The sequence below is a fragment of the Tardiphaga robiniae genome (assembly GCF_001618955.1).
Taxonomy (GTDB): domain Bacteria; phylum Pseudomonadota; class Alphaproteobacteria; order Rhizobiales; family Xanthobacteraceae; genus Tardiphaga; species Tardiphaga robiniae_A.
Map to the genome: position 1 here is coordinate 55838 of NZ_LVYV01000004.1, position 114665 is coordinate 170502.

108 protein-coding genes and 1 pseudogene (2 of these 109 running past the window's edge) are annotated in these 114665 nt (G+C 61.9%); 55 read left to right on the forward strand and 54 right to left on the reverse strand.

Annotated elements, in window-relative coordinates; translation table 11 throughout:
* Positions 1 to 113 carry the 3' portion of a DUF47 domain-containing protein gene (locus A4A58_RS08340; protein ID WP_068731013.1) on the forward strand. It extends 532 nt beyond the left edge of the window, so the window shows 113 of its 645 coding nt (coding positions 533-645); its start codon lies off the left edge, out of view; its stop codon occupies positions 111 to 113.
* A gap of 14 nt (positions 114 to 127) precedes the next feature.
* Positions 128 to 1144 (forward strand): inorganic phosphate transporter, encoded by a 1017-nt coding sequence (locus A4A58_RS08345; RefSeq protein ID WP_068731014.1) that lies wholly within the window; start codon positions 128 to 130, stop codon positions 1142 to 1144.
* Between the two features lie 6 nt (positions 1145 to 1150).
* Here the strand turns inward: A4A58_RS08345 and sugE are convergent, their stop codons facing one another.
* Positions 1151 to 1465 carry a quaternary ammonium compound efflux SMR transporter SugE gene (gene sugE, locus A4A58_RS08350; RefSeq protein WP_068731015.1) on the reverse strand — a complete coding sequence of 105 codons (315 nt, stop codon included), beginning with the start codon at positions 1463 to 1465 and terminating at the stop codon, positions 1151 to 1153.
* Positions 1466 to 1671: 206 nt separating this feature from the next.
* On the opposite strand from sugE, the gene A4A58_RS08355 reads away from it, so the two are divergent.
* On the forward strand, positions 1672 to 3291 hold the full coding sequence (locus A4A58_RS08355; protein WP_068731122.1) for a peptide chain release factor 3: 1620 nt from the start codon (positions 1672 to 1674) through the stop codon (positions 3289 to 3291).
* A 154-nt stretch (positions 3292 to 3445) separates the two neighbouring features.
* On the opposite strand, the gene A4A58_RS08360 is transcribed toward A4A58_RS08355, so the two are convergent.
* Entirely contained in the window at positions 3446 to 3907 is a 462-nt protein-coding gene (locus tag A4A58_RS08360; RefSeq protein ID WP_068731123.1) for an SRPBCC family protein, read from the reverse strand.
* 411 nt (positions 3908 to 4318) lie between these two features.
* Here A4A58_RS08360 and A4A58_RS08365 point away from each other — a divergent pair, with 411 nt between their 5' ends.
* Positions 4319 to 5470 (forward strand): GGDEF domain-containing protein, encoded by a 1152-nt coding sequence (locus A4A58_RS08365; protein ID WP_244499701.1) that lies wholly within the window; start codon positions 4319 to 4321, stop codon positions 5468 to 5470.
* Positions 5471 to 5648: 178 nt separating this feature from the next.
* On the opposite strand, the gene A4A58_RS08370 is transcribed toward A4A58_RS08365, so the two are convergent.
* Complete coding sequence (locus A4A58_RS08370) at positions 5649 to 6314, reverse strand: VOC family protein (RefSeq protein ID WP_068731016.1); 666 nt, start codon at positions 6312 to 6314, stop codon at positions 5649 to 5651.
* 198 nt (positions 6315 to 6512) lie between these two features.
* Here A4A58_RS08370 and A4A58_RS08375 point away from each other — a divergent pair, with 198 nt between their 5' ends.
* Together A4A58_RS08375 and A4A58_RS08380 are read left to right on the forward strand one after the other, a co-directional pair.
* Positions 6513 to 7118 carry a hypothetical protein gene (locus tag A4A58_RS08375; RefSeq protein ID WP_068731017.1) on the forward strand — a complete coding sequence of 202 codons (606 nt, stop codon included), beginning with the start codon at positions 6513 to 6515 and terminating at the stop codon, positions 7116 to 7118.
* A gap of 286 nt (positions 7119 to 7404) precedes the next feature.
* Positions 7405 to 7782: a hypothetical protein gene (locus A4A58_RS08380; RefSeq protein WP_068731018.1), complete on the forward strand. Its 378-nt coding sequence runs from the start codon at positions 7405 to 7407 to the stop codon at positions 7780 to 7782.
* Between the two features lie 270 nt (positions 7783 to 8052).
* On the opposite strand, the gene A4A58_RS08385 is transcribed toward A4A58_RS08380, so the two are convergent.
* Positions 8053 to 9048, reverse strand: a complete 996-nt coding sequence (locus A4A58_RS08385) for a Bug family tripartite tricarboxylate transporter substrate binding protein (protein WP_068731019.1) — start codon at positions 9046 to 9048, stop codon at positions 8053 to 8055.
* 150 nt (positions 9049 to 9198) lie between these two features.
* On the opposite strand from A4A58_RS08385, the gene A4A58_RS08390 reads away from it, so the two are divergent.
* The 6 genes from A4A58_RS08390 to der all read left to right on the forward strand — a co-directional run bounded on the left by A4A58_RS08390 (position 9199) and on the right by der (position 13876).
* On the forward strand, positions 9199 to 9783 hold the full coding sequence (locus A4A58_RS08390) for an NnrU family protein (protein WP_068731020.1): 585 nt from the start codon (positions 9199 to 9201) through the stop codon (positions 9781 to 9783).
* Between the two features lie 3 nt (positions 9784 to 9786).
* Complete coding sequence (panB, locus tag A4A58_RS08395; RefSeq protein WP_068731021.1) at positions 9787 to 10635, forward strand: 3-methyl-2-oxobutanoate hydroxymethyltransferase; 849 nt, start codon at positions 9787 to 9789, stop codon at positions 10633 to 10635.
* Between the two features lie 94 nt (positions 10636 to 10729).
* Entirely contained in the window at positions 10730 to 10987 is a 258-nt protein-coding gene (locus A4A58_RS08400) for a hypothetical protein (protein WP_139069804.1), read from the forward strand.
* A gap of 172 nt (positions 10988 to 11159) precedes the next feature.
* Positions 11160 to 11813 carry a tetratricopeptide repeat protein gene (locus A4A58_RS08405; RefSeq protein WP_068731023.1) on the forward strand — a complete coding sequence of 218 codons (654 nt, stop codon included), beginning with the start codon at positions 11160 to 11162 and terminating at the stop codon, positions 11811 to 11813.
* 72 nt (positions 11814 to 11885) lie between these two features.
* A complete protein-coding gene (locus A4A58_RS08410; protein WP_068731024.1) occupies positions 11886 to 12437 on the forward strand; it encodes a hypothetical protein in 552 nt (183 codons plus the stop codon).
* Positions 12438 to 12490: 53 nt separating this feature from the next.
* Positions 12491 to 13876, forward strand: coding sequence for a ribosome biogenesis GTPase Der (der, locus tag A4A58_RS08415; protein ID WP_068731025.1), 1386 nt, complete (start codon positions 12491 to 12493; stop codon positions 13874 to 13876).
* Positions 13877 to 13935: 59 nt separating this feature from the next.
* Here the strand turns inward: der and mddA are convergent, their stop codons facing one another.
* The gene (gene mddA / locus A4A58_RS08420) at positions 13936 to 14718 is read right to left on the reverse strand and encodes a methanethiol S-methyltransferase (RefSeq protein WP_068731026.1); all 783 of its coding nucleotides are present in this window, start codon (positions 14716 to 14718) and stop codon (positions 13936 to 13938) included.
* 48 nt (positions 14719 to 14766) lie between these two features.
* Complete coding sequence (locus A4A58_RS08425) at positions 14767 to 15402, reverse strand: hypothetical protein (RefSeq protein ID WP_139069805.1); 636 nt, start codon at positions 15400 to 15402, stop codon at positions 14767 to 14769.
* Positions 15403 to 15486: 84 nt separating this feature from the next.
* Between A4A58_RS08425 and A4A58_RS08430 the strand changes: the two genes are divergently transcribed.
* Entirely contained in the window at positions 15487 to 16527 is a 1041-nt protein-coding gene (locus A4A58_RS08430; RefSeq protein ID WP_068731028.1) for an AraC family transcriptional regulator, read from the forward strand.
* A 16-nt stretch (positions 16528 to 16543) separates the two neighbouring features.
* On the opposite strand, the gene A4A58_RS08435 is transcribed toward A4A58_RS08430, so the two are convergent.
* From A4A58_RS08435 to A4A58_RS08475, 8 genes are all read right to left on the reverse strand, one after another.
* On the reverse strand, positions 16544 to 17854 hold the full coding sequence (locus tag A4A58_RS08435; RefSeq protein WP_068731029.1) for an HlyD family type I secretion periplasmic adaptor subunit: 1311 nt from the start codon (positions 17852 to 17854) through the stop codon (positions 16544 to 16546).
* Positions 17844 to 19691, reverse strand: a complete 1848-nt coding sequence (locus A4A58_RS08440; RefSeq protein WP_068731030.1) for a type I secretion system permease/ATPase — start codon at positions 19689 to 19691, stop codon at positions 17844 to 17846. Before A4A58_RS08440 ends, A4A58_RS08435 begins: the two co-directional genes overlap by 11 nt.
* Before the next feature lie 11 nt (positions 19692 to 19702).
* Positions 19703 to 20458, reverse strand: a complete 756-nt coding sequence (locus tag A4A58_RS08445) for a hypothetical protein (protein WP_068731031.1) — start codon at positions 20456 to 20458, stop codon at positions 19703 to 19705.
* A gap of 146 nt (positions 20459 to 20604) precedes the next feature.
* Positions 20605 to 21420, reverse strand: a complete 816-nt coding sequence (locus A4A58_RS08450) for a hypothetical protein (protein WP_068731032.1) — start codon at positions 21418 to 21420, stop codon at positions 20605 to 20607.
* Positions 21421 to 21496: 76 nt separating this feature from the next.
* Positions 21497 to 24076, reverse strand: a complete 2580-nt coding sequence (locus tag A4A58_RS08455) for a TonB-dependent receptor (RefSeq protein WP_158005664.1) — start codon at positions 24074 to 24076, stop codon at positions 21497 to 21499.
* 214 nt (positions 24077 to 24290) lie between these two features.
* Positions 24291 to 25241, reverse strand: coding sequence for a FecR family protein (locus A4A58_RS08460; protein ID WP_158005665.1), 951 nt, complete (start codon positions 25239 to 25241; stop codon positions 24291 to 24293).
* A 112-nt stretch (positions 25242 to 25353) separates the two neighbouring features.
* Positions 25354 to 25884: an RNA polymerase sigma factor gene (locus A4A58_RS08470; protein ID WP_068731035.1), complete on the reverse strand. Its 531-nt coding sequence runs from the start codon at positions 25882 to 25884 to the stop codon at positions 25354 to 25356.
* A 310-nt stretch (positions 25885 to 26194) separates the two neighbouring features.
* Complete coding sequence (locus A4A58_RS08475; RefSeq protein WP_068731036.1) at positions 26195 to 27007, reverse strand: class I SAM-dependent methyltransferase; 813 nt, start codon at positions 27005 to 27007, stop codon at positions 26195 to 26197.
* A gap of 141 nt (positions 27008 to 27148) precedes the next feature.
* On the opposite strand from A4A58_RS08475, the pseudogene A4A58_RS31810 reads away from it, so the two are divergent.
* Positions 27149 to 27232 (forward strand): annotated as a pseudogene (locus tag A4A58_RS31810) (IS5/IS1182 family transposase); the annotation flags it as partial.
* A 26-nt stretch (positions 27233 to 27258) separates the two neighbouring features.
* Here the strand turns inward: A4A58_RS31810 and A4A58_RS08480 are convergent.
* Both A4A58_RS08480 and A4A58_RS08485 read right to left on the reverse strand, forming a co-directional pair.
* Positions 27259 to 28392, reverse strand: coding sequence for a hypothetical protein (locus A4A58_RS08480; protein ID WP_068731037.1), 1134 nt, complete (start codon positions 28390 to 28392; stop codon positions 27259 to 27261).
* Between the two features lie 216 nt (positions 28393 to 28608).
* Entirely contained in the window at positions 28609 to 29349 is a 741-nt protein-coding gene (locus A4A58_RS08485; RefSeq protein WP_068731038.1) for an SDR family NAD(P)-dependent oxidoreductase, read from the reverse strand.
* 201 nt (positions 29350 to 29550) lie between these two features.
* Here A4A58_RS08485 and A4A58_RS08490 point away from each other — a divergent pair, with 201 nt between their 5' ends.
* Complete coding sequence (locus A4A58_RS08490) at positions 29551 to 30039, forward strand: RidA family protein (RefSeq protein ID WP_068731039.1); 489 nt, start codon at positions 29551 to 29553, stop codon at positions 30037 to 30039.
* 64 nt (positions 30040 to 30103) lie between these two features.
* Here A4A58_RS08490 and purF read toward each other — a convergent pair whose 3' ends face one another.
* From purF to radA, 3 genes are all read right to left on the reverse strand, one after another.
* Positions 30104 to 31597 (reverse strand): amidophosphoribosyltransferase, encoded by a 1494-nt coding sequence (purF, locus tag A4A58_RS08495; RefSeq protein ID WP_081421779.1) that lies wholly within the window; start codon positions 31595 to 31597, stop codon positions 30104 to 30106.
* A gap of 35 nt (positions 31598 to 31632) precedes the next feature.
* Complete coding sequence (locus tag A4A58_RS08500; protein ID WP_068731040.1) at positions 31633 to 32265, reverse strand: CvpA family protein; 633 nt, start codon at positions 32263 to 32265, stop codon at positions 31633 to 31635.
* A gap of 238 nt (positions 32266 to 32503) precedes the next feature.
* On the reverse strand, positions 32504 to 33964 hold the full coding sequence (gene radA, locus A4A58_RS08505) for a DNA repair protein RadA (RefSeq protein WP_068731041.1): 1461 nt from the start codon (positions 33962 to 33964) through the stop codon (positions 32504 to 32506).
* Here radA and A4A58_RS08510 point away from each other — a divergent pair.
* From A4A58_RS08510 to map, 5 genes are all read left to right on the forward strand, one after another.
* Positions 33957 to 34241 (forward strand): hypothetical protein, encoded by a 285-nt coding sequence (locus tag A4A58_RS08510; protein WP_139069807.1) that lies wholly within the window; start codon positions 33957 to 33959, stop codon positions 34239 to 34241. The genes radA and A4A58_RS08510 overlap by 8 nt on opposite strands.
* Before the next feature lie 198 nt (positions 34242 to 34439).
* Positions 34440 to 34706: a hypothetical protein gene (locus A4A58_RS08515; protein ID WP_139069808.1), complete on the forward strand. Its 267-nt coding sequence runs from the start codon at positions 34440 to 34442 to the stop codon at positions 34704 to 34706.
* Between the two features lie 276 nt (positions 34707 to 34982).
* On the forward strand, positions 34983 to 35342 hold the full coding sequence (locus tag A4A58_RS08520) for a hypothetical protein (RefSeq protein WP_068731126.1): 360 nt from the start codon (positions 34983 to 34985) through the stop codon (positions 35340 to 35342).
* A 159-nt stretch (positions 35343 to 35501) separates the two neighbouring features.
* A complete protein-coding gene (locus tag A4A58_RS08525) occupies positions 35502 to 35714 on the forward strand; it encodes a ParD-like family protein (protein WP_068731044.1) in 213 nt (70 codons plus the stop codon).
* A complete protein-coding gene (map, locus tag A4A58_RS08530; protein WP_068731045.1) occupies positions 35711 to 36490 on the forward strand; it encodes a type I methionyl aminopeptidase in 780 nt (259 codons plus the stop codon). Before A4A58_RS08525 ends, map begins: the two co-directional genes overlap by 4 nt.
* Before the next feature lie 94 nt (positions 36491 to 36584).
* Here the strand turns inward: map and A4A58_RS08535 are convergent, their stop codons facing one another.
* Complete coding sequence (locus tag A4A58_RS08535) at positions 36585 to 40061, reverse strand: bifunctional diguanylate cyclase/phosphodiesterase (protein ID WP_081421780.1); 3477 nt, start codon at positions 40059 to 40061, stop codon at positions 36585 to 36587.
* A 328-nt stretch (positions 40062 to 40389) separates the two neighbouring features.
* A complete protein-coding gene (locus tag A4A58_RS08540; protein ID WP_068731046.1) occupies positions 40390 to 41118 on the reverse strand; it encodes a sulfite exporter TauE/SafE family protein in 729 nt (242 codons plus the stop codon).
* Between the two features lie 77 nt (positions 41119 to 41195).
* Between A4A58_RS08540 and A4A58_RS08545 the strand changes: the two genes are divergently transcribed.
* Positions 41196 to 41582 (forward strand): tautomerase family protein, encoded by a 387-nt coding sequence (locus tag A4A58_RS08545; RefSeq protein WP_068731047.1) that lies wholly within the window; start codon positions 41196 to 41198, stop codon positions 41580 to 41582.
* On the opposite strand, the gene alr is transcribed toward A4A58_RS08545, so the two are convergent.
* Together alr and A4A58_RS08555 are read right to left on the reverse strand one after the other, a co-directional pair.
* The gene (gene alr / locus A4A58_RS08550) at positions 41579 to 42754 is read right to left on the reverse strand and encodes an alanine racemase (protein WP_081421781.1); all 1176 of its coding nucleotides are present in this window, start codon (positions 42752 to 42754) and stop codon (positions 41579 to 41581) included. The genes A4A58_RS08545 and alr overlap by 4 nt on opposite strands.
* Positions 42755 to 42852: 98 nt before the next feature.
* Positions 42853 to 44352 (reverse strand): replicative DNA helicase, encoded by a 1500-nt coding sequence (locus A4A58_RS08555; protein ID WP_068731048.1) that lies wholly within the window; start codon positions 44350 to 44352, stop codon positions 42853 to 42855.
* A 360-nt stretch (positions 44353 to 44712) separates the two neighbouring features.
* On the opposite strand from A4A58_RS08555, the gene A4A58_RS08560 reads away from it, so the two are divergent.
* A complete protein-coding gene (locus tag A4A58_RS08560; RefSeq protein ID WP_139069809.1) occupies positions 44713 to 44943 on the forward strand; it encodes a hypothetical protein in 231 nt (76 codons plus the stop codon).
* Between the two features lie 6 nt (positions 44944 to 44949).
* Here A4A58_RS08560 and A4A58_RS08565 read toward each other — a convergent pair whose 3' ends face one another.
* The gene (locus tag A4A58_RS08565) at positions 44950 to 46200 is read right to left on the reverse strand and encodes an SAM-dependent methyltransferase (protein ID WP_068731050.1); all 1251 of its coding nucleotides are present in this window, start codon (positions 46198 to 46200) and stop codon (positions 44950 to 44952) included.
* 289 nt (positions 46201 to 46489) lie between these two features.
* Here A4A58_RS08565 and A4A58_RS08570 point away from each other — a divergent pair, with 289 nt between their 5' ends.
* Positions 46490 to 47611, forward strand: coding sequence for a hypothetical protein (locus tag A4A58_RS08570; protein ID WP_068731051.1), 1122 nt, complete (start codon positions 46490 to 46492; stop codon positions 47609 to 47611).
* An 88-nt stretch (positions 47612 to 47699) separates the two neighbouring features.
* On the opposite strand, the gene rplI is transcribed toward A4A58_RS08570, so the two are convergent.
* The 4 genes from rplI to rpsF form a co-directional block, all read right to left on the reverse strand.
* A complete protein-coding gene (gene rplI, locus A4A58_RS08575; protein WP_068731052.1) occupies positions 47700 to 48284 on the reverse strand; it encodes a 50S ribosomal protein L9 in 585 nt (194 codons plus the stop codon).
* Between the two features lie 49 nt (positions 48285 to 48333).
* Entirely contained in the window at positions 48334 to 49302 is a 969-nt protein-coding gene (locus A4A58_RS08580; protein WP_068731053.1) for a hypothetical protein, read from the reverse strand.
* A 124-nt stretch (positions 49303 to 49426) separates the two neighbouring features.
* Positions 49427 to 49666 (reverse strand): 30S ribosomal protein S18, encoded by a 240-nt coding sequence (rpsR, locus tag A4A58_RS08585; RefSeq protein ID WP_002711478.1) that lies wholly within the window; start codon positions 49664 to 49666, stop codon positions 49427 to 49429.
* Positions 49667 to 49671: 5 nt separating this feature from the next.
* On the reverse strand, positions 49672 to 50145 hold the full coding sequence (gene rpsF / locus A4A58_RS08590) for a 30S ribosomal protein S6 (protein WP_068731054.1): 474 nt from the start codon (positions 50143 to 50145) through the stop codon (positions 49672 to 49674).
* Between the two features lie 369 nt (positions 50146 to 50514).
* Here rpsF and fabD point away from each other — a divergent pair, with 369 nt between their 5' ends.
* From fabD to A4A58_RS08650, 12 genes are all read left to right on the forward strand, one after another.
* Positions 50515 to 51474: an ACP S-malonyltransferase gene (gene fabD / locus A4A58_RS08595; protein WP_068731055.1), complete on the forward strand. Its 960-nt coding sequence runs from the start codon at positions 50515 to 50517 to the stop codon at positions 51472 to 51474.
* Positions 51475 to 51495: 21 nt separating this feature from the next.
* Complete coding sequence (gene fabG / locus A4A58_RS08600; RefSeq protein ID WP_068731056.1) at positions 51496 to 52233, forward strand: 3-oxoacyl-[acyl-carrier-protein] reductase; 738 nt, start codon at positions 51496 to 51498, stop codon at positions 52231 to 52233.
* Between the two features lie 297 nt (positions 52234 to 52530).
* The gene (locus A4A58_RS08605) at positions 52531 to 52770 is read left to right on the forward strand and encodes an acyl carrier protein (protein WP_006020277.1); all 240 of its coding nucleotides are present in this window, start codon (positions 52531 to 52533) and stop codon (positions 52768 to 52770) included.
* 139 nt (positions 52771 to 52909) lie between these two features.
* On the forward strand, positions 52910 to 54175 hold the full coding sequence (gene fabF / locus A4A58_RS08610; RefSeq protein ID WP_068731057.1) for a beta-ketoacyl-ACP synthase II: 1266 nt from the start codon (positions 52910 to 52912) through the stop codon (positions 54173 to 54175).
* A gap of 114 nt (positions 54176 to 54289) precedes the next feature.
* Positions 54290 to 55558, forward strand: coding sequence for an endolytic transglycosylase MltG (gene mltG / locus A4A58_RS08615; protein ID WP_068731058.1), 1269 nt, complete (start codon positions 54290 to 54292; stop codon positions 55556 to 55558).
* A 120-nt stretch (positions 55559 to 55678) separates the two neighbouring features.
* Positions 55679 to 56566 (forward strand): YicC/YloC family endoribonuclease, encoded by an 888-nt coding sequence (locus tag A4A58_RS08620; protein WP_068731059.1) that lies wholly within the window; start codon positions 55679 to 55681, stop codon positions 56564 to 56566.
* Positions 56567 to 56568: 2 nt separating this feature from the next.
* The gene (gmk, locus tag A4A58_RS08625) at positions 56569 to 57228 is read left to right on the forward strand and encodes a guanylate kinase (protein WP_068731060.1); all 660 of its coding nucleotides are present in this window, start codon (positions 56569 to 56571) and stop codon (positions 57226 to 57228) included.
* 4 nt (positions 57229 to 57232) lie between these two features.
* Positions 57233 to 57856 carry a TIGR00725 family protein gene (locus A4A58_RS08630; protein ID WP_068731061.1) on the forward strand — a complete coding sequence of 208 codons (624 nt, stop codon included), beginning with the start codon at positions 57233 to 57235 and terminating at the stop codon, positions 57854 to 57856.
* Positions 57857 to 57941: 85 nt separating this feature from the next.
* On the forward strand, positions 57942 to 58730 hold the full coding sequence (locus A4A58_RS08635; RefSeq protein ID WP_068731062.1) for an ABC transporter permease: 789 nt from the start codon (positions 57942 to 57944) through the stop codon (positions 58728 to 58730).
* Positions 58727 to 59767, forward strand: a complete 1041-nt coding sequence (locus A4A58_RS08640) for an ABC transporter ATP-binding protein (protein WP_068731063.1) — start codon at positions 58727 to 58729, stop codon at positions 59765 to 59767. The genes A4A58_RS08635 and A4A58_RS08640 overlap by 4 nt, the downstream gene beginning before the upstream one ends.
* An 11-nt stretch (positions 59768 to 59778) precedes the next feature.
* Positions 59779 to 60858, forward strand: coding sequence for an extracellular solute-binding protein (locus tag A4A58_RS08645; RefSeq protein WP_068731064.1), 1080 nt, complete (start codon positions 59779 to 59781; stop codon positions 60856 to 60858).
* A gap of 72 nt (positions 60859 to 60930) precedes the next feature.
* A complete protein-coding gene (locus A4A58_RS08650) occupies positions 60931 to 61755 on the forward strand; it encodes an ABC transporter permease (protein WP_081421783.1) in 825 nt (274 codons plus the stop codon).
* A 13-nt stretch (positions 61756 to 61768) separates the two neighbouring features.
* On the opposite strand, the gene A4A58_RS08655 is transcribed toward A4A58_RS08650, so the two are convergent.
* From A4A58_RS08655 to A4A58_RS08675, 5 genes are all read right to left on the reverse strand, one after another.
* Positions 61769 to 62254, reverse strand: coding sequence for a hypothetical protein (locus A4A58_RS08655; protein WP_068731065.1), 486 nt, complete (start codon positions 62252 to 62254; stop codon positions 61769 to 61771).
* Between the two features lie 6 nt (positions 62255 to 62260).
* A complete protein-coding gene (locus A4A58_RS08660; RefSeq protein WP_068731066.1) occupies positions 62261 to 62758 on the reverse strand; it encodes a hypothetical protein in 498 nt (165 codons plus the stop codon).
* Positions 62759 to 62788: 30 nt separating this feature from the next.
* Entirely contained in the window at positions 62789 to 64168 is a 1380-nt protein-coding gene (locus tag A4A58_RS08665) for a caspase family protein (RefSeq protein WP_068731067.1), read from the reverse strand.
* Positions 64169 to 64249: 81 nt separating this feature from the next.
* Entirely contained in the window at positions 64250 to 65308 is a 1059-nt protein-coding gene (locus A4A58_RS08670) for an alcohol dehydrogenase (RefSeq protein ID WP_068731068.1), read from the reverse strand.
* Between the two features lie 117 nt (positions 65309 to 65425).
* Positions 65426 to 66739, reverse strand: coding sequence for an HdeD family acid-resistance protein (locus A4A58_RS08675; RefSeq protein ID WP_068731069.1), 1314 nt, complete (start codon positions 66737 to 66739; stop codon positions 65426 to 65428).
* Between the two features lie 291 nt (positions 66740 to 67030).
* Between A4A58_RS08675 and A4A58_RS08680 the strand changes: the two genes are divergently transcribed.
* Positions 67031 to 68008, forward strand: coding sequence for an MFS transporter (locus tag A4A58_RS08680; protein ID WP_244499702.1), 978 nt, complete (start codon positions 67031 to 67033; stop codon positions 68006 to 68008).
* On the opposite strand, the gene rsmA is transcribed toward A4A58_RS08680, so the two are convergent.
* The 6 genes from rsmA to lptF form a co-directional block, all read right to left on the reverse strand.
* Positions 67992 to 68864 (reverse strand): 16S rRNA (adenine(1518)-N(6)/adenine(1519)-N(6))-dimethyltransferase RsmA, encoded by an 873-nt coding sequence (gene rsmA / locus A4A58_RS08685; protein ID WP_068731070.1) that lies wholly within the window; start codon positions 68862 to 68864, stop codon positions 67992 to 67994. The genes A4A58_RS08680 and rsmA overlap by 17 nt on opposite strands.
* On the reverse strand, positions 68861 to 69865 hold the full coding sequence (gene pdxA / locus A4A58_RS08690) for a 4-hydroxythreonine-4-phosphate dehydrogenase PdxA (protein ID WP_068731071.1): 1005 nt from the start codon (positions 69863 to 69865) through the stop codon (positions 68861 to 68863). Before pdxA ends, rsmA begins: the two co-directional genes overlap by 4 nt.
* 42 nt (positions 69866 to 69907) lie before the next feature.
* Positions 69908 to 70837 carry a SurA N-terminal domain-containing protein gene (locus A4A58_RS08695; RefSeq protein WP_068731129.1) on the reverse strand — a complete coding sequence of 310 codons (930 nt, stop codon included), beginning with the start codon at positions 70835 to 70837 and terminating at the stop codon, positions 69908 to 69910.
* 94 nt (positions 70838 to 70931) lie between these two features.
* A complete protein-coding gene (locus A4A58_RS08700; protein WP_081421784.1) occupies positions 70932 to 73373 on the reverse strand; it encodes an LPS-assembly protein LptD in 2442 nt (813 codons plus the stop codon).
* A 50-nt stretch (positions 73374 to 73423) separates the two neighbouring features.
* Positions 73424 to 74521 carry an LPS export ABC transporter permease LptG gene (lptG, locus tag A4A58_RS08705; protein WP_068731072.1) on the reverse strand — a complete coding sequence of 366 codons (1098 nt, stop codon included), beginning with the start codon at positions 74519 to 74521 and terminating at the stop codon, positions 73424 to 73426.
* Positions 74518 to 75687, reverse strand: a complete 1170-nt coding sequence (lptF, locus tag A4A58_RS08710) for an LPS export ABC transporter permease LptF (protein WP_068731073.1) — start codon at positions 75685 to 75687, stop codon at positions 74518 to 74520. Before lptF ends, lptG begins: the two co-directional genes overlap by 4 nt.
* Positions 75688 to 76190: 503 nt before the next feature.
* Between lptF and A4A58_RS08715 the strand changes: the two genes are divergently transcribed.
* From A4A58_RS08715 to A4A58_RS08725, 3 genes are all read left to right on the forward strand, one after another.
* The gene (locus tag A4A58_RS08715) at positions 76191 to 77693 is read left to right on the forward strand and encodes a leucyl aminopeptidase (protein WP_068731131.1); all 1503 of its coding nucleotides are present in this window, start codon (positions 76191 to 76193) and stop codon (positions 77691 to 77693) included.
* 9 nt (positions 77694 to 77702) lie between these two features.
* On the forward strand, positions 77703 to 78155 hold the full coding sequence (locus A4A58_RS08720; protein ID WP_068731074.1) for a DNA polymerase III subunit chi: 453 nt from the start codon (positions 77703 to 77705) through the stop codon (positions 78153 to 78155).
* A gap of 84 nt (positions 78156 to 78239) precedes the next feature.
* Complete coding sequence (locus tag A4A58_RS08725; protein WP_433993616.1) at positions 78240 to 78833, forward strand: hypothetical protein; 594 nt, start codon at positions 78240 to 78242, stop codon at positions 78831 to 78833.
* A 40-nt stretch (positions 78834 to 78873) separates the two neighbouring features.
* Here the strand turns inward: A4A58_RS08725 and A4A58_RS08730 are convergent, their stop codons facing one another.
* The 3 genes from A4A58_RS08730 to A4A58_RS08740 form a co-directional block, all read right to left on the reverse strand.
* Entirely contained in the window at positions 78874 to 80736 is a 1863-nt protein-coding gene (locus A4A58_RS08730) for an ABC-F family ATP-binding cassette domain-containing protein (RefSeq protein WP_068731075.1), read from the reverse strand.
* 78 nt (positions 80737 to 80814) lie between these two features.
* The gene (locus tag A4A58_RS08735; protein ID WP_068731076.1) at positions 80815 to 80997 is read right to left on the reverse strand and encodes a hypothetical protein; all 183 of its coding nucleotides are present in this window, start codon (positions 80995 to 80997) and stop codon (positions 80815 to 80817) included.
* Between the two features lie 180 nt (positions 80998 to 81177).
* Positions 81178 to 81441, reverse strand: a complete 264-nt coding sequence (locus A4A58_RS08740) for a sulfur globule protein precursor (protein ID WP_068731077.1) — start codon at positions 81439 to 81441, stop codon at positions 81178 to 81180.
* A 280-nt stretch (positions 81442 to 81721) separates the two neighbouring features.
* Here A4A58_RS08740 and ndk point away from each other — a divergent pair, with 280 nt between their 5' ends.
* Entirely contained in the window at positions 81722 to 82144 is a 423-nt protein-coding gene (gene ndk / locus A4A58_RS08745; protein WP_068731078.1) for a nucleoside-diphosphate kinase, read from the forward strand.
* An 83-nt stretch (positions 82145 to 82227) separates the two neighbouring features.
* On the forward strand, positions 82228 to 83061 hold the full coding sequence (locus tag A4A58_RS08750) for a TerC family protein (protein ID WP_068731079.1): 834 nt from the start codon (positions 82228 to 82230) through the stop codon (positions 83059 to 83061).
* Between the two features lie 74 nt (positions 83062 to 83135).
* Here A4A58_RS08750 and A4A58_RS08755 read toward each other — a convergent pair whose 3' ends face one another.
* Entirely contained in the window at positions 83136 to 84305 is a 1170-nt protein-coding gene (locus A4A58_RS08755) for an autotransporter outer membrane beta-barrel domain-containing protein (RefSeq protein ID WP_068731080.1), read from the reverse strand.
* A 475-nt stretch (positions 84306 to 84780) separates the two neighbouring features.
* On the opposite strand from A4A58_RS08755, the gene A4A58_RS08760 reads away from it, so the two are divergent.
* Positions 84781 to 84984 carry a cold-shock protein gene (locus tag A4A58_RS08760; RefSeq protein ID WP_068731081.1) on the forward strand — a complete coding sequence of 68 codons (204 nt, stop codon included), beginning with the start codon at positions 84781 to 84783 and terminating at the stop codon, positions 84982 to 84984.
* Between the two features lie 119 nt (positions 84985 to 85103).
* Here A4A58_RS08760 and A4A58_RS08765 read toward each other — a convergent pair whose 3' ends face one another.
* The gene (locus A4A58_RS08765; RefSeq protein WP_068731082.1) at positions 85104 to 85487 is read right to left on the reverse strand and encodes a hypothetical protein; all 384 of its coding nucleotides are present in this window, start codon (positions 85485 to 85487) and stop codon (positions 85104 to 85106) included.
* 285 nt (positions 85488 to 85772) lie between these two features.
* Here A4A58_RS08765 and A4A58_RS08770 point away from each other — a divergent pair, with 285 nt between their 5' ends.
* Both A4A58_RS08770 and A4A58_RS08775 read left to right on the forward strand, forming a co-directional pair.
* Positions 85773 to 87695 carry an adenylate/guanylate cyclase domain-containing protein gene (locus tag A4A58_RS08770; protein ID WP_068731133.1) on the forward strand — a complete coding sequence of 641 codons (1923 nt, stop codon included), beginning with the start codon at positions 85773 to 85775 and terminating at the stop codon, positions 87693 to 87695.
* 102 nt (positions 87696 to 87797) lie between these two features.
* Positions 87798 to 88379, forward strand: coding sequence for a TetR/AcrR family transcriptional regulator (locus A4A58_RS08775; protein ID WP_068731083.1), 582 nt, complete (start codon positions 87798 to 87800; stop codon positions 88377 to 88379).
* Here A4A58_RS08775 and A4A58_RS08780 read toward each other — a convergent pair whose 3' ends face one another.
* Positions 88380 to 89330, reverse strand: a complete 951-nt coding sequence (locus A4A58_RS08780) for a fatty acid desaturase (protein WP_068731084.1) — start codon at positions 89328 to 89330, stop codon at positions 88380 to 88382.
* A 20-nt stretch (positions 89331 to 89350) separates the two neighbouring features.
* Positions 89351 to 90388, reverse strand: coding sequence for an alpha/beta fold hydrolase (locus A4A58_RS08785; RefSeq protein ID WP_068731085.1), 1038 nt, complete (start codon positions 90386 to 90388; stop codon positions 89351 to 89353).
* A 337-nt stretch (positions 90389 to 90725) separates the two neighbouring features.
* Here A4A58_RS08785 and A4A58_RS08790 point away from each other — a divergent pair, with 337 nt between their 5' ends.
* Positions 90726 to 91550, forward strand: coding sequence for an alpha/beta fold hydrolase (locus tag A4A58_RS08790; protein WP_068731086.1), 825 nt, complete (start codon positions 90726 to 90728; stop codon positions 91548 to 91550).
* A gap of 266 nt (positions 91551 to 91816) precedes the next feature.
* Positions 91817 to 93793 carry a DNA/RNA non-specific endonuclease gene (locus A4A58_RS08795; RefSeq protein ID WP_068731087.1) on the forward strand — a complete coding sequence of 659 codons (1977 nt, stop codon included), beginning with the start codon at positions 91817 to 91819 and terminating at the stop codon, positions 93791 to 93793.
* A gap of 46 nt (positions 93794 to 93839) precedes the next feature.
* On the opposite strand, the gene purN is transcribed toward A4A58_RS08795, so the two are convergent.
* A complete protein-coding gene (purN, locus tag A4A58_RS08800) occupies positions 93840 to 94496 on the reverse strand; it encodes a phosphoribosylglycinamide formyltransferase (protein WP_068731088.1) in 657 nt (218 codons plus the stop codon).
* 7 nt (positions 94497 to 94503) lie between these two features.
* Positions 94504 to 95577 carry a phosphoribosylformylglycinamidine cyclo-ligase gene (gene purM / locus A4A58_RS08805; RefSeq protein ID WP_068731089.1) on the reverse strand — a complete coding sequence of 358 codons (1074 nt, stop codon included), beginning with the start codon at positions 95575 to 95577 and terminating at the stop codon, positions 94504 to 94506.
* A gap of 167 nt (positions 95578 to 95744) precedes the next feature.
* Here purM and A4A58_RS08810 point away from each other — a divergent pair, with 167 nt between their 5' ends.
* From A4A58_RS08810 to A4A58_RS08830, 5 genes are all read left to right on the forward strand, one after another.
* Positions 95745 to 96299 (forward strand): CDP-alcohol phosphatidyltransferase family protein, encoded by a 555-nt coding sequence (locus A4A58_RS08810; RefSeq protein ID WP_068731090.1) that lies wholly within the window; start codon positions 95745 to 95747, stop codon positions 96297 to 96299.
* 46 nt (positions 96300 to 96345) lie between these two features.
* Positions 96346 to 97023 (forward strand): DnaA ATPase domain-containing protein, encoded by a 678-nt coding sequence (locus tag A4A58_RS08815; protein WP_068731091.1) that lies wholly within the window; start codon positions 96346 to 96348, stop codon positions 97021 to 97023.
* Between the two features lie 156 nt (positions 97024 to 97179).
* Positions 97180 to 99381 (forward strand): RNA degradosome polyphosphate kinase, encoded by a 2202-nt coding sequence (locus A4A58_RS08820; RefSeq protein ID WP_068731092.1) that lies wholly within the window; start codon positions 97180 to 97182, stop codon positions 99379 to 99381.
* A gap of 12 nt (positions 99382 to 99393) precedes the next feature.
* Positions 99394 to 100899, forward strand: coding sequence for an exopolyphosphatase (gene ppx, locus A4A58_RS08825; protein WP_068731093.1), 1506 nt, complete (start codon positions 99394 to 99396; stop codon positions 100897 to 100899).
* A gap of 138 nt (positions 100900 to 101037) precedes the next feature.
* Complete coding sequence (locus A4A58_RS08830) at positions 101038 to 101331, forward strand: hypothetical protein (protein WP_068731094.1); 294 nt, start codon at positions 101038 to 101040, stop codon at positions 101329 to 101331.
* Positions 101332 to 101418: 87 nt separating this feature from the next.
* Here the strand turns inward: A4A58_RS08830 and rnd are convergent, their stop codons facing one another.
* The 3 genes from rnd to A4A58_RS08845 form a co-directional block, all read right to left on the reverse strand.
* Positions 101419 to 102567: a ribonuclease D gene (rnd, locus tag A4A58_RS08835; RefSeq protein ID WP_068731095.1), complete on the reverse strand. Its 1149-nt coding sequence runs from the start codon at positions 102565 to 102567 to the stop codon at positions 101419 to 101421.
* Positions 102568 to 102668: 101 nt separating this feature from the next.
* Positions 102669 to 104144: a protein adenylyltransferase SelO gene (locus A4A58_RS08840; RefSeq protein ID WP_068731096.1), complete on the reverse strand. Its 1476-nt coding sequence runs from the start codon at positions 104142 to 104144 to the stop codon at positions 102669 to 102671.
* A 50-nt stretch (positions 104145 to 104194) separates the two neighbouring features.
* On the reverse strand, positions 104195 to 105874 hold the full coding sequence (locus tag A4A58_RS08845) for a methyl-accepting chemotaxis protein (RefSeq protein ID WP_068731097.1): 1680 nt from the start codon (positions 105872 to 105874) through the stop codon (positions 104195 to 104197).
* Between A4A58_RS08845 and A4A58_RS30225 the strand changes: the two genes are divergently transcribed.
* Both A4A58_RS30225 and aspS read left to right on the forward strand, forming a co-directional pair.
* On the forward strand, positions 105846 to 106073 hold the full coding sequence (locus A4A58_RS30225; protein WP_139069811.1) for a hypothetical protein: 228 nt from the start codon (positions 105846 to 105848) through the stop codon (positions 106071 to 106073). The two genes, A4A58_RS08845 and A4A58_RS30225, sit on opposite strands and share 29 nt — an antisense overlap.
* Before the next feature lie 309 nt (positions 106074 to 106382).
* Complete coding sequence (aspS, locus tag A4A58_RS08850) at positions 106383 to 108155, forward strand: aspartate--tRNA ligase (protein ID WP_068731098.1); 1773 nt, start codon at positions 106383 to 106385, stop codon at positions 108153 to 108155.
* A 61-nt stretch (positions 108156 to 108216) separates the two neighbouring features.
* Here aspS and A4A58_RS08855 read toward each other — a convergent pair whose 3' ends face one another.
* Positions 108217 to 110199 carry a hypothetical protein gene (locus A4A58_RS08855; RefSeq protein ID WP_068731099.1) on the reverse strand — a complete coding sequence of 661 codons (1983 nt, stop codon included), beginning with the start codon at positions 110197 to 110199 and terminating at the stop codon, positions 108217 to 108219.
* Between the two features lie 333 nt (positions 110200 to 110532).
* On the opposite strand from A4A58_RS08855, the gene A4A58_RS08860 reads away from it, so the two are divergent.
* Positions 110533 to 112842, forward strand: a complete 2310-nt coding sequence (locus A4A58_RS08860; protein ID WP_068731100.1) for an NADP-dependent malic enzyme — start codon at positions 110533 to 110535, stop codon at positions 112840 to 112842.
* 197 nt (positions 112843 to 113039) lie between these two features.
* Positions 113040 to 113495, forward strand: coding sequence for a DoxX family protein (locus A4A58_RS08865; protein ID WP_068731101.1), 456 nt, complete (start codon positions 113040 to 113042; stop codon positions 113493 to 113495).
* Positions 113496 to 113502: 7 nt separating this feature from the next.
* On the opposite strand, the gene A4A58_RS08870 is transcribed toward A4A58_RS08865, so the two are convergent.
* Positions 113503 to 114060 (reverse strand): dihydrofolate reductase family protein, encoded by a 558-nt coding sequence (locus A4A58_RS08870; RefSeq protein WP_068731102.1) that lies wholly within the window; start codon positions 114058 to 114060, stop codon positions 113503 to 113505.
* Between the two features lie 22 nt (positions 114061 to 114082).
* A protein-coding gene (locus A4A58_RS08875) for a polysaccharide deacetylase family protein (protein WP_068731103.1) crosses the window boundary here: on the reverse strand, positions 114083 to 114665 show its 3' portion. The gene runs 362 nt beyond the window's last position; the window shows 583 of its 945 coding nt (coding positions 363-945); its start codon lies beyond the right edge, outside the window; its stop codon occupies positions 114083 to 114085.

The window sequence follows — 114665 nt, forward strand, 5'->3', positions numbered from 1 at the left end:
ACGCCATGGATTTCGTGGTCGGCGCCGAGATCTACAAGCACCTTGAAAAGGTGGCCGACCGCTTCGACGACGTTGCGAACGAGATCAACAGCATCGTCATCGAACAAGTATAGGGCAGGGCCATCAGGTGGACGCCACGCTCGCCTTTCCGGTGCTGATCGGCCTCATCGCCATCGCACTGCTGTTCGACTTTCTCAACGGCTTGCATGACGCCGCCAATTCGATCGCGACGATCGTTTCGACGCGCGTGCTGCGGCCGCAATATGCGGTGTTCTGGGCGGCGTTTTTCAACTTCATCGCCTTCCTGGTGTTCGGCCTGCATGTCGCCAACACCATCGGCACCGGGATCATCGAGCCCAGCGTCATCGATCCCGCGGTGATCTTCGCAGCGCTGATGGGCGCTATCGTCTGGAACGTGATCACCTGGGCGCTCGGCATTCCCTCAAGCTCGTCGCATGCGCTGATCGGCGGCTTGCTCGGTGCGGGCCTGGCAAAAGCGGGGCTCTCGGCGGCGGTCTGGAGCGGGCTGGTCAAGACGCTGCTGGCGATCGTGCTGTCGCCGCTGGTGGGCTTCCTGCTGGCGCTGGTGCTGGTGGCCATCGTGTCATGGGCGTCGGTGCGCTCGACACCATTCGCGGTGGACCGCGCCTTCCGCATCCTGCAATTCGTCTCGGCGTCGCTCTATTCGCTCGGCCATGGCGGCAATGATGCGCAGAAGACCATGGGCATCATCGCGGTGCTGCTCTATTCGCAGGGCCATCTCGGCACCGAATTCTCGGTGCCGTTCTGGGTCGTGCTGTCGTGTCAGGCGGCAATGGCGCTGGGCACGCTGATGGGCGGCTGGCGCATCGTCCGCACCATGGGTCTGCGCATCACCAAACTCACGCCGATGCAGGGCTTCTGCGCCGAGACTGGCGGCGCGGCGACTTTGTTTGCCGCGACGTTCCTGGGCGTGCCTGTCTCGACCACCCACACCATCACCGGCGCCATCGTCGGTGTCGGCGCGGCGCGGCGTGTGTCGGCGGTGCGCTGGAATGTGGCGAGTTCGATCGTCTATGCCTGGGTGATCACGATCCCGGCCGCGGCGATCGTCGCCGCCGCGACCTGGTGGATCGTGAAGCTACTGCATCTGAGCTTTATCTAACGTCGATCACGACACCAGCTTCAGTCCCGCAATTCCCGCCACGATCAGCCCGATACAGGTGATCCGCGCCACGGTGGCTGGGTCGCCGAACAGGTACATGCCCAGCGCTGCGGTGCCGACCGCGCCGATGCCGGTCCACACCGCATAGGCGGTTCCCATCGGCAGTTCCTTGAGGGCGAGGGCGAGCATGCCTACCGACGCGGTCATGCTGATCAAGGTAAGGACGGAGGGGACGAGGCGGGTGAAGCCTTCGGTATATTTGAGCCCGACAGCCCAGCCGACTTCGAGCAACCCCGCGATGAACAGCAACAACCAAGCCATGGAACGGCCTCCTGGTGAAAGTACAGGGCCGTCCCTGCAAGCAAAGGTCTCCCTTTGCCGGATGATGATGATTTGGAGGTCGTCCTCGCAGGGGTTATATGGGACCCACGCAGCCGGATCGCAACGCGGCCGATGGTCGCCACTTCGGCCAGTTTCCCGCCCAAAATCCCTTGATTGCGCCCGTTTTCCCTGCCACAGGCACGTTTATGTCCGATATCGCCCTTTCCGCCGACTCAGCCGCGCGTTCCCCGCTTGCCACTGAGGTCGCCCGCCGCCGCACTTTCGCGATCATTTCGCATCCTGACGCCGGCAAGACCACGCTGACCGAAAAGCTGCTGCTGTTCGGCGGCGCCATCAATCTGGCGGGCCAGGTCAAGGCCAAGGGCGAGCGCCGCAACACGCGTTCTGACTGGATGAAGATCGAGCGCGACCGCGGCATCTCGGTGGTCACCTCGGTGATGACCTTCGAATTCCAGGGCCACGTCTTCAACCTGCTGGACACGCCCGGCCATGAAGACTTCTCGGAAGACACCTATCGCACGCTCACCGCGGTCGACTCGGCCGTGATGGTGATCGACGCCGCCAAGGGCATCGAGGCGCGTACGCTGAAGCTGATCGAGGTCTGCCGTCTGCGCGACATCCCGATCATCACCTTCGTCAACAAGATGGACCGCGAGAGCCGCGACGTGTTCGATCTGCTCGACGAGATCGAGAAGACGCTGGCGCTCGACACCACGCCGATCAACTGGCCGGTCGGCCGCGGCCGCGATTTCATGGGCACCTATGACATCGAGACTGGTGGCATTCGTTTGCTCGAAGGAGGCGGCGCCAAGACGGGTGCGGCCGAGAAGATCGAGATTTCCGATCTCGCCGGTCGCAATCCGAATCTCGACGCCAGCGAGGTCGCCGACGAACTCGAACTGGTGAAAGAAGCCTCCAAGCCGTTCGACCTGCAGTCGTTCCGCGAAGGCCATATGACGCCGGTCTATTTCGGCAGCGCGCTGCGCAATTTCGGCGTCGGCGATCTGCTCGAAGGTCTCGGCCGTTTTGCGCCATCGCCGCGCGCGCAGGAATCTAATTTGCGCAAGGTCGAGGCCGACGAGCCCCGGATGTCGGCCTTCGTGTTCAAGATCCAGGCGAACATGGATCCCAACCACCGTGACCGCATCGCCTTTGCGCGGCTGTGCTCGGGCAAGCTGACAAGGGGCATGAAGGCCAAGCTGGTGCGCACCGGCAAGAACATGTCGTTGTCGTCGCCGCAGTTCTTCTTCGCGCAGGACCGCGCCATCGCCGACGAGGCCTATGCCGGCGACGTGGTCGGCATTCCCAATCACGGCACGCTGCGGATCGGCGACACGCTGACCGACGGCGAGGACATCACCTTTATCGGCGTGCCGTCCTTCGCGCCTGAAATCGTCCGTCGTGTCCGCTTGGGCGATGCGATGAAAGCAAAGAAGCTCAAGGAAGCCCTGCAGCAGATGTCGGAAGAGGGCGTCGTGCAGGTGTTCCGCCCGCGCGACGGCGCGCCGGCCCTGGTCGGTGTCGTCGGCCCGCTGCAGCTCGACGTGCTCAAGGCCCGGCTCGACGCCGAATATCAGCTCCCGGTGAGTTTCGAGGTCTCGGAATTCTCGCTGGCGCGCTGGATCTCGTCGGACGACAAGAAGAAGCTCGAGACCTTCATGTCGAACAACAATTCCGGCGTCGCGGACGATGTCGATGGAGATCCGGTGTTCCTGGCGAAGAACGACTTCTACCTGAACTACACCAAGGAACGCGCCGAGGGGATTGTGTTCTCGGACATCAAGGATGTGAAGAAGCAGGGGTGAGGTTCTTTCTTTTCCCTCGATGCCGCGTCAAGATGGATACGCGGGTCAAGCCCGCGTATGACGTCTGAGTGTTAGGTGATATCCTCTCTCCACGTCATGGCCGGGCCTGACCCGGCCATCCATCTTCGCGTCATGCGATGCCGTCACATCAGCGCTACACGTGCGCTCCCTCCACAATCCTCTTGATATTCCCCAACCCCAATTCCGCTTCCTCGTCGATCCGCTGAACCACCTCCGGTGTCGGCGTCTTCGGCCGCGCAGGATTACGCACCGTGCGCGTGAACTTCGTCCCGCCATCGACGACGGCGCAGACATATTGCACCACGATGGGGCCGGTGACGCTCATATGCGTCAGGCCGATCCACAGACGCGGACGCTCGCAGGCGATCACCAGCCAGTCCAGCGCCACCGGGCCCGACCGCGTCGACCAGTGCTCGTGAAACGTGTCGCCGAAGCGCATCGGGCGATCCTCGCAGTCGATGTCGTGCGAGGAGGGCAGCCATTGCGGCCATGATTTCGGATTGGTGACGTAGTCGAACACGGCTTCGGGCGCAGCCGCGATCACGATGGAGTGGCTGCGCTCGAACGGATGCGTCGGTGTCTTGGGTGTGGTCATGGCTGGCAGTTCCTCCGCGGTCTGTTCGCGCAGTTGTGAACAGTCTTGTTCTTGATGAATGCGCAACGGCGCTGCGTATTGTGTGCCGAGGCTTTGTCGGGGAAGATGGGTACGTGGGTCAAGCCTGCGTATGACGTATGAGTTGAGCGATAGACTCTTCCCACGTCTTGGCCGTGCAAAGCGCGAAGCGCGGCTTCGCGAGATGACCCGGCCATCCGTCTTCTCTTGTGAGCCGAGCGGCTGACGATGCATTCGCGGCCTATGACGTCGGGTGTGACGACCCCGGTTCCCGTCAATCGACTCGCATTTAAGGCATTTCCCATCAAATTTGATAGTGTTCTTTGGCTACGAGGCACCGGTGCCCAAGCCGTGCGTCACAACGACCTGGGCCTATTGGAAAGTTTGAGCGAGATGAATGGGGTCATCGTCAAGACTACGCTCCAACTGATCACGCCCGGAATATTGTTCGTCTTCGGGGTTACCTTCGTCTGCGCGTGGTTCGTCGAGAAAAAGCGTAACTACCTGCTTTTGCTGGCCGGCGCGTGCGTCCTGTTTGCCCTCGGCGCGATGTCGCAGATCCTGGGTTTGCCGCCCGGCGCGGGGGCCAATGCCATCGTGTCGGGCGCGCTCTACACGTCGGCGGTTATCGCCGCCGTGGAGGGCATCCTGGTGCGTTCGGGGAAGGGGCTCGGTCCGGTGATCGACATGGCGATCCTTGCCGGCTTCGTTCTTCTGCTCGCCTATTTCTTTTATATCGATCGCAGTCTCATTGCCCGGGTCTACATCCAGAATTTCGGCTACGGCCTCCTGATGCTGATCGCAGCGGGGCGGCTCACCGCTTTGGCGCGCGGCCCGTATGTCGATAGGGCTCTGTTCTGGGTGCTGTTGCTGTTTGGGTTGCATTTTTTTCCGCGAACCCTGCTCACGGTCGGATTTTCCGCGCCGATCGACAAGACCGCGTTCGGCAATTCGACGTTCTGGCAGGCACTCCAGCTTTCGCTCGCCGTACTTGGCGCCGGCCTGGCGCTGGCCATCCTCGCTGCGGCGGTGTCCGACATGATCGACGATCTCCGTCGCGAACGCGATCTCGATCTATTGACCGGCATCCTGAACCGGCGCGGCTTTCAAGAACGGGTAGCCGCCCATCTGCACAAACACGGATCGAGCCGCGCTGCGCTCGCGTTGTGCGACATCGACCACTTCAAGAGCATCAATGACACCCTCGGTCATGACGTCGGGGACGGTGTCCTCGGAGAGGTGGGGCGCATGCTGCGCAGCGCGTCGCGCAAACGCGACATTGTCGGGCGACTGGGCGGCGAGGAATTTGCGGTGTTCCTTCCGGATACGAACGAACAGGAAGCGTTTGATTATGCCGAACGGTTGAGGGGCGCGATCGAGCAGAACAGCTTTGCCGTCCTGGGCGGAGCGAGGCAGGTGACTGCGAGCTTCGGCGTGGGGACGTTGCAACCGGGAGATAGCTGGGCGAGCCTGTACAAGCGGGTCGATGGTCGACTTACGAAGCGAAGCGGACCGGCCGCAACCGCACAATTTCCCGCACGTTAAGCGCCTCTGCCGACGCGCCTGTCGCCGGATCCGGATACGCGCTCCCGCAGCTGCAGAGCCAGGACGGCGCCCGCCTCTGACGTCGAGTTCGGTTCCGCAAAGATGGGTGCGCGAGCCATCCAGCTTTGCGTCAGACGATTCAGTTGCGATGTATTCCATGTGCCGCGCGATGCGACCGCTATGCCGGCAACGACTCGCCGGTCTGCTCGCGCACGATATAGTTAGCATACCAGTCCGGCCAATTCTCGTCATGCTTGCCGCCGGTGCGCTTCTCGTGCTCGCCATGGGCGATGGCCGCCCGCCGTAATGCGGCTGCGAGGTCGGCAGAAGAGTTGAACGTCGCGGCACTCGCATCGACACGGCCAGGCAAGCGCGCGGTGATTTCCTGAAACAGCCAGCCGTTGCCGTCCGGGTCGTTGAATGATGCGAAGGAGCGATAGCTGGCGCGCGCGGGATCGAGGCCATTCACCCGAAGCCGTCCGAACAGATAGGGCTCGTCCGGCCCGATATTGACGTCTCCGGCGTGGAAGGCGTCGCTCACCTGGATGCCGCGACCGAGCAGGTCCGCACGGGCGGCCTCGATGTCGGAGACGATCAGATACAGACCCTGCGCCGAGCCCGGCGTCGCGGCGGTCACGTTCTTGCCGAAAATGACCGAGCAATCCGATCCCGGTGGCGTGAACTGGATCACGCGATAGTCGTCGCCGGCCACGAAGTCGGCATCGAGCCTCCAGCCGAGGTTTGCGTAAAAACTCTTGGCTGTGTCGACATTCGACACGGGAATGACGACGATTTCGAGCTTCATGGTGACGGAAGTATCACGATGCACCTGGGGACTGCTCATGTCGGTCTCCTGAGGTTGGGGTGTGATGACGAGGACGTGTGGTGCCGGGCTGGGCTCAGGCGCAACAATGTCTGCAATCGGTCGTTTGGCCGGCGTTCCGTTTGTTGGTCTGCTCGTGCAGTTGTGACCTATCCCGATCTTGATGACGCCACACGCCTGTATCATTTCAGGTGAGGGCGCATTTGCAAGGGTGTCCGAATGACACGGAACCTCACGTTACTGTTGATCGTCGGCGTACTGGTGGCATTCGCTGGCCAGGCGGAGGCGCGGCGGCTGCGCGCGGGTGATGCAGTGCCTTTCTCGCACAGGCCGTGCAGCGTGCTTGATGGCGAGCCCTGCACGCCGTCCACCTGTAGCGTGTTCGATCACGGGCCGTGCATTCCCGAGATCGATTATCCGATCGGGCAAAACCTGCAGGTCACGGTGCTGAGCGTGCCGCCTGAGGATCAGCAGGATCGCTATCGCAAGCCCGATCATGATCTCGATACGCTCGGCGATCTGCTCGCCACCTTGCGGTCGTGCTGGTCACCGCCCGCGGCGGAGAGTGCGCGTGCGGGCATGCAGATGTCGGTGATGTTTTCGTTCAACACGGCCGGCACGCCCATTGCGCCGCCGCGCGTGACGTTTGTCAGCAAGGATGCGCCGCAGGATACGCGCGACACCTATCTCAAGGCCATCAACGCCTCGCTCCATAGCTGCCTGCCGCTGAAGCTGACCAAGGGACTCGGCGGCGCGGTCGCCGGGCGTCCGATCATGATCCGCTATGTCGATAACCGGGAGTTGGAGAAGCAGTCCGGGAAGTGAGCTTGCTTACCTCGCCCCGCATTTGCGGGGAGAGGTCGGGGTCGGCGCGCAGCGCCGGCTCCGGGTGAGGGGCCTTGAACGGCGGGGAGGCGGACGCGGAATCTTGAGTCTGCAGTATCGCGAGCCGATGGTGCTTCTTCGTGACTGGCTTTGTACCAAGCCCCTCACCCGAAACACGCGCTGCGCACGCGTTTCGACCTCTCCCCGCACAGAGCGGGGAGAGGTTAAGAGAGTGAACCACTGGGTCTGTCGCCGCGACGAAGGGGAAACCATCTCGGAGGCGGCGATGCTGAAGCGCAGGTTCGTAGTGATTGCGACGATTGTTGGCGTCGTTGGCGCGCTCACCGGCGGCAGCGCCTTGCTGCTTTGGCCCGAAGCCGACAACTGGACCGAGGAAGCCAAGGCCTGCGTCGCCAACAAATATGCGGGCTATTGGGAAAGCAGCGGCAAATATTCGTTCAAGCTGGACTACGAGAACGCCTGCGACCGCAAGGTCTCGTGCGCGATCGATGTCCAGATCAACAACGCCAAGCAGTCGATCAAGCAACATGGCGTGCTCGTCTTCGCCCCGCGGGGCCAGACACCGACGCCGAACAGCTACAGCGTCCCCGTGACATCGCTGGTCGGCTCGGCGCAGGCGGACCGGAACTGCAGGTTCGTGTGAGGCTTCTTGCTTAACCTCGCCCCGCATTTGCGGGGAGAGGTCGCGCGCATCTCAGCGCGCGGGTGAGGGGCCTTGTTTGGTGGTGAGGCAAACGCGGATTCTCGGGTCGGTCACGCGAAATCCGGGGGGAGTATATATGTGGCTGGCACCGTGCCATGCCCCTCACCCGCCGCGAAGACGCGGCGACCTCTCCCCGCCTAGCACAGCTTTGCTGTGCGCGGGAGCGGGGAGAGGTTAAGGCGACAGCGCGGAGCTGCCACATTCATCACCTCAATCGATCCTGATCTTCGCCGCCTTGATCACCTCGGCCCACAGCGCTTTCTCATCGGCCATGCGCTTGCGGAGTTGATCCGGCGTGGTCGGTGACGGCGTGATGAGCTGCAGCTTCAGCTTCTCGATCACGGCAGGCTCGGCGAGCGTCTGTGTCACTTCGGCATTGATCGTCGCCACCACATCCTTCGATAGCCCGCCCGGGCCGACCAGCGCGTTCCAGGCGTCGGACTGCACGTCGATGCCGCTCTCGGTGAGCGTTGGCACATCCGGCAGGAACGGCGAGCGCTTCGCGGTGGTGACGGCGAGGATCTTCACGGCCCCCGTCGCAAGTTGCGGCGTCACGCCGATGGCGGGGAGGCACGCGACCTGCACATCGCCGCGGATCAGCGCGGTGGTCGCCGCGGGTGACGACGGATAGGGGATGTGCACCATATTGGCGCCGGCCTTCTGCCCGATCGCTTCCATGCAGAGCTGCGACAGCGTGCCGACGCCGATGGAGCCGTAGCCGAGGCCCTTCGGATCGGCTTTGGCCTTGGCGAGGAATTCCGCAACCGTATTGACGCCGAGGCTGGTCGGCACCGCGAGCACGCTCGGGAGCTGCGTCAGCAAAGTGATCGGCGCGATGTCGGTGTCGGGATTGTAGGGCAGCCTGGCAAACAGCAGCGTGTTGATGGCGAGCGGGCCGCCGAGCGAGATGCCGATGGTCGAACCATCAGGCGTGGATTTGGCGATGGCGTCGGTGCCGATATTGCCTGAGGCGCCGGGTTTATTCTCCACCACGAAATTGGTGCCGGGATGCCGCGTCTGCAGACTGTCGGCGAGCACGCGGCCGACGATGTCCGGGCTTGCGCCGGCGCCGAATGGCACGATGATGCGCACCAGCTTGGGCGGCCAGACGGGTGTCTGCGCGTGCGCTGCGAAGGGTAGCGTCGCGAACAGCAGCGCTGCGAGCGCAAGGCGAAAGCGGGCAGATGTCGTGTCGTTTCGCAGCATTGCGTGCGTCCCCTGAAAAGTGATACCCGGAAGCCGTCTAACCGGCGCCAAAGGCGGCTAAAATCCGCTGGCCGGGCGGGACCATAGTGGGAATTTCAGGGCGGGCAACCCATCCGGCACGCAACCGCCCGGGCGAGAGGACTGAACATCATGGGACTGATCGTGATGATCCTCGGCCTCGTGCTGTTTCTCGGCATTCACTGGTTCATCACCAAGCGCGAGGCGCGCGCGGAGTTGATCGCGCGTCTGGGCGAGAGCCTCTACAAGCTCGGCTTTGCGCTGATCTCCGCCGTCGGCCTCGCGCTGATCATCTGGGGCTTCGCGCAATATCGCGCGACCGGCTGGATCAATGTCTGGACGCCGCCGCTGGCGATGAAGCACATCACCGTCGCCCTGATGCTGCCGGCGGTGATCATGGTCGCCGCGTCCTATATCCGCGGCCGCATCTACACCACGCTGAAACACCCGATGCTCGCCGGCATCAAGCTATGGGCTGCCGCGCATCTGCTCGCCAATGGCGATCTCGGCTCGATCATCCTGTTCGGATCGTTCCTGGCTTGGGCGGTGATCGATCGCATCTCGATGAAACATCGCGCTGATGCCGGCGGTCCGCCGATCCCGGTGGGCGGTCCGATGAATGACGCGATTGCGGTCGCGGTCGGCATCGTCGCCTATATCGCTTTGGGTTTCGCCTTCCATCCGGTGGTGATCGGCGTCCCCGTGTTCGGAGCTTAAGTCATGTCAGTTCAGTCGGCCATCAAGCGCAAAACCGCACCGGATATTCTCGCGCGCAAGAACGGCGAGCCGATCGTGATGCTCACCTCGTATCATGCGCATACGGCCTCATTGGTCGATCGTTATTGCGACGTGATCCTCGTCGGCGACTCGCTCGGCAATGTGATGCACGGTTTCGAGACCACGATCCCCGTGACGCTCGAGATGATGATCCTGCAGGGCCATGCTGTGATGCGCGGCTCGAAGCAGTCGCTGGTCGTGGTCGACATGCCGTTCGGCTCCTATGAAGCCTCGAAGGAACAGGCGTTTCATTCCGCCGCGCGCATCCTGAAAGAGACCCATTGCGGCGCCGTGAAGCTCGAGGGCGGGTCGCGGATGGCCGAGACTATCGCTTTCCTCACCGAGCGCAGCATTCCGGTGATGGCGCATATCGGTCTGACGCCGCAGTCGATCGCCGCGCTCGGTTCGTTCCGCTCGCAGGGCAAGGAAGAGGCCGAAGCGATTGCACGCGGTGAGAACGTGCCGGGGCCAATCCAGAACGATGCGATTGCCGTGGCGCAAGCCGGTGCGTTCTCGGTGGTGATTGAAGCGGTGGCTGAACCGCTCGCGCGAAAAATTACCGAGACGATTCCAATCCCGACCATCGGCATCGGCGCGAGCCCGGCTTGTGACGGTCAGGTGTTGGTGCTCGAAGACATGCTCGGCCTGTCGGCGCGGGTGCCGAAATTCGTCAAGCGTTATGGCAATCTTGGCCCGATGATCGAGGCGGCCATCGAGGGCTACGCAACCGATGTGCGTTCGCGCGCGTTTCCGGGACCGGAGCATGTCTATGGCGGCAAGCCGAAGGGCTGACGCAGGTTTGACGCAAGACGGCCGCAGGATTTCCGCAGGAATTTTGCGGCCCGGTCGGGGTTGAAATGCAGGGGCAATGCGAAGGATGATGATGATGATGAAGGCCTTGAAGTTCCTGAGCTTTGTCGCCGTTTTGGCGCTGCTTCCCGCGGTTTCGCACGCCGATCCGGCCAAAAAGGAGCGGAAACCGCATTATCGCGTCGAGGAGCCGCGCCCGGTCGTAGGCCCGCTCAACGACACCCGCGGCAATGCGGCGCTGGGCGGCAACAACGCCAATTCGGCCTTCGGCGACAACAGCGCCGGGTCCAATGCCAATGGCCGCACCAGCGGCGGTGCTGGTGGCATGAACTGACGGGCCTAAAAGGCATCGGTTCGAAATTAAGCATTTCGGGATAACGCTTTGATCGCGCTGGCTTTGCCTTGCCAGCGCCATAACGCTAGGGTATCGCCGCCGCCATGCTGGAGCGTATATGCCCGGCGCCGCTCGGGGTGAGCGCGGCCCATCGGGGACAGGATACCTTTAAGTGTCTGAATTATTTAATGAAGTCGACGAAGATCTGCGTCGCGAGCAGCTCAAGAAGATCTGGGAGAAGTATTCGCTCCTGATCATCGCAGTCGCGATTCTGATCGTGGTCGGCGTCGGCGGCTGGCGCGGCTACAGCTATCTCGAGGCCAAGAAGGCCGCCGTGGCCGGTGCGGCGTTCGACCGTGCGGTCGAGCTTGCCGAGCAGAACAAGCATGCCGAGGCGGAAGCCGCCTTCACCAAGCTCGCTGCCGAGGCGCCGTCCGGCTACCGCACGCTGGCCCGTTTGCGCGCCGCTGCCGAGGCTGCTTCGCGCGACCCACAGGCCGCCGTGAAGCTCTATGACGACATTATCGCTGACCGGACCGTTCCCGCGCCGGAGCAGGATTTGGCGCGCATCCGCGCCGGCAGCCTGTTGCTCGAGACCACCCCATATGAGGCGATGCAGACCCGTCTGGAGCCGGCGACGACCAATACCAGCACCTATCGTCATTCGGCGCGCGAGCTGCTGGCGCTGTCGGCATGGAAGGCCAACAACGCCGTGGCGACGCGGCAGTGGCTGGACATGATGTCCAACGATGCGGAGACGCCGGCGAGCCTGCGCACCCGCGCCGAAGCGTTGCAGGCGCTGCTGCCGCCCGCCGCGAAAAGCTGAGCAAGACAAGAGCTGAATTAAAGCTGACCTGAAGCCGATCGTTCAGATCACGAGTTGAGTGAGAAGTCGTCCATGCGCCCGATGCAACGCCTCGTTTCCGCCGCCGTCCTGATCGCGCTGTCCAGCGCGCTCGCGGGCTGTGGCAGCATGACCGGCTGGGACCCGTCCGACATGCTCGACTTCCTGGACACCAAGAAGAAGCTGCCCGGCGACCGCAAGCCGGTGTTCCCCGACGGTGTCCCCGGTCTCGAGCAGGGCGTGCCGCGCGATCTCTACAAGGAGAATGTCGAGCGCCAGCGCGCGCAGGAGGCTGCGCCCGTCGCAGCCGCCCCACTGCAGCCGCCGCCGGGCGCGCCGGAGCCGCAGGGCCGCAAGGCGAAAGGCCGCGGCACGGTTCAGGTCGGCACCGTCCGTCAGGACGGTGCAGCGCCGGCCGCACCAGATGCAGCCGTCGCCGAGGAAGGCAGCACGGCTGCCGCACCGCCTCCGCCGCAAGGCAAGAAGGTCGCCCGCCGCCGCAGCACCACCGCGCCGCCGCCGGATGAGCCGGCAGCAGCCGCGCCGGCCCAGCAGGCCACCACACCATTCCCGGCACCAGTGCCGTCGGGTAGTTTCTCGCGCTGAGTTCGCGCGCCCTCTCATTGACAGGCTGTCCGTAAAGGGCGCACGGATCACCCATGTCTTATACCATTGCCATCATCGGCCGACCCAATGTCGGCAAGTCCACGCTGTTCAACCGTCTGGTCGGGCAGAAGCTCGCGCTGGTCGATGATACGCCCGGCGTCACCCGCGACCGCCGCGAGGGCGAGGGCAAGCTTGGCGATCTCGAATTCACTTTGGTGGATACCGCCGGTCTCGACGAAGGCCCCAAGGGCTCGCTGACTGCGCGCATGCAGGAGCAGACCGAGACGGCGATTGCGCTGGCCGATGCGCTGTTCTTCGTCATCGATGCGCGCATGGGCCTGACGCCGAACGACCGCGCCTTCGCTGATTTTGCGCGCCGCGCCAACAAGCCGGTGCTGCTGCTCGCCAACAAGAGCGAAGGCAAACACGGCGAAGTCGGCGCCATGGAATCCTACGCGCTGGGTCTCGGTGATCCCATCCAGGTCTCCGCCGAACACGGCGAAGGCCTCGGTGAGCTCTATGACGCGCTGCGCGTGCTGATGCCGGAGCCGGTCGAAGAGCCGGAAGAATTCGACGACGACGACGTCATCATTCCCGAGGAAGAGATCGAGACGCGGCCGATCCGCGTCGCCATCGTTGGGCGCCCCAATGCCGGCAAGTCGACGACCATCAACTATCTGCTCGGCGAAGAGCGCCTGCTGACCTCTCCGGAAGCCGGCACCACGCGCGACAGCATTTCGGTCGAGCTCAACTACAAGGGCCGCGACTTCCGCATCTTCGATACCGCCGGCCTGCGTCGCCGTTCGCGCATCGAGGCCAAGCTCGAAAAGCTGTCGGTCGCAGACACGCTGCGCGCGGTGCGCTTTGCCGAAGTCGTCGTGCTGATGATGGACTCGCAGAACAGGTTCGAGGAACAGGATCTGCGGATCGCCGATCTGGTCGAGCGCGAGGGACGCGCGCTGGTGCTCGCGGTCAACAAATGGGATTTGGTTGAAAAGCAAGGCGGCCTGATAGCCGGGCTGCGCACCGATGCCGATCACTTGTTGCCGCAGATCAGGGGCGTGCCGGTCGTTGCGATCTCGGGCCTCATGGGCGAGGGCGTGGAACGGCTGATGAAGGCGATACAGGATTCCTACGCGGTCTGGAATCGCCGCATTCCCACCGCAGGCCTCAATCGCTGGTTCGAGGATGCGATCGACAAGAATCCGCCGCCATCGGTGTCGGGTCGCCGGCTGAAGCTGAACTACGTCACCCAGAACAAGGCGCGCCCGCCGAGCTTCGTGGTGTTCTGCTCGCGCGCCGATGCAGTGCCGACGAGCTATCTGCGCTATCTCACCAATACGCTCCGCGAGGCCTTCGACCTGCCGGGCACGCCGATCCGCATCACGCTGCGTGAGAAGGCCAATCCCTTCGCGCACAAGCGCAAGCGGCCGAACTGATCGGCCAGTAAAAGACGCCGGATCGCGGTGCACGCGATCCAGCGTTTTTATTTCGTGTCCTATCGCTCGCCGCTGAGCCCGAACGGATTGGCATGCCTCTGCGTAGGCGGACGCTCTGATTTGCGCCATGGCAGGATCATCGACACCCGATTGCGGTAGCGGCGATAGTCATCGCCGAACAGCTCGACGAGATCGCGCTCTTCCAGAAAGATCCCGACGAAGATGTAGGCGGTGGTGACGGCCGCAAACAACAGATGTCCGACCGTCATGAGCGGCGTCGCCCAGAAGGCGATGATGAAGCCGAGATAGATCGGGTGGCGCACAAACTTGTAGTAGAGCGGCGTGCGAAACACCGGCGCAGACGGCTCACTGTTGGACAGATTTTGCACCACCTGCTGCACCCCGAACAACTCGAAATGGTTGATCAGGAAGGTGCTGGTGAAGACGAGGACCCATCCGAACAGGGAAAGCCCCGTCATGGCCATGGCCAGTTGCGGATTATTGATCTGCCAGACGATCGCCGGCATCGGGCGCCACTGCCAGAATAGTAGCAACAAGCTCAGGCTCGCGAACAGCACATAGGTGCTGCGCTCGACCGAAGCCGGGACATATTGCGTCCACCACTGCTTGAACGACTTCCGCGCCATGATGCTGTGCTGGATTGCAAACAGCGACATCAGAGCGAGATTGACGAGCACAGCTTCCAGCCACGGGACCTCCGTCCCGGCGTTGATATCCTTTGGTACGATCATCCCGTCTACGAAACCGATGGCGTAGAGGATCGTGATGAAGAAGATCGCGTAGGACGCGAGCCCGTAGATGAGTGCAATGAGGCGGGTCATGGAACTATCCTTTGCTGGTTGTCTTGTCGATTTGAAACAGGCGTTTCCTCAGCCGGTCCCTCCGGACGGACCCGCGCGCGCTTCGGGTTGCCTAGTGCGCGGCTGCCTGGGGAGAAGGGATGCCTCGGCCACGCGCACGCTTGGCCGCATGATCGGCGCTAACGGAATGGCATCGGGCCGCGGCTGACAGCGCGCGGGCTGATCACGGCGGGTTTGTGCCGCATCGCAATCAGGCAGGCTGCCGGAGCAGGCACTCAGGGCCCCGACGGCGACGAGCACGCCAGCCGTCAGAATCCGCATGCGGAAGCTCACCATTTGTCGGATCGCACGCATGATGGCTCCCCGGTGAAGCATATCGGCCCGCGCGCCATGGCTGTCGAAAGCGATCGATTCATCTGCGAGATGTTGAATCAGGTCCGGTTGGGGCAGCGACACTTGACCCGACTCAAGAGCGGTATCGACGTCTTGCACATCGCGCTGCGCATGCTTGCTACTGAAGAAGCGGTGCGGGTCGGTTTGAAGCGGACTCTCGAGGAACTCGGCCACCGCGGCGCGTGATAATCCTGCCTTGGATAGCGATCTGTCGTCGATGCAGATCAGCCGCGCAATGGCGCGCCGCATCAACAGTGCTGCAATCAAGCGGAAGCTACGATCGGCGGCTTTGGACAGCCGTTTCTTGATCATCATCGTCTCCATCGGATACAATGCGACGCCACATGCCGCGCATGGTTGGGGCAGCGGACGATGGTCGGAGGTTCAGGACCTCACATGATCGAGACACCGCCATCATTTGCAGCGACGCCGGATATTGATCGCGGTGGGGATTTGCTCGCAGATATGCTGCGGTCGATCCGGCTCAGCGGATCGGTATTTCTGAACGCCAGCCTGACCGAGCCCTTCGGCCTCATTAGTCCGAAACATTTCGACGAACGCACTCCGATGGCGCATTTGCGCCATGTCAGCATTTTTCATTTGATCGCGGCGGGCGAATGCACCGTCGAACTCGCCAGTGGCGAGCGAGGCACCATTGCCGCGGGCGACGTTCTGCTGATGCCGTTCGCCGACACGCACAGGTTCTACAGCGGCGACGGCGCGGAGTTGTGTTCCGCGATGGAACTGGTGCGGGCCGGTCCACTATCCGGCATGTGGACGATCGAGCATGGCGGCGGAGGGCGGGAGACCCGCATGGTCTGCGGCTTCATCGAATCGTCGGAGCTGCTGCATTCTCCGGTCTTTCGAACCCTGCCGCCGATGCTGATCGATCGCGCCGGCGACGACAAGGTGAGCGCGGTTCTCGCCACGACGGTGCGCGAAATTCTCTCACTGACCGAAGATGCGACGCCCGGCAGCGAAATCATGCTCGGCCGGCTGATGGAGCTGCTGTTCGTCGAGGTGTTGCGTCGCTACGCTGCGGGATTGCCGCCAAGCGCGCATGGCTGGTTTGCGGCGCTGAACGATCCCGTGCTCGGACGTGCGATGTGGCATGTCCACGGAAATCCCGGTCATCGCTGGACGGTTGACGATCTGGCCCGCGAATGCGGCACGTCGCGCACGGTGCTCGCCGAGCGCTTCAACGAAGTGTTGGGCCAGGCTCCGATCGAATATGTGACCAGCTGGCGGATGCAGTTGGCAGCGGAGCGCATGCGAACGGGCGCCGACAGCCTAGCCGTCATCGCTAGCGATGTCGGCTACGATTCCGAGGCGGCCTTCAATCGCGCGTTCAAGCGCGTGACCGGAATAGCGCCGGGTCGCTGGCGCGACGGCGCGAAGTCGGCGAAGCCGTATCCTGCGCCAATGCGCAGGGGCTGACCGTCGACTGAATCGGCTACTCCTCGCGAAATGATCGTGCGATCTGGTCGCCGATGGGCTTGACCAGAAAAGACAGGACGGTGCGTTCGCCGGTCTGAATGAAGGCCTCCGCAGGCATTCCGGGAACCAAAGCGAGTTTGCCGAGGCGTGCCAGTTGCTGCGGCGGGATGGTAATCCGCACGATGTAATGGGAAAGCCCGGACTTTTGATCCAGTGTCAGGTCGGCGGCAATGCGGCTGACGCTGCCGTTCAGTTCGGGAGTGGTGCGCTGGTTGAAGGCCGACATGCGCAGCACGGCAGGCTGGCCGAGCCGCATCTGGTCGATGTCCTGCGGGTTGATCTGTACTTCGAGCGCCAGCCTGTCGCTGTCCGGCACGATCAGCATGACCGTGTCGGCTGGCGAAATCACGCCGCCAACGGTGTGCACCGCGAGCTCATGGACCAGTCCGCTTTGCGGCGCGACAATATCGATCCGCTTGAGCTGATCTTCTGCAGTTACCTTCCGTTCGACATATTCTGCCGTCTGGCCCTCGATGTCGCGCAGGCTGCTGGCGACTTCACTGCGGAGATCCTGGTCGATCTGAATCATCTGCAGCCGTGTTTCGGAAATCTTGCCGCCCGATTGCGCCTGCGCTTCGACCAGCCGGCCACGTTCGCCGTCGAGGCTTGCCGCTTCGCGTTCCAGTGCCATCATCCGTTGAATGGGCACGAGGCCCTTTTCCCAGAGTTCGCGTACACCTGTCAGTTCGCGTTCGATCAGGCCGATGCCGCGAATTTTCGCTTCCTCCTGAGCCACCAGGCCGCGCACTTCCTTGCCGTATTGAAGTGCGCGTTCGCGAAGCTGTGCCTTCTGGCCGAGGCGGGCGTCGCGGCGCAGTTCGAACAGTCTGCTTTCGCCTGCCATGAGCTGCGTGATCTCCGGATCGGCGGCGCGTGATCCGAGTTCGTCGGGGAAGGCGATGACGCCAGCCTCGTCGCGCTCGGCGCGGAGCCGGGCTCGTCGCACGGCAAATTCGTCGAGCCGCTTGGTGACGATGGCGAGATTGGCCCGCGTTTGGGTCGCGTCGAGGCGCATCACAATGTCGCCTGCGGTGACGCGTTGTCCTTCACGGACCAGAATTTCACCGACCACGCCGCCGGTCGGGTGCTGGACCTTCTTGACGTTGGTATCCACGACGAAGTGTCCTGCGGCGACGACCGCACCGGCCAGATTGGTTGCCGCAGCCCATCCGCCGATGCCGCCCACCAGCACAACACCCGCCAGCGTGGCGATGCCGAGGTGACGCAGGATCGAGTGGGAGACCGTCGAGACATTGCTATCGCGCATCGCGATCTTCCATATCGTCGTGAGGATGTGTGCTCATTCCCGACTTGTCGGCGGGATTGGCGATCACCCGCAGCGGCGCCAGAGACCGCGCGGTAGCCGTATGGCCGGTCGTCGTGCCGCTGCTGTGTGCTGCGGGAGCGGGAGCCTTCAGTGCTTTGCTGAGGACGTCCGCGCGCGGACCGAATGCCTTGGCACGACCGCCCTCCATCACCAGGACGAGGTCAACGGCGCCGATCGCACTCGGACGGTGTGCGATGACGATGGCTATGCCCCTGCGCTCGCGGATGGCGGCGATGGCACGGATGACCGCCGCTTCGCCCTCGACGTCGAGATTGGCATTGGGCTCGTCGAGCACGACCAGGAACGGATCACCATAAAGCGCGCGTGCCAGCCCGATGCGCTGGCGCTGGCCGGCGGAGAGTGCGGAGCCGGCTTCGCCGATCCGCGTTTGGTAGCCATGTTCCAGGCGCAGGATGAGATCGTGCACAGCGGCAGCTTTGGCCGCGGCGACGATGGCCTCGGAGTCCGGGTCGTCCTCGAAGCGGGAGATATTCTCGGCAATGGTGCCATCGAACAGTTCAACGCCCTGCGGCAGATAACCGATATTGCGACCGAGCATCTCCCGGTCCCACTGGTCGAAGCTGGCGCCGTCGATGCGCACTTTACCGCTGGCCGGTCGCCAGGCGCCGACCAGTGCGCGTGCCAGCGTGGACTTGCCGCTACCACTATGGCCGATGATGCCAAGAGCGCTTCCGGCGGAAACGGTGAAGCTTAGTCCCGTGACCGTCGGCCGTTTCTCTCCGGGCGGCGCGATGGTCATCGCCTCGACGCGCAGATCGATATGGGCGCGTGGCAGTGCCATCGCCTTGGCGGCTTCCGGCACGCGCGTCAGCAATTCATCGAGCCGTGCCCAGCTCTGCCGCGCCATCAGGAACGGCTTCCATGTCGAGATGGCTAGATCCACGGGAGCAAGCGCGCGGCCCATCATGATCGAACTCGCCACCATCACGCCGGCGCTGGCTTCCTGCCTGATCACGAGATAGGCGCCGACACCGAGCATGGTCGATTGCAGCAACGCACGCAGCGCGCGGGCTACGCCACCGAGGCCTCCCACCACATCACCAGCCCGCCGATTGGCCGCCAGATAATCCGAGTTGGTGCGATGCCAGCGCGCGGCCATCCGGCCGCCGAGGCCCATCGCGCGCACTACTTCGGCATTGCGACGGCTGGCCTCCATCAGCGCGTTGCGAAACATGCCGTGTTGCACGGTCTCGCGTGCGGGTCCCCTGGAGCGGGCATTGGTGAGAAGGGTGAGGGATACGAGGATGACCGCACCCACGAGGGCTGTGATGCCGATCCAGAAATGAAATACGAAGCAGATGGCGAGGTAGAACGGCATCCACGGCAGGTCGAAGAAGGCGGTCGGGCCGGGACCGGACAGGAAGCCGCGCACATTGTCGAGATCGCGCAAGGGCTGCAGGCCATCGCCTGGCAAAGGCATCTCAAGCGGCAGGCCGACAACGGCATCATGCACGCGGCCGGACAACTGATGATCGAAGCGCTCGCCGATGCGCAGCAGAATGCGTGATCGAATGATATCAAAAAGGGACTGAAAGGCGTAGAGCGTGGCCGCCAGCACACCGAGGCCGATCAGCGTCGAAACGCTGCGGCTGGCCAGCACGCGGTCATAGACCTGCAGCATGAACAGCGGCGCGGTCAGCGCGAGCACGTTCACGATGCCGCTGATCAAAGCGATCCCCGCGATGGCGAGCTTGAGGGGCGAGACAACCGTCGCAGCCAATGGCTGCGACGGAACGCGCTGCGGAGCTTTCACCACGACAGCTCTGCTCAGACGGTGAAGTGGCCGTCCAGGATCAGACCAAGCATGTCTGTCCCGACATAGCCATCGAGCTGGATCGAGTTGGCACCATCGGTGATGGTGAGCACGTTGCTCTGATCCCACCAGTTGCTGTGGTTGAAGAACAGGTCGACATAGTTCGAGATGTTGGTCACGCCCTGCAGGTCGAGGACGTCGAAATCGCCGGCGGCTGCGTAAAAGTCCAGCACGACGTCATTGGCCCATCCGTCGGCGAAAACGAGCGTATCGTTGCCAAGACCGCCAGTGAAGCTGTCATTGCCACCGAAGCTCAGCATGACATCGTCGCCGGCCGTACCGGTCTGGACGGTGCCCTGTTCGGCAAAGTAGCCGTAAAGGCCGTTCAGGCTGCCATTCTGCGACAGGTCGGTGATCGCGGCGTCGAAGGCCGGCGTCAGCGTTGCGCCGCTGAATCCGATCGACAGACCGGCATCCTGGACCCACAGGTCGGTCGGAGCGACATAAGCCAGATTGCTGCCGAGGGTCAGGTTGGTGACCGTGCCATCGATGACGCCCGGCGTATAGGAGAAGTCATCACCGCTCACGATGACCGACGACTTGTCATTGTCGACACCGCCGACGATGCGTGTGCCGGCATACCATTGGTCGGTGGTGTTCTTCACGGCGTTGAAATTTCCGGTACCGCGATATTCGAAATTGTCGATCCAGTTGTCCAGATAAGCGGGCAGGTTGCTGCTTGCTTCGCTGTAGGTGATGGTCAGTGCCATTGTCATTCCTCAGGATTTGGGTTGTCGGGACGTCGTGATCCAGCGGTGTGTCGTGATCACTGCAGGCGATCCCGATTGGAGGGGGCTGACGCGACATCAGCGTCGCGTCAGCAGGTCGCGTGGCCGCGAGTTCGCAGCGAAGCCTGTTAGACGAAGGCGATATCGCTCCAGTCCAGCGTGCCCGATCCAGTGAAGTTCACCGTGATGGTGCTGGTCAGCCCGTTCGTTGCATCGGCATAGGTAATGACATTGCCGGACAGGCTGCCGCCTGCACTCTGGAATGCCGTGGCATTGGCCCAACCGAAGCCGGAGATCTGGACCTGGTCGGCACCGTCGAAGAAGTCGGTGATGACGTCGTCGCCCCAGCCCTGTGCTGCTGTGCCTGCGGCAGTATCATAGTAGTTCGCGCTCCAGAGGAACGTATCGACCAGCACAGCTCCATTGCCGGTCAGAACATCGTCGCCGGCGAAACTGACGAGGACGTCATCGTTTGCCGTGCCGGTCTGGTTCGTGCCCTGTTCGGCGAAGTAGTCCGTCAGACCCGCGAACGACTGACCGAAGAACGTCCCACCATCGACCAGCCCACCATGCGATAGCGAATAGATCGCCTGATTGAAGGTGGTGGTGACGGGCATGTAGCCACTGCTATTGGTGATGATCAGTTCCTGATCTTGCACCCACAGATCCGTGGCCGGCACATATTCAAGATTATGGCCGAGTGTGAGCGATTCCACGTCGCCGTTGAATGTACCGGGCGAATAGCTGTAGTCATGGATGTTCATGATGACGGAAGGCAGATTATTATCGGTTCCTTCGGTATCGACACCGGCCGACCACTGATCCTGGCCGGTGAACGAGGTGGAAAACCAGCCGTTTCCATTGTAGGTGAAGTTGGCGTCGTACGACGCCAGATATGTTGCAAGGTCGCTGCTTGCTGCCGTCAACTGAATATTGAGTGCCATTCTCGAGACCCTTCTCTGCTTGTTTTGCCCGCCTTGCGGCGGGCCACCCATCCCCGGCGATGGAGCGGGGAATTTCCTAGAACTTGTAGTTCAGCGACACCGTCGCCGTACGGCCCGGCGCGGCGTAGAAATTGGCGCCGACGGCAGGGGCATAGGCGACGTCGGTGAGATTGTTCACCGCGAAACGTAGTTTGGTCGCTTCGTCGAAGGCGTAGGACCCATAGATGTCGTAGACGCGATAGCCCGGCATATCGTATCCACTCCGGAGTGAACCCAAGACGGGCTCGGTCTTCGATACGTCGACGATACGTGTTCCGAGCGTGAGCTTCTCATCGAGCAGCCGGATTCCCGCATCAAGGGTGACGCGCAGCTTCGGTTGCTCGAAGATGACCGCGGCGCCACGGCCGCTGTTGATGGGGATGTCGCGCCCCGCCGGGCTGGTGAAACTGTCGGAAAATTCCGTATCGATGCGCGTCACCGTGCCGCCGATATAGAGGAAGCGCGCGTCGTAATTGGCTTCGATCTCGACGCCTTTCATCCGGGTGACGCCGTTGAGATTCACGAAGGTGTCGTATTGTCTGTTGGCCTGCGCGTTGAGGATATAGCCGAAACTGATGTAGTCGGTGATCTCGCGATAGAAGCCGACCGTCTTGAAGCGGATGGAATCCCGCTCGGTCAGGATACCATTGGCCAGAACATTGAACCCGGCTTCGTAGGTGTCGCCGCGTTCCGGACGCAGGAACGGGTTCGGTGCGTAGCCATTGATGACGTTGCTGTCGTGGCCGCCATTCAGGAACGATTCCATCACCGTGGGCGGACGGTAGCTCTTGGAATATTTGGCGAAGGGTTGCAGCCATTCGGTGGGCTGGAAGGCGATGGTGAAGTTTGGCAGCCACGCGCCGCCGGATTTGTCGATATCGATATTGTAGGCCGGATAGTAAGCGGGACCATAGATAGGGACATATGTCGGCGGGATGGCTACGCCGCAGCCGCGTGCATTGCAGATGGCCGGTCTTCCGGGATTGGTCATCAGTTGCCCGATGATGTCCCGCGTTTCATTACCATAGATCGTCGATGTACCGGCGATGTGATACCAGTCGTAGCGCACGCCGCCGATCAGGGTCACCCATTCTGCCGGTTTGAGAGTCGCGGTGCCGAAGCCACTGGCGACGTCGCGGTTTCCGCTCGGCGTGCCGCCGGTCAGCGTGCTCGAATAGTCGGTGCCGGTTTGCGAGACAAAGCCGCGCTGCAGCGTCGTCTTGCCGGTGTCGCTGAACGCCTCCACGCCGTAATTGAGTGCCAGTGCACCGATGCCTGTCGCGAAGCGGCTGGTGTTCTCGACGCTGCCGCCCAGTGTCGAGAACACGAAGTTCGATGGCCCGGTGAGCGCAAACGCGCCGTCGGAGACCGTGTCGTTCTTGAGGTGGTTGTAGTAGAGCTTTGCCTTCAGATCGACGATGTCATTGCCCGGATTCCAGTCGAGCGCTGACGTGAATGTATCGTTGGCGACCTGCTCGCTGGACTTCAAGATGCCCCCGCGTGCGATCGTAAGATCGTAATTTCCGGTATTGTACCGGGAATCGTTATGCAGCCAGCCGATCGTGATCTTGACGTCGTCCGAAGCTTGGGCCTCTGCCTTCAGGATGGTGGAAAAGACCTCCTGGCCGGAAAACAGCAGGACGTCACCGGTACCGGTATAGGTATTCGCGGTCGGGATGGTGCCGTTCTTGCCGACGTCATAGGCGCCGATGTTCTTGTAGCTGACGCCGCCGAGCACCGAGAAGCGCTCCGACACGCGGACGGCTGCTGCCGTCGAGCCATCGAAATTGTACGCATTGGTACCCGTAGTGGCATTCACCACGCCGCCATACTGGTTGCCGGGCTTGATCAGGTCGTCAGCAATAAAGGTGCGGAAATTGACCAGGCCGCCGAGCGAGCCGGCGCTACCGACACCTGACGTCGTACTTTTCTCCACGTCGATCTGGCGCAGGAAGGCCGTATCGACATAGGTCCGCTGCGTCGCACCGTGGCCGCTGCGCTGGAAGTTCTGCCGCGCGCCGTCGATCATGGTGACGATGCGGTCCTGGTCCTGCAGGCCGCGGATATTGACGCTGATGCCAGGGTTCTGCGCCGCCGAGCGATTGGCATAAACGCCGGCCACATTGTCCAGGAGATCGCGCGCGTTACGCGTCGGGCTGCTCTCGATCGCCTCGCGGGAAATCACGCTGACGGCTGCCGGTCGCTGATAGACCCAGTCCGGCGTTCCCTGATAGCCGGAGCCAATGCCATCGGTTCTGGACGCATCGACGACGATCGTGTCGAGCTGGACGCCGTCGCCGGAGGGGACGGGACCCGCACGGCTCTGCGACGGATCGATCAGGAGCGCGGCTTTCGGGCCGGTGATGCGATACGTAATTCCCGTGCCGGCCAAGAGCTGTGCGAGCGCCTGTGCCACCGTGTAGTTGCCGGTCAACGGCTGGCTGCGCATGTCTGGCGCGAGCTGGATCGTGTAGAGGATGCGCCATCCGCTGCTGGCGCCGAGATCGGCAATGGCCGCTGCAAGAGGTTTGGCGGGAATGTTGAGCGGGTAGGTCGTAGGGGCGGTCGCTGTTGCCTCGACACTGTTTTGGCCAAAGGCCGGTATTGTCGTGATCAACGGCAATATGCCGATTAGCCCGCCCGCCACATGGCGAGCGACGCCCCGTCTACCCCCGAACCGCATTACGCACGAACTCCGCTCTCTCGTTGTTTGCTGTGCGCCGCCCCAGCGCCGCGAAGAGCTTCTGCTCTTCATCCAGTTCAACGAGTCACGAAATCAAACCCACATCAGGTTCGTGCGTGTTGCGGTTTAGAATTCCGGTAAACAGAGTTCAGTAGATGACGGTCACCCAGGGGGTAACCTGGGCGACGTTGCCCTCGACCATGCCGGCGATGGCTGCGAGGCTTTCATCGACATTCGTGGTTGGAAACGTGCCGGAGACGATCAGATCGCTGAAGCGGCCGCGGATGACGATGCGGCTTGATGTCTGACGCTGCAGCGCTTCGACGACCCGATGCAGCGGGACGTGGTCGAAGACCAGGCGACCGGATATCCACGCGAGCCTGGCGTCGATGTCGCCGGTTTCGACGGTGCCGATTTTTCCGCCGGACACGCGTACGTGCTGGTTTGCCGATAGTTTGACGGTCGTATCGCGGTCCAGGCCGGCGACCGACACCAGTCCGCGTTGCACCGTCACTTCGACGCCATCTGCTGTCCGGTCGATATTGAAGGCCGTCCCGAGCACGCGGATTTCGCCGGCGCCGCTGTCGACCGTAAAGGCGGTCTGGTCGGGCTTCACATCGAAAAAGGCCTGGCCACGGCGCAGAACGATCCGGCGTCGGCCATCCTTGAAATCGATGTCCAGGGCAGTATCAGCACCGATGTTCAGGTGGGAGCCGTCCGGCAGGTCGCGGGCGACCACCTGACCACGCGCCGTGACAATATCCGCCTGCCAGTTCTCGACCATCGATGGATTGACGAACCAGATGACGCAGGCCGCAGCGATCGCTGCGGGCAATGCCGGCCACCATCCCATCTGGTGCCGGCGCCGGGCAGCGATGTTGCCGCGACGATGGTCGCGCGCAGCCAGCCGAATGGCAGGCTCCTCAAGCTGCTGCCAGATCGTCGCTGCTTCACGATAGGCAAGTTGATGACGATGATCCTCATCGAGCCATTGTCGAAAGGACGCCTCGTCGGCCTCGGTTGTCGTCCCGTCGCGTCGGATGAGCCAGAGATCAGCGGCGGCGCACTGTGCTTTCGTTGGCCGGTCGCCAGGTTTCATCAGCAATTCCTTCGATCGATCGAAAAGGCGACGCGGGAACGCTCCTGCCGTTAGAAGCGTTCCAGCTATTCCTACCTTTACAACGAGCGACGAGAAAGAACCCACATCCATTTTAGCGGAAATCTTTGCTGGCGAGATTGAGATGATCGGCCACGGCGGCGCGGCAGTGCTGCATGGCGCGTAGCAGATGTTTTTCGACGGCACTCACGGAAATGCCGAACCGCTGTCCGATCTCGGCATTGGACTCGCCGTTGACACGTCGGCGAACGAAGATCTCGCGGGTTCGGGCGGGGAGCTGCGCGAGCGCGCGATCCAGTGCGGCAATGGCTTCACGTGCCTGTAATGCTGCGTCTTCGGACGGTTGCCCGGGGCTGAGTTGTTCGGGCAGTAACTCTGCGAGCATATGATGCCGCCGCGATGCCGTCAGATTATGATCGATTGCGGCGTTCCGGGCTGCAGCGTAGAGGACGCGCTTGTTGTCTTCATCCGAGCCATTGGTCCCGGCGGCCAGTACCCGGGCGAAGACATCCTGGACGATCTCCGAAGCCACTTCACGATCACGGACCCGGCGACGCACGAGCGTTTCGAGGTGAGCGCGATGTGACGTAAAGAGCCTCGCGATCGTGCTCTTCCAGAGGGTCATGATGTCACGCGTTCGAACAAGACGGGATTCGATGCGTTGCAATGATCATTGAGAACGGGACGATAGCTGACCCATACAGACGATACGTTGTCTGTATGCCGAGATCATCGACCATGTCACCGACGGCGCCAATGTCGCTATCGGAAATCTCGCTCATCACCGGTTCCCGTGGTCAGGATATTCCTGATTGTCCGGCAGAGATAGACGGTACCACCGTCCAGCTCAAGTTATTGATGAGCACGTGATATAGAACGGTTCGAAACTTACAGAAGTTTGGCATGCGAAGTGCCGGAGCGAGATATTCCGACACTCAGGCCGTAGCCACGATCACATGCGCCTGAATCTTGGCAGCAATCTCGCCGTTGCCATGTCTGTGAGAAATTTCAGATGCTGCGTAGTCGGTTGCCGCTTCCAGTTTTCCCGCGTCTCTGGCTTCGATTTCGGTGCGAAGAACAGTTCCCTGACAATAAGCAACGGCCGGAAGGCGCGGCGAAGATGCACGACTTTGTTCGGCTCTCGTCTCGATCATCACGTGGGAGAAACCTGCGTCCTCCAGCTCGCGACGGATCAGTGCCGTATCGTGGTAACCGTGCGGCGTGCGCGCCAGAAAGCGCGGTGGATCGTCCGGAAAAATATTGGCGAGAGCATTCGTCACATCGTCAGCAAATACATTCTCCTCGATGCGATCCCATACATTGAACAGAAGATGTCCTCCGGGCTTCAGAACTCGCTTTGCTTCGCGGTAGGCAGAAGGGCGGTCGGGAAAGAACATCGCGCCGAACTGACAACACACGAGATCGAAGGCGGAATTTTCAAACGGGAGCGCCAGAGCATCCGCTTGTCGCCATGTGATGCGATCGTCGGGAGCTTGTCGCGACGCAGCGTAGTCGAGCATCGGCTGGTTGAGGTCGGTGACAATATAGCTTGCGCGTGGGGATAATTTTGGCGTCAACGCGCGGGTGACAACCCCGGTGCCCGCGGCAATTTCCAGAACGGCGCTTGGCGCGAAAGACGCTGCGCGTTGTGCGAGATCTGCGGCGTAGGGCTCGAAAATCAACGGCACCATATAGCGGTCGTAGTTTTCCGGAATCGAGCCAGCGAACAACTTGTCGGTTTCCAACATTGCTATCACCCGTTGTCCGTTTGATGGCGCGCGACACCAGCACATATTGTCGGCTTCGCCCCAAAGGACGAGAGCCGAGCCGGGGCCATTGCGTTTGGCTGAACGTCAGTGATTCAAATTCCCAAACCGGGAGCATCAAGCGATGCGGCTGTCCAGATGATGGACAGCTCCATTGTTCGCATGCATCAGCATGGGGTGTGCATCATCGGGACCAGAAACAGACGATCTGGCTATATAACTTGTAGCGATGACTACTTCAGCGCATCCGAGACCAGCCTGAATTTCTGGATGCGCTTTCCGGTGTCGACTTCGGCCGTATAGACATTGCCCTTGGCGTCTACTGCCATGGCGTGAATCCAGTGGAACTGGCCGGCCTGGCGGCCATTGCGGCCGAAGGTGCCGACGACCTTGCCGTCGTCGCGATTGATGACACGGATCTCGTTGTTCTCGCCATCCGCCGTCAGCAGCCATGTCTGTTTCGGGTCGGGCCACACCGCGAGATCCCACACCGCGCCATTTCCGAGCGTGGCCTTCTCGTAGAACCACTCCTTCACGAAGCTGCCGTCTTTCTTGAACACCTGCACGCGGTTGTTGATTCGGTCGCAGACATAGACGAGGCCGTCATTGGCGAGCTTCACGCAATGCACGGGATTGCCGAACTGCTGTGCCACCGGCGCGTTCGGATCATAGGCTGCCTGCTTGTCGTCATTCGGCTTGTTGCCATAGGCGCCCCAGTGTCGCTTGTAGGCGCCGGTGGTGGCATCGAACACGATGACGCGGCGATTGCCGTAACCGTCAGCGACATAAATCTCGTTGGCATCCTTGTCGATGGCGGTCTCGGCGGGCTTGCCGAGCTGGGTGGTGTCGTTGCTGCCCTTGCTCGGCGCGATCTTGCCGATCTGCATCACGAACTTGCCGTCGGTGGTGAATTTCAGGATCGCATTGTCGTTGTCGAGATTACCGCCGACCCAGACGAAGCCTTTCTCGTCGACCTCGATGCCATGTTCGCGGCCAACCCATTCATAGCCTTCGCCGGGACCGCCCCAAGAGCGCAGCAGATTGCCGTCGGCATCGAACTCCAGCACCGGCGGCGCGGAGACGCAGCATTTCGAGCGCGGCGGATTGAGTGCCGCGCCTTTCTCGTCATCGGTGAGCGAGCGCGGGCGATGGATCACCCAGATATGACCGTCCTTGTCAGTGGTGATGCCGCCAACCTGGCCAAGGATCCAGTTGTTCGGCAGCGGCTTCGGCCAGGACGCATCCACTTCGAAGCGGGGGATATCGGCGGCGCGGGAGGAGGGAGGTGCGAGGGAGAGCGCGGTGAGGGTGAGTGCAGCTGTTGCAAGTATGTGCAGCGACCACGCGCGATGAGTTGGCGACGCCATGACGACCTCCCTGATTGTCGGTGCGGGTTGTCCCGCTTGGGAGGGAGTGAAGTCCGGTGATGGATAAGAGTCAATCTTGCGGCGCGATGGTGGCGCGTCACTCTCACTTGTTGTCACCCGGCCTGGCGCGCAATGGCGCGCCGGGACCGGGTGACCCAGTATACGCCGGCCTGAGTTTACTGGATCGCCCGATCAAGCCGGGCGATCCAGTCGGAGTCATGGCGGCGGATGAAAGCCCATCACCTTGCCGGTCTTGTAGTCATAGAATTTCCCGGTCTCGGTCCAGGACGGCAGGCAGAGCGGCACGATGGTCTCGGCAACTTGCGCCGGCGTGTCGAGCGTCTCGGGATCCTCACCGGGCATCACGATGGCGCGCATATGGGTGCGCACCGGGCCAGGATTGAACAGGTTGACGCGGATATTCGTGGTCACGGTCTCATTGGCCCAGACACGGACCAGCGTTTCCAGCGCGGTCTTGGAGACGGCATAGGGGCCGCGATAGGCGGAGGCCTTGCTGGCGGTGCCGGATGTGAGGAACACCGCGCGGCCGGCATCGGACTGCTGCAGCAGCGGCTCCATGCAGCGAATGAGCTGGAAGTTCGCCGTGAGGTTCGTGGCCATGGTGTCGTTCCAGGCCTTCAGCTCGATATGACCGAGTGGCGACGAGGGACCGGCGACACCGGCATTGCCGACCAGAATATCGAGCTTGCCGTGACGCTCATGCAGCGCGGCGCCGAGCCGCGACAGGCCGTCGAGGTCGGTGATGTTCAGCGGCACCAGCGTGGCGCTGCCGCCCTCGGCGCGGATCGCGTCATCGAGTTCTTCGAGGCCGCCCTGGGTGCGCGCCACGGCGACGATGTGCGCGCCGGCCTTCGCCAGTGCGAGCGCAGTGGCATAGCCGATGCCGCGCGAGGCGCCGGTGACGAGGGCGATGCGGGAGGCGAGGGGTTTTGTCATGGGTAGCTTCACTCCGTCATGCCCGGACTTGTTCCGGGCATCTACGTCTTTTGCTGCATGCTTTTATAGGCGTGGATGGCCGGGACAAGCCCGGCCATGACGGAGTTTGATGCCAGCGTGGCTCTGGCCCGTGAATTGCCTCTTGAAGCGGGGCCGTGAGCGGTTCTCGCGGCCCTGTCGGACCATCGAAGGACACTCTCCATGCAGCGTTTCAAATTTCTCCGGACGGCAATCTCTGTGAGCGTGCTCGGCGCCGCCGCCGTCGTGGCCAACGCCGCCGGCGCGCAGTCACCGAACGGCGTGAAGGCGGTCAATCCGCCGGGTGCGATCAAGACCACCGGCACCTGGGGCGTGGCCTCGCGCGGCGGGGACTTCGTGTTCGTCGCCGGCATGCGCGGCATCGATCCCAAGACCAACACGCTGGTTGGCGGCGACGAGGCCCGGATCAGGCAGGCGTTCCTGAACATGAAGCTGATCGCGGAATCCGAAGGCGCCGGCCTGCAGGACTGCACGCGGATCGTGGTCTATGTCACCGACATGTTCCGCTTCCGACCGCTGGTCAACAAGGTGCAGGAAGAGCTGTGGGGCAAGGAGCCCTATCCACCGCGCACCATCGTCGAGGTGCACCGGCTCAATCAGGACGACATCATGGAGGTCGAGGGGACGTTCTATGCGCCGGTGAGGAAGTAGGGCGTAGCGCGCGCTTGCAGATAGGTCACCGGATCAAGCCCGGTGACGACAATCGAGCGTAAGCTCAGCTCGCTTCCGCCAGCAGCGAGAGCTGCCGCGGGGCGTCGATCTCGCTCATGTCGGTGAGCGGGGTCGGATAGTCGCCGGTGAAGCAGTGGTCGGCGAATTTCGGATGGGCTGGATCGCGGCCGGGTTCGCCCATGGCGCGGTAGATGCCGTCGACCGAGACGAAGGCCAGCGAATCCGCGCCGATCAGGTCGCGCATTTCTTCCAGCGTGTGCGTGGCGGCCAGGAGGCCGGCGCGGTCCGGCGTGTCGATGCCGTAATAGTCCGGGTGGGTGATCGGCGGCGAGGCGATGCGGAAATGGACTTCCCTGGCGCCGGCGTCGCGCATCATCTTGACGATCTTCTTCGAGGTGGTGCCGCGCACCAGGCTGTCGTCGATCAGCACGATGCGTTTGCCTTCGATGGCGGCGCGGTTGGCCGAATGTTTCATGCGCACGCCGAGTTCGCGCACGCTCTGGGTCGGCTGGATGAAGGTACGGCCGACATAGTGATTGCGGATGATGCCGAGTTCGAACGGCACGCCCGACGCGCGGGAATAGCCGATCGCGGCAGGCACGCCGGAGTCCGGCACCGGCACGATCACGTCGGCTTCCACATGGGTTTCGCGGGCGAGCTGTTCGCCCATTGCCTTGCGGGTGTCGTAGACCGAACGTCCGCCGACGATCGAGTCCGGACGTGCGAAGTAGATATATTCGAAGATGCAGGGGCGCGGCGCTTGCGGCGCGAACGGCTTGTGGCTCTGCGCGCCGTTCTCGTCGAACACGATGACTTCGCCAGGCTCGATGTCGCGGATGTACTTGGCGCCGATGATGTCGAGCGCGCAGGTTTCCGAGGCGAGGATCGGCGAGCCGTCAAGTTCACCCAGCACCAGCGGGCGGATACCGAGCGGATCGCGGGCGCCGACCAGCTTCTTGTTGGTCAGGGACACCAGCGCATAGGCGCCTTCGATAGCGCGCAGTGCTTCGATGTAACGATCGATGAAACGGTTGCGCTTGGAATGCGCGACGAGGTGCAGGATGACCTCGGTGTCGGTGGTCGACTGCATCATCGCGCCGTTCTTCACGAGCTCGCGGCGCAAGGTCAGGCCGTTGGTGAGGTTGCCGTTATGGGCCACTGCAAAACCGCCGGCATTGAGCTCGGCGAATAGCGGCTGGACGTTGCGGAGAATGGTTTCGCCCGTGGTGGAGTAGCGGGTATGGCCGACGGCGGCGGTGCCGGGCAGGCGTTCGATCACTTCGCGGCGGGAGAAGGTGTCGCCGACGAGGCCGAGGCGACGTTCGGAATGGAAGCGCTTGCCGTCGAAGGCGACGATGCCGGCAGCTTCCTGTCCGCGATGCTGGAGGGCGTGGAGGCCGAGCGCGGTGATCGCCGCCGCATCGGGATGGCCATAGATACCGAATACGCCGCATTTTTCGCGGAGCATGTCGCCGTCGAGATCGGGATTTCGCATGGTGGTGCTCGCGTCGTCGGAAGGGCTCTGCATTGGATCCATCGCGCCTTTCAGGTGTCGCGAGAAACTAAGAACGCCTAGCGTCCCGCCGGTTTGCCATCGATCAGCTTTTTCAGGCTGTCGCGGGCAGGTTTGGAATAGCCATCCGCAGCGCCGGGCGCTGCTGGCTCGGCGTCGGTCGTATCCTCATCGGGTTTGTTTTTCTTGAACCTCTTCAAGATGGTGTTTTCAGGGTCATCCGGCAAGAGTGCCATCAGCCAATCGCCGGTTCCCTGCAGAACGACGCGCGATTTTGCACCCGTGACCCAGTCCGGACGCTGCTTGTCCGGCACCAGCCAGCTGAAAAAGAGGAAGGCGACGACCACGATCAGCAGGCCGCGGGCGAGGCCGAACAGGAAGCCGAGCGTGCGGTCCAGCGCGCCGATGCGCGAATCCAGGATCATGTCGGAGATGCGGACCGTGATGATCGAGACCACGATCAGCGTGCCGATGAACACGCCGGCCACCACCACGATGCTGGCGACGGTATCGTTGTTGAAATAAGTTTTAGCGGTCGGGAGCAGCTTCTGGAAAGCAAACAGGGTGACCAGCGCCGCCGCGCCCCAGGCCGCGATCGACAGAATCTCGCGCATGAAACCGCGAACCATGGCCAGCAGGCCAGAGATCAGCATGACGCCGAGCAGGACAAGGTCGAGAATCGTGATCGGCATCGGCTGGTCAGGTCCGCTCGTGAATCAGAAACCGCGAATCGGCACAGGCTGCCGCTTCAGGTGACGGTGATATGGCACGTCTCGCAAGGCCGGAAAACCGCTATCGGCCGCAAGAGCGCACCTGATCACACCATTGTTCCGCTTTCGGCAGAGTGCCTTAACGGAGCGTGTTGCACATCTGCGCAGTCTGTCGCGCGCGCATTCTATAGCGGCCGCGGCAGCGCAGGTCACGTCGCTGTCAGCCGTCCTGGCGCTTGAATCGCGCCGGCGCGGTATTTTTCTCGGCATCTGTGCTTTTGCTGTTGTCGCGCGTGGGTTTGACGCCGCGCGCAGCGATATCGGCGACCAGCGAGGTGAGGCCGCCGATGGTATTCAGCGACAGTCCGGCATCGCCGCCGGGGTCGCCGCGCGCCGATTCCGGCAGCACCGCGCGGCCGAAGCCGAGCTTTGCCGCCTCTTTCAACCGCGCCGAGGTCTGCGCCACCGGGCGCACCGCGCCGGACAGCGAGATTTCGCCGAAATAGACCGCGTCGGTGGGCAGCGGCGCATTGCAGAGCGACGACACCAGCGCCGCGGCTGCGGCCATGTCGGCGGCGGGCTCGTTGATGCGCAATCCGCCGGCGACGTTGAAATAGACGTCGTAGCCCGACAGCTTAACCCCGCAATGGGCCTCCAGCACCGCCAGCACCATCGACAGCCGGGATGAATCCCAGCCGACGACGGCCCGGCGCGGCGTGCCCAAAGTCGTCGGCGCAACCAGAGCCTGCAATTCCACCAGCACTGGGCGGGTGCCCTCCATGCCGGCGAACACGGCGGTGCCCGGCGAGCCCAGATCGCGGTCGGACAGGAACAGCTCCGAGGGGTTGGAGACCTCGCGCAGGCCGAGCCCAGTCATCTCGAACACGCCGATTTCGTCGGTCGGGCCGAAGCGGTTCTTCACCGCACGCAGGATGCGGAACTGCTGCGAGCCTTCGCCCTCGAAGGACATCACGGCATCGACCATGTGCTCGACCACGCGCGGCCCGGCGATCTGGCCGTCCTTGGTGACATGGCCGACCAGGATGATGGTGGCGCCGGATTTCTTGGCGAAGCGAATGAGCGCCTGCGCCGAGGCGCGGACCTGGGTCACGGTGCCCGGCGCGGATTCCACCGTGTCGGTCCACATGGTCTGGATCGAGTCGATCACGATCAGCCGCGGCACCGTGCCTTCGGACAGCGTGGCAACGATATCCTCGACCGAGGTTTCGGAGGCGAGCTGCACCGAGGCGTCTGCGAGGCCCAAACGCGACGCGCGCAGCCGCACCTGTGCCACGGCTTCTTCGCCGGAGATGTAGACCACGCGATGGCCGGCCCGCGCCATCAGGCTGGTGGCCTGGGTCAGCAAGGTCGATTTCCCGATGCCGGGATCGCCGCCGATCAAGAGCACCGAGCCGCGCACGAAACCGCCGCCGGTGACGCGGTCGAGCTCGCCCATGCCCGAGGCAATGCGCGGCGCATCATTGCTCTGGCCGGTCAGGCTTTCGAGATTGAAGGTGCGCCCCTTGCGCTTGGAGCGCGCGCTGACCGGAATCGTGGTGACGCCGGTGGTGTCCTCCTCGGCCAGCGAATTCCACTCGCTGCAGGCGTCGCACTTGCCCTGCCACTTGTTATAGGCGGCACCGCAATTCTGGCAGACGAAGGAGAGGAGGTTCTTGGCCATTGGCGGAAGGAATCGCGGCTGTAGGTGTTTTTGGTTTGTTCTCTTGGTCTACGCGGTTGAACGGGGCATTTGCAAGTTTCTTCTCGAAGGGTTCGCCAGCCTCGCCGGGTGGGACGCATCGACCGGCACATGGGCAAGGTCTATTCGGTTGCCAAAAATTCCGACGCGCGAGAACTGGTCGGCAATGTCGGCCTGGATCGCCTTCGCCGCGGCGATGCCGGAGGTGCAGCCTCTGCAGTGGTACTTCTTCAACTTGGCGATTGCTTACGCTCGGTAGACGCGCCGCGAGCAGAATCCAGATGCAAGCGGTGGTGAGCAATCGAGGCTGCTCGACCAACCAGCTTAGCCGCAGTCCAGCGCTTCGCGAGTCTAATTCATTCCGCGCAGGAGCTCGTGTGGAACTGCACGTGCGACGAATCCTTCATTAACCTCCGCCCGATAGCCTCACCGCAGTGACGTCAGCGTGAGGTGTGCCGTGCGTATTTTGATGATCGTGCTGGGTGCGGCGACGCTGGCGACGCCGGTACTTGCCTCTGACTACCGCGATGCGCGCTATCGCGCCGGCACCGCGCACTATCCCATCACGATGGATACCGGCATTCGCGCGCCGCCGCCGCTTTACTATGTGGAAGCGCCGCCGCGTTATGTGCGGGATCTGAGAACGGGCGAACCGGGCCAATGGGTGGTTCGCCAGCCGAGCGTGTTCGAGCATCTCTTCGGGCTGCCTCGCGACGGCTATTAGGTTGGCTGCAGAGGCCGATTGATCTCACGTCGCGTTCTGCGGTGAATCCGGGCGCAGTGCGGCTGTGTCTGCCTTGGCATCCTCATATGTTGCCGTCATCAAATCTTAAGCACGTTCATCAAGGTAAATATCAGGACCGCGTTGACCGGTGGTGGTGCTTGGCTGAGTGTCGCGCATCAGAGCGATACGAGCCCATTTCAAACCAGCTTGCCACGGGACCTGATCATGAAAAAATTGATTGCTGCTGCGCTGTTCGCCACTGTCGCCGGAATGGCGATGCCCGGTGTTGCCTCGGCAGGCTGCTATAACTGCTACACACCGCCGCCGTGCCAGACCTGCTATCAGCAGCAGGTGGTGCCGCCGCAGTATCGCACGGTCGAAGAGACTGTCATGGTCGCTCCCGGTCGCACCGTCCGACATCGCACGCCGGCCCAGTATGAGACCGTGATGGTACCGAAGACCGTGATGGTCGCGCCTGCGCGCGTCGATTACGAGCGCATCCCGGCGCAATACGCCACGCAGCAGCGTGTGCAGATGGTCGCTCCGGCGCAGGCCTATTACGCACCGGTGCAGCAGGGCTGCTCGACCTGCAATCGCGGCTTCAGCTTCGGCTCAAGCTACGGATACGGCTACTAAGCCGCGGATAGCTCAGATTTTCAGGACTGCGATCGGCCGCCTCAGGGCGGCCGATTTGCGTTGGGAGAGGGCAGTGGCTGCAGTCAGGACAAATCGCTCTTGGCTTTCTCTCATGTGCCTCATATATGATTCATATACGAATCATATATGAGGACCCCCATGGGTATCGTGAACATCGACGACGATCTGCACGATCAGGTGCGCAAAGCGAGCACAGTATCGTTGCGTTCGATCAACGCGCAGGCCGCCTATTGGATCAAGGTCGGCATGCTGTGCGAGACCAATCCGACGCTGAGTTTCAACGAGATCATGGCGCGTGAACTGAGCTCCGCAGGCGTTTCGGCTCAGCCGCTGGCTGTCAGTGCAGCATGACGAAGCGGCCTGAGGAACTGGCCTTGCTGGCCGAAGCTGGGCGGCTCCTGGCGTCCGTCTTCGGGCTGCTGGATCGCAGCTCGCTCGCCGGCATCTCGACGCTTCAGGTGAATGAAATGGTCGAGCGGTTCATCGTCGACGATCTCCAGGCCCGACCCGCAAGCAAGGGCCAATATGGCTATGGTTTCGTGTTGAATGCGTCGGTGAACAATGTGGTCTGCCACGGCATTCCATCGCAGTCGCACGTGCTTCGCGACGGCGACATCGTCAATTTCGACATCACGCTCGAGAAGAACGGCTACATCGCAGATTCCAGCAAGACCTATCTCGTCGGCGAGGTGAATCCGGCCGCCAGGAAGCTGGTCCAGACCACCTATGAAGCCATGTGGATGGGCATCCGGGCGGTTCGCCCGGGCGCACGGCTCGGAGACATCGGCTGGGCGATCGAACGACATGCCAAGCGCAATGGCTATTCCGTGGTGCGTGAATATTGCGGTCATGGCATCGGCCGGGAGATGCATGAGGAACCGCAGGTTCGGCACTTCGGAAAGCCGGGGACGGGCCTCGCCCTGCGTGAGGGCATGGTGTTCACGATCGAGCCGATGCTCAATCGCGGTCGGCGGAGTGTGAGAACCATGGGTGACGGTTGGACTGTTGTGACGAGAGATGGGTCGCTGTCCGCGCAATTCGAGCACACCGTTGCCGTGACAGCATCCGGCGTGTCGGTGCTGACGCTGCGTCCCGACGAACCAGGGCGTGGACTCATAAGCGCGTAGCCAAATCCGAATGGCGCTTCCGGAGCCGTGGCCGATGTCGCGCTTCGTTGCAGCAGCGGCGCGGCCCATCTGACCGCCGTTTGAAACGCGGCGGTCATCTCCCTGCCGTGATGACCCCTGTGCACAACTCGCCGTCAGCAGCACCATTTCCAAATGAAACTGCCGCATCGAGGTCCAGTTCGGAGAGCGGGACGGGCCGACCGAACAGAAAGCCCTGGACGAGGTCTACGCCTGCAGCCTGCAGATATTCAAATTGCTCTTCGGTCTCGACACCCTCGGCTGTCGTAGCGATGTCAAGACCGCGGGCCAGCGCGAGCACCGAGGACACCACCGCTGCGCAATCGCGGCGATTGGGTGCGCCTTGTGCAAAGGACTTGTCGATCTTGATCCTGTCGAACGGGAAATTGGTCAAATAACTCGCCGTTGAATAACCAGTACCAAAGTCATCAAGCGCCATGGAGATGCCGAGATTCTTCAGCTGCCGTATCGTCCCCAGATGCGCCGTCGCGTTCTCAAGAAGAGCCGTCTCCGTAATTTCCAACTCCAGCCGTTCAGGCGAAAGACCCGTCTCCATCAGGGTATCCAGCATGACGTCGAGCAGTTTTCCCTTGCTGACCTGAACGGCAGAGATGTTGACCGTGATCTTGAGGTGAGCCGGCCACGACGCTGCATCCATGCAAGCCTGGTGCAGGATCCACTCGCCAAGAGGAAGGATCAGCCCCGTCGCTTCCGCGAGCGGAATAAATTGATCGGGAGCGATGAGTCCTTTCGACGGATGCCGCCAGCGGACCAGCGCCTCAGCGCCGCGGATCTGCCGCGTCTTGGCGTCAACCACCGGCTGATAGTGCACCTCGAATTCATTTCGCGCGATCGCGTCCCGCAGTTCGTTTGCCAACACCCTCTGCGAGTGGGCAGCCTCGATCATTCCGGACTGGAACAGGCGGAAATCGTTTCGCCCGCCGGTCTTGGCGTCGTAGAGCGCGAGATCCGCTTTTCTTAACAGGTCCTCGGGATCGACGCCCTGTTCCGGAGCCAGGGCGATTCCAATGCTGATCCCGATGCTGGCCTCGTGGCCGCTGAGATCAAATGGCCGAGCAATGGCATCGATGATCCTGAGCGCAAGCACGATTGCACCCTCCTGCGGATTGGGTCCGCCGTCCTGGATGATCGCAAACTCGTCACCGCCAAGGCGGGCCAGTACATCGGTTTCGCGAGTCGACGATTTCAGTCGTTGTGCGAACTCAACGAGCAAACGATCCCCAGCGGGATGTCCCAGCGTGTCGTTGACGGTCTTGAATTTATCGAGGTCGAGCATGACCACGGCAAAGCCACCGTCATGGCGGCCAAGACGCTTGCTCGCCTCCTCAAGTTTCTCGGTGAACAGTGTTCGGTTGGCAAGTCCCGTGAGCGCATCGTGACGCGCCAGGTGAACGATCTCGGCCTCTGCGCGCCGCCGTTCGGTGATATCTTCGTGCGTTGCAACCCAACCGCCGTCCTTCATCGGCTGTCGGGTGACGAGTATCAATCGCCCATCCGCAAATTCATCGACCCTGGCCGAGCTTGAATCTGTCGAATGCTGGCCCAATTCAGCTATCTTTTTCCTGATGGCTGGTTCGCTGGTCCCGCCCTTGAGAATGCCACGAGAGACACGATCGGCGATGATAGCCTCATGAGGCGTTCCGACTTTCAACAAAGCCGCAGGCAACTGGTATAATTCCGCATAACGATCATTCCAGACAACGAGCCGTTTTGCTCCGTCGAACATGCAGAGACCCTGCGACATGTTGGTCAGCGCAATGTCGAAGCGTTCGTTGGTCTGCTCCAGCTCCACGGCTTTCGCGGCCAGCAATTGCTCCCTGTGTTTTTGTGCCGTGACATCTTCATGAGTCGCCAGCCACCCCTCGTTCGGCATCAGATGGCGCGTCATCGAAATGAGGCGCCCATCGACAAGCTCCTGGACTTCTTTCTCCAGTTTCAGCTTGGCGTCGAAAAGGACGTCCGCAGCCATTTCGCAATTTGTTCTCTTTGCCCGGCGATATTCAATGATTTGCCGCAGCGTTGTCCCTGGCTTCAGCTGTTCCTCGCTGAGGTGATAGATTTCCGCATAGCGCGCATTTGAAAGAATGATCCTCTGCTCCCCATCAAACAGCGAAAGACCCTGCGACATGTTGTTCATCGCGGCGTCGAATCGCATGTTGATCCGCTCGAGTTCAGCAGCTTTATCAGTCAACAAGCGCTGTGCGCGCTTCTGCTCGGTGATGTCTTCATGGGTTGCAACCCATCCGCCATCCGCAATCGGCCTGCGTTGAATTAAAATCACGCGACCGTCGGCAGACATAAAAATCTGCCTTTGCTTCGTCGGAATCTCCTGAACATCCCCGTCGATGGACAAATCGTGCTTTCCGCGATCTTTGAGGGCCTGCAGCATGAGAGACAAGGGTGTTCCGGGCCTGACGAGTTCTTCCGGGAAACCGTACATCTCGCGGAAGCGGCCATTCGAAACCACCAGATTCTTGTTCGCGTCAAACAGGCAGAGCCCTAGCGACATGTTGCTCAAGGCAGCATCGAACTGCATGTTCGTTCGTTCCAGAATCCTAGTTTTTACGGCAAGACTATTCGTCTGGCGCAAAATCCTAAACGTGCCGAACAAGATGACGGCAACGATCATGGCGACGAGCGGGCCCACCATGTAAAGGTGCTGGCGCCATGGTCCCAGCACCTCGCTGCGGGCGTATGTGATGACCAGGACCAGCGGCAGTCCGGGCACGGCCTTGTATCCCGCGAGGCGCGCGATTCCGTCGATAACGCCTATCGTCTCGTAGGAGCCGGCTTCCGATTTTGGCAGATATTCGGAGACGAGCGGGCTATCCGCGAAAGATTTTCCGATGGCTCCTTTTATCGCGGGCTCTCGCGCAAGAACCCGCCCCGTACCCGCGCGATGCAGCAACAGCACGGATCCGCCCTTGCCGACATCAATCGCGCGATAGACCTGCGTGAAATGGGTCGGGTCGAGCGGCGCAGTTACGACCCCTGCGAAGCTGCCGTCGGCATTGCTTAACCGGCGCGACGCCGCGCTCAACCATTTGTCGGTGACAGCCGAGGGATAGGGGGGCGAAATAAACAGCCGGGCATCGACCTGATCGCGCTGAGCGGTGAAGTGCAACATGTCGGAGATATTGCTTCGCGGCGGCGTGCGATCGTAGGAATGCGCCAGAAGGTTACCGGCGGCATCTGTCCAGCCGACGGCAACGACGATCGATGAGGCTTTCTTGAGAAGACGCAAGGCGGTATTTGCGGCTTCGGGCGTTGCATACTTTCCCGAAAGATTATCTTCGCGAATTCTCTCGGCTTCGAGCAGTGTTCGATCGATCCCCTCAAAGGTCAACGCCGTGTGTTCGGCGAGAATCTCGGCGATGTTCAGTGCCGCTTTTTTTGCCTCAGAGACGGCCACATGATGGCGCGCCTGCAGATCCACCAAAAACACAACGATGATCGACGTCGCAAAGAAGACGCCGAGCACCACCAATGAAAATCCTGGCAGCCGGGCCAGCCTTCCATAGAACGCGCGCATGAAGCGTCCAAGTAGTCGTTACAAATGAAACAAACGAAATTCCGGATTTTAGCGTGGATTACGAACCTTAATAATAGGTTGGAAATATTGGCATTACTGTACGCGGCGAGGCAAAGGATTATGTTGCACTGCGCACGTTGGAAATGCGGATTTGCGAGATACTAATAACTGTTGCTGGTTGATCGCCTTCTATGAACATCAGTCGCATGTACTTGTAAGTAATGGATACAACTTTAAACAGCGCCGGTTTCCAACGGCCTGCCGTCCAGCTTGAGCCTGCAACTCGCGGGGTAGCGGACATACTTACCGCGATTTATGAGTACACGCCCTAGATCAGCGCCATGCCCGACAGCACCATGCTTGCGCCCGCCAGAAGCATGATCCCGTCCATGACCAGGCGGAACGTCTCGACGCTCAGTTTCAGTACGTAGCGTTTGGCGATGAACGCGCCGGCCATCAGCGAGGCGCCGGCGATCAGGCCTTTCACCAGCACGTCGAGATCGAGCGCGCCAAACCGCTGGAAGGTGACAGACTTGCTGAGATACAGGCCGAGCGAACTCGCGGCTTCGGTGGCGAGGAAGGCGCCCTTGGCGAGGCCGTAGAACAGAAACAGCGGCACGCTGAGGGGACCGCTGGAGACGACGATGCCGGTGAGATAGCCGATGATCGCGCCGCCAAGCGCGAGTTGCCACAGGTTGATAGTGAAGGAGCGCCGCGCCAGCCAGTGGCGCAGCGGCACCATGGCAATGAAGAACAGTCCGATGGTGAGATCGACCACATGCGACGGCAGCACCAGCAGCGTGCGTGCGCCCAGGGCTGCAGCTGGAATGCCGGTGAGCGAATAGGCGGCGGTGGCGCGCCAGTCGACCTCGCGCCACCAGGCGAGGATGCGCGACAGGTTGGCCATTACGGCGGCGACCGCCATGATTGGCACGGCTTCCTTCGGGCCGAACTGCCAGACCAGCACCGGCATCAGCATGATCGATGAGCCGGTGCCGACGATCCCGGAAATGGTGCCGGCGATAAGGCCGACCGTGCAGACGAAGATGAAGTTCACGACGCGATTCTCCAAGCGCGGGACGTTACAAGAGCGCTCCAGTCGTGTAGGTGCAACTGATCCGATGGGAGAGGGCGATGCCAGTCGCAAGAATTGTCACCGGCGCGTGGGCGCGAGGCCGCGAAATCGAAGTCATCGAGGCCGTGCAGTCGGCGATGCTGGCAGCGCTCAAAATTCCGGACTGGGACCGCGACGTGACGGTGGATACCTATAGCGAAACGCAGCGCATCGTGCCGACCGGGCGCTCGCAGCGCTTCACCCGGGTCGAGATCACGATGTTCGCCGGCCGCTCCATCGACGCCAAGCGCAACCTCTACAATACGATCGTGCAGAACCTTGCTGCGCTCGGCGTTCCGGAACTCGAGATCAAGATTGTCCTGAACGAACAGCCTTTGGAGAACTGGGGCGTGCGCGGCGGCCTGCCGGCCTCCGAGATCGAACTCAGCTTCAAGGTTGACGTCTAGGACGCGGGGGCCGCGCCGTCGCCACCTTTATAAACGCGCATGTAGCGTCGGCCGAGGCTGGTCAGCACCTCATAGGCGATGGTGCCGTAGTGATGCGCGAGTTCGTCGACAGTGATGCCGTCGCCGATCAGCGTCGCCAAATGGCCGCGGCGGGCGGCGTTGTGGGGCAGGTCGGTGATGTCCACCGCGAGCAGATCCATGGAGATGCGGCCGGCGATCTGGCAGCGCTGGCCGGCGATGATGACCTCGGCGCCGCGGGTGCCGTCGCTGCTGCCGGCCGCGCGGAAATAGCCATCGGCGTAGCCGGCCGCGATGATCGCAAGTCTGGTCGGACGCCGCGCGACCCAAGTGGCACCGTAGCCGACGCTGTCGCCGCGCTCGACGCTGCGGGTCTGCAGGATGCGCACCTTGAGATCGACCACGGGTGCCATCGGGTTGTCGGCTTCCGGCGTCGGATTGACGCCGTAGAGGGCTGCGCCCGGACGCATCAGATCGAACTGATAGGCCGCGCCGAGATAGATACCTGACGAATTCGCGAGGGATGCCGGCACGCTGGAGAACAGCGAGGAAGCCTCGCGGAAACTGGAATATTGCCGGGCGTTCATCGGATTGTGCAGTTGTTCGGCGCAAGCGAGGTGGCTCATCACCAGCGTGAAGCCGTGATCGCCCGAGCCGAGGCGCGGGATCAGGCCCTGGACATCGACAAGGCTGATACCGAGCCGGTTCATGCCGGTGTCGATATGCACCGCCGCGCCGCCCTTCCAGCCGGTGCGGCGGCAGAACATGTCCCATTCGGCTAGTTCGTTGAGATCGCCGATCACGGGCTGCACATTGATGGCGGCCAGCGCATCGCCGGAATTCGGCGGGAAACCGTTCAGCAGATAGATCGCAGCATCAGGTGCTGCGGCGCGCGCGGCGCGGGCCTCGTCGAAAGTGGCAACAAAGAAGGTCTTGCAGCCGGCCTTCGCCAGCGCGCGCACCACGGGGGTGATGCCGCAGCCATAGGCGTCTGCTTTCACCGCCGCGCCGCATTCGGCAGGCACGCCGTGTTTTTCGAGCTTGCGCCAGTTGGCGACGATGGCGTCGAGATCGATGGTCAGGATGCCGCTGGCGTCTGCGGGCAACTCCATATCGGCGGGAGTTGTCGGTTTCGGGTCGGAGACGCTGGTCATCGAAATATCCTGGCACAGGGATCGTGTGATGGGATCACACGATCGAATTCTGCGCCGCACAATATGCGCGCGTCAGAGCCGGTTCAACCGCACGCGCGTCACTCCTGCGGGGCGCGGAACTGGGCGCCACCGGCGAGATCGCTGAAGCGGGTGAACTGGCCTTCGAACTGCAGGTCGACGGTGCCAGTGGGGCCGTGACGCTGCTTGGCGATGATGACTTCGGCCTTGCCGTGCGCAAGATCCATCTCGAGCTGCCATTTCTCGTGTTCGGGAGTGCCGAGTCGCGGCTCCTTGGCCTGCAGATAGTATTCCTCGCGATACACGAAGACCACTACGTCGGCGTCCTGCTCGATCGATCCGGATTCACGCAAGTCGGACAGCTGCGGATGCTTGTCTTCACGATTTTCGACCTGACGCGAGAGCTGCGACAGCGCCACCACCGGGCAGTTCAGTTCCTTCGCCAGCGCCTTGAGGCTGGTGGTGATCTCGGTGACTTCCTGCACGCGGTTGTCGGAACGCTTGCCGGAGCCCTGCAGCAGCTGGATGTAGTCCACCATGATGACGTCGAGGCCCTTTTGCCGCTTCAGGCGGCGGGCGCGGGCGGTGAGCTGCGAGATCGACAGGCCGCCTGTTTCGTCGACATAGAGCGGCAGGTTCTGCAGCTTGATCGTATAGTCGCGGATCTTGTCGAATTCGGCTTGCGTGATGCCGCCGCGGCGGATCGCGCTCGACGAAATTTCGGTCTGCTCGGCGAGAATACGCGTGGCGAGCTGTTCGGCCGACATTTCGCACGAGAAGAAGCCGACGACGCCGCCATTGATGGTCTTCATGCTGCCGTCGGGCTGCACTTCGGACTGATAGGCGGCGGCGATGTTGTAGGCGATGTTGGTGGCCAGCGATGTCTTGCCCATGCCGGGACGTCCGGCGAGCACGATCAAGTCGGAGCGTTGCAAGCCGCCCATGCGGGCGTCGAGGTCGCGCAAGCCGCTGGAGATGCCCGACAGTTTGCCGTCGCGCTGATAGGCGTTGGCGGCCATGTCGAGCGCGGTGGTCATCGCCTGGGAGAAGCGCTGGAAGCCGCCGTCATAGCGGCCGGCTTCGGCCAGTTCATAGAGCCGGCGCTCGGCATCCTCGATCTGGGCACGGGGGGCGAAGTCGACCGGCGCGTCATAAGCGACGTTGACCATGTCTTCGCCGACATTGATCAGCTGGCGGCGGATCGCCAGTTCGTAGATCGTGCGGCCGTAATCCTGCGCATTGATGATGGTGGTGGCTTCGGCGGCGAGGCGGGCGAGATACTGGCCCACGGTCATGCCGCCGAGATCCGTATCGGTCGGCAGGAAGGTCTTCAGCGTCACGGGTGTGGCGATCTTGCCGGCGCGCACGATGGCGGCGGCCGTCTCGAAGATCGTCTGGTGGATTGGCTCGAAGAAATGCTCGGCCTTGAGGAAGTCCGAGACCCGGTAGAACGCGTCGTTATTGACCAGGATCGCGCCCAGCACGCCCTGTTCCGCCTCGATATTGTGCGGCGCCGACCGATAGGCCGGAGTGCCCGCCTCGGGGGTGAGCTTGAGAACGTTCGAATCGAATGCGGCCATGGTCTTTATTGGGTCTTCCGAATTGGGCGGATGAACGGCGTCGTGACGCGCGGCGTTGGACTAAGCGCTTCGCTTGCGGCGAACGAAAGGATGCGGTCAGGCCTTATGCACGATTCCCACATTGCCCCGGCGGGATTTGCGCCTGAACCAAGCATTGCGCTTGACGCTTTGGCTGCAGCAAGGGGAGGGGTCTGAATCATTGCTTAAGGAACCCGGAAAAATTGCTCCCCGCGCCTGAACCGGATGGCGATCTCTTGCACTTATAAGAGAGCCAGCCGCTGGCAGGCACGGCAGTGCCGGAACTCCACGGGGAGCCGGGCGTTTGGCTTCAAAACGAATATAGAGGCGAAGGATAGATCCATGGGCCAGCGTCACCAGCATCCCGATGCCGGAACTCAGGCTGCCGGAACCGACGGTTCTGCGTGGTTGTCCACGCTGATCGACACATTCGAGCGCACCGCGCAGCTTGAAAATGTCCCGTGCGATACGAAAGCGCTGTCCGCCGCCAAAGCGCGCCTCCAGCGCCCCGCCATTTTGCGGCCACGGCCTGTCTTGCGCCGCTGGCAGGCGACGCTCCTATTCCAGCACTAAACCAGCCTATTCGCCGGCAATCTGCAGACGCGGTTGCTGAGCGCGTTCCTTGGCCCGAAGCCGCTCTTCCTCCCGTCCGATGTAATCCCGCGTGAACGGCACCACGTCCTGACATTTGGTGAGCTGGATCTGGAAGTTCATCACGTTCTGCATGCGGAACGACATTTCAGACGCTGCCAGATAGAACTCCCACATCCGCGCGAAGCGCTCGTCATAGAGTCGCACGGCCTCCTCGCGTCGTGCCATGAAGCGCTCTCGCCATGCCTTGAGCGTCTCGGCATAGTGCAGCCGCAGGATCTCGAGGTCCGAGACTAGCAACCCGGCCCGTTCGATCGCCGGGAGAACTTCCGACAAAGCGGGGATGTAGCCGCCGGGGAAAATGTACTTGGCGACCCATGGATTAGTGATACCAGGTCCTTCAGGGCGGCCGATCGAGTGCAGCACCATGACGCCGTCCTCGGTCAGGAGTTCAGCGCATCGCTTGAAGTAGGTGTCGTAATGGTCGACGCCGACATGTTCGAACATGCCGACGGAGACGATGCGGTGGAATGGACCGGGGATGTCGCGATAGTCCTCGAGCAGGAATTTTGCGCGGTCTTTGAGGTTTTTCTCGCCGGCCCGGGCATTGGCGACCTGCAGCTGTTCCGTGGACAGTGTAACGCCGGTAACATTGGCGCCGGTCATCTCTGCCAGATAGAGCCCAAGCCCGCCCCAGCCGGAGCCGATGTCGAGTACGCGCTGACCTTTTTCGATGAGCATCTTGGCCGCGAGGTGGCGCTTCTTGGCGAGCTGGGCGTCGTCCAGGGTCGCGTCCGGGCCCTCGAAATAGGCGCAGCTATATTGCTTGTCGGCATCCAGAAATAATGAGTAGAGCCGGGCGTCCAGATCGTAGTGATGGGCAACGTTGTTGCGGGAGCGCTTGCGCGGATTGAACTGCTGGGCGTGGCGCAGGACGTAGCGGAGCCACCATTGCAGCTTGGCCCAGCGTGGCGCCATATCGGGCTGGTTCAGGGCGATGGCGAGGAGGTCGGCGATGGTGCCGCGCTCCATGACTAGGAGCCCGTCCATGAAAATCTCGCCGAGTGCCAGTTCGGGATCGAGAAGTAGTCGGCGTTGGGCGGCTTTGGTGACAAAGCGGGCGGACACCGGAGGGCCGGAGCCATCTCCGAAGGTGAACTGCTGGCCGGAGGCGGTGGTAAAGGTTATTGCCCCTCGACGAATGTACTGACTCAGGAAGAAACGTAACAGACGGTCCATCGAAATCACCCCAATGATCCGATCACGCGCAAAATGAAGCAACAGCGTAACTTCCCGCCGTGCACGAGATCAACTGTCTCCCTAGCTCTTATATAGATGATAGTAACGGCGCACCGCCTGTGCCAATGCGCACGCTGCAATGCCGCTATCCCGATTGTTCCGATCACATCGTTGCGATATGTCGATGCTTCCATTCACGTCACAATCGGATACAAGGTGATCCGCGTGATTAAGCTAGCCACATCAGGAGATTGAAATGTTGAGCCGAGCGCTCAGTTTAGCGACGGTGATGCTCCTGATTAGCTTCGCGGCAGTCCCGGCACAGGCCCAAAACCTCGAAGCCGGTAAATCACCCTCCCAGATTTTCGCGGGCGGCTGTGCCGTTTGCCATAAAAGTCCGCGCGGGCTGCTGAAGACGGTGGCGCCCGGTCAGTTGCCGGCCTTCCTGCGCCAGCACTACACGACAAGTACAGATATGGCGGCGTCGATGGCCGCTTATGTCGTGTCCAACGGGGCGGCCGACCGCCGTCCTGCCGGGGATAACCTGACGCGTCAGGGCCGTGAACTCACGACCGAGCAGAAGCCGGCCCCGGCCGATGCCAGGCCCGGTGCTGCGCCGACGCCCGAGGCTCCGCCGCCGGGCCGCCGGCTACGTCCGCAGGAGGCCGCCAAGCCCGAGGCCGATGTTGCACCAGCTCAGGCCGAGCCCGGCACGCGCCAGGGCCGCAATGCCCGGCGACAGGCGCGCCCGGCGACAGACAATCCCGAAGCGAAGCCCGATGCGGCCAAGCCCGTAGACGCACAGTCGCCGGCTGCCGCTGAAGCAGAGCGTCCCGCGCAGAAGCAGAAGCTTGGCAAGAAGGGACGCCGCCATCAGGAAGAGCCGCCGAAGGCCGAACCTGTGAAGGACGAGCCCAAGGTCGACCCCAAGACCGAGCCGAAGGCTGAACCCAAGTCTGAGCCGAAGGCTGAGCCACGGCCGGAGCCGGCCAAGACCGAGCCTGCGAAGCCCGCTGAAGAGAGCAAGCCTGAGGCGAAGCCCGAAGCCAAGCCTGAGACGCCGGCACTTCGTCCAGATCCCGTTCCGTCGGTCACGCCGGCACCGAAGGCGCCTGAAGGGGAAAGCCGTCCGGCGCCAGCCGAGCCGACGCCTCCTGCGCCGGCAGCCCCTGCGTCTCCGCCCGCAACAACGCCGGCCCCGGCACCTGTGGCTCCAACGTCCCCGCCAGCCGCAGCTCCGCCGCCAGCGGTCGTGCCTCCCGCAACTCCGCCAGTGCCTGCGCCGACTCCTGTGGCTCCAGCTGCGCCTTCGCCGGCACCGGCCGCGCCGCCACCACCGCCTCCGGCGTCGGCTGCACCACCGGTGCCTCCGGCCTCGTCAGGTCCGCCGGTGCCGCCGATCTCGCAGTAGAAGGTCAACCGTCTCTCAACAACGGAACAAAAAAAGCCCGGCCAGATTGGCCGGGCCTTTCTCGTTTGAGCAGAAGCTTCGTGTGGACTTAGCCGTTGTCTTCTTCGGCGTTGCCCTGTGCGTCCGGATCGAAGAACTCGCCGGCGGCGGCGAGTGCTTCGGCGGCTGCGTCCTGATCTTCCTGACGGCTTGAGATGTCTTCGCCGCGGTTGATGCGCTCGGCTTCGTCGGCCGAACGGGCAACGGTGACGCTGACGCTGACTTCGACTTCCGGATGCACGGCGATCGAGATCTTGTGCTGGCCGATAGTCTTGATCGGCGCGTCGAGCAGAACCTGGCTGCGGGCGAAGGTGACGCCATCAGCCTCGAAGGTGGCGATGATGTCGCGCACCGACACCGAACCGAACAGCTGGCCGGTTTCCGATGCCTGACGGATGATGATGACGTTGCGGCCGTCGATCTTCTCGGCAACCGTGGTGGCTTCCGCCTTGGCCTTGATGTTGTTGGCTTCGAGGTCAGCCTTCATGCCGTCGTACTTGGCGCGGTTGTCGGCGGTGGCGCGCAGCGCCTTGCCGCGCTTCAGCAGAAAGTTGCGGCCGTAGCCGTCCTTGACGCGGACGACTTCGCCCATCTGGCCGAGCTTGGCGACGCGTTCGAGCAAAATTACTTCCATGATCGTTCTCCTTTAAGTGTTGAGCAGGTGTTGGGTTGAGGTGAGTTGGTCAGGCCGCCGTCGAAGAAGGTGGCTTGCGTGCGAGAAAACGTTGGCGAAATCCGAAGAAGGCATCGGCGAGGCCGAGGCCAACCATGGTGAGGATGGGCCAGCCGAGGACGAGCACCATGGCGTAGGTCAGGCCCAGCACCATCACGCGGCTTTTCATGCCCATGGTCAGCGTATGCAGCGCGGCGAAGCCGGTGAGGGCATAGGCCATCATCAGCGCCGACGTGAAGATCTGCGAAAAGATGCCGATCAGTCCGCCCATGAAGGACAGCGCGACGGCCAGACACAGCGCGACCATCGTCATCGGCGGCAGCGCTGCGGATTTCAGCTCCGGCCACGGCCGATTCAGCCGGCCCGATGTCACGATGATGCGGCCGGCGAGCCAGAGATTGAGCGTCAGCGTCATGATCGCGACGATGGCGGCGGCAGCCGGAGCGATCGTCACCAGCGCATTGATGACCTGTTCGGAGTCGCCAGCGCCGCCGCGCGATCCCAGGATGCGGGTCAGAGCGCGGCGCAGCGCCGAGACGATAGTGTCGCCATCGGTGCCGAGCGTCAGCAGCGCGCCCATGGTTGTGAATGCGGCGAAACCCGCTGTCCACAGCAGTATACGGCCGACCGGATACCATTCGACCACGGGGGGTGTCGCGGCCGCGCCATTCACGCCCGGCACTTCTGCAGTCACTGGACGGCCGAGCAACGCGAGATGGCCGAGCCACCAGGCGGGCAGTGCCACGGTGAAAACGAAGGCGGCGAGATAGGGCATGCCGAACAGCAGGCCGAGCGAGGTGCCGGCTGCAATGCCGCCGATGGCAGCAGTGACCGGACCCCAGCCGAGAGCGGCCACCATCAAGGGGAGTGGTGCGAGATAGAACAGCAAAAGGGAAATCAACGCGCCCGAAATGATCGAGGCGAACATCAGCGCTGAGGCAGCGCCGGCGGCAAACGCGATGAGAAGACTTGCGATCATCAGCTGTCCCGCCCCCTTTGAGCGGTTAGAGGCACTTGCCCCAACCATCGGCGACCGGACGACCCGGAAGCCTTATGAGAAATAGAAGCGACCGGCGGCACGAGGCCGCCGGTCGAAAACCGCCTTAGCGGATAACGTAGGGCAGCAGGCCGAGGAAACGCGAGCGCTTGATGGCGCGGGCGAGTTCACGCTGCTTCTTGGCGGAGACGGCAGTGATGCGGCTCGGCACGATCTTGCCGCGCTCGGAGACGTAACGCATCAGCAGCTTGGAATCCTTGTAGTCGATCTTCGGCGCGTTCGGACCCGTAAACGGGCAGGTCTTGCGACGGCGGAAAAACGGACGACGTGCACCAGCTTCAGCCATTATTCTTACTCCTCAACCGATGCTGCTTCGTCGTCGCGCGGACGACGCGGACCACGATCACCACGGAAGCCACCGCCTTCACGGTCGCCACGGAAACCGCCGCCTTCGCGGTCGCCACGGAAGCCACCGCCACGGTCGTCGCGCTCACGATCACGATCAGCCTTGCGCATCATGGCGCTCGGGCCTTCCTCGTGCTCTTCGACGCGGACGGTCAGATAACGGATGACGTCTTCGCTGATCCGCTCCTGGCGCTCGATCTCGGTGACCGCCGCGGACGGGGCATCGAGATTCATCAGCACGAAGTGCGCCTTGCGATTCTTGTTCATGCGATAGGTCAGGGAGCGCACGCCCCAATTTTCCATCTTCACGACCTTGCCGCCGAGACCTTCGACGATGCCGGTCATCTGGGTGGTGAGGTCTTCGACCTGCTGTGCGCTCGCATCCTGACGTGCGAGAAATACATGCTCATAAAGAGGCATGGCTGTCCTTTCCAAGGTTAGCGCGTTTCCCGGCGGCAAGCCCTTCGAACCCTTATGGAAAGGACTCGATATTGCTCAGAAGGCGGGAGCACGGGACGACGGACCAACTGGCCCTATCGCAACAAACCTGTGTGTGATTTTGCTGTGACCGTCCGTTCAGCTCCCGGCCGGGATCTGCGGATCGGGGCCTTATACGGATTTTCCCAGTAATGGCAAGCGAAACAGGGGCCAAATGCGCGGATTCCGGGAGAGGGCGGGAACCCGGATCGTGGTGCATTCTGAGCGCTGCAGCTTGACATTCCCCGTCGTGCCAGTGTCTTACGGCGCACGTTTGAACGAGTTTAAGCCAAAAAACATGACGGGGCGTCAATGACCGCAGCATTTACCTTTCCGGGGCAGGGTTCCCAGGCGGTCGGCATGGGCAAGGCGTTCGCGGATGCATTTCCCGCCGCTAAGGCCGTGTTCGACGAGGTCGATTCGGCCCTCAACGAGAAGCTCACGGGAATCATCTGGGATGGCCCGGCCGAAACCCTGCAATTGACCGAAAACGCCCAGCCGGCGCTGATGGCGGTGTCGCTGGCGACCATGCGGGTGCTCGAGGCCGAGGCTGGCATCTCGCTGGCCAGGGACGCCGCTTTCGTGGCCGGCCACTCGCTCGGCGAATATTCGGCGCTGGCAGCGGCGGGAAGCCTCTCGGTCACGGATGCGGCCCGCCTGCTGCGGACCCGCGGTCTGGCCATGCAGAAGGCCGTGCCGGTGGGTGTCGGCGCCATGGCGGCGTTGCTCGGCCTCGATTACGAGACCGCCGTGGCCGTGGCTGAAGAAGCTGCACAGGGCGAAGTGTGCCACGCCGCCAATGACAATGGCGGCGGGCAGGTCGTGGTGTCCGGCAACAAGGCTGCGGTCGAACGCGCGCTGGAGATCGCCAAGACCAAGGGCGCCAAGCGTGCGATGTTGCTGCCGGTGTCGGCGCCGTTCCATTGCAGCCTGATGCAGCCCGCCGCCGACGTGATGGCTGAGGCGCTGGCCAAGGTCACGATCAACAAGCCCGCGGTGCCACTGGTGTCCAACGTGCTGGCCGCGCCGATCTCGGATCCCGATGAAATCCGCCGCCGCCTGGTCGAACAGGTCACCGGCACCGTGCGCTGGCGTGAATGCGTGTCCTATATGGCAGGGCAGGGCGTGACGCGTTTCCTTGAGGTCGGCTCCGGCAAGGTGCTGAGCGGGCTCGTCAAACGTATTGCCGAAGGCGCCGTCGGCGTCGCCGTCGGTGGACCCAATGACATTGCCGCCGCCAAGGATGCGCTCGCAGCAGCGCATTCGGCGTAAGCGGCCAGAGGAGAAGACGAGATGTTCGATTTGACGGGACGGACGGCGCTGGTCACCGGCGCGACCGGTGGCATCGGCGGCGCTATCGCGACCGCGCTGCATGGGCAGGGTGCCACGGTGGCCATCTCAGGCACGCGCCGCGAGGTGCTGGAAGCCCTCGCCACCAAGCTCGGCGACCGCGTCCATGTGCTGCCGTGCAATCTGTCCGATTCAGCGGAAGTCGAAGCACTCGTGCCGTCCGCCGAGAAGGCGATGGGACAGCTCGACATCCTCGTGGCCAATGCCGGGATCACCAAGGACAATCTGTTCGTGCAGTTGCGCGACGAAGATTGGGACAGCGTGATCAACGTCAATCTGACCGCGACCTTCCGCCTCGCGCGCGCCGCGACCAAGCTGATGATGCGCAAGCGCTTCGGCCGCATCATCGCCATCACCTCGGTGGTCGGCGTGACCGGAAATCCCGGGCAGGGGAATTACACCGCGGCGAAAGCCGGCCTGATCGGCATGATGAAGACACTGGGGGCGGAATACGCCAAGCGCAACGTGACGGCCAATTGCATTGCACCCGGTTTCATCGCAACGCCGATGACCGATGTGCTGAACGACAAGCAGCGCGAAACGATTCTCAGCAAGGTGCCGGCAGGGCGCCTCGGCTCGCCGGAAGATATTGCGGCAGCGGCCGTCTATCTGAGCTCAAATGAGGCGGCTTACGTCACCGGACAGACGATTCATGTCAATGGCGGCATGGCGATGATCTAAGCGTCGGGGGAACCCCAACGCCGTGATTTAATTGAGGTTTGGACAGTTACCGGGCTATGTGGCCAAGCCAAATGAAGTATGGTAACCGAACCGCCAACGGTGGGGCAAAGAAGGCCATTGCAGGAATTTGAAACCCTGTATATTGGCGGGGACGAGCCTGCCGTTTTCGCGAGGCTCCGTCCGGGACGACGGGGTCAATCCAGAGACGCGCAACTGCGCAAGGTTTAACGAGTTAAACGCTCCACGATGGCTCGTATCGTCTGCGGACGGGCCCAATGTAACAAGCACGAGGTTGATATGAGCGAGATTGGCGAGCGAGTGAAGAAGATCGTGGTGGAACACCTTGGTGTTGAACCCGAGAAGGTGGTCGATGCCGCAAGCTTCATCGATGATCTCGGCGCTGACAGCCTCGACACGGTCGAGCTCGTGATGGCGTTCGAAGAAGAGTTCGGCTGCGAAATTCCGGACGACGCCGCCGAGACGATTCTGACCGTCGGCGACGCAACCAAGTTTCTCGAGAAGAACGCAAAGAGCTGACGCCTTCGCGCGACACATTTTGAAGCCGGCCGGATCGCGTTTGTGCGATCCACCGGCTTCTTGCTGTGACGCAGGCATTTGCTCAAGAGACTTTAGCTCAAGACACATCGGCTCAAGGATGGGCCGTGGAGGTACGACAATGAGGCGGGTGGTCGTCACAGGCCTTGGCATGGTGTCGCCACTTGGCTGCGGCGTCGAGCCGACCTGGAAGCGCATCCTCAACGGTGAGAGCGGAGCAAAGCGGATCGATACATTCGATGTATCCGATCTCACCAGTCAGATCGCCTGCGTGATTCCGCGCGGTGACGGCACGGGTGGTACCTTCAATCCCGACCAGTGGATGGAGCCGAAAGACCAGCGCAAGGTCGACGACTTCATCATCTATGCGATGTGTGCCGCCAGGCAGGCGCTCGACGATGCCAATTGGCACCCCGACAATGAAGACGATCGCTGCGCCACCGGCGTGATGATCGGCTCCGGTATCGGCGGCCTGTCCGGCATTGCCGATACCGCATTGCTTTTGAAAGAGCGCGGCCCGCGCAAAGTGTCGCCGTTCTTCATTCCCGGCCGATTGATCAATCTCGCTTCGGGCTATGTCTCGATCGAGCACGGCCTCAAAGGCCCCAATCACTCCGTCGTTACGGCATGTTCGACCGGTGCGCACGCGATCGGCGATGCCGGCCGTCTGATCGCGCTCGGCGATGCGGATGTGATGGTTGCCGGCGGCACCGAGTCGCCGATCAGCCGTTTGGCGATGGCCGGCTTCGCGGCAGCACGTGCGCTGTCGACCAACTTCAACGAAGCGCCGGAGAAAGCGTCGCGGCCTTACGACAAGGACCGCGATGGTTTCGTCATGGGCGAGGGCGCCGGCGTCGTCGTGCTCGAAGAGTATGAACACGCCAAGGCGCGCGGCGCACGCATCTATGCCGAGATCATCGGCTATGGCATGTCGGGTGATGCCTACCACATCACCTCACCGACGCCCGATGGCGATGGTGCGTTCCGCAGCATGAACGCTGCAATGAAGCGCGCCGGCATTGCCGCGGCCGACATCGACTACATCAATGCGCACGGCACCTCGACGCCGCTCGGCGACGAGATCGAACTTGGCGCGGTTCAGCGCCTGCTCGGCAATGCCGCGTCGAAAGTGTCGATGTCGTCGACGAAGTCGTCGATCGGCCACCTGCTCGGTGCGGCCGGTGCGGTCGAGGCTATCTTCTGTGTGCTTGCGATTCGGGATAACATCGCGCCGCCGACGATCAATCTCGACAATCCGTCGGTGGAAACTGCGATCGATCTCGTCGCATTGACCCCGCGCAAGCGCGAGATCAACATTGCTTTGTCGAATTCATTCGGTTTCGGCGGTACTAATGCGTCCGTGATCCTACAGCGCGTGGCTGGTTAGAGAACCTCCACCGTTTCGCCGTATTCCGCGCTAATTCCTACACTGGGCGTATGCTATTGACGGGGATCGTGTTTGTCCCCGTCACGATTGAACCGACAGGATCAGGTACTATCGATGAGTGAGAGGCCGCCCATTTCGCCGAGGAGTCCGCGTGCCGCGCTGGAGCCGGAGCAGGTTCCGCCGCCGCCGAAGCGTTCCGATCATGCGCGTAATCCGCTCGTGGTTGCCGGCAATGCCATCATCACCATCATTATCGTCGCGATGCTCGGTGCTGGCGGCGCCTATGTCTATGGTCGCCAGGCGCTGGAAGCGCCGGGGCCGCTGCAGGAAGAGAAGGTCGTCAATATCCCCGCGCGTGCGGGCAAGGGCGACATCGCCGAAGCGTTGCTGCGCGAAGGCGTGATCTCCGCCAATCGCTGGGTTTTCATCGGCGCCGTGTTTGCGCTGAAGGCCAGCTCGGAACTGAAGCCCGGCGAATATCTGTTCCAGAAGAACGCCAATCTGCGCGATGTCATCGGCACCATCGTCGAAGGCAAGGTCGTGCAACACTCCATTACGATTCCCGAGGGCCTGACCTCCGAGCAGATCGTCGCGCGTTTGACCGATAACGACATCTTCACCGGCTCGATCCGCGAAATGCCGCGTGAAGGCACGTTGTTGCCCGAGACCTACAAATTCCCCCGCGGCACGCCGCGCGACCAGGTGATCCAGCGCATGCAGCAATTGCAGAAGCGCGTGCTGGCCGAAGTCTGGGAACGCCGTAACGCCGACATTCCGGCGAAGACGCCGGAACAACTGGTGACGCTCGCCTCGATTGTCGAGAAGGAAACCGGCCGTGCCGATGAGCGCAGCCGCGTTGCCGCCGTGTTCGCCAACCGTCTGCGCCAGAAGATGAAGCTGCAGTCCGATCCGACGATCATTTATGGCATCGTTGGCGGCAAGGGCACATTGGGCCGTCCGATCAAGCGCAGCGAGATCCAGCAGCCGTCGCCCTACAATACCTATGTGGTCGAAGGCCTGCCGCCGGGGCCGATCGCCAATCCGGGCCGTGCGTCGCTTGAGGCGACTGCCAATCCGGCACGCACCCGCGACCTGTTCTTCGTTGCCGATGGCACCGGCGGTCACGCCTTCACCGAAACCTACGACGCACACCAGAGGAACGTCAGCAAGCTGCGCGCGCTCGAGAAGGCCGTCCAGAACGACGCCGTCGAGCCGCCGGAAGAGGCTGCTGCGCCCGCTGGAGCTCCCGCGGATCCCGCTGCTGCGACCGGTACAAGCCCGGCCAGACCCGCACCGGCCAAGCAGCGCGCCCGCACGACGCCTGCGCCAGCCCGTCAGGGCGCCGCGCAATCGACGGGTACACCGCCGGTTGTCCAGCAATAGGCCGCACCACCGGGCCTGCGCTGGCTTCTGCTTCGAATTCCCCTTGGCCCGAAAAGGCCCTAACCTGAGCCGGTTCGCGCCCTTGCGAATCTTACTCGTATTCTTTGGAGACCTTCCGCGATGGCGTTGTCGAGCATGACTGGCTTTGCGCGAAGCCACGGCACCAGCGGGCCTTACAGCTTCGAGTGGGAGCTGAAATCCGTCAACGCCAAGGGCTTCGACCTGCGCTTCCGGATGCCCCCGGGCTTCGACGAAGTCGAGGCGGTCGCCCGCAAGCGCGCCCCTGAAGTGCTGTCGCGCGGCACGGTTTACGCGAACCTCACCGTTAAGCGCAGCAACGCGGCCTCGACCGTGCGGATCAACGAAGAGGTGCTGAATTCGGTGCTGCGTATTGCCGCCGAATTGGCCAGCAAGATCGATGCTGTCGCGCCGAGCGTCGATGGTCTGATGAATATCAAGGGCGTGATCGAAGTGGTCGAGCCCGAGGCTGACGAGGCCGAGGACAAGGCGGCGAAGGCTGCCGTAGCTGTAGCATTCGAAGAGGCGCTCACCGCGCTGGTCGCCATGCGCAAGCGTGAGGGCATGACGCTCGGAGAACTCCTATCCCAGCGTCTGAATGAGATCGAGGCATTGTCGCAGAAGGCCGAGGCCGCACCGGGCCGCAAGCCCGAAGCGATCCGCGCGCGCCTTGCCGAACAGATCGCCACACTGCTGGAAGCCTCGGATCGTTTCGATAGTGATCGGCTGAACCAGGAAGCGCTGATGATGGCGACCAAGGCCGACATTCGCGAAGAACTCGACCGCATCGCGTCGCATATTTCGCAGTCGCGCGAAATGATCAAGAAGGGCGGTCCGGTGGGGCGGCGGCTGGATTTCCTGTCGCAGGAGTTCAACCGCGAGGTCAACACCTGCTGCTCGAAATCCAACGATCTGGAGTTGACCAGCACCGGCCTCGAGATGAAGAACGTGGTCGAGCAATTCCGTGAACAGGTACAGAATCTGGAGTGATCATGTCCGGGGGGAGCACAAGTTTTGATGGAGTCGAACGGCGCGGATTGATGTTCGTACTGTCATCGCCATCCGGTGCCGGCAAGACGACGCTGACGCGGCTGCTGATCGACCGGATGCCGGACCTGCAATTGTCGGTCTCGGCAACGACGCGCCCGATGCGGCCCGGTGAAGTCGACGGCAAGGACTACATGTTCGTCGATAAGCCGCGCTTTGAGACAATGGCCAAGAGCAACGAACTGCTCGAATGGGCCATCGTGTTTGATAACCGCTACGGCACGCCGCGTGCGCCGGTGGAAGCCGCGCTCTCCGCCGGCAACGACGTGTTGTTCGACATCGACTGGCAGGGCACGCAGCAATTGCGCGAGAAGGCGCGGGCCGACGTCGTCAGCGTTTTCATCCTGCCACCCTCGGCGGCCGATCTCGAAAAGCGCCTGCATACGCGTGCGCAGGATTCCGACGAAGTGATCCGCGGGCGCATGAGCCGCGCCAGCCATGAGATGAGTCACTGGGCGGAATACGACTACATTGTCATCAACCACAATGTAGAGGAGGCCTATAGTGAGGTGCAGTCGATCCTCAAGGCCGAACGTCTGAAGCGCGAACGTCGCACCGGACTGACGTCATTCGTGCGCGGATTGCAGCAAGAGCTCGAAGGCTAACGCCATGCAGGTATTGTTCTGGAATGAGCGCACGCAGCAGCTCGGCGATGGCGCACGGGTATTCGATCCGCTAGCGCTGACATGGCGTGACGATGCGCCGGAGCATGATGGTAAAGCTGTGACGGCTTCCGAGGCGTTGCTGCGGCTCGCAGCAACGCGCAAGCTGCGCCGTGTGCCTATCGGCATCATCGGGCCGCGAGACGCGACACAAGCGCAATACGATCTCGCCGAACAGATGGGCGCGGCATTGGCGCGCCATGGCCTGCAACTGTTGTGCGGCGGCAAGAACGGCGTGATGGAAGCGGCGTGCAAGGGCCATGCACAGGAGGGCGGCATGCCCGTCGGCCTGTTGCCCGATGAGGAGTGGCACGCAGCCAATCCCTATGTTGCGATCCCCATCGCAACGGGCATAGGCCCCGCACGGAATGCCATTATCGCGCGCGCATGTCTCGTGCTGGTCGCGATTGGCGGAGGTGTCGGGACACTCTCGGAGATGGCGCTGGGACTACAATTCAATCGTCTGGTGCTGGCGATGGCCGATGCGCCAGAGGTGAATACGGTCGAGCGCGTCGCTGATGTCGACGGCGTCATTGCTCGCATCGCAGCACGCCTTCTCGCAAATGCATAACTTTGCCGCTCTGTCATAAAACTGATATGCCGCCGTTATACTGAGGCGCAGACTTCAGCATCACATTTGACAGGGGACGTGGCTCGTGCCGTTCGTCGCGATCGCCTATCTGATTTTTCTCGCGGCGCCAGTCCTGTTGTTGTTCGTCGGCTCTTTTGGAGAAGTCTGGAGTGGCACGCTGCTGCCGTCAGGCTTCACCTGGCGCTGGTATCAGGAAGTCGCCGGCGATCCCAGCTTTCGACGCGCTTTCACCACCAGCCTGAAGATCGTCACGACCACCTGCATTCTCAACATCCTGATCGGACTTCCGCTGGCTTACGCCATTCATGCCGGCGCCCGCGGCGGCGTGCGGCTCGCGGCGCGGATTGTCACGCTGATGCCGATTGCCGTGCCCGAGCTGGTTCTCGCTTTCGGCTTCATACTCGTCTTCTCGTCGGATGCATTGCCGTGGCTCGGCAGTTTCTGGCTGCTGGCGGCGGGGCACCTCGTGCTAACGTTGCCCTATACGGTGACCGCACTGGTTGCCGATATGGATCAACTCGGGCTCGCCGAATATGAGCACGCGGCCGCAACGCTCGGCGCATCTTTTCCGGCCCGCATGTGGGACGTGACGCTGCCGCAACTGCATACGAGCCTGCTGTCCTGCATGCTGACGGTGGCCGCGCTGTCGATCGGCGAATTTCAACTGTCCAATCTGGTCTCAGGTTTCCTGTCGCGCACCTATCCGGTGGTGCTGCTGCAGGCCTTTTACGGCGCGACGGGCTTTGCCTGCGCCGCCACCGTCGTATTGCTTGGGCTTGCGATGATCGCATCGCTGACCAGCGGGCTGACGGCGCGGGTCACCGGCCGGCGTAAAGTGGGGGCAGGCGCGTGACGCTGCGATACGATCAAGTGAGCTACCGCTATCCCGGCACGAGCACTGGCGTGTTCGACATTGCTCTGGAGATCGGCCGCGGCGAATTGCTGGCCATCATCGGCGCCTCGGGGTCGGGCAAATCGACGATTCTGAAATTGCTGGCGGGCTTCCTCAAGCCTGACACCGGGCGCATCCTGATCGATGGCAAGGACGTCGGCGCGTCACTGCCCGAGGCGCGTCGTCTGGGTGTCGTGTTTCAGAACTATGCGTTGTTCCCGCATATGCGGCTTTGGGAAAACATCGCCTATCCGCTGAAGGTGCGCGGCATCGCCAAACAGGCGCGGCGCGCGCGTGCTATTGAGATGCTCGGACGGGTCGGCATGGGCAAACGCGCGGAAGACTATCCGGCGGAATTGTCGGGCGGTCAGCAGCAGCGCATCGCGCTGGCCCGTGCGCTGGTGTTCGAGCCGCAGGGACTGCTGCTCGACGAACCGCTGTCGGCGCTCGATGCGGGGTTGCGACTGGAAATGCGCGACGAAATTCTGCGCGTGCAGCGTCAGGCCGGCATTGCGACGCTGCTGGTGACGCATGATCAGGAAGAGGCGCTGTCAATTGCCGACAAGGTCGTGATGATGCGCGATGGTCGCATCGTGCAGATCGGCACGCCGCGCGAATTATACGAGACACCGGCCGATGCCAGTGTCGCGGCCTTTGTCGGTCAATCCAACCTGTGGCCCGGCAGCATTTCCGGTGACGGCATGGTGACAACGCCGGTTGGCGCGCTGGCCTGCGACACGCAGGGCAAGAGCATCGGCACAAAGGTCACCGTCTTCGTACGCCCCGAGCGGGTCGAGCCCATCACGGGTCCGGTCGACGCGAGCAATCCCTGCTGCTTCGCGGGCAGCATGTCGGCCGACCGCTATCTTGGTCCCGTCAGGCGGATCGATATGGCCGTCGCTGGCGGGGCCATCCGTCTCGAAACTCATCTGCGCGGGTCGATCACCGGCGTGACGATCCCGCACGATGCCATCCGCCTTCTTCCCCCGACCTCATAAAGGAGATCGACATGAACCGACGCAAGTTTCTGAGCGGCGTTGCCGCAGCCTCCCTCGCCATTGCCATTAGCCCGGCCGCATGGGCCTTCGAAGGTGCCGAGCTCTATGTCGGCGAGAAGACGCTGTACGAAGCCGCGCGCAAGGAGGGCCTCGTCGTGTCGTTCGATACCGGACCGACCTGGGCCAACTGGGCCAACCAGTTCAAGGCCTTCCAGAAGCGCTATCCCGGCGTCGAAATGGTCTATAACGACCTTGGTTCGGCCGCGACCGTCGTCGCCCTCGACAAGGCGCGCAATCGTCCGCAGGCCGATACGGCCTATTACTTTGCAGCGTCCGCTCTGGACGCAGCAAAGGCCGGCGTCGTCGATGGCTTCAAGCCGGTGAATTTCGACAAGCTCGCCGATCCGCTGCGCGAGGCCGAAGGCCGCTGGTTCACCATCCACACGCTGAGCGTGGCCTTCCTCGTCAACACCAAGCTGGTCAAGACCGTGCCGCAGAGCTGGGCTGATCTTCTGAAGCCGGAATACAAGAACGCCATTGTGTATCAGGACCCGCGCTCGACGGGGCAGGGCCAGGTGGTGGCCTTCGCCGCGGCCTTCGGTAACGGCGGCAGCATGGACAATGTCGCGCCGGGCATCGACTATCTGGGCAAGCTGACCAAGGCCGGCAATGTGTTGCGCACGGTCGGCACCACGCCTTACGCACAGTTCCTGAAGGGCGAGATCCCGATCTGGATCGGCTACGAGAACGATGGTTTGAAAGCCAAGTTCACCGACGGTCTCGGCGATGGCGTCGCCGTTGTTATTCCGAAGGAAGCATCGGCTGCCGCGCCTTACGCGATCTCGCTGGTGAAGAACGGCCCGAACCCGAACGCCGGCAAGCTCTGGCTCAACTTCATCATGAGCGAAGAAGGCCAGAAGATCTTCGCCGAGGGCTATGTGCGTCCGGCCGTGCCCGGTGTCGCCCTGCCGCCAAGCGTTGCCGACAAGATGCCGGCTGCGCCGCAGGTGCAGGCGATGGATATCGCCAAGGCCACCGCGAAGAAGGCCGAGATCGACGCCGGCTGGGCCAAGGCCGTCCTCGGTCAGTAAGCCGAACTCACCAAAGCGATCCCCGCGTCAGAGCGGGGATCGCGTCTTTGTCATTGCGGAATAAAGATCACGATGAGCGCCCGCGTCCCGACATCCATGCTCGCTGCATTCGCCGTGCCCGGCAGCGTGGTGCTGGGATTGTTCTTTCTGATCCCGGTTTGTGCGGTGCTGGTCGGCGCCTTTGCGGATGGCGGCAGTGCGTTCGGTCGTCTCGCGGGCGATCCCGTGTTCTGGAACGGCCTGCGCGGCACGATGGTGCTGGGTACCGTCGCACCGCTGTTCTCGCTCGTTGTCGGCTTCTGCGTTGCACTTGCGCTGGCGCGTTTCGCGCCAGGCCTCCGTACGGCAGCCTTGATCGCGATCTCGCTACCGCTGACATTCTCCGGGCTGATCGTCGCTTACGGTTTCATTCTTCTGCTCGGCCGCGCCGGCTTCGTGACGCTGTTGCTCGCCAAACTGGGCTTCGATCCCGCGGTGATCGGCGGTTTCATCTTCTCACCGGTAGGACTGGGACTGGCCTATTCCTACTATCTGGTGCCGCGCGTCGTGTTGATCGTGCTGCCGGCGATCAGCAATTTCGATCGCAACCAGATGCTGGCCTCGCGTTCGCTCGGTGCAGGGAGCTTCCGCACGCTGACTGAAGTGATGCTGCCGCAGATATTACCGAGCCTGATCGCAGCCTATTGCCTGACGGCAGCGGTCGCCGTCGGCGCCTATGGCACCGCGCTGGCGCTCGCCGGCACGCAGGTGAATATCCTGCCGCTGGTGCTCTACAGCAAAATCTCGGAGACGGGGACCGATCTGCCGGCCGCATCCGCAGCATCGATCGTGCTGGTGGCGATCTGCGCCGTCGTCGTGGCGATCGGCGAAGCGATGCGTCCGCAGCGCAAGTCGTAGTCGCTGCCGCCGATCATTGCTTGCTGGCCGTCCAGCGACCGGTGCAACCGTTCGACATTTGCATCGAGCCGCCACCACCGCGGCCGGACAGGCGGCCGGTCATGACCGCGCTCACACTGCCGCTGCTGCCGACCCCTTGCAATACGCCGCTTGGACTGATGTTACCGCCCCCGCCGACGCTCCCACCGGAGATCGTCAATGTGCTGCTGGCGGTTTTGCCCGCACACACCGACGATTGACCGATGAATGCGATCAGCCAGGTGCCATCGAATCTGGCGGCGCTGCCGCCGCCGTCACCAGAGCTGCGGCGGGCCGGAGCTGCACGCTGCTCGGATCGCGGCGGGCGGGCTGGCTTGGCGGCAGGCGGCTCGGAGGATGAGCCGGACAGCGACTTGCTGTCATTGCCGAGGCTGCCGCCGGTCGCGCCCTGACTCCATGCGTCGCTGCCGCCGAGTGTGATGATGAGCAGGCTGGTGAGGATGATCTGCGGGATTGCCATGGGCGGTTACTGCTTGCTCGCGACCCAGCGGCCCGAGCATCCATCGGATCGCTGGAAAACTCCCGAACCGGTACGGCCGGAGAGGCGCCCCTGGCTGGTGACGCGGATGCCGCTGTAGTTTCCGCTTCCACGCACTGTCCCGTTGGCGCTGACCGGGGCGCTGCCGTCTTTGCCGATCATCCTTCCGTTGGACACGACAAAGCTTTCCGTGAACGTGTCGGAACAGCCGGAGGTGCCTACGCTCGATATCGACCAGGCGCCGTCGAAATTTCCGCCGCCTCCCGCGCCCTCACCACGGTTGCGTGAGGTGGTTTGACGGCGCGGCGCGCGGCGCTCGGAGCTTTCGCGTTGGGCAGGCGCGGCCGATCGGGATTCGGGGGAGGAGCCCGATAGCGTCTTGCTGTCGTTGCCAAGGCTGCCACCGGTTGCGCCCTGTGCCAGAGCTGCGTCTCCCGAAAATGTCAGAACGGCCAAACCAATCAGAAGTCCAGATCGAAAAATCATGTTCAATAACTTTCAAAAAACAGATCGAACTTACAATTTCGCGTCAGGGCCCACCGTGGCATTGGCGCAAATGGCGCCGACGATCGGACATGATTTTCCTGTCTTAGTGCATTGATCGATGGCCGCATCGCGCGCTTGCGCAAGCGTGGGCCGCGCGACCAGCGACCAGTTGCCGCCGAGAGCCGCGAAGGCGCCGCAATTCGCTCCGTAAAACGACAGTTCGAGCGGGCAGCGAGCTGTGCCGCATTGGGCGCGTGCCTTGGTCACGGCTGACTTGCGGGACGGTTGATCCCACGACATGCCCCACTTCTTGTTCTTGATGTCGTAGACGATCGAGCCCCATTGTTTCTGGTCGCTCGCGCTGCGCAAACGCTGCAGCAGGCCCTCGGTCGCCTCTCCGGTTGGTGGCATGCCGCCCTTGACCTGGAAATCGCGGATCGCAACCGCGATTCCATTCTTGCTGTTCAGCGGTTCGGGATCGAAATTCAGCTCATAAAGCCGGTCGCTGATTTCCGTAAGCTTGATTGGATCGGTGATCGGCAATTTGTCGAAGTCGATCCGCGGCGCATCGGGCAGGCGTGCTTCCTGCACGGGCTTCTGCGGCACGACGAGCGGCACGGTGGCGGTTGGTGCCACGAAGTAAAACGTGCCGTCGATTGGCGACGACGATACCCATGGCTGTTGCGAGCCGCCGGTGGCGCGCTTCACGGCAAGGCCGACCTGATTGAAGGTCTGGAAAATATCGAGCCCGGCCTGACGCACGGTACTCGCCAATGCCTTGGTATAGGGGCTGTTACCATCGCTGCCGTCCTGCGCCACGCTGCCGGGCTGGGTCGCATAGGAGATCAGGGTGCCTTCCGGTGCGCGCATCTGGGCAAGGCCGCCTTCCGAGGCGCGCAGGCCACGCGACCCGAACGGATTGTTCCGGCAGGCATCGAGGATGACCATGTTGAGGCGCGTGCCGGAGCCCTGCATCTGGCGCAGCACCAGATTAATATCGACCATCTGGAAATCGACATCCGCCTCGCGGGTCGGATTGGCGTTCACCGGCACGAGGTAATTGGAGCCGCTGACCTGCACGCCGTGGCCTGCGTAATAGAACAGGGCGACGTCAGCGCCCTGAACCTGCCGGCCGAAATTCTGCACGGCGAGATCAAGTGCGCTTTTATCCAGGTCCAATTGCGCAGTGCCGCCGATCAGCGTGAAGCCGAGACCGCTCAGCGTCTCCGCCATCAGCTTCGCGTCGTTCTTCGGATTATCGAGGCGGGTGATGTTCTGGTAGCCTGAATTGCCGACCACAAGCGCGATGCGCTTCTCGGCCAATGCAGCGCTGACCGAGAGCAGCAAAGTCAGGGCCATCAGCGCGGCAATTCGCGCAAGTGATCTGACCGGTTGGACGAAATGGTCCATGTGTCCCATCCTGCAATGGGACACATCCTAGCCCGGATCGCATGAAGCGCAATCCGAGCCAGAGCCTTGGCTCAGTCTAATTCAATTGGTCAGCATGATCCGGCCGACGACCTTACCGGCGCGCAATTCGTCGATCCACTTCTGGGCCTCGCCCATGGGCTCCGCCTTCATCGGCGTCGGCTTGAGCTTGCCGGCGCGAGCCAGTGCCATCAGCTCTTTGGCTTCCTCAAGTGTGCCGACCATGAAGCCTTCGACGGTCATGCGCTTGTAGATCCACTGCACCATGGGCAGGCTGAAATTACCGCCCATCAGGCCGGACACCACGATCTTGCCGCCGCGCGCCACCGTGGCCACCGCGAAGTTCATGGACTTGTCATTACCAGCAAAGTCGACCACGCCATCGAAGCCGCCATCGTTCTCCTTGACCATTCGTCTGGCGACATCGGGCTCGGAAGGGTCATAGGCGAAGGCTGCGCCGTTCTTGAGCGCGGCTTCACGTGCCGCCGGATTGAGATCAGCCACCGAGATCGGCTGCTTGAACATCGCCTGCGCGAGCGCTAGGCCCGCCATGCCGACGCCGCCGAGACCGACCAGCAGCAGGTTGCGCTGCCGCGGGCGATCGACGAGACGCTTGAGCGCGCCGTAAGCGGTGATGCCCGAGCACATCAGAGTCGCCGCCATGTTGATCGGTAGTGGATCGTAATCGAGCAGATACTTCGCGTCCGACACTAGCACATGCGTCGCGAAACCGCCGTCGAGTGACACGCCGAGGAAGCGGTTCTTGGCGCAGAGGTTCTCATCGCCCGCAAGGCAATCGCGGCACTTGCCGCAGCCGATCCACGGGAAGACGGCCTTCCTTTTGCCGATCAGCGATTGATCTCCATCGGGACCAACCTCATCGACAATCCCTGCGATCTCGTGGCCGAGCGTAAAGGGAAGCGTCATGCCGCGCGTGGTGTCGAGCTTCTTGCCGCCGCCGAGATCCGCATAGCCGTCCTGGATGTGTAAATCTGAATGACAGAGCCCGCAGCATTCGATGCGGACCAGAACTTCCTTGCCCTGTGGCTTCGGCGTGTCGACGATGGTTTCGCAGAGCGGAGCGTCGAATTTCACCAGTGACTGGCGCTTCATCATTGCCATTTTATTTTTCCCTAGACTTCATTGCATCCTAGCAATCACAGGATGGGGGCGAGTTCAAGGGTGCCCAAGAGCACCAGGTTCGCAGCTGCGCATCCAGATCGCCACACGTGCGGAAGGTCATGCCGTGCGCGTACGAGCCCGTGCTGCTCGGCGGATACTGAGCCGTCTGAGGCGCGACCAGTCCGGGGAGGTCTGTTCCGGCGTGGGCTCGACCAACACCTGGAGCAGCCGCGCATAGTCGAGGACCAATCCGGGTGTCCAGGCCATCGCTTCGGCGCGCTGCCGCAAGACGCCCGCGACCCATAATTCGGGCGTGACCGCGGCCCGGAAAAATGCGCGCCACGGTCGCTCGGTGCGTCCGAATACGCCTTCGAGTGCTGCATCGAGCGCGTGTGCCACGGCGGTCGAGCAGTTGCGGCTGGTGAGGTTGTAGGTCGTATCAACGCGGTAAGTGCGCCAGAAGTGGCGGACGCGAACGCGGTCGATGCGCGTGAAACGGATATGTTCAGTGGCCTCGCACCATCCTTCTGCTTCCTCGGCATAGCTCGGCTGGAAACGGCCGGGCAGGTCGTTCTCGACGCCGGCGCGCAGCACGCGGCCGAACTCGTTCGGCGCGCGATCGATTTCGACGGCGGGATAGTGGCTGACATAGACATTGGGCGCGAGTTCAAGTGCTGCATGTCCGGTGGAGACGATGCCGTTGGCATCGACAGCTGCAATGTAGCGGTCCACCAGCGGTCGGCGCCGCGCGTTGCGGCCGGGCCCTGTGGGTGTCCAGACATGCACGACGAGATCGTCCTTGCCGGCATCATCCGGCGTGGCGGGCACCCAGAGTGCCGTCGGAAACGCGCCGCCCACCAGCATCGAGATGGGTGCATCCGGTGGCAATCGCCGCAAACGGTTGGCCAGCAACGTCATGCTCAGTCCCGATACGATCAGCAACGCGCCGATGTTGAACCCGATCGTGCCCTCGTACCAGGTCGGCCATGGCTCCAGCGTCGTGGCGGCCAGTATCAGTTCGATCACACCAGCACCGATTGCCATCCGCCAGTTTTCGAAGCGCACCAGCCAGGCACTGGCGATGCGCGCGCTGCCGTCGAGCAGTAGTACGCCGCCCAGCAGCATCGCAATCAGCAGGTTGGAATGTCGCGGCTGTGCGATGATGATAACGGCCGGTACGATCAGGATAACTGCCTTGGCGAACTGATAGGGCCGACGCGTGACGGCAAGCAGGGCAGCCAGCAGGCTGACAATGCCTTCCAGCAGCAGCAGGTAGCCGAAATAGTGCGGTCGCACGATCGTGCTGCCATCGAACGCGTCGATCACGATAGCGAGGCCCAAGGCGGCCCACAGCACGCCGATCGCGAGCAGCAACCGCCAGCGCCGTTGCACCACTTCCGCGCCCAGCAGGAGTAGCAGCAGTCGTATCATCGGTTGCCCATGATCCCGGTTTCCAGGGCCAGATATAGCCAGCGGATGATTAATGTTTTTATGCGAGGAGCTCGGCATTCACGGTGGGGGCACGCATGCAGTCTTCAACCGGTTCCATACCCGGTTCCACGCTCTGGTCGCGCGCCGCAGTGATCATGGCAGCGATGATCTTCGGCCTGACTTACAGCCTCAGCGCCGCATTGATCGCGCTGGATCTCGCAGAGCACGGCTCGTCTGACACATTCATAGGCGCGAATGCCGCCATGCATGCATGCGGTCGGCGTGCTGGCTATGGCATTTGTGTTGCCAAGGTTTGCCGCGCGCGTCGGCATGCGGCGTATGGTGATCGGTGCGCTGGCGGTTGCTGCCGTGATACTTGCGCTGTTTCCGGCGATGCCGTCGATCTGGCTGTGGTTTCCACTGCGTATCGTGCTTGGCGCCGCGTCCGAAACCCTGTTCGTGATGTCGGAAACCTGGCTAAACAGCCTGAGCACCGACGCGACACGGGCCCGCGCCATGGCGGCCTATACTGCCGCGCTCTCGGTCGGCTTCGCGCTCGGTCCGCTTACGCTGTCCCTTGTGGGGACGCAGGGCGGGACCGCTTATTGGATCGGCGCGGGCTTCTCCATTCTGGCCCTGATGTGTCTGGCGGCGCCAGGAATTACACAGCCAGTGTTCGATGAACCCGCGGATGCCAATCCACTGCGCTTCATCATGCTGGCGCCGGTCGCGATGGCGGCAACGGTGCTGCATGCCGCGGTGGAAAGCGCTGGGCTGTCATTCCTCGCGCTCTATGCCGTGAAGCTCGGCTGGCTCGAGACCGAAGCGACGCAATTGATGTCGTGCATGATGGTCGGCGCCATCATGCTGCAACTGCCGATCGGCTGGCTCGGCGACAAGCTCGACCGCCGTCGCATGATCATCGCTTTGGCGGGGCTGGCGGTGATCGGCGCGCTCGTTTGGCCGTGGGCGCTGTTGTCGCCGTGGACCACCTATCCGTTGCTGTTTGTATGGGGAGGTGTGTTTGTCGGCATCTATACGATCATGCTGACCATCGTCGGCAGTCGCTTCAGCGGCAGCCAGCTGGTTGGTATCTATGCTGCGATGGGACTGATGTGGGGTGCAGGTGCGCTGATCGGCCCGGTCTTCGCCGGCGTGGCGATGCAGTGGCTGACGCACGGACTACCAATGTTCGTGGCGTTCGTTTGCGCCTGCTTCATGTGCGCGGCGATCTGCAGTCCTGCACGGGACGTCAGGGCGCCGGCGTGATGCTCTTTGCTTTTCTGAGCGCGGACAATTCGCGTGCCATGGCAACGAACCCCGATACCGGGACTGTCTCCGCACGTCGCGTGACGTCAACACCTGCGGCGGCGGCCAGTCGCTCGGGATCGACGCCGAGCGCTTTCAGGCTCTGCCGCAGCATCTTGCGGCGCTGATTGAACGCCGCAGCCGCCACCTGTTCCAGCAGGCGTCGTTCGCAGGCCTCTGGCTCCGCGCGGGGAACGAGGCGCACGACCGATGACGTCACCTTCGGTGGCGGCGTGAAGGCGGCAGGCGAGATGTCGAACAGGATCTTGGTTTCGGCGCGCCAGTTCGACAGCACACCGAGCCGGCCATAGGCCTCGTCGTCTTCGACCGCGACGATGCGTTCGGCGACCTCACGCTGGAACATCAGCACCATCATGTCGTACCAGGGCGGCCATGGTTCGGTGCACAGCCAGTCGATCAGGAGCTGCGTGCCGATATTGTAGGGGAGGTTGGCGACGATCTTGGCGCGCTCGCCTGATAGCATCGGGCGCGGATCGAAGGTCTGGGCGTCGCCGATGACGATCTCAAGCCGACCAGGATAGTGCGCGGCGATTTCCTTGAGCGGGCCGAGCGCGCGCTCGTCACGCTCAACGGCGATGACGCGTTTGGCGCCCGTCGCCAGCAATGCACGGGTGAGGCCGCCGGGGCCGGGGCCGACTTCGATGACCGTGCAATCTTCCAGCGGGCCGGCGGCGCGGGCGATACGTGTGGTGAGATTGAGGTCGAGCAGAAAGTTCTGGCCGAGCGATTTGCGCGCCTGCAGATCGAAACGTTTGATGACGTCACGCAGTGGCGGCAGATCGTCGATCCCGCTCATGCGGATTGCGTCGCAGCCATGCGGGCCGCGAGTTTCAACGCCGCAATCAGGCTCGACGGATTGGCGCGGCCGGTGCCGGCAATATCGAAGGCCGTGCCGTGGTCCGGCGAGGTCCGGATGAAGGGAAGGCCGAGCGTGACGTTGACACCCTCATCGAACGCGATGGTCTTGATCGGGATCAGGGCTTGGTCGTGATACATGCAGATCGCGCAGTCATAGGTCGCGCGGGCTGCCGGATGGAACATGGTATCGGAGGGCAAAGGCCCGCGTGCGTCGATGCCTTCGTTCTGCAATACGGTCACCGCGTGCATGATGAACGCCTGCTCCTCGTCTCCCATCGAACCGTCTTCGCCGGCATGCGGATTGAGGCCAGCAATTGCCAGTCGTGGCCGCTTGATGCCGAAACGGGTCTTCATGTCGTTGACCACGATGCGCGCGGTGGCAGTGATCAGCGGGCCGCTCAGTTGGGCAATAGCATCGCGCAGCGAGACATGGATCGTGACCGGCACCACGGCCAGTTCGGGCGACCACAACAGCATCACCGGCAGCGGGACCTTTCCATCGCGGGCGGCAAGCTCGGCGAGAAATTCGGTGTGACCCGGGTGGGTGAAACCTGCGCGATAGAGCACGCTCTTGGCGATCGGATTGGTCACGACGGCGCCGGCATGGCCGGCTTCCACGTCCGCGATCGCCTGACGGATCGAGGCAATGGCTGCAGGCGCGCTGGAAGCGTCAGGACGACGGGGAGGCGCGGTGACCGTCTGCCCGATCGACACCACTGGTAACGCGTCAGCAAACGTCTCAGCAGCACTGTCGGGCGTTGCATCGGCCAGCCTGACGTCGAGGCCGAGCGTCTTGGCACGTTCCGCCATGAAGTCACGGTCACCAAGCAGATAGAACGGGGGCAGGTCGAGTTCGTGCCGACGCAGCCAGGCAGCGATGGCAATGTCCGGGCCGATGCCGGCCGGTTCGCCCAATGTCAGCGCAAGAGGTTTGGTCATGGTGCCGCCCTAAGCCAGTCGCGGCCTAAGCCGGATCGGAAATTACCGATATTCGATCATCGCCGCTTTGCGCACTTCCTGCAGGTAGGATTTCGACTTCGCTTCGAATTTGTCGGCAAACATCTTGTCGCGGACTTCCCGCTTCTTCGGCGTATCGACCTTGGTCGGCTTGCGCGCGCATAGAGCGACCATTTCGACGCCCTGGCGGGTCACTTCCGGCGGCGTGAGACGGCCGATCGGGGTCTTGTCGAGCAGTTCTCGCAGGGACGGCGGCAGATCGGCGGAAGTCTTGACGACGGTATCGCGGATGGTCGCGTTCTGCATCGACTTGAAGGTGCGGTTGGCGTCTTCGCAGCTCTGGATGCGCTCGCGCAGCCCTTCCGCTTCCTTGTGCCGCGCTTCCATCATGCCGGACGCTGCCCCGCGGGGGACGACCAGCACGACAGGTCGCATCTGATATTCGAATGCTTCGGTCATCGCGTCGCCGCCGGCTCCCTGAACCGCTGCGTCAACTTCCTTTTCACCGACCTGCAGGCTCTGCTTGAAGCGGCCACGGACGATGGCATTCCAAACCATGTCGGCTTTCAAGCGGCTCTTCAACGTGTCCGGGCGAATGCCTTTGGATGCCAGCGATTGCACGAGCTGATCCGGTGTGAGGCGCATGCGCGAGCTCATGTTCTGGAACGCACCGTCAACTTCGGAGGCGCCGGGATCAACGCTGTATTTCTTGCCTTCCTTGATCTTCACTTTCTCGTTGATTAGCTCGTCGATCACGTCCTGGCGGCTGTTTGTCTTCGCGCCCGACAGCGCATTCAACTTGGTGCGCTGTTCGATATCGAAATTGGTGATGGGCTCGCCGTTGACCATGACAGCGACGGACTGGGCCCGAGCCGGCGATCCCGCGCAAATGAAAAGGGTAACTGCCGTCGCCAAAGTGGCTTGCAGAATGCGTCCGGAAATCATCGTACCCATCATTGTCAAAACCGCGGTGTCAAAGCTCTCTTGAAAGCAGAATTCGCATACATCGCGACGGAAAACGGAGATTTCACGGCACAAAGGACCGATACTAGTAAGTGCCGCCGGTTCCGCTCGCAGACGTGGTATTGCCAATTGTCCGCAGGCCAATCTGGAACATGAATGTATGGCTCAGAACGGGCGGCGTGCTCAGGTTACTCACGTAGTTGTAGGACGTGACATAATTGACGCCGAGCACGAAACAATCGTCCACATAGCCGGCGCCGACCGTGTACTGGTTGATCTTGTTGGCCTCAAGGTCCCAGCGCGCGCCACCGGTGACCACCCAGTTCGATGCCAGTTTGATCGAACCGGTGCCGAGGAGGCCTTCGCGGCGGGTGAGGTAGCCCAATTCCGCCTGCGGCGCGTAGTTGCCATACATCAGGCTGACCGACCAGCGGTCGAAGCTTGCACGCCCCTCAGCCTCGAAGCGCGACACGTTGCCGGTTGCCTCGTCGATCCGCGCGCGGGTGCTGACCGTATAAGTGCGGTTCGGCGAATAGGCCAGGCTGGCGACGTAGTCTGACCGCGAGGTGGCCAGTCCGGAATCGACGCCGGTATTAGTGGCATCTGCGACTGCAAACGAGTTCAGGCCGAACAGCTGATAGGACTGACCGAACAGGACTTTGACGGAACCGCCACGATCGAACTGCGTGGTGGCCTGCACGCCCACGTTGGCGCGGCCGCCGCCTTCGACACGGTCGTAACCGGAGAACTTGTTGACGCTGAAGAGATTGCTCGCGTCGAAGCTCATGCTCTGCGCGTCTTCGTTAGGCAACTTACCGGCGTAGGTTTCGTTCGGACGAATGATCACCTGAGCGATGGGTTCGAGTGTCGTGGTGCCCCACGGCTGAACGTTGATAAACGGATAGCGATATTCGAGGCCCACGGTCGGCATCACCCGCAGCGCGGTCGTGTCGCCGGTCGGCAGGAAGTTGGACACGCCGGGCTGGTTCGAGATCGAGGCATCGATTGCATCGACGCGCAGGATCGCGAACGGCGTGAAGATCTGGCCGAACGAGTCCGTATAGGAGCGGCGCCACTGAGCTTCACCAGTCACGCGGGTATAGGTGCCAGGAATGCCGTTCATCAGGCAATTGGTTGGCGTTCTCGCGAGCGGATCTGCGGAAGTCAGATTGCACAATCCGTTAGTATTGGCGAGAGACGTGATCGGCGTGAACGAGGCCTGATCACGGCTCAGGCTGGTCATGTTGAACTTGTAACTGAACTCGCCGCCCAGAATGTTCTGGTTGAGCACATTGTTGTAATCGATCACCGGGTGAATGACCGGGACCTGGCTCTGATTACCGGAGAAGCTCAGGTAGTAGATCGTGCGTGCGTCGAAGAAGCTACGCTTGCCGACGCCCGTCAGATAGAGTTGCGAAACGGCTTCCGTCTGCAGATTCAAAAACGAGGCATAGGGATCCCGGTACATCGACAGCCGGTAGTCCTGCAGGAAGTTGTAATCGCTGAGTGCGACCGCGTCCCAGCCCCAGACCCATTTGTCGTTCAGCGCGAACTGGCCTTTGGACTCGACTCCGCCGCGCCAGTCTTTGTCGCCGACCGTGTTGGCGAAGGCGCTGCGATCCTGCTGATTGATGCCATAGGCACGGATCTGGTAGGCGCCATCCATCAGGCGCTGCCGGAACTCGCCTTGCATCAACAGGCCCTGCTTGCTGGTGTAGCGTGGCGAGATGGTTGCATCGTAATCAGGCGCGATCGCCCAATAGAACGGCGTTTCAACGCCGAAGCCTGTATTGGTGTTCTGCGTAAAGCCCGGCATCAGGAAGCCGGTCTTGCGCTTCACCGTCGGATCGGGCGTCGAAAAATACGGGATATAGGCGAGGGGGACGCCGAAGAACTCGATCCGGGCGTCCTCGAAATACATCATCTTTTCGTTCTGGTCGTGGATGACGCGGGCACCCTTGACCTGCCACAGTGGTGGCTTCTTCGGATCTTCCTTACAGGCGGCGCAGGCAGTGTAGACACCGTTCTGGAACACGGTGTAGTTGCCGGCGGTGCGCTCGGCGCGTGTCGCGGCCATGCGGGTCGCATCCGCGGTATCCACACGGAGCGAATCCACAAAACCGTCTCGGTAGTCGTCGCTGAGGTCGAGCAGATTGGCATATGTGATCTTGCCGTCGGCGTCCGTCATGCGGACATTGCCTTCGGCATGCAGGCGCTTGGTCTTCTGGTCGTAGATGACCTTGTCGGCCTCGACGGACGTACCATTGTAATACATCTGCACGCTGCCGACTGCGGCGACGCGCGAGTTGTTGTAGTCGTAATTGACCTCGGTGGCCTGCACCAGCATCTGCCCGGTCTGGGCAGCAGGAGGCGGCTTCGGCCGGGTGGCGGGGCGATTGTAAGTGAAACTCTGGGCAGCCGCCGGGGTCGTCGCCGCGACGCCAAATGCAGCCGCGAGACCCAAAACGGTTGCGAGCACCGGGGCCAATACGCCAGACGTGCAGAAATTGTTGCCGCGCATGGTCATGCGCAGCTTCCAATCAAATGCTCGTTCACGGAGGGCGGCAAAAACAGCCACTACCCGTCCTCCTGGTACAACAAGGCCAAAAAGCCGGTGAGACCGCCCACACACACAGGCAGCCACGCCGCAGCAATCGGATGCATCAACTCAGCCTTGCTCAAATCTTCCGTAACTTTCGACAGAACGTAGAGCAGAAAGCCTGCGCCCACGCCACTCAAAACCATCTTCTGGACACCGCCCATCCGAAAGAACCTCAGGCTCACGGAAGCAGCCAGCATCACCATCGCAACCAGCAAAAACGGCTGTGCGATAAGCTTATGATACTGCAAGCGATACCCCGCCGTCGCGAAACCCGAACTCTCTGAGGATTTGATATACGAAGGAAGTTGCCAAAATGACACTGTTTCGGGGGTCGAAAAACTGTTTCTGACCTGCAGCGGGGTCAGGGTCGTGGCCAAGTACATGCTGTCCTGCTCGACCACGGGCGAATCGAGGGTGTAGCGTCGCACCCCTTTGAACAACCAACGGCCGGGCTCCAGCGATGCCTCGCGAGCTTCGATCCGTTCCTTAAACTGGGATTCGGTGTCGAACCGGAACACGGTCAGGCCGGTCAGGCGGACGCCTTGCTGCTCGCTGCGGGCGGCATTGATGATGGATTGGCCCTCGCGGTTGACCTGGTTGATCCAGAAGCCGGAGGCGTCCTGGACGCCGCCGCCCGGCGCATCGCCGAACATCTGGGCCTCCATCCGCTTCGATTCCTCGCGCAGGTTGGCCGACAGGGGATTGTAGCCCACAGTCGCCAGCACGCCTAGGATGAGAGCGCTGGCCAGTGCAGGGGAAATAAACTGCCAGGCCGAGACGCCGGCGGCGCGGGCGACCACCAATTCGAGCCGCCGCGACAGCGCGAGATAACAGGTCATAGCGCCGATCAGGATGCAAAACGGCATCATCTTCTCGAGCAACTGGGGTACCCGGTACAGCGACGTCTGCGCCACCATCAGAGCGGAGGCTGAGGCCAGCCCAGAGGTGCGCCTGACCATCTCGATGTAGTCGACCAGCACCAGCAGCATGAAGATACTGGTGAACACGCCAAGGGCTGCCACCAGGAAGCGACCGGCGAAATATCTGCCGATGGTGTTGGTGATCATGTTCATGCGGCGGCCGGCCGTCGGAAGAGGCGCAACAACCGCTCGTTGGATCTGTTGATTGCTTCCACCAGCTTCGCCGGCGGTTCCACCACGATGCCGGCAGAGATGATCCAGAAGCTGACGCCGATCGCTGTCGCCAGCAGGGCATATTGAAGCGGTGCCGCGAAGTCCGACTTTGCTGCCACGACGGAGCAGGCAAATCCCGCCATGCGCAGGCCAAACACCGCGGCAATCGCGCTACCCATCGAGAAGTTGCGGCTCTGCCGCGTCGTTCGTGGCGATCCCAAGAATGCAAAGGTCAAGGCGGCAAAGGCAAGCGGATAGATCGGCGCCATCAAGCGGTCGTGCATCTCGGCGCTGAACTGCCGCGGCACCTGCTTGTAAAGCGGGTCATCCACAGGCGGCACCATCAATTCCCAGAGATATCGTTCACGAATTCCGTAGGTGACGTCCTGGCTGCGATTGGAGAACTTCGACATATCGAAAGCGTAGCGGCCGAACGCCACCATGGCGGGGTCGGTCTTGCCCGTCTCGAAACGCTGCAGATTACCGTCTTCCAGGATCAGGAACGAACCATCCTTGTTCTTCAGCACCGTGCCATGGTCGGCAATGATGGTGACGCGCTCCTTCGGGTCGCGGCGATCGTCCACGAAAATCCCGACCAGTAATCCGCCGGGCTGACGCTCCCGGACGCGGATAGTCAGGTTCTGGTCGAGTTGCGCGAAGCGACCTGGCTGCAGGATATTTGCCAGCACGTCGGCGGTGATCTCGGCGTCCCAGCGCTTCAGCCGGCGCATACCATCCGGTGCCAGATATGAGCCGATGAAAGCCACGAGCAGCGATACGACCATTGTCGCGAACAGGAAGGGACGAAACAGCCGTCGCGGCGACAGGCCGGCGGCATTCATCACGATGATTTCGGAGTCGGTCGCGAGCTTGGTCAGAGTGTGGGACACCGCGATCATCAGGGCGATCGGAGCAATGATCAGAACGAGAACGGGAATCGCCAGGCTGGTGACGCCGAGGAAGGTCAGAATGGTCTGACCCTGGCTCGTCATCAGGTCGATTCCGCGCAATGCTTGCGTGATCCAGATCACGCCCGTCAGGCTGACCAGAACCACCGCAAACGACGCCAGCGTCGTGCGGAAAATATACCTGTCGATAGACCCCATCGGTCCGATCAATCCCCATTCCGGCCGTTAAAGCCGCCCGCATGCCCAATCCCGCGAGGGGACCCCCAAAAGGACATGCCGCAACCTTCACAAGCCCATCATCTCACTTAGCATCCCTTTGATTGGTCAACAAAATGGCCGGGGGATGGCTCGCTCAAGATATGGTTAATTATGTGCCTGATGTGTCCCTTGGGCCACTGAAATGCTTCGCAACTCGCGTGGCGGCGAGGAACCGGCCCAGTCGGTGGGGCCCATTCGTTGGCAAGGCTGGCACCTAAGGCCATCGCGGACCCATTCGGACACAGGCAATACCCGAATCGTGGGCTACGGGCGGTTTGGTTTCCTCCGGCGAGACACAAGAAACTATCGATCCTTGGCGGTTTCGGTCAGAACCTGACTTGACGGTTCACGCTGTGACGACAACAAAACACTTGAACCCCGCCGCACTGACCGGATTCCGCGCCGACCCCTGCGACAGCCCTGATCTTCTGGAGGAATTTGCCATGTCCGACGCCGTCAAGGTCGGCTTCGTCCCGTTTGCCACTGCTGCGCGCGGTGCTCTTGTGGTGTTCTGCGACGAAACGCTGAAATTCGGTCCTGCCGCGACCAAGGCTCTCGGGGAAGCGGCAGCAACTGTGAAGCGCGCGGCTACAACCAGCAAGTTCAAGGGCAAGAGCGCATCGACGCTCGACATCCTGGCCCCGGATGGCATCAAGGCGTCGCGTCTCATCGTGATCGGCACCGGCAAGCCGGCCGATCTGAAGGAGACCGATCTGCTGAAATTTGGCGGCGTGCTCGCCGGCAAGGTCGGCGGCAGCAATGAGGCGGTGACCGTCGTCGCAGAGTTGGCTTCGGGCGCAATGACGCCAGAGCAGGCGGCATCGGTCGCCTCCGGCGTATTGTTGCGCGCTTACAAATTCGATCGTTACAAAACCAAGAAGAAGGATGCCGACGAGGCGTCCGGCAATGTCGCGGTTTCGTTGGCCGTCGGTGACGTCGCCGCAGCCAAGAAGGCCTTTGTACCGGGCAATCATATCGTCAACGGCGTCGTGCTGGCCCGCGAACTCGTGAATGAGCCGCCGAATGTGCTGTTTCCCGCCGAATTTGCGCGCCGCGCAGGTGAGTTAAAGAAGCTCGGCGTCACGGTCGAAGTGCTCGACGTCAAGGCGATGACCAAGCTTGGCATGGGTGCGCTGCTCGGTGTGTCCCAGGGATCTGTGCGTCCTGGCCGTATGGTGGTGATGCGCTGGAACGGTGGCAAGAAGGGCGAGCAGCCCGTCGCCTTCATCGGCAAGGGCGTCACCTTTGATACCGGTGGCATCTCGATCAAGCCGGCCGGCAGCATGGAAGACATGAAGGGCGATATGGGCGGCGCAGCCTGCGTCGTTGGCCTGATGCATGCACTCGCGGGCCGCAAGGCCAAGGTCAATGTGGTTGGCGCCATCGGCATCGTCGAAAACATGCCGGATGGCAACGCGCAGCGTCCGGGCGACATCGTGACGTCGATGTCCGGTCAGACCATCGAAATCATCAACACCGACGCTGAAGGCCGCCTCGTACTGGCCGATGTGCTTTGGTATGTGGCGAAGAAGTTCAAGCCGAAATTTATGGTCGATCTGGCGACGCTGACCGGTGCGATCATGGTCGCGCTCGGTACCGAATATGCTGGCATGTTCTCCAACAATGACGAACTCGCAGAGCGTCTGTCTACCGTGGGACAGACCACCGGCGAACGTGTTTGGCGGATGCCCCTCGGTCCGGAATACGACAAGCAGATCGACTCGCAATTCGCCGACATGAAGAACACCGGCACGCGCAATGGCGGCTCGATCACTGCGGCGCAGTTCCTGCAGCGTTTCGTCGACGATACGCCGTGGGCGCATCTCGATATCGCCGGCACTGCCATGGGCGCGCCGAAGACCGAGATCAATCAGAGCTGGGGCTCGGGTTACGGCGTGCGGCTGCTGGATCGGCTTGTGGCCGACTATTACGAGGCGAAGAAGTAGTCTGACACGATGACCGAGGTCCTGTTCTATCACCTGCAGAACATGGCGCTGGAGAGCGTGCTGCCGCCGCTGCTCGAGAAGTCGCTTGAGCGCGGCTGGCGTGTCGTCGTGCAATCCACATCAGAAGAACGCGCCGATGCGCTCGATGCGCATCTGTGGACCTATCGTGATGATTCATTTCTGCCGCACGCCACTTGGCGTGTGGCAGACGCTGCGGATCAGCCGATCATTCTAGCGATCGAAGAGGGCAATCCCAATCGTGCCCAGGTCCGGTTCCTTGTGGACAGCGCGGCGGTGCCGGCGGATGCCGACGGCTATGAGCGCATGGTGCTGGTATTCAACGGCGACGATGCCGATGCGCTCGCTGCAGCGCGAGCAGCCTGGACTGACTGTAAGGCGAGGGGCTTTACCGCCACTTACTGGCAGACCGATGAACGTGGCCGGTGGCAGCGCAAGAATTAGCTGGCGATTGGCGATCTGCTGCAATTAATGATAATTGTAGATTTCCTCACCGGTATCTACCGCTGTGTCATGGTGGTGCCGCAAATGAATGATGTTACAGGCTCTTATCGCCTGTCTTGGGGTTGCGTAATCGTGCGACAAGAAAAGCTTCATCGAAACGGTCTGCTCGTGCTGCTGTTTGCTGCGCCATTGCTTGCTGGTTGCGCCGGCGTGGGCGGTGACGCATTCTCCACGGATCTGCTGTCCAAGGATGCCGACTGGTTCTCCAAGCCAGGTCGCGTATTCATCAAGAATGTTTCGATCGAGACGCCGCCGCTGTCGCCTGAGCAGGCGGTCAGTCCGCAGGATCTCATCAGCGCTGACGGTGCGTGCCCGGGCATGGCGCCGCGTGATGCCAACGCGCTTGCTGATGGTACCGCAGGTGCGCCGGTTCAAACTGGCGTCGTGGCGCTCGGCCATACCGAATGCGACGTGGCGCGTGGTGCAGGCGCACCCGACAATGTCAGTCTCTCGACCAGCCCGCGCGGCGATCGCGTTGCCGTGCTGACCTATCTGCGCGGTCCGCGCGCTGGCATCTATACGTTTACCTCCGGTCGTCTGACCGTGGTCGAACGCGGTCCGGAAGTTGAGCAGCCGAAGACCGCGCGTCCGAAGGCGAAGAAGCGCGCAGCGACCTGATCTTTTCGTGATGATCTCGAAGTAAGCGACGGCTGCGTTTTCAGCCGTTCGCTTCTTCATGCAGAGAACTCGCGCTCAGCCATTGCTCTTCGGCGCGTTGCAATGCGCCCGCCGCAGCCGCGCGCGCTTTGGTGAGTTGTGTGGCCTGCTTCGGATCCTTTTTGAAGAGATCGGGCAATGCCAGCGCGGTATCGATTTTGGCGATAATGCCCGTAATCCGCTCCATCTCGGCTTCCGCTTCGGCGACCTGCTGCTTGAACGGGACCTTCTTCTCTTTGGGCTTCGCGAGTTTTTCGCGGTCTGTGCTGACGCGGTCGCGCGTTGTCGTGCGCATGCCGCGGGCTTGCATGACGACCTTGCGATAGTCGTCGAGATCGCCGTCGAAATTGGTGACCGTACGATCGGCCACGACCCAGAGTTGATCGGCGCAGGCCTCGATCAGGTAGCGATCATGGGAGACCATGATCACCGCGCCGGGGAATTCGTTGATCGCCTCGGCCAGCGCTGCGCGGCTGTCGATATCGAGATGGTTGGTCGGTTCGTCCAGGATGATCATGTTCGGACCGTAGAAAGTCGCGAGCCCCAGCAGTAGCCGCGCCTTTTCGCCGCCGGACAGGCTTTTTACGATCGTATCCGCGGCCTTGCCCGAAAAGCCGATATTGCCGGCGCGCGCGCGAATCTTCGATTCCGGCATGTCCGGCATCAGCTTGCGCACGTGATCATAGACGGAGTTGTCCATCACCAGCTCGTCGAGCTGATGCTGGGCAAAGTAAGCGATCGACAGTTTGTCGGCGCGGGTGATCGATCCCGAAAACGGCTGCAGCTTATTCGCCAGCAGCTTGACCAACGTCGACTTGCCGTTGCCGTTGGAGCCGAGCAGGGCAATACGATCCTCGGTGTCGATACGGAGTGTCACCTGATTGAGTACGGGCTTGCCGGGTTCATAACCGACCGACACATTGTCCACCGCAAGGATAGGCGGCGACAGGATTTTCTCCGGCGCGGGGAAGACGATCTCGCGCACGTCTTGCGTCACCAGCGCTGAAATCGGTTTCATGCGTTCAAGCATCTTCACGCGTGATTGTGCCTGACGTGCCTTGGAGGCCTTGGCCTTGAAGCGATCGACGAAGTCCTGCAGCCGCTTGCGCTCGGCTTCCTGACGCTTGACGTTCTTGGCGTCGAGCGCCTCCTTGTTGGCGCGGAACTCTTCGTAGTTGGAGTAAGTCCCGCGATAATGCACGAGCTTGCCGCGGTCGAGATGCAGGATCTCGTTCACCGACGTATCGAGCAGGTCGCGGTCATGGCTGATGACGATGACCGTGCGTGGATAATTGGCGAGATGATCCTCGAGCCACAGCGTGCCTTCGAGATCGAGATAGTTGGTCGGTTCGTCCAGCAGCAACAGATCCGGCGCCGAGAACAACGTCGCTGCAAGCGCTACGCGCATGCGCCAGCCGCCGGAGAATTCGGAACAGGAGCGCAACTGGGCTTCAGCCGAAAAGCCAAGGCCGCTCAGAATCGCTGCGGCCCGAGCGGGCGCGGAATGCGCATCGATATCGACAAGGCGGGTCTGGATGTCGGAAATGCGCTCCGGATCGGAGGCGGTCTCGGCTTCCTTCAGCAGTGCGTCGCGCTCGAGATCGGCTTTCAAGACGACGGAGATCAGGCTTTCGGGGCCGTCCGGCGCCTCTTGGGCGAGGCTGCCAATACGCCAGCGGGGCGGGATCGATATACTTCCGGTTTCGGTGGCCAGATCGCCGCGAATGGCATGAAAAAGCGTCGATTTGCCAACGCCGTTGCGGCCGACGAAGCCCACGCGGGCGCCCGGTGCAATCTGTACCGTGCTCTCGTCAATGAGCAGGCGTCCGGCAATCCGGATCGAAATGTCTGTGATGGAAAGCATGCGGGGTTGTCACCGCTGCGACGCACAAAGGCAACCCCGATTTGGTCGCCAACGGTGCGTAGAAGATCAATTCTGCCGTTAACGGCTGCCGGTGTTTTCATCCTGCTGCCGCATCTGGTCGATCAGCATCTGCAGATGGGAGGGCAGGGCGTCGTCCGGGCCGACATCCCGGCGGAGCCGTTCGCCGATGGCATTGCAAATCGCCACGCTGGTGGTGCGGTCGATGTGTTCTTCGCCATGATTGATGAACTGGTTCTGCATTGTCTTCCCGGCGCTCGTGGCAGTTGAATGACACTAAGGCAAGTCGTGCGGGCCGAAATTGTTTCAAGATTTATGGATTTGAGGCTGTTTGAGTCAAAATTCGATGAATTGTCGATGGATCTGCCAAGAAAAAGCCCGGCCGAGGGAACGGCCGGGCGGTATTTCTCTGCTCATGGAGCGTCAGTAGCAGCGATTGACCAGTCGCCAACGCGGTCCCCACGGAGTCGGAACGACCCGGCGGACGAGACATCCGCCGCCGCCATAGCCGTAAACCGGCCCGCCGACGAAGCGTGGTCCGCCCCAGCCGCGATGCCAGCCGCCGCCGTGCCAGCCACCGCCGTGCCATCCGCCGTGGCCGCCCCAGGCGGAAGCCGAGGTCGGAGCCAGCGCCGCGGCGCCCAATGAGGCCGCTGCAACCAAAGTCAGTGCGATCTTGCGGAACATTCTCATCTCCTCTGATACGGCGCGTGTTGCGCCTGCCGTGAACATGGCGCCCGGGGGCAAATGCCGTTGGCCGGGGTCATTGCAGGCAGTTTAGAAGGGGAAAGCTGAACCGGATCGCGCCAGTCCTGTCAGGAATGGTTCATGTGGATGACATCTCGGTAATTCCGAGCGCCGGATCTGCCAAAATGGGGCCTGCGACATTTGGACGGATCGCTTGCCGTTCCCGGATAGCGTCGATATAAGCCGCCATCTTCCAGCGACTGTTATTCAAGGATAAATCATGGCTATCGAGCGTACCTTTTCGATTCTGAAGCCCGACGCGACCGAGCGCAATCTGACCGGTGCGATCAACGCGCTGATCGAAAAGGCCGGCCTGCGGATCGTCGCGCAGAAGCGCATCCGTATGACCCGCGAACAGGCCGGCACTTTCTACGCCGTTCATAAGGAACGCCCCTTCTTCGGCGAACTGGTGGACTTCATGACCTCGGGTCCGGTTGTCGTGCAGGTGCTGGAAGGCGAGAACGCCGTCCTCAAGCATCGCGATGTGATGGGCGCAACCGATCCGTCGAAGGCTGCTGATGGCACCATCCGCAAGCTTCATGCCAAGTCGATCGGCGAGAACTCGGTGCACGGTTCGGACGCTCCGGAAACTGCAGCGATCGAGATCGCACAGTTCTTCTCGGGCAACGAGATCGTCGGCTAAACTTCCAGCCGAATTGACGACCGGTCGGCGCGCGGGGGCGCGCCGACCTTTCCAATCAAAACGCACAAATAAAGGGGCGCGCTGTGGACTGGTTGCTGCATATTCTCGATCCGGCGACGATCAAGTCGGTTTTCGTTCAGTTTCAGGTCGAAATGCAGCAGCCCGCATTCTGGGTAGCCGTCGGCAAGATCATCTGGATCAACGTTCTGCTGTCCGGCGACAACGCCCTCGTGATCGCGCTGGCCTGCCGTGGCCTGGAGCCGAAGCAGCGCATGTGGGGCATGATCCTCGGCGCCGCTGCCGCCGTGATCCTGCGTATCATCTTCACCGGCATCGTCGCCACATTGATGGAACTGCCCTACCTCAAGCTGGTGGGCGGCCTCGCACTTATCGTCATCGCAGCCAAACTGCTGGTACCCGAACCGGAAGAAGAGGACGGCGTGAAGGCCGCCTCGCATCTGTGGGCCGCTGTGCAGATCGTGGTCGTCGCCGATATCGTGATGAGCCTCGACAACGTCATTGCAGTTGCTGCCGCTGCCAATGGCAGCGTGCCGCTGCTGATCCTCGGCCTGGCCATCAGCGTCCCGCTGATCGTCGCCGGCGCGGCGCTGATCATGGCGCTGCTTACCCGTCTGCCTGTGTTGGTCTGGCTTGGTGCCGCACTGCTTGGTTGGGTCGCGGGCGAAGTCATCGCCACCGATCCGGCGATCATGCCGCTGCTGCACAGCGCTTTTGGCGGTGCGTTTGGCGCCAACCTCGACAGCGTGATGGCTTCGCTCGGCAGCGGCATCCGCTTCACCAATAATGGTCCGGGTGGCGAGATACTTTGCGGCCTGCTCGGCATCTTCGTAGTCTTGGGGATCGGCGCTCTGTGGCGCCGCCGCAGCCAGGCTGCACACGCCGAGCAGGTAGCCTAACTCAATAAAAACGCAAAGCGGGCGAGGGGCATTTGCCTTTCGCCCGCTTTTTTGTTTCTGGAATCTGATGGTTTCTAGAACTTGAATTCGACGCCCAGCGTTCCTTGGTGGGACTGCGAATAGGCGCGGAACTTGCCGTCATAATTGAGATAGAGACGCGCGGTGTTGCTGAGGCTCAGCGACGCCGATGCGCCCGCATCCGCCCCGTACTGGCTCTCGCCGATTCCTTGGACGGTGATGCTTTCGGCGCCGAGGCTGATCGTGACGTTGCTAAAGCGCTGATGCACGTTGTCGACGAATTTCGCATAGCCCGACAGATCCAGAATCTTCTGATCGAAGATCCAGTAACGTCCAACTTCGACACCCATCAGGATGCGCGCGCGCTCGGCTGATGCGCCGCTTGCGTTGACAGGATTGAGGCCGCCAAGCTCCTGCATCGCGCCGGTTGTCGCGCGGGTGTATTCGAAGGCAGCCTTGGGCACGATCCGTGCCTGTTCGTAACTCCAGTAATAGCTCAGCTCGGTGAGCGCGCCATCGATCCGCGCATTGTAGCCGGCGCTTGCGAGCCCCAGACCCGTGTCGCGGCGCGAGTTGATGTCGCCGAAGCCGTGCACCAATGCGATTGCCCAGGTCCATGCACCTTGGTCAACCGACGCATTGACGCCGATCTGTGTGAGGTCGAGCGTCGCTGATTGCAGCGCCAGCGGAACGTCGATCGTGGTGTGGCTCTGGTCCACCGACAGCCCGACATTGACACCCGGCATCAGCCGCGCGCCGATCCCGGCGACGCCGCCGATGGTCCGGCGCTTGTCGCCGACGAAATCCCCGATCGTGCTGGTACGCGCGCCAACGCCATAGAATTCGGCCCAGCTTCGGAAGCGGGGCGTCTCGGTGGTCTCCGACGCACCGCCGCCGCCGGGATTGGCGCGCGACGCGCGGTTGAAGCCGTAGCTCGCCTGATCGCCGAGGCGGCGCAGGAACTGGCTACCGAGATCGCCAATGGCGATGCCGGCGGATTGCCCGGCATTGAAGTCGGTCGATGAGGGCACCGGTGCGGCTGCTGGCGGTGGTGTCGTCGGTGGCGGTGTGGTTGGGGGCGGCGTGGTCGGCGGTGGTGCGACTTGGGCAGATGCGAGCGAAGGCACAATGACAAGCGCGACGGCAAGGCCGAGTACAATGGTCCGACGTTGCCGGCTGGTAGCCGGGCTCCTGTCCGTTCGGGCGTATCGCGATGGATCGCGCATTGTCACTCGTTTCGAAATTGTCGCTGCAGTGCCGTTCGACTGCGGCAGAGCATACGCGATCCAATTAGCATTGCCGCTGCGCATTGAGCGCCTCCGGTGGCGATTGACGCGTATTGTTGTGCGATTGCCACAGCGGATTCGTGTCGCTTTTCATCACGTTATGACCATTCACGCAGGGCGGGCCGACGATGTTTCAATCCGGCACGTTTGCTCACGGATCCGGCCAGCGGCTTTCGATAGGTACGCTTGAACGCGGTCGGTGTTGCGGCCGATGGTATCAAAACCTCGGCCGCAAAAAGCCAAAGACTTGCGTAGCCAAAATTTTCATGTTGGAATTCTTGCGCAATCGGATTGAGGCCGTTCGACTGTGCGTTTTGTGAGCAGGACATTCAGCAGACACCGGGAAGCCCGCTTGTGGCGTGGTACGTATGATGCGTGGCCGCGTCTTTTTTGTATCTAGATTGGGAGACAGACGATGCAGAAGGGCACCGTCAAATGGTTCAACCCCACCAAGGGGTATGGCTTCATCAAGCCGACTGTCGGCGACAAGGATGTCTTCGTGCACATCTCCGCCGTCGAGCGCGCGGGCCTCAGCACCCTCAACGAAAATCAGACCATCGAATACGACTTGGTGGAAAATCGCGGCAAGGCGTCTGCCGAGAATCTCAAGATCTCATAACTGAGTCTTGCTGTGCCGGCCCTGACATATGGGCCGGCCGACTGATGTAACTCCGGCGCAAGCCGGGCCTTTTGTAGCTCCGGTGCGGATCGCGCCGAGCGGGCGAGGTCATGCCCGCATTATCGCTTCTTTGGCTTCTTCGCCTTTTTGGCCGTTTTCTTGGCGGGGACAGCCTTCTTGGGGGCCTTGTCCTTCTCGGCGTTCTGAGCCTTCATCGCTTGCGCTGCTTCTGCGATCTGAAGTGCTTCAACGGCCTTACGCATTGATCGCGCATAGCTATCGGCGGCATTATCGGCGGACATCTGAAGGCGCTTGGCGGCGGCCATGCCTTGCTCCGTCGCGTCCTTCGCCAGTTGCTTGAAACGGTCCTTGGCGGTCTTGTCCTTGGCCTTGGCGGCCAGGCCCGCATAGCGATCGCGTTGTGCCTTGACGGCTGCCATCAGTGTCTTGTTTTGCTGCTTAGCAGTCTGCCGGATGATCACATCCAGATCGGCGCCCGTCATTCTTCATTTCCTTAAGTGACAGCCAGAATAGTCAATTGTTTCAATTATGCAGTTGCCATTGAGGCATTGCAATCGTCGCAGCTCGTGGCGCTTGCCGGCGTACTGGACGAGGTGAGCTCATTGTCCGATGTCGTAAGCACGGATCGGGTTTCTTTACCGTAAAGATACTCGGCAATTGCGCTTGCGTGGCGGAATCATGATACCGCGAGACTTCCCGTCCGGCGCAGCTAGGTCTGGCCTGTCGATATGCGGTGCCAGATTGGCTGGCGTGTGGAGCATCCTGCGATGACGGTGCCGGCGAGATCGCGTTTTCGGATTGGCTTCAGGACGTCGATCATTGCGCTGTTCGTCGGCGTCGTCCTTACGGTCGGCCTGGCGCTGGTTTATCTCAGCTTCAGCAGGGTCAACACGATCATCCGGACGGCGGCTTCGTCGTATCTCAGCGTGGTCGCGCAGGCTGCGACCGATCGCATCGATGCGCAGCTCAAGAGCGTCCATGACAATCTGGATATCCTGCGCGGCATCACATCGGTCCAGTCGGCCGAGATCAAGAATAATCCGCGGCTGAATATCCTGCTGGCGTCGATGCTCCGCAACAACAAGCAGCTCTTCAGCCTGTATATGGGGTATGAGGACGGCTCGTTCCTGGAGATGGACCTGATCGACCGAACCGGAGCCGAGGTGAAGGCCCGCTTCGGGGCGCCGAACGGAGCCAGGTTTCGCCTGTTCATGATCGTGAAAGCAGGCGAGTTTGGACCGCTCCAGACCACGACAGCGTTTCTCGATGACGCGCTGCAGCCCCTGGCAAGTCTGTCCGGGCCTGTCGATTTCGATCCGCGTGTTCGGCCGTGGTATCGCGGCGCCTTCGAGGCCAATGCCAGTCTGCTGACTGAGCCCTATATTTTCTATGAGACCGGCGACATCGGCTATACGCTGCGGATGCCCATCGTGGAGGGGCAGCAGGGTGTTGTGGCCGGCGATATTCTGCTGAGTGAAGCAGAGGCCATGCTGCGCAAGCAGCAGCTCGGGCATTCCGGCCTTGCGTTTCTGTTCGACGATGCCGACCGGGTGCTGGCGCATCCCGAAATGTCCCGGTGGCTTGAAGCCACGAGCGTGCCGAACAAACTGTCGGAGCTGCCACGACTGAGCGACGTCGATACGATCGGCGCAACCGCGGCCATCAAGGCCTGGCGCCAGACCGGCGTTGAGCAACAGTTCTTCGATGACGGCACCGGGCGTGCCTATGCGGCCGCATTCAGGCCCGTAGAGATGGCTGGATCCGCCAATCTTCGCGTTGGTTTCTTCGCTCCGCTCGATGAATTCTATGCCGAGATAGAGCAGGAGAAACGCACGCTTTTCATTCTCGCATTTTGCTTCGTCATCGCCGCCGTACCGATTGCGTTCTGGATCGGCAACAAGCTGTCGCTCTCCCTGCGAATTCTGGCGCGTGAGGTGGACCGGATCCAGAACTTCCGGTTCTCGTCTATGCCACAGCTGCATTCTCCGATCCGCGAAATCGACGATCTCGGGCGATCGGTTTTCACCATGCGCACGCTGGTGCAGACATTCTCGAATTTCGTCCCCAAGCGCCTGGTTCAGCAACTGGTCGAAACCGGCACGGCCATGCAATTGGGGGGCGAGCGCCGCGAGGCGACCATCCTGTTTACGGATGTCGAGAATTTTACGGGGATGACCGAGAACGAGGATCCGACACGGGTGATGCTTTACACGTCGCGCTACTTCGCTGCGATCTCGGACGTCATCGCTACCCATCAGGGCACGGTCGATAAATATATTGGCGATGCTGTGATGGGACTTTGGAATGCGCCGATCGAACATTCGAACCATGTGGCACAGGCTTGTGCCGCCGTGCTCGATTGCGTCGAAGCCAATCGCAAGCTCAACGAGGAATTCGAGCGCGAGGGCTGGCCGGTCTATAAGACCCGGTTTGGCCTGCATGTCGGTGATGTCATGATCGGCAATATCGGGTCGCCCGACCGCATGAATTACACGGCGCTCGGCGCTACCGTAAATCTCGCGTCGCGGCTCGAGACGCTCAACAAGGACTACGGAACCAGCGTCCTGGTCAGCGAAGCCGTCAAGGAGCGGGTGAACTCATTGTTTCTTTTCCGCAGTGTCGCCCGGATCAAGCCGAAAGGCTTTGCCGCCGAAGTGCAGATCTATGAGTTGCTCGGCGCGCGAGACTAACATTCCGTCGCCGCGTCTGATCGCCACGCCAATTTCTCTGTTTGATCGATGGGTGCCGCGCTATAGTAGGCGTATGGCAGCCGACAGAGAAATATTGCGACGATGACCGACGTGAGCCCGGTGCGGCGAGGTCGTCCTCGATCGGTCGAGACCGAGGATGCGATCCTGGAAAGTGCCTATCGCATGATGGCAGCCCAGGGGCTCGCTGCGACGACCATCGATGCGATTGCGCGGGATTCTGGCGTCTCCAAGATGACGATCTATAAATGGTGGCCGTCGCGCGAAGCGGTACTGATCGACGCATTTCTGCGGCAGGCGTCCACTATGCTGCCGCTTTCCGAGAGCGGCGATCCGTTCATGCGCATCACGAAACATGCCGCCGCCTATGCCGTGGCGCTGAACAGCGATTTCGGCAAGGTGCAGCTCGCTGTCATTGCCGAATGCATCTCGCGGACCGGTTCAGCGAAAATCTTCTCCGAACGCTACCTCGGTATCCGCCGGGACATATCGCTGGCGATTATCAAGGACGGCCAGAAGGACGGCAGCATCGTTGCTTCGGAGCCGGCCGGCGATCTCTATGACCGGATCTATGGCACGCTATTTTATGAGTATGTCTTTGGATTTCGACCGCTGACGGCCGACTATGCGCGCAAGCTCGTCAAATCCGTGTTGTCGGCGCGATAGTCAGATGCCGTCTTGCCGCGCGCGGCGAAACCAGCGCCAGGTTTCGCGCGTGACGGCCCGGTAGCCCTGACCGCGATGCGCGATGCGCTCGTCGATGATCGTATTGAGCTTCGGCAATGCGTGGAAGGGGACGGACGGATAGGCGTGATGTTCGACATGGAATGGCATGTTCCATGTGAACCATTTCGTCAGCCTGTCGGTGTAGGTCGTGCGGGTGTTCTCATAGGCGCTGCGGGTACGCTCGCAGCCGGTGTGTTCGGCATAAAGATAGGGCCGCAGGAATAGCTGGCCGACATAGAGTGGGATGAGCCAGCACCACAGCAGCATCGTGCTGGAGAACGCGATGGAAGCGATCAGCAGCGCGAGATAGACGAGGGCATAGATGCGGGCTTCGCGCACCACCATGCCCTGCCTGGATTCCGGGATCCACGGCGCTACGGCTTGTCCGGTCAGAGCACGGCGGACCAGCAGACGGATCCGATTGGTCAGTTGCACGATGCCGGTATAGGCGATGGCGAGTCTGGTGTCGGACGAGGGGATCGTCGCGGTGACGAGCTCCGGGTCGCGGTCGGGATCTTGCGTGAAGCGGTGATGATCCCAGTGAAACAGCGCATAGTGCTCATAGGGCAGCACGATCATCAGCGATGAGACATGGCCGAGGATCTCGTTGAGCCGCCGGCTCGTGAACACGGTCTTGTGTGCGGCCTCGTGCACCGCCATGAACAGGAAGGCGATGAGATAGCCCTGGATGATGACCAGCGGGGTCGTCCACACCACGCCGTAGCGGGTAGCGACCTGCCAGATCAGCGTTCCAACCAAAGTGATCAAGGCATAATGGCTGATCGAGCGGATCAGCCCCGGAAGATTGGCGCGAACCGACAGGTCCTTCAGCTGTGCAGGCGTCAGGGCGCGGGTTTCGATCTTGCCATGGCCAACTGCATCCATCGTCATCGGTTCGTTCCGTTCTCGGTTCAGGCGTCGGCAGCGAGCAGCGTGGAGACCTTCGTGTTGATGAAGGCCGTGTCGGCGGGAATTTTGACGGGATTGCCGGCGCGGTGTCCGTGCAACGAGGGGATCGGACACAGTTCGGCGGCGCGTGCGCTGGTCAGAAGAGGGAGTTCGTCTTCGTTGTCGCCGACCTGAAAATAATTGTCGGTCTGCCCAGGCATCAGCAGAACGCGTGCCTTGATAGCAGCCATGGCTTTCCGGAAGTCGCCACGGAATGCATCGCAGCGGCTGATATCGCCATTTTGCCAGGTCCAGAGTTGAGCGAGCAGATTGTTGGCATCACGATGCGCAAAGGCGACATCCCATGATCGTGTCAGATAGTCTTCCAGTGAGGTGAAACCGGCCTCGCGCCAGAGCTCATCGCGGTAGAAGCCGTGCGACATTGCCCAGCCGGCATAAACCCGCCCCATGGCGCGGAGGCCCGCGGATGGCTTGGACACGAAACGGCCATCGACAAAGGCGGGGTCGGTCGTCAGAGCCGCTCGCACGCTTTCGAGGAATACGGCGTTGAACGGCGAACAACGGGCGCTGCCGCAGACCACTGCCGCGCGTGCCACCATGTCCGGATAGCGGGCGGCCCAGTGATAGGCCTGCATGCCACCCATCGACCAGCCATAGACCAGTGCCAGACGGGTGATGCCGAATTGCTCGGTCAGCAGGCGATGCTGGATCGGGATAGCGTCGTGATAGCTGATGTTCGGGTAGGGGGCGTCAGCAAGGGTCTCCATTGAATTCGATGGTGACGACGACAGCCCGTTGCCGAACAGATTGGGGATGACGATAAAGTAGCGCTCGGGATCGAGGGCCGCTCCGGGCGCAATCAGCCACTCTGTGTCGTAATGCTGCGCGGCGAACGACGTTGGATAGAGGATGACATTGTCCTTGGCAGCATTGAGTGTGCCGTAGGTCTTGTAGGCAAGCTGCAGGCGTGGGTGACGCTGGCCGGATTGCAGCAGCACGTCACCCGCCTCGAAGATCTGGTAGTCGCTCGGCGTATTCATGCTGCAGCTCCGGAAGGTCCGTTGACGCTTGCCGAGGGTGCGACAAGCGATCCGCTCGACAAAATTTAATAACTGTACTATTGGTATATTAATTGGCGAAGAGCGCAATGCCGAAACTTCGGCAATGCCGCCTGAATAGCGTGCAGTTGGTCGCCACCCGTTGGCGGCTCGGCGACATCTTGGTTTTGTATTCGAAACGTACAAGAGACTTGCGGCCCGTTAGTCTATTCACTGGCCTGTCATCGGCGCAGAGGCGAAAAGCGGCCAGGTTGTCCGCATAAGCCGCTGCGAATTCGAAGTCGCGCTTGCCCGCAACCCACTCAAAGGAGTCTGGATCATGGGAACCATCACCACCAAAGACGGCACCGAAATTTTCTACAAGGATTGGGGCACCGGACAACCGATCGTGTTTCATCACGGCTGGCCGCTGAGCGCAGACGACTGGGATAACCAGATGATGTTCTTCCTCAATCAGGGCTATCGCGTCATTGCGCACGACCGGCGTGGCCATGGCCGCTCCAGCCAGACCGCGACCGGCAATGAGATGGACACCTATGCGGCCGACGTCGCCGAACTCACTGACAAACTGGATCTTAAGGATGCCGTCCATATCGGCCATTCCACCGGTGGCGGTGAAGTCGCGCGTTACGTCGCGCGGGCCAGGAAGGGGCGCGTCGCCAAGGCAGTGCTGGTCAGTGCCGTGCCGCCGATCATGCTCAAGACCGAGAAAAATCCCGGCGGCCTGCCGCTCGAAGTGTTCGACGGCTTCCGTGCTGCGCTTGTTGCCAACCGCGCGCAGTTCTATGTCGATGTCCCAGCCGGGCCATTCTACGGCTTCAACCGCCCGGGTGTGAAAGTCTATCAGGGCGTGATCGACAACTGGTGGCGGCAGGGCATGATCGGCGGCGCCAAGGCGCACTATGATTGCATCAAGGCGTTCTCGGAAACCGACTTCACCGAAGACCTGAAGGCGATCGACGTGCCGGTGCTCGTTTTGCACGGCGATGATGACCAGATCGTGCCTTATGCCGACTCTGCACCACTGACGGTGAAGCTACTCAAGAACGGCACGCTGAAGACCTATCCGGGCTTCCCGCACGGGATGTTGACCACCCATGCCGACGTGATCAATCCGGATATTCTGGCATTTGTTCGCAGCTAAACGACGCAGTACGGACGACGCAGGACGTGTTGCGTCGTTCGCATTGTCTTTGATGGTTCTGCGACCGGTGCTAGCGAACTGAGCAATCCCCATTGATGACGGACACACGACAGTCCGGGGCGCCTGCCGAACAATAAAATGCGTTGTCCTCGTTGCGAAAAAGTTACGATCGCGCCAATATGCAACCTTTGATAGCGCGTGCCGTGCCGACTTGGTACGGGCGTTTTGTGGACGATGCATTTTTTGGCGGTTTGTGGGGACGCGCAATGGATTCCGATCGCGAAGCGAGTGAGTCTCAGAAAGACGTTGTTGCAACGACATCGACGGCACTGTCCGCACAGCTGGAGAAGATCATATCCAGAGCGGATTCGAGTTATGTGCCGCCTTCCGCGCGCGCCAAACGACGCAGCCGAGCCAAGGCAGATGATCGTTTTGCTGCCCGCAAGAATTTCCTCGAGGCGCCGCGCAGCGACCCCAATGCGTTCGAGCGTATCATTGGCGAAAGCGATCTGCTGTCGATCAATTTTCTGGATCGGGGCAAGCGTGCAGCTGCGGCCGTGTGCCGGATCAGAGTGCCGAGTGATGGCGGGGCGTGGTACGGCACCGGTTTTTTGGTCGGGCCACGACTGTTGCTCACCAATCATCACGTGCTTGGCGACGAAGACGAGGCGAGCCAGTGTGAGGCCGAGTTCGGCTACGAGCACGACATCGATGGCGTGTTGCGCGATCCGGTCTGCTTCAACCTGCGTCCGCATGAAATATTCTATACCAACGCCGAACTCGATATTACCTTTGTGGCGATTACGCCGTTGTCGGATGACGGCGTACCGCTCGACCGCTACGGCCGGCTTCCACTGATCCCGCTGTCGGGCAAAGCAGTCGATGGCGAATGGGTCACGATCATTCAGCATCCGGGCAGCGAGCCGAAGCAGATCGCGATCCGCGCCAGCCAGATCGTCACGCTTGACCCAACCTCGGCTGTCGGGATCGACCTTAGTCAGTTCATCCATTATTCGACCGATACGCAACCGGGGTCTTCGGGCGCGCCCGTGCTCAATGACCAGTGGCAGGTGCTGGCGTTGCATCACAAGGCGGTTCCTGCGCCGAGCAAGCCCGGCGCAGTCGTCAAGGATCCGGTATGGATCGCCAATGAAGGCATTCGGATCAGTGCCATCTTTTCACTCCTCGAAAAGGAACGATTTGCAAAACGGCAGGCGGGGCTCGTTCTCGACAGGCTCGACAAGTCGCTCGGCCTCAGTCCGATGTCCCAGGGCATATCGGTTGGCGAGACGCTTCTGGAGGCTGACCGCAAGCCGCTTCAAGTGTCACGCTGGGCTGGTGTCCGTGGCTATGATGCGGGGTTCTTCAAGAGCAATCCCATCGATCTTGCGACGATCTATGCACCGCTGCTTGCCGCCGGCAAGGTTGCGCCATTACTGGATGGCTCGGGATATGAACTGGCCTATCATCATTTTACGTCGGTGATCCATGAAGAGCGCAAGTTTCCATTGATCACGGCGGTCAATATTGCCGGGGGGAAACTCATCCATCCCGGCAAGCGAAAGGATACGTGGCGGCGCGACGCGCGGATCGCGGACGAGTATCAGCCGGACGGTGCCTTCTACGAAAAGGCCAAGGGTAACGATCCAGTTCAATTCAGCCGGGGGCATCAGGTCCGTCTGCTCGATCCGTGCTGGAGCGCACTGTCCGACGATGTGGAACGTCTCGAGGAAGCCCAAGCGGGTTCCGAGGACACGTTCCACTACACCAATGCAGCGCCGCAGGTGCAAAGCTACAACGATATCGACTGGGGCAATCTCGAGGACTATCTGCTGGATAAGGCGCAGACCTCCGAGAAGCGGTTGACGGTTTTTACCGGACCGATCTATCGCGATGACGATCCCTATTATGGCAAGGGTCGCAAGGGCGGACCGTGGAAGGTGCCGCTCTCGTTTTGGAAAGTGGCGGTGCTGCAAAAGACGACGACCAAGATCGCCGCGGCGGCGTTCATCGTCGGGCAGACCCAGTATGTCCAGGCGCTGTATGAGGCCAAGGTGTTCTCCGGATTGAAGCCGTACACCGTCGATGAAATGCGCAAGCGCAGGATTCAAACCACGATCGCGGCGATCGAGGAGGCGACCGGTCTGGATTTCTCGGCGGTGAAGCCGTTCGATGCACACGGGACGTTGGAAACGACGCGAAGAACCCGGTGGATCAACGATATGGACGACGTCGTAATCTGACCTGCCGGGCTGCAGTGCGGGGCGATGCGACCTCGGGCGCCTCGCCCTAGATCACTGTCGGCGAGATCAGCGTGTCGTCGAGGCTGGCGCTGGCGCCGGTACTGGTGGTGCAGGTGTCGCCGGTGATGCCGACGCTGTTGGTGGCCAACAGCCGTAACGCCTGCGGATAGATCTTGTGCTCGATGTCGAGCACGCGCGCGGCGAGGGTGTCGGGGGTGTCGTCATCGACCACGGCCACGGCTCCCTGCATCACGATCGGACCGGCATCGGTCTCTGGAATGACGAAATGCACCGTGGCGCCGGAAATCTTGACGCCGGCGCGCAATGCCTGACCGTGCGGATCGAGGCCGGGGAAGGACGGCAGCAGCGACGGGTGGATGTTCAGCATCCGGCCGTACCAGTGTCGCACGAATTCCGCCGTGAACAGGCGCATGAAGCCGCCGAGGCAGATCAACTCGATCTTGTGCTCGTCGAGGGTCGCCTGCAGCAGCTTCTCGAAGCCGGCGCGATCCTTGCCAAACGGCTTGCTCTCGATCACCAGCGTCTTGACGCCATTGGCCTGCGCAGTGGCGATGCCGGGAGCATCAACCCTGTTGGAAATCACCAGCGCAATCTCGGCCGGGAAGCCATCTGCAGCAGCGGCCTCGATCAGCGCCGTCATGTTCGACCCACGGCCGGAAATCAGGATGGCGACGCGACGCATCACGGCCTCACAGGTTGAGTTCGAGATGCCCGTGATAGACGACGCGTTCGTCGCCCTCAGCTTCGATGACGTCGCCGAGCAGCGACACGGTCTCGCCGCCCTCACGCAGGATGTCCATCACCTGCTGCACGGCTTCGCGCTTGACGATGGCGATCATGCCGACGCCGCAGTTGAAGGTGCGCAACAGCTCAAGTTCGGCGATATCACCTTCCTTTGCCAGCCACTTGAACACCGGAAGGACGGTGAGGGCGGGCAGGTCGATACGTACGCCGAGGTTCTTCGGCAGCACGCGCGGGATGTTGTCGGTGAAGCCGCCGCCAGTGATATGGGCGAGGCCCTTCACAGCGCCGGTTTCGCGGATCGCGCGCAAGCAGGATTTCACATAGAGCCGGGTCGGGGTCAGCAGTGCACCGCCAAGCGTCATCACCGGCGAGAACGGCGCCTTGTCGGCGTAAGTGAGGCCCGTGCGCTCGACAATCTTGCGGACCAGCGAGAAGCCGTTGGAGTGGACGCCAGACGAGGCCATGCCGATTACGGCGTCGCCCACGCTGATGTCCTTGGTCGGCAGCAGCGTGCCGCGCTCGGCAGCGCCGACCGAGAAACCTGCGAGGTCGTAGTCGCCGTCTTTGTACAGGCCGGGCATCTCGGCGATCTCGCCGCCGATCAGCGCGCAGCCGGATTCACGGCAGCCCTCTGCGATGCCAGCGACGATTGAGGCGGTGGCTTCTGGGTCGAGCTTGCCGCAGGCGAAGTAGTCGAGAAAGAACAGCGGCTCGGCGCCCTGGACCACGAGGTCGTTGACCGACATGGCGACGAGATCGATGCCGATGCCGTTATGAATGCCGGCTTCGATAGCGATCTTGACCTTGGTGCCAACGCCGTCGGTGGCGGCGACGAGAACCGGATCCTTGAAGCCGGCGGCCTTGAGGTCGAACAGTCCGCCGAAGCCGCCGATCTCGGCGTCAGCGCCGGCACGGGCGGTTGCGCGAACCATCGGCTTGATGAGGTCCACCAGACGGTTGCCGGCATCGATATCGACGCCGGCGTCCGCGTAAGTGAGGCCTTTTTTCTGATCGGTCATGCCGGGTATCCTGCCGGAGCTGCGAAACTGTGTATTTTCGGCTGGTTACGTCGGAATCCCCGCCTGCGCAATGGCTCGTAAACGCTATCCCGATTACTATGTAGGCGGTAAGCCGGTCGGAGCCCCAAGCTCGGATTGCGAAACAGGCCGGAGCCGGGAAGCGCCGCGTGAGTATCCCCAATTTAATCACCCTCGGGCGCATCCTGCTGGTGCCCGTGATCGTCTGGGCGATTGCCTCGAACCAGATGGAAATCGCCTTTGCAATCTTCGTGATTGCGGGGGTCAGCGATGCCGTGGACGGCTTTCTCGCCAAGCGTTTCAACATGGCCAGCGAACTCGGCGCGCTGCTCGACCCCTTGGCCGATAAGGCGCTGCTGGTCTCGATCTATGTCTCCCTGGGGATATGGGGGGCCGTTCCGCGCTGGATCGTGATTCTCGTGGTGTCGCGGGATATCATGATTGTGGGCGCCGTGATTGTGTCATGGTTGTTCGGCAAGCCGATCCCGATGAAGCCGCTGATGGTGTCGAAGCTCAATACGGTGGCGCAGGTGGCGTTCGCAGCCTTGGTCCTTGCTGCTCTCGGATTTGGTTTCAAATCCTCGCCTTACGATTTGATTTTAATGGGCTTTGTGACCGTCTTGACGCTGCTCTCTGTGTCCTTCTATCTCGTCGAGTGGATGCGACACATGAGCACCATCGAACCCGGTCAAGAGCCCCGGTAAACCGGTATTCGTGACGTTCGCCGGCGGAGCCGGCAGGAGTATTTGCGTGGTCGCCCGCGTCCAACCCCGTCAATTGGCGTTCGCGCTGCCCCATGCGGAGAGTCTGTCCCGCGACAACTTCCTTGAGGGCCCGGCCAATGCCGAGGCGCTGGGACTGATCGACTGCTGGCCGGACTGGCCGAACCGGGTCATGCTGCTTGTCGGCCCGGAGGGGGCCGGCAAGAGCCATCTGGCGGCGATCTGGGCCGAGGAGGCCGGCGCGCGCTCCACCATGGCGCGCAGCCTGACAGCCGCAACGGTTCCGGCCGAGCTGGTAACCAACGCACTGGTTGTGGAGGATCTCAATGCCGGGGCCTTCGACGAGCGGGCGCTGTTCCACCTTCTGAATCTGGCGCGTCAGGATAACGCCTATGTGCTGATCACGGCACGGGTCGCCCCCGCCGCGATGGAGGTCGAGTTGCGCGATCTGCGGTCGCGACTCCGTGCGATTCCGGTGGTCAATCTGCTGCCCCCGGATGACGGGTTGTTTCGGGCGCTGATCGTGAAGTTTTGCGCCGATCGCCAGCTCAGCATCGACGAGAGCGTGGTCAGCTATGTGGCCAGCCGCATCGAGCGGTCATTCGCCGCCGCCCGCCATACGGTGGAATTGCTGGATAGCGAGGCGCTCCGGCTTGGACGCCCGGTGACCCGTGCATTGGCCGCGGAACTGCTGCGCGACGCCTGACTTAGCCTTGGACGTCACACGCGGCGCGTCAAACCGTGCCTTGACGGCGCAGCAGGCAGGTTCCTCAATGTCATCGAAGCGTCACGCAACTGACGCAATGTCCGCTGTGATTTGCCGGCACTATAGCGCTGCTTGAACTGGATGGATTGCTGCCTCATGGACTCCGCAGAAGAGATTGTTATTGAAGAGAAAAAGGGCGAAGCGAAGCCGGCAGAGGTGGTCGCGTCGGGTCCCGAGCGCTTCATCAATCGGGAGCTGTCCTGGCTGCATTTCAATCGCCGCGTCCTTGAGGAGTCCGTTAATCCGGGCCATCCGGCGCTGGAGCGCGTCCGCTTCCTGTCGATTTCCGCGAACAACCTTGATGAATTCTTCATGGTCCGCGTCGCCGGTATCAAGGCGCAGGTCCGTGAGGGAATCACCGAGCGCAGCCCGGACGGCCTGACCCCCGCCGAGCAACTGGTGCTGATCAACAGCGCGGTCTCCAAGCTCGGCAGCGACCAGCAGGCGATCTGGCGCGACCAGCGCGGCATGCTGGCCGATGTCGGCATCGCGCTGCTCGACGGCAAGGAGGTCAGCAAGGCAGATCGGACCTGGATCGAGGATCATTTCCTCCACAACATTTTCCCGCTGCTGACGCCGCTGGCGATCGATCCGGCACACCCGTTCCCGTTCATTCCGAGCCTCGGCTTCACCATCGCGCTGCACTTGTCGCGGGTGTCCGATGGCAAGACGATGAACGCACTCATCCGTATGCCCGGCAAGATCGATCGCTTCATCCGCCTGCCGACCCTCGGTAAGGACGGCGCGGTCCGTCTGATCACGCTGGAACAGGCCACCGGCCTGTTCATCGCACGTCTATTCCCGGGCTACACCGTTCAGGGGCAGGGTGCCTTCCGCATCATCCGCGACAGTGAACTCGAAGTCGAAGAAGAGGCCGAGGATCTGGTCCGGCTGTTCGAGACTGCGCTGAAGCGTCGCCGCAGAGGGTCGGTGATCCGCCTCGAAATCGAAGCCAGCATGCCGGCAGAACTCCGTGCCTTCGTGCAACGCGCGCTGGCGACCTCGGATGACGAAATTCTGCTTGTCGACGGCATCCTCGCCATGAACGAGGTCTCGCAGCTCACGCGACTCGATCGGCCCGATCTCGAATTCGTGCCTTATGTGCCGCGTCATCCGGAACGTGTCCGCGATCATGGCGGCGACATCTTTGCCGCGATCCGTCAGAAGGACCTGATTGTCCATCATCCCTATGAATCCTTCGACGTCGTCGTGCAGTTCCTGCAGCAGGCCGCGCGCGATCCGGATGTGGTGGCGATCAAGCAGACTCTGTATCGCACCTCCAACAACTCGCCGATCGTTCGCACGTTGGTCGAGGCTGCCGAAGCTGGTAAGTCGGTGACGGCGCTCGTCGAGCTGCGTGCGCGGTTCGACGAAGAGGCCAATATCCGCTGGGCGCGCGATCTCGAACGCGCTGGCGTCCAGGTGGTCTATGGCTTCCTGGAATTGAAGACCCACGCCAAGCTGTCGCTGGTGGTGCGCCGCGAGGGCGGCTCGCTCACGACCTATGTGCACACCGGCACCGGCAACTATCATCCGGTCACCGCGCGCATTTACACTGATCTGTCATATTTCACATCCGACCCGATCATCGGCCGCGATGCCGCACGCGTCTTCAACTATATCACCGGCTATGCCGAGCCGAGCGACATCGAGAAGATGGCCGTGTCCCCGCTGACCTTGCGCGGACGCATGCTCGAACACATCCGCGGTGAAGCGGCGTTCGCCCGCAGCGGCAAGCCGGGTGCGATCTGGCTCAAGATGAATTCGCTGGTCGATCCGGAAATCATCGATGCGCTCTATGAGGCGTCGAATGCCGGTGTATCCGTTGAACTGATCGTGCGGGGCATCTGCTGCCTGCGGCCGGGCGTGCCCGGCCTGTCCGAGAACATTCGCGTCAAGTCGATCATCGGCCGCTTCCTCGAACATGGTCGAATCTACTGCTTCGGTATGGGCAATGGTCTGCCGAGCCCGAAGGCGGCTATATATATTTCGTCGGCCGATATGATGCCGCGCAATCTGGATCGCCGCGTCGAGGTTCTGTGTCCGCTGCAGAACCCCACGGTGCATACCCAGGTGCTTGAGCAGATCATGGTGGCCAATCTCAAGGATACGGAACAGAGCTGGCAATTGTTGCCGGATGGATCGTCAACGCGTATGAAGGCAGCGAAGGGCGAGGAACCCTTCAATGTGCACAATTACTTCATGACGAATCCGAGTCTGTCTGGCCGTGGAAAGTCGCTTGAGAAATCATCCCCGCGCCGGCTCACCCGCCGTTCGGAGCGTCACCAATCCTCGTAAGGAACCAGCAACGTGGTAGCGCGTGCCAATCAACGCGCGACCAGCGTCGCCGTCATCGATATTGGCTCCAACTCGGTGCGTCTCGTGGTCTACGAGTCGCTGACGCGAAGCCTTGTCACGCTCTTCAATGAAAAGGCGCTGTGCGGTCTCGGCCGCGAAGTGCAGAGTACCGGGCTGCTGGCCAAGGACGCTGTCGACAAGGCGCTGACGGCGCTTCGGCGCTTCCGTGCGCTGTGCAGGGTCATGAAGGTCGGTCGCGTCTACGCGATCGCGACCGCTGCGGCGCGCGATGCGAGCAATGGACCTGCCTTCATCGCAGCTGCCGAGAAAATCTGCGGCTGCGAGATCCAGATCATATCGGGGCCGCGCGAGGCGAAGCTCTCGGCGCTGGGCGTGATTTCAGGCGTGCACAAGCCGGATGGCCTGGTTGGTGATCTCGGGGGCGGTTCGCTCGAATTGATCGATGTCAAAGGAAATGCGGTCCGGCAGGGCGTGACGCTGCCGCTCGGTAGTCTCGCATTGCAGGACGCCTCGCAGAAATCACCGAAGAAGGCCGAGCGCATCGTCCGGCTGGCGCTGGCCGATGTCGCGCAGCTCAAGACGGGCGCGGGTCGCAATTTCTATGCGGTCGGTGGCACCTGGCGTGCATTGGCGCGGCTGCACATCATCCAGAGTGGCTACCCGCTACGTGTGATGCATGGCTATTCGATCCCGGCGAACGAGGCGCTCGACTTCGTGCGCCGCTTGCGCCGACTCGCAACAGCCAACATTCTCGCCAATATCGAATCCATCGCCGAACAGCGCCAGCCGCTGCTGGTCTACGCTGCGCTCGTGCTTGAATATGTCATTCGCACCGCCAAGCCAAAGACCATCGTGTTCTCGACCTATGGCGTTCGCGAAGGCTTGCTGTACGAAATGCTGCCGCAAGCACAGCGCATGCAGGATGGTCTGGTCGGCGCCGCGCAGACCATGAACGAGTTGCTGTCGCGTTCGGCCCGCCACGCGCAGGAGCTGAGCGACTGGAGTGATCGGTTCGCCCGTGTCGCCAAGCTCAAAGAGACTGACGAGGATCGTCGGCTACGTCGGGTGGCGTGTCTGTTGTCCGATATCGGCTGGCGCGTCCATCCGGATCATCGCGGCGAGCAGACACTCAGTCTGATCACGAACGGCAATTTCGGCTCGGTCGATCATCACGGTCGCGCATTCCTCGCGCTCTGTGTGTACTACCGCTACGCAGGATTCGGCGCCGAAAACGAGCCCCCGGAGCTGGTCCGCGCGCTTGTCTCGCCGGCACAGGTCGAACGCGCCCGTTTGCTCGGCGCGCTGTTCAGGGTCGCGCATCTCATTTCGGCGGCGCGCCCGGGCGTACTGCCCGCCACGCATTTCGCCACCAAGGATCGCAAGATGATGCTCGTCTTCGAGCATCGCATGGTCGATCTCGTCGCCGACCGCGTCGGCAGTCGCTTCAAGCAGCTGGCGCGACTGGTCGGGAAGTCGGGTTCGATCGTCAGGCGATAGCCACCGCCGCTCACTCTGAATGGTACTACTGATTGCAGCGCGGCGTGACTCTCGGTTTCCGTGCGTATACTCTTTTCCGGTGCGGCCGTTTTGGTCCACGCGGCAAGTACATACGATTTCCGGACCGGGAGAGTCGAAATGTCAGCCCTTCTGATTAACCTTATCGTTCAACTGATTGGCGGCGCGATTGGCGGAAATGTTGCTGGTGGTGCATCGAAGTCTGTCGATCTTGGCACACTCGGTAACACGATCGCGGGTGCAATAGGTGGCGGCGTTGGCGGTCAAATTCTCGGAATGCTGATTCCTATGCTTTCAAACGCATCGACAACCACCGATATCGGTTCGCTGATCGGTCAGGTGGCCGGAGGCGGTGTCGCAGGTGCGGTGCTTACGGCAATCGTCGGAGCCATCAAGAACAGATCGGCGGCGTAAAGCGATCGTCATTGCGTCTCGCAGGGCGAGATGCTGTACGCCTCGCCCTGCGGCAGGCAATTAGAGCGCTACCTTGGACGACGCAGCCTACGCGCGATCCACCCGGATCACCCGGCCTTTTTCCATCGCCAATGCAAGGCGGCCATGCTTGAGCGCCAGGGCGGCCTCGCCGAACAACTCACGCCGCCAGCCGTGCAGGGCGCCGACGTCGGCATTGTCGTCGGTGGCGATCTGCTCGAGATCGTCGACGGTGGCGATGACCTTGCTGGCGACGGCGTGACGCTCGGAGGTCATGCGCAGCAATACTTTCAGTAGTTCGACGGTCGCCGCGCCGTTGGAATTGCCGCGCGGCTTCTCGATCTTCGGCAATGTGTTGGGGTCGCGGGCGATGCCACGCTGGACGGCGGCGACAATGTCGCTGCCCCACTTGGAGCGATCAAAGCCCTTCGGCAGCGAACGCAGGTTGGCAAGCTTCTCCAGTGAGGTCGGCGCGTGGGTCGCGATATCCCCGACGGCATCGTCCTTCAGCACGCGCGAGCGCGGCACATCGCGGCTCTGCGCTTCCTGTTCGCGCCAGGCAGCGACTTCCATCAGCACTGCGAGCTCTTTCGGCTTGCGGACGCGGGTCTTCAGTCGTTCCCAGGCGCGCTCGGGATGGAAATCATAGGTCTTTGGCGAGGTGAGAATTTCCATTTCCTCGCTGACCCAGTCGCTGCGGTCGCGCTTCTTCAGATCGGCATCGAGCTTGGCGAAGACGTCGCGCAGATGGGTGACGTCGGAGACGGCGTAGTGCAACTGCTCTTCGGTCAGCGGACGGCGTGACCAATCGGTAAAGCGGTGGGTCTTGTCGGGGCGGTGGCCGGTGACGCGTTCGACGAGCTGGTCATAGGCAATACTGTCGCCATAGCCGAGCACCATGGCCGCGACCTGGGTGTCGAAGATCGGATGTGGCACCACGCCGGCGCGGTGCACGATGATTTCGATGTCCTGCCGCGCGGCGTGGAAGACCTTCAGCACAGCCTCGTTGGCCATCAGGGCGAAGAACGGTGCGAGGTCGATGCCATCGGCCAGCGTGTCCACGACCACGGCATCCTCGGCGCTGGCCATCTGGACCACGCAGAGCAGTGGGTAATAGGTGGTCTCGCGGAGGAATTCCGTATCGACCGTAATGACGGGGTGCTTGGCAAGTCGCTCGCAGGCGGCGGTCAGCTGGGCAGTGGTCGTGATCAGTTCCATGGACGGTCCATAACGCTTTAACCAAGGCGTTCGGCCGAAAAACCTGTTGAGTCAAGGTGTTTCGGGCAGATTGGAGGTCTGCTCCGATAGAATGAGGGTGTTTAGGTGCCGCAGAAGGTCTTCAGTACGCGCTGATCCGGCTCCGGCGGCTCGGCGTAATCCGCCATCTCCGGTTGATCTTCATAGGGTTTCGCCAGCACGGCCAGCAATTTCTCGAACGGCGCGTAGTCGTCGGCCAGCGCCGCCTGGATCACCGCCTCGACGCGATGATTGCGGGGGATGAAGGCTGGATTGATCGTCTGCATGGCCTGATGGCGGGTACCGGCGTCCTGCGACTCCTGGCCGAGTCGCTGCCGCCAGTTCACAGCCCAAGCGTCGAACGCTGTCGGATCGATGAACAGGCCGCGCACGGCTTCGTCGTTGTCTGCGTCAACCGCGGCGGCGCCGAGGCGGCGGAAGGTCAAGGTGAAATCGGCCTGATTGGCCGTCATCGCGGTCAGCAGATCCTGCGCCAATGCGGCATCGTCCGGCTGGCTGGTGAACAGCCCGAGCTTCCGGCGGAGACCGGCCTGATAGGCCGTGTCGAAAATATCAGCGAATTCGCCCAATGCGGCCTGCGCAATCTCGATGGCGGTCTTCTCATCGCTGTCGATCAGCGGCAGCAGCGTCTCGGCGAAGCGAGTGAGATTCCACAGCGCGATGCGCGGCTGGTTCGCATAAGCGTAGCGGCCCGTCTCGTCGATCGAGCTGTAGACGGTGGCAGGATCGTAGGCGTCCATGAAGGCGCAGGGGCCGTAATCGATGGTCTCGCCAGATACTGAGCAGTTGTCGGTGTTCATCACACCATGGATGAAGCCGACATGCAGCCAGCGTGCGACAAGTTCGGCCTGACGGCGGATCACCGCATCGAGCAGCGCGCGAATGGGATGTTCGGCTTCGGCTGCGTCGGGATAGTGCCGGGCGATCACATGATCGGCGAGTTGTTTCACCCCGGCGATATCCTCGCGCGCGGCAAAAAACTGGAAGGTGCCGACGCGGATGTGGCTTGAGGCTACGCGCGTCAGCACGGCGCCCGGCAGCATCGTCTCACGCTGAACCCGTTCTCCCGTGAGGACGGCGGCGAGGGAGCGGGTCGTGGGAACGCCCAAGGCGGCCATGGCTTCGCTGACGATATATTCCCGGATCACCGGACCAAGCGCAGCACGGCCATCGCCGCGGCGCGAGAAAGGCGTCGGACCGGAGCCCTTGAGCTGGATGTCGCGGCGCACGCCGTCGCGGTCGATGACTTCGCCGAGCAGGATAGCGCGACCATCGCCGAGCTGCGCCACGAAATGTCCGAACTGATGTCCGGCATAGGCCATCGCGAGGGGGGCGGCGCCATCGGGTACGCGCTTGCCGGCGAGCACCTCAACGCCCTCGGGACTGGCCAGCCAATCAGGATCGATGCGGAGTTGGTTGGCCAGTGCGCGGTTCAGCTTGATCAGCCGCGGCGTCGCTACCGGCGTCGGTGCGACGCGGGCGAAGAAATTCGCGGGCAGGGTGGCATAGCTGTTGTTGAACGGGAAGTGGACTGTCATGGCCCCAAGATGGGGGGCCATGACGTGTTAGGCAACCGCTGAAAGCGGTCTCAGGCGGCGCGAACCGTGTCGAGGAACCGGTCGACTTCGTCCTTCAGGCGATTGCTTTCGAGCGACAGCGACTGCGCTGCAGCAAGCACCTGAGTGGAGGCCGAGCCGGTCTCGCTGGCGCCGCGATTGACCTCGGTGACCTCGCTCGCGACCTGGGTGCTGAGCTGGGCCGACTGCTGGACATTGCGCGCGATTTCCTGGGTCGCCGCGCCCTGTTCCTCGACCGCCGCGGCGATGGCCGACGAGACTTCGGAAATCAGCGTGATGGTCGAGCCGATCTCCTTGATGGTTTCGATCGTCTCGGCACTGGCCGCCTGCATGCCGGCGATCTGCATGCTGATTTCATCGGTGGCTTTAGCGGTCTGTGATGCCAGCGCCTTCACCTCGGCGGCGACAACGGCGAAGCCGCGGCCGGCTTCACCGGCACGCGCGGCCTCGATGGTGGCATTGAGCGCAAGCAGGTTGGTCTGTTCGGCAACGGCGGTGATGAGCTTCACGACGTCATCGATGCGTGCAGTGGCCTGCGTGAGTTTGATAATGCTTTCATTGGTCTTCTCGGCCTGCAGCACGGCAGTCGAAGCGATACGGTTCGATTCATGAACCTGGCGGCCAATTTCATTCACCGACGAGGTGATTTCTTCCGTTGCCGCGGCCACCGACTGAACGTTGCTCGACACCGTATGCGATGCAGACGCTGCAGAGCCCGACAGCGTCATGGTGATATCCGACGTGCGGGTCAGCGTGGTGGCGGAGGCTTCGAGTTCGGTCGAGGCCGATGACAAAGAGCCCACCAGTTCGCTGATCATCGACTCGAAGTTGCTGGTTGCCTTCGTGATGGTTTCTGCACGGGCGGCCTTGATGGCGGCTTCGGCGCCGGCGGCCTGATCTGCCGCACGCTTGGCGATGAGGGCATCCTTGAAGATTTGCAGCGCGCTGGCGATACGGCCGATCTCGGTGCTTTCGCCCTGATGTGGAATGACGGCCTCCAACTGACCATCGGTCAACTGGCCCATTGGCTTCAGGATCGAGGCGATGCCGCCGGAGATGTCGCGCACCAGATACATGGCTGCGCCGAGGCCGAGCACGACCGAGGCGCCGAGAATGATAACCATCATCCAGATCGCGTTGGCATAGGTGGCGTTCGCATTGCTGCCGGCTGCTTCGGCGCCCTTGTCGTTCAACTCGACGAGCTTGGCCAATGTGCCGTCCATGGCGCGGCCGGTCGGGACGACCTTCTTGGCGTTGATCTCTTTGGCGGCGTTCACGTCGCCCTTGTTGGCGAGGGCCTGGACGTCGTTGCCCGCGGCGATGAAAGCCTTCCATTCTGCGTCGAGCTTGTCGGCCAATTCGCGCTCTGCCGGCGATGACACCAGCGGGGCATAGGCCTTTGCGGCCTTTTCAAAGTCCGATTTGCGGGCGGCGAGGTTCTTGTCGACATCCGGACGGTCGGCATCGGCCACGATCAGGTGGTCGCGCAGCACTGCGCGATACCGCGCCGACTGAACGCGCATCTCACCGATCCAGCGGACGCTGGGGAGCCACTGCGTCTGGATATCCTGGGTCGCTGCGTTGATGGCTCGCATCTGCATGAAGGCGAGGGTGCCGATACCCGCGATCACCATGGAGAGAAAAGCGACAATGACAAACAGCTTGGTACTGATTGAATATCTGGCGAGCACGAACGTATTCCTCGGCGGTTCTAAGGCTGCGACGCCGGTCAGCCGAAATGGCGGCTGCCTTGGGTTGCGGCAGGGCAAGAAGCAGCAAGTTCCAGTTGAAGAGCCTGCCTTCAAAACGGGCAGGATTCACAACACGACAGTGAACGGCGGTCGTCAACGTTCAGTAAATTTTGACGCAAATACCACTTTAAGTGATTGAGTTTGGTGCTGAAATACCGATGCCGCGCACTTGGTTACTTGGCGTGCACGATCTAAGGTAGTTGATTATTTCTTGTACAATCATGTAGTTCCCGCATTGCGGGAGATTTTCTTATCGCCTGATTGCGATTTGAAATGAGGATCTCAAATTTCTCGTCTGGACCCCTCGCATGACGCAGCAGCGGGCCGCAAATTCGGGCGATCTGATCGCCGAGCTTTGGTTGCCGCGTCGGATGCGGTCGGGTAAACCCTGCGCTTCGCGCTTGATCGCGAACCCGATTCCGCCCTCTGACGTATTTCCAGGATACCCATGCATCGCTACCGGTCTCACACCTGCGGCGCGCTCCGCGACAGCCATATCGACCAGACCGTTCGCCTGTCGGGGTGGTGCCATCGTATCCGCGACCATGGCGGCGTGCTCTTCATCGATTTGCGCGACCATTACGGCCTGACGCAATGCGTCGCCGACCCGGACTCGCCGGCGTTCAAGGTCGCCGAGACGCTGCGTTCGGAATGGGTCGTGAAGATCGACGGCAAGGTGCGTCGTCGTCCCGGTGGCACCGAGAATGCGGAACTGCCGACTGGCGATGTCGAGATCTATATCGATGCCATCGAGGTGCTCGGCCCCGCGGCCGAACTGCCGCTGCCGGTGTTTGGTGATCAGGACTATCCGGAAGACATCCGGCTGAAGTATCGCTTCCTCGACCTGCGCCGCGAGAAGCTGCACCAGAACATCATGACCCGCGGCGCCATCGTCGACTCGATGCGCAAGCGGATGAAGGAGCAGGGCTTCTTCGAATTCCAGACGCCGATCCTCACCGCGTCGTCGCCGGAAGGCGCACGCGACTTCCTGGTGCCGTCGCGCATCCATCCCGGCAAGTTCTACGCGCTGCCGCAGGCTCCGCAGCAATACAAGCAGTTGCTGATGATGTCGGGCTTCGACCGCTACTTCCAGATCGCGCCATGTTTCCGCGACGAGGATCCGCGCGCCGATCGTCTGCCGGGCGAGTTCTACCAGCTCGATCTCGAAATGAGCTTTGTCGAGCAGGAAGACGTGTTCGCCGCCGTGCAGCCGGTCATCACCGGCGTGTTCGAGGAGTTCGCCAAGGGCAAGCCGGTCAACAAGGACTGGCCGAAGATTCCTTACGCAGAGTCGCTCCGCAAATACGGCACCGACAAGCCGGATCTGCGCAACCCGATCGAGATGCAGAACACGGCAGAGCACTTCCGCGGCTCCGGCTTCAAGGTGTTCGCGCGCATGCTCGAAGACGACAAGAACCAGGTCTGGGCGATCCCCGGTCCCGGCGGCGGCAGCCGTGCATTTTGCGACCGCATGAATTCCTGGGCGCAGGGCGAAGGCCAGCCGGGCCTCGGTTACATCATGTGGCGCGAGGGCGGTGAGGGTGCAGGCCCGCTCGCCAACAACATCGGACCGGAGCGTACCGAAGCGATCCGTCAGCAGCTCGGCCTGAAGGCCGGCGATGCCGCGTTCTTCGTCGCGGGCGATCCCGAGAAATTCTACAAGTTCGCCGGTCTCGCACGCACTAAGGTCGGCGAAGAGCTGAACCTGATCGACAAGGAGCGCTTTGCGCTGGCCTGGATCGTCGATTTCCCGATGTACGAGTACAACGAGGACGACAAGAAGGTCGACTTCTCGCATAACCCGTTCTCGATGCCGCAGGGTGGCATGGATGCGCTGGTCGGGCAGGATCCACTGACCATCAAGGCCTTCCAGTACGACATCACCTGCAACGGCTACGAGATCGCGTCGGGCGGTATCCGTAATCACAAGCCAGAAGCCATGGTGAAGGCATTCGAGATCGCCGGTTACGGCGAGGAGACGGTGGTCGAGCGCTTTGGCGGCATGTATCGCGCCTTCCAGTACGGCGCACCGCCTCATGGCGGTATGGCGGCAGGCGTCGATCGTATCGTGATGCTGCTCTGCGGTACGAACAACCTGCGCGAGATCTCGCTCTTCCCGATGAACCAGCGTGCTGAAGATTTGTTGATGGGCGCACCGTCAGAGGCTTCGCCGAAGCAGTTGCGCGAGGCGCACATCAGGCTGAATCTGCCGGAGAAGTAATCTTCGTGCTTGTTGTCACCTCTCCCGGCCGGGGAGAGGTGACAAGGCTGCAACGTCTTTCCTACGGGCTGATCTGCACGTCGATCTGGAACAGCGCAAAGGCGACCGACGGGTCGGTCTTCATCAGCTGCATGAGCTGCATCACCGGCAGTTTGGCGCGCGGCGCGATCTTTAGCGTTAGCGTGCGCAGCGGCTTTTCGAGGAAGTTCATGGCGGCATTCGTCAGTGCATCGGTAGTGGGATTTGCTATCGGCACCGCCGCATCAAGTTTCATGATGCGCTCCAAAATGACGCGCCGCGCGGTGTCCTTGTCGATCTGCTGCCGGCGCGCATATTGTGCGACGGCGAGATCGACAGCGCCGAGATCGCGGACGACAATCTCGATTGGGCCGATTTCCATTTGGGTCGCCATCAGCAGCGCTTGCTGCGAATTGGTCGTAAACAGGCCGCGATTGACATTGCCTACCGATGCTTTCGCCGTAACGGCGAACAATCCGTCGATTTCGAAGGTGACGGGATCAAGTATCAGCTTCCGTTCGCTCTCGCTCCAGGTCTGGCCAAGGTCCGCGGTGACGGTGGCGTAGTCGATGCCGACGTCACGCAGCACGGTGAAAGGCTCGCCGTCCTTGCTGTCGATCGGTCCGGTCATCTTGAGCGAGAAACGGGTATTGCTCGGGACGGGTCCGACGAACTGCCCCCAGTTCAGAGTGGCATTCTCTATATTGATCAGTTTGCCGCTCTTCTTGTGCGGCGCCACCATATGCCTGATCTCGATACCTTCGAGTGCCGACAGCAGGCCCAATGCGGCCTCCGGCGAAGCTGACTTCGTCGACGTGACCAGCTGAGACAGCTGGCGCATCAGTCCGGAGACATCGAATCCCTTCAACGCAAAACGCCCGATCTGGACGGGCCCGTCCGGCGATTTGCCATCCAATCCCTCGAGGGCGAACGTGCCAATCTTGCCGCGGTCGAGGTTGAAACGCATGGCTGCGAGCTTCAGCCCGTTTTGCGGGACGTCGAGCGAGAGGCCGGTTATCTCGGTATCTGCGATCTGCATGCCTTCGTACAGGCTGGCCACACTGTCGATCATGCCGCGGATCTTGTTGACATCGGGCGCGGCGACCGGAGACGGTTTGAAGGCAAGGATATCCTGGATCTTGAATTTCGACGGTTGGATTTTGATCTCGCCGACCTTCATGGCCTCGATGCGAAAGAGGGGCCCGCGGTCTGTCTGGATGGTCGAGGGGCCTGCTTTTGCGGGGCCCTGCACACGGTAGAACTGCGCATCGTTGGCTCGGGCCGGATCGAGAATTGCCGCAGTTGCAGTAGCGTCAAAATCCTGCATCTCAAAGTTGGCGAATTCGACCGTCATTCGCTCCGTCTTGCCCTTCTGGGTGACGGTCACCGTCATCCTGAGACGTCCGGTGCTGATCGACGCGATCTGGCCGTTACGGATGTCGTGCAGCACTACGTCGGAATATTCCGTTTCGGAATTAGCATCGGCGACGTTCCCGCTCGTGGTGTTGACAAGGCTCGACGCTTTCACCGAGCGGGCCTTGATTGTCGCGAGTTGTTCGAGCGCGAAGCGGTACATGTCGAGCGATGATGACGACTTCAACTGGCTCTGCAGCTGCGTCGGCCCCCTGAAATCCGAGATCTGCAACGTTGGGAGCTTAAAGCTTGCGGTGACTCCATCGGGGACCGCCAGCGGACCGCTGGCATCGACATTGGTCATATCGATCGTGTCGGCTGTGAAATCCGCACCGCCCTGCAGCCCAAGCCCCTTTGCGCTGAAGCGGCCGATCTTGATGCTGGCGGGGCGAGGCGCCGTGAACTCCACAGCGACGTCCGAAATGGTGACGGTGCGGTGCCAAAGGCTGAAGGCAAGGTCGCCGCGTTTGGCCTGTCCGCCCCCGGCACGAATCTGCGCAAAATTTGCTTCGATTTCGCCGACGATCCGGTGCTGGAAATAGGCTTCGGCACCGAAATAGCAGCCGAGCACGATCGCGGCGGCGGCTGCGAGGCCGATAAGGATTTTTAACACCTGATTTCTCCGCTGGCGGCCGATGCGACGAGCAAATGCCTGACTTCCGCCAACGATCGAATTTCAGCGCCAAAACATCATCAGACACATTTGCGTGTGGTGGCACCAAGGTACCTTGCTCCACCCCGGCCGGGCAAGGGGCGGTTGCCTCTTGAAGCGCTTGCTCGCGTCAGTCGGTTAAGGACGGGAAAGGCTTGACCGGGGAGGGAAGGGGTCACAGACATGCGAATTGGGGCGGTTGCGTCGGGGCCGTCTGGCACGATAGACATCACGCAGAATTCGCCGAACTATCCCTTCATCAGTCCCTTCCGTTCGGCCCCGCCCGGAGCACGCATGTCTTCTTCATCCTCCGACGATCTTTCGCGCGCGGCGCTTGCCTATCACCGCCTTCCCAGGCCGGGTAAACTCGAAATCCAGGCTACCAAGCCGCTCGCCAACCAGCGCGATCTGGCGCTGGCCTATTCGCCGGGCGTGGCGGCGCCATGCCTCGCGATCGCTGCCGACCCCAATGAGGCAGCATCGCTGACCTCGCGTGCCAATCTTGTGGCTGTCGTCTCCAACGGCACGGCTGTGCTCGGTCTCGGCAATATCGGCCCGCTGGCCTCGAAGCCGGTGATGGAAGGCAAAGCGGTCCTCTTCAAGAAATTCGCTGGCATCGACGTGTTCGACATCGAGATCGCCGCCGACACCATCGAGCGCGTGGTCGAGGTTGTCTCGGCACTGGAGCCGACCTTCGGTGGCATCAACCTCGAGGACATCAAGGGTCCGGAATGTTTCGAGATCGAGGCGCAGCTTAAAGAGCGGATGAAGATCCCGGTGTTTCACGACGATCAGCATGGCACCGCCATCATCGTCGGCGCCGCGATCAAGAATGCGCTGCTGCTCAACGGCAAGAACATCAAGAACGTCAAGATCGTCTGCTCGGGTGCTGGCGCTGCGGCGATCGCCTGTCTCAATCTTCTGGTGTCGCTGGGCGCGCAGAAGAAGAACATCTGGGTCTGCGATATCGACGGTGTCGTGCATGAGGGCCGCAACACCCTGATGGATCGCTGGAAGGCGGTCTATGCGCAGAAGACCGATGCGCGCGTGCTGGGCGATGTCATCGCCGGCGCCGATATTTTCTTGGGCGTCTCCGCTCCGGGCGTGCTGAAGCCCGAGATGGTCAAGGCGATGGCCGACAAGCCGCTGGTGATGGCGCTGGCCAATCCGACGCCGGAGATCATGCCGGACGAAGCGCGCAAGGCACGCCCGGACGCGATGATCTGCACCGGCCGGTCGGACTTTCCGAACCAGGTCAATAACGTCCTTTGTTTCCCGTTTATCTTCCGCGGTGCACTCGATTGCGGGGCGACGGCGATCAATGAGGCAATGAAGATCGCTGCCGTCGATGCCATCGCGCAGCTTGCGCAAGACCCGCCGTCGGATGCCGTGACCGCCGGCTTCGACAACGAGACCCAGGGCTTCGGTCCGGGGTCGCTGATCCCGAGCCCGTTCGATCCACGCCTGATCCTGCGCATCGCGCCGGCCGTCGCCAAGGCGGCGATGGAATCCGGCGTGGCCTCGCGCCCGATCGCCAATTTCGAGGAATACACCGCAGGTCTCGAGCGTTTCGCATTCCGCTCCGGTCTGGTGATGAAGCCGGTCTTCGCGAAGGCAAAGACCCAGCCGGTGCGCGTGATCTATGCCGAAGGCGAAGACGAGCGCGTGCTGCGCGCCGTGCAGGTGGTGCTGGAAGAGAAGCTGGCGCGTCCGATCCTCGTTGGCCGTCCGTCGGTCGTCGAAGCCCGCATCAAGCGGTTTGGTCTGGCGATCCAGGCCGGCCAGGATTTCGACCTGATCAATCCCGAGGACGATCCGCGTTATCGCTCTTACGTGCAGTCCTATATCGACGTGGCCGGCCGTCGCGGCGTGACGCCGGATGCGGCGCGCACGGTCGTCCGCACCAATGCGACGGTGATCGCCGCGCTCGCCGTGATCCGCGGCGAGGCGGATGCAATGATCTGCGGCGTCGAAGGCCGCTACATGAGCCATCTGCGCCATGTGCGCGAGATCATCGGCTTCCTGCCGGGCGTCAGCGATTTTGCAGCGCTGTCGCTGATGATCACCAGCAAGGGTGCGCACTTCATCGCTGATACGCAGGTGCGTCCGAATCCGAGCGCGGAAGAACTCGCGGAAATCGCGGCGCTCGCTGCCAACCACGTGCAGCGCTTCGCCATGAAGCCGAAGATCGCTTTCGTGTCGCATTCTGACTTTGGCAGCTACGATACGGACTCTTCGCGCAAGATGCGCCGCGCCGCAGCATTGCTGCGTGAGAAGCATCCGGAAATCGAGTCCGATGGCGAAATGCAGGGCGACACCGCGCTATCGGAAGCGGCACGCAAGATCGTGCTGCCGCATTCGAAACTCGAGGGCTCGGCGAATGTCCTCATCATGCCGACGCTCGATGCCGCCAATGTCGCTTATCAGATGATCAAGACGCTGGCGGATGCGCTCCCGGTCGGCCCGATCCTGATCGGCCCGGCGCGTCCGGCGCATATCCTGACGCCGGGGGTGACAGCGCGTGGTATCCTCAACATGACGGCGGTGGCCGCTGTCGAGGCGCAGGAGCGGGCTGGGCGTCCGCAGGCGAGCCTATTCGGCTAGCGCGTTCAGTCAGCCTCGCGCTGGCTGGATGCTGCCCGGCTATTGCGCTTTTGGATAGTTCGCCAATCTGAGAAGCATCGCGACAAATGGATGACGCCAACGAGGTCATCCATTTGTTCGTTTGAAAAATGTGATGGAATGATCATACTCGTCACGTATTTCGACGAGTATTCATTGCAGTCCAGCGAGGCCGACCAATGCCAGCGTTTATTACTTTCGGGCGCATTCTCTTTGCCGTGATCTTCATTGCGTCCGGCGCATCCAAGTTTCTCGACCTCAGCGCAACTGCGGATGCAATCGCGAGCAAGGTTATCCCGACGATCCCCGCAGTCGTGACGCCCTATGCGACGCAGCTCGAAGGGCTGGCGGGCATGGAATTGAAGCAGATTCTCGCAATCGCCGTTGCAACACTGGAACTGGTCGGCGGTATTCTCGTCGCGCTGAATCTGGGTGCGCGCTTCTTCGCCCTGGTGCTGGTGCTGTTCGTGATGGCCGCGACTTTCTACTTCCACGACTTCTGGAACCTGACAGGCCCTGAGGCCAAGAACCAGATGATCCACGCGCTGAAGAACCTATCGCTGATCGGCGGCCTCTTCATGATCGCCGGTATCGGCCGCAGCGCGCGGCTGCCGGGCGGCTACAACGAAGTGTAGTTGTCGTTCAGGACACCCGCCGCCAGGCCGTTACTGTGACTTCATGCGCGGCGTCGAGGATCTGGACCTCGCTCGCTTGCAGGCCGTGACTGGAGAGAATGTCCTGCGGTGATCGTTCGGGGACGCCGGGGAAGCATCCCTCGCCGCCGGGCAGGCGGACATGCGGCGCCTGCGACAGCCAAAACACGTCGATGCGATCAAAGAACATCTCGAATACGCTGGGGCCGCCGATGACGGCGACGGTGCCGGCATGAACGCCCGCATGCGCGCAAGCGTCTTCGAAAGATGCACCGGCCGGATTCCACAGCGTGGCTTTGTTGTTTTCGGGATCGGGGCCTACGGCAGCGATGCTGCGGCTGACGATGATGCGCTTGCGCTTCGGTGAGTTCGGCTGATCCTCGAACGAATGCCTGCCGTGCACGATCAGGTCGGCGCGGTCGAGACCTGCGGTGAAAAAGGCGAGGTCGCCGGGAAATTTGAGGGTATCGGGCATCACGCCACTGGCGTCGGCGAGCATGCCGTCCGCCGAGACGATGACGTAGCCGTTGAAACGAAATGCGGGCATCAGGGGCGTCGACGAGTCCTCATTATTCCGAGATCGTCTGGACGACGCTGTTCACGGGACGGCTGCTGACCGTCGGCAGCTTTGCGTCCTTGACGATGGCTTCATCATAGGACGCGATGGTCTGCACTGGCGCCTTGGCACGCATATGCACGACCTTGTAGCCACCGGCCTTGAGCTTGCGCAGCAGGGTCGGCAGCGCTTCGGCGGTGTGCTTCTGGAAGTCGTGCATCAGGATGATACCCTTACCGAGCTTGTCGAGCTTGGTCATCACATTGGTGATGACCTGTTCGGACTTGCGCGTCTTGAAGTCGAACGAGTCGATGTCACAGGAGAAGATCGCCATGTTGCGCGTGCCGAGATAGGTGACGATTTCCGGCGGGTGCTGGAGCGCCGGAGCGCGGAAGAACGGTGCGGGGGCCGAGCCGAGTGCCCACTTCACGGCGCTGAAGCCTTTCTCGATTTCATCGATACGCTGCTGCTGGGTCAGTTTCTTGTTGGTCAGCGCGATATGAGCCCAGGTGTGTCCGCCGATGGTATGGCCGGCCGCAGCGACCTGCTTCAGCACTTCCGGATAATAGGTAGCGTGCTTGCCGATCGGGAAGAAC

Bases quoted from the DNA above. Each gene is read 5' to 3' on its own strand.
- sugE (WP_068731015.1), bottom strand. From the start codon at position 1,465: ATGGCTTGGTTGTTGCTGTTCATCGCGGGGTTGCTCGAAGTCGGCTGG.
- A4A58_RS08355 (WP_068731122.1), top strand. From the start codon at position 1,672: ATGTCCGATATCGCCCTTTCCGCCGACTCAGCCGCGCGTTCCCCGCTT.
- A4A58_RS08360 (WP_068731123.1), bottom strand. From the start codon at position 3,907: ATGACCACACCCAAGACACCGACGCATCCGTTCGAGCGCAGCCACTCC.
- A4A58_RS08365 (WP_244499701.1), top strand. From the start codon at position 4,319: ATGAATGGGGTCATCGTCAAGACTACGCTCCAACTGATCACGCCCGGA.
- A4A58_RS08370 (WP_068731016.1), bottom strand. From the start codon at position 6,314: ATGAGCAGTCCCCAGGTGCATCGTGATACTTCCGTCACCATGAAGCTC.
- A4A58_RS08375 (WP_068731017.1), top strand. From the start codon at position 6,513: ATGACACGGAACCTCACGTTACTGTTGATCGTCGGCGTACTGGTGGCA.
- A4A58_RS08380 (WP_068731018.1), top strand. From the start codon at position 7,405: ATGCTGAAGCGCAGGTTCGTAGTGATTGCGACGATTGTTGGCGTCGTT.
- A4A58_RS08385 (WP_068731019.1), bottom strand. From the start codon at position 9,048: ATGCTGCGAAACGACACGACATCTGCCCGCTTTCGCCTTGCGCTCGCA.
- A4A58_RS08390 (WP_068731020.1), top strand. From the start codon at position 9,199: ATGGGACTGATCGTGATGATCCTCGGCCTCGTGCTGTTTCTCGGCATT.
- panB (WP_068731021.1), top strand. From the start codon at position 9,787: ATGTCAGTTCAGTCGGCCATCAAGCGCAAAACCGCACCGGATATTCTC.
- A4A58_RS08400 (WP_139069804.1), top strand. From the start codon at position 10,730: ATGATGAAGGCCTTGAAGTTCCTGAGCTTTGTCGCCGTTTTGGCGCTG.
- A4A58_RS08410 (WP_068731024.1), top strand. From the start codon at position 11,886: ATGCGCCCGATGCAACGCCTCGTTTCCGCCGCCGTCCTGATCGCGCTG.
- der (WP_068731025.1), top strand. From the start codon at position 12,491: ATGTCTTATACCATTGCCATCATCGGCCGACCCAATGTCGGCAAGTCC.
- mddA (WP_068731026.1), bottom strand. From the start codon at position 14,718: ATGACCCGCCTCATTGCACTCATCTACGGGCTCGCGTCCTACGCGATC.
- A4A58_RS08425 (WP_139069805.1), bottom strand. From the start codon at position 15,402: ATGATCAAGAAACGGCTGTCCAAAGCCGCCGATCGTAGCTTCCGCTTG.
- A4A58_RS08430 (WP_068731028.1), top strand. From the start codon at position 15,487: ATGATCGAGACACCGCCATCATTTGCAGCGACGCCGGATATTGATCGC.
- A4A58_RS08435 (WP_068731029.1), bottom strand. From the start codon at position 17,854: ATGCGCGATAGCAATGTCTCGACGGTCTCCCACTCGATCCTGCGTCAC.
- A4A58_RS08445 (WP_068731031.1), bottom strand. From the start codon at position 20,458: ATGGCACTGACCATCACCTACAGCGAAGCAAGCAGCAACCTGCCCGCT.
- A4A58_RS08450 (WP_068731032.1), bottom strand. From the start codon at position 21,420: ATGGCACTCAATATTCAGTTGACGGCAGCAAGCAGCGACCTTGCAACA.
- A4A58_RS08460 (WP_158005665.1), bottom strand. From the start codon at position 25,241: ATGAAACCTGGCGACCGGCCAACGAAAGCACAGTGCGCCGCCGCTGAT.
- A4A58_RS08470 (WP_068731035.1), bottom strand. From the start codon at position 25,884: ATGACCCTCTGGAAGAGCACGATCGCGAGGCTCTTTACGTCACATCGC.
- A4A58_RS08475 (WP_068731036.1), bottom strand. From the start codon at position 27,007: ATGTTGGAAACCGACAAGTTGTTCGCTGGCTCGATTCCGGAAAACTAC.
- A4A58_RS08480 (WP_068731037.1), bottom strand. From the start codon at position 28,392: ATGGCGTCGCCAACTCATCGCGCGTGGTCGCTGCACATACTTGCAACA.
- A4A58_RS08485 (WP_068731038.1), bottom strand. From the start codon at position 29,349: ATGACAAAACCCCTCGCCTCCCGCATCGCCCTCGTCACCGGCGCCTCG.
- A4A58_RS08490 (WP_068731039.1), top strand. From the start codon at position 29,551: ATGCAGCGTTTCAAATTTCTCCGGACGGCAATCTCTGTGAGCGTGCTC.
- purF (WP_081421779.1), bottom strand. From the start codon at position 31,597: ATGGATCCAATGCAGAGCCCTTCCGACGACGCGAGCACCACCATGCGA.
- A4A58_RS08500 (WP_068731040.1), bottom strand. From the start codon at position 32,265: ATGCCGATCACGATTCTCGACCTTGTCCTGCTCGGCGTCATGCTGATC.
- radA (WP_068731041.1), bottom strand. From the start codon at position 33,964: ATGGCCAAGAACCTCCTCTCCTTCGTCTGCCAGAATTGCGGTGCCGCC.
- A4A58_RS08520 (WP_068731126.1), top strand. From the start codon at position 34,983: ATGCCCGGTGTTGCCTCGGCAGGCTGCTATAACTGCTACACACCGCCG.
- A4A58_RS08525 (WP_068731044.1), top strand. From the start codon at position 35,502: ATGGGTATCGTGAACATCGACGACGATCTGCACGATCAGGTGCGCAAA.
- map (WP_068731045.1), top strand. From the start codon at position 35,711: ATGACGAAGCGGCCTGAGGAACTGGCCTTGCTGGCCGAAGCTGGGCGG.
- A4A58_RS08535 (WP_081421780.1), bottom strand. From the start codon at position 40,061: ATGCGCGCGTTCTATGGAAGGCTGGCCCGGCTGCCAGGATTTTCATTG.
- A4A58_RS08545 (WP_068731047.1), top strand. From the start codon at position 41,196: ATGCCAGTCGCAAGAATTGTCACCGGCGCGTGGGCGCGAGGCCGCGAA.
- alr (WP_081421781.1), bottom strand. From the start codon at position 42,754: ATGACCAGCGTCTCCGACCCGAAACCGACAACTCCCGCCGATATGGAG.
- A4A58_RS08555 (WP_068731048.1), bottom strand. From the start codon at position 44,352: ATGGCCGCATTCGATTCGAACGTTCTCAAGCTCACCCCCGAGGCGGGC.
- A4A58_RS08560 (WP_139069809.1), top strand. From the start codon at position 44,713: ATGGGCCAGCGTCACCAGCATCCCGATGCCGGAACTCAGGCTGCCGGA.
- A4A58_RS08565 (WP_068731050.1), bottom strand. From the start codon at position 46,200: ATGGACCGTCTGTTACGTTTCTTCCTGAGTCAGTACATTCGTCGAGGG.
- A4A58_RS08570 (WP_068731051.1), top strand. From the start codon at position 46,490: ATGCTCCTGATTAGCTTCGCGGCAGTCCCGGCACAGGCCCAAAACCTC.
- rplI (WP_068731052.1), bottom strand. From the start codon at position 48,284: ATGGAAGTAATTTTGCTCGAACGCGTCGCCAAGCTCGGCCAGATGGGC.
- A4A58_RS08580 (WP_068731053.1), bottom strand. From the start codon at position 49,302: ATGATCGCAAGTCTTCTCATCGCGTTTGCCGCCGGCGCTGCCTCAGCG.
- rpsR (WP_002711478.1), bottom strand. From the start codon at position 49,666: ATGGCTGAAGCTGGTGCACGTCGTCCGTTTTTCCGCCGTCGCAAGACC.
- rpsF (WP_068731054.1), bottom strand. From the start codon at position 50,145: ATGCCTCTTTATGAGCATGTATTTCTCGCACGTCAGGATGCGAGCGCA.
- fabD (WP_068731055.1), top strand. From the start codon at position 50,515: ATGACCGCAGCATTTACCTTTCCGGGGCAGGGTTCCCAGGCGGTCGGC.
- fabG (WP_068731056.1), top strand. From the start codon at position 51,496: ATGTTCGATTTGACGGGACGGACGGCGCTGGTCACCGGCGCGACCGGT.
- A4A58_RS08605 (WP_006020277.1), top strand. From the start codon at position 52,531: ATGAGCGAGATTGGCGAGCGAGTGAAGAAGATCGTGGTGGAACACCTT.
- fabF (WP_068731057.1), top strand. From the start codon at position 52,910: ATGAGGCGGGTGGTCGTCACAGGCCTTGGCATGGTGTCGCCACTTGGC.
- mltG (WP_068731058.1), top strand. From the start codon at position 54,290: ATGAGTGAGAGGCCGCCCATTTCGCCGAGGAGTCCGCGTGCCGCGCTG.
- A4A58_RS08620 (WP_068731059.1), top strand. From the start codon at position 55,679: ATGGCGTTGTCGAGCATGACTGGCTTTGCGCGAAGCCACGGCACCAGC.
- gmk (WP_068731060.1), top strand. From the start codon at position 56,569: ATGTCCGGGGGGAGCACAAGTTTTGATGGAGTCGAACGGCGCGGATTG.
- A4A58_RS08630 (WP_068731061.1), top strand. From the start codon at position 57,233: ATGCAGGTATTGTTCTGGAATGAGCGCACGCAGCAGCTCGGCGATGGC.
- A4A58_RS08645 (WP_068731064.1), top strand. From the start codon at position 59,779: ATGAACCGACGCAAGTTTCTGAGCGGCGTTGCCGCAGCCTCCCTCGCC.
- A4A58_RS08650 (WP_081421783.1), top strand. From the start codon at position 60,931: ATGAGCGCCCGCGTCCCGACATCCATGCTCGCTGCATTCGCCGTGCCC.
- A4A58_RS08655 (WP_068731065.1), bottom strand. From the start codon at position 62,254: ATGGCAATCCCGCAGATCATCCTCACCAGCCTGCTCATCATCACACTC.
- A4A58_RS08660 (WP_068731066.1), bottom strand. From the start codon at position 62,758: ATGATTTTTCGATCTGGACTTCTGATTGGTTTGGCCGTTCTGACATTT.
- A4A58_RS08665 (WP_068731067.1), bottom strand. From the start codon at position 64,168: ATGGACCATTTCGTCCAACCGGTCAGATCACTTGCGCGAATTGCCGCG.
- A4A58_RS08670 (WP_068731068.1), bottom strand. From the start codon at position 65,308: ATGGCAATGATGAAGCGCCAGTCACTGGTGAAATTCGACGCTCCGCTC.
- A4A58_RS08675 (WP_068731069.1), bottom strand. From the start codon at position 66,739: ATGATACGACTGCTGCTACTCCTGCTGGGCGCGGAAGTGGTGCAACGG.
- A4A58_RS08680 (WP_244499702.1), top strand. From the start codon at position 67,031: ATGGCATTTGTGTTGCCAAGGTTTGCCGCGCGCGTCGGCATGCGGCGT.
- rsmA (WP_068731070.1), bottom strand. From the start codon at position 68,864: ATGAGCGGGATCGACGATCTGCCGCCACTGCGTGACGTCATCAAACGT.
- pdxA (WP_068731071.1), bottom strand. From the start codon at position 69,865: ATGACCAAACCTCTTGCGCTGACATTGGGCGAACCGGCCGGCATCGGC.
- A4A58_RS08695 (WP_068731129.1), bottom strand. From the start codon at position 70,837: ATGGGTACGATGATTTCCGGACGCATTCTGCAAGCCACTTTGGCGACG.
- A4A58_RS08700 (WP_081421784.1), bottom strand. From the start codon at position 73,373: ATGACCATGCGCGGCAACAATTTCTGCACGTCTGGCGTATTGGCCCCG.
- lptG (WP_068731072.1), bottom strand. From the start codon at position 74,521: ATGAACATGATCACCAACACCATCGGCAGATATTTCGCCGGTCGCTTC.
- lptF (WP_068731073.1), bottom strand. From the start codon at position 75,687: ATGGGGTCTATCGACAGGTATATTTTCCGCACGACGCTGGCGTCGTTT.
- A4A58_RS08715 (WP_068731131.1), top strand. From the start codon at position 76,191: ATGTCCGACGCCGTCAAGGTCGGCTTCGTCCCGTTTGCCACTGCTGCG.
- A4A58_RS08720 (WP_068731074.1), top strand. From the start codon at position 77,703: ATGACCGAGGTCCTGTTCTATCACCTGCAGAACATGGCGCTGGAGAGC.
- A4A58_RS08725 (WP_433993616.1), top strand. From the start codon at position 78,240: ATGAATGATGTTACAGGCTCTTATCGCCTGTCTTGGGGTTGCGTAATC.
- A4A58_RS08730 (WP_068731075.1), bottom strand. From the start codon at position 80,736: ATGCTTTCCATCACAGACATTTCGATCCGGATTGCCGGACGCCTGCTC.
- A4A58_RS08735 (WP_068731076.1), bottom strand. From the start codon at position 80,997: ATGCAGAACCAGTTCATCAATCATGGCGAAGAACACATCGACCGCACC.
- A4A58_RS08740 (WP_068731077.1), bottom strand. From the start codon at position 81,441: ATGTTCCGCAAGATCGCACTGACTTTGGTTGCAGCGGCCTCATTGGGC.
- ndk (WP_068731078.1), top strand. From the start codon at position 81,722: ATGGCTATCGAGCGTACCTTTTCGATTCTGAAGCCCGACGCGACCGAG.
- A4A58_RS08755 (WP_068731080.1), bottom strand. From the start codon at position 84,305: ATGCGCGATCCATCGCGATACGCCCGAACGGACAGGAGCCCGGCTACC.
- A4A58_RS08760 (WP_068731081.1), top strand. From the start codon at position 84,781: ATGCAGAAGGGCACCGTCAAATGGTTCAACCCCACCAAGGGGTATGGC.
- A4A58_RS08765 (WP_068731082.1), bottom strand. From the start codon at position 85,487: ATGACGGGCGCCGATCTGGATGTGATCATCCGGCAGACTGCTAAGCAG.
- A4A58_RS08770 (WP_068731133.1), top strand. From the start codon at position 85,773: ATGACGGTGCCGGCGAGATCGCGTTTTCGGATTGGCTTCAGGACGTCG.
- A4A58_RS08775 (WP_068731083.1), top strand. From the start codon at position 87,798: ATGACCGACGTGAGCCCGGTGCGGCGAGGTCGTCCTCGATCGGTCGAG.
- A4A58_RS08780 (WP_068731084.1), bottom strand. From the start codon at position 89,330: ATGACGATGGATGCAGTTGGCCATGGCAAGATCGAAACCCGCGCCCTG.
- A4A58_RS08785 (WP_068731085.1), bottom strand. From the start codon at position 90,388: ATGAATACGCCGAGCGACTACCAGATCTTCGAGGCGGGTGACGTGCTG.
- A4A58_RS08790 (WP_068731086.1), top strand. From the start codon at position 90,726: ATGGGAACCATCACCACCAAAGACGGCACCGAAATTTTCTACAAGGAT.
- A4A58_RS08795 (WP_068731087.1), top strand. From the start codon at position 91,817: ATGGATTCCGATCGCGAAGCGAGTGAGTCTCAGAAAGACGTTGTTGCA.
- purN (WP_068731088.1), bottom strand. From the start codon at position 94,496: ATGCGTCGCGTCGCCATCCTGATTTCCGGCCGTGGGTCGAACATGACG.
- purM (WP_068731089.1), bottom strand. From the start codon at position 95,577: ATGACCGATCAGAAAAAAGGCCTCACTTACGCGGACGCCGGCGTCGAT.
- A4A58_RS08820 (WP_068731092.1), top strand. From the start codon at position 97,180: ATGGACTCCGCAGAAGAGATTGTTATTGAAGAGAAAAAGGGCGAAGCG.
- A4A58_RS08830 (WP_068731094.1), top strand. From the start codon at position 101,038: ATGTCAGCCCTTCTGATTAACCTTATCGTTCAACTGATTGGCGGCGCG.
- rnd (WP_068731095.1), bottom strand. From the start codon at position 102,567: ATGGAACTGATCACGACCACTGCCCAGCTGACCGCCGCCTGCGAGCGA.
- A4A58_RS08840 (WP_068731096.1), bottom strand. From the start codon at position 104,144: ATGACAGTCCACTTCCCGTTCAACAACAGCTATGCCACCCTGCCCGCG.
- aspS (WP_068731098.1), top strand. From the start codon at position 106,383: ATGCATCGCTACCGGTCTCACACCTGCGGCGCGCTCCGCGACAGCCAT.
- A4A58_RS08860 (WP_068731100.1), top strand. From the start codon at position 110,533: ATGTCTTCTTCATCCTCCGACGATCTTTCGCGCGCGGCGCTTGCCTAT.
- A4A58_RS08865 (WP_068731101.1), top strand. From the start codon at position 113,040: ATGCCAGCGTTTATTACTTTCGGGCGCATTCTCTTTGCCGTGATCTTC.
- A4A58_RS08870 (WP_068731102.1), bottom strand. From the start codon at position 114,060: ATGCCCGCATTTCGTTTCAACGGCTACGTCATCGTCTCGGCGGACGGC.